Origin of the sequence: Vibrio sp. TMPB1044 (assembly GCF_030442075.1) — a bacterium.
Classification (GTDB): domain Bacteria; phylum Pseudomonadota; class Gammaproteobacteria; order Enterobacterales; family Vibrionaceae; genus Vibrio; species Vibrio satsumensis.
This window is the reverse complement of sequence record NZ_JAUJED010000023.1, coordinates 172,867-288,209: the sequence shown is the minus strand read 5'-3', so window position 1 is coordinate 288,209 and position 115,343 is coordinate 172,867. Positions and strand designations below refer to the sequence as shown.

Sequence of the window (115,343 nt, the reverse complement as noted above, 5' to 3'; positions counted from 1 at the left end):
CGTTCGACTTGAGTTAGAGGTTCATGCAGATAACCACGCCGCTATTGCTCTGTACGAACGCGCAGGCTTTCAGTTAGAAGGCACCAAAAGGCTGAGTACATTCAAAGCGGGTAAGTACATCGATATGTTACTTATGTCTAGAATTAGGCCTGATTATCAATATTAGTGAGCAGAATCTGTTTCATTCGACATTAGTCAATAAGATAGCTATTACTCAAAGCCCGTATGCATAAGGGCTTTGTATCCAATTAAAGCTAGAAGCACCTAAAGGATCAACAAGTGTAGGTCATTTTTATTGGTTTTTAAGCTAGATAAATGAATTAAGATACTAAGAACTATGATTTTCTTTAGAGGGAAATACAGTGTTGTATTGGTAATGAGCTACATTTAAGTAACGCGGAGAAATACCGTGTCAATGCTGTATGAAGACTATCGGAGGAGGAACTAGTTATTGTTAGAACCAACAATCAGTGAACAAATACAATGGCCATGTGATTTACCACAAGACTTTATAGACAGCCTACTCGAAATCGCTGTTTTAAAGACGGGCATACATAGCCTAGAAATTACGAAAAAATTTCAAAACCTACCGGGCGTTTTCTATATTCTTAAGGGCTCAGCAGGTATCTGCTTTTCAACTGAAAACATGAAAAGCTTATCTGGTGGTGTTATTGGAAGGGGAGATTGGATGGGTGCTTTGTCTATACATGCTGACTACAACCTCTTTGCAGTGGCAGAAGAAGTCGAGCCTATCACTATGGTACTTTTTCCTGAAAGTAAGGTATTAGAGCTCGCAGAGCGGAAGTGCATGGTTTACAAATGGCTACTTCACTGTGGAACCAAAGCGCAATCTATTTGGATGCAGGCTTACTTATCCTCGATTCATGAAAAAGAGCAGAAAACCATTTACGTCTTGTTGGAACTTGCGGCACGCCAAACCAATATTGCAGGTGTGACCGTGAGTATAAATATCTCACAAACTCAATTGAGTACCATTACAGGGATCTCGAGACCGAGATTGAATGAGGTGCTTAAAGGTATTGAGCAACAGGGCTTAGTGAAGATCCAAAGAGGGAAGGTTTTTATAACCGATGTTGAGGGGTTGTATGAGCATATTTCACCGATGAATTTGATGATACGAAATCCTGTCACTGAGATTAAGTCCTAACATGTGTATAACAAGAGCGAACTGAGTCGAACTTTTCTCTCATTATTGTTAAATTTACCAACACTTAATGGGTATTTCACAACAAAATTAGCTTCTGTGTTCTTTTGGGAACATACATTGTTTTTCCATATCTATAACTTCCTCGCTAGATTTATAAATTGAAATAAAGCGGAATAGAATTGTTATGAAAATGGCTGTATTGGAATATAAAGTATTGGGGCTTGGTGATTGGATTAAAACAAGAGTTTCTAGCCGCTGTGCGCACTTACTGGCAGCAGAATACAAAGCGCTAGGATGGCCAACAAAAGTAGATGGAAAAGTGTTATCGACTGAGTCGGCTTAATCAATATAAGCCTAAATCATCTAGATGAAGACAAAAAAGAAGCTGGCAGTGTGCCAGCTTTTTTCATTTTTAAATTCAGACCATTGAGCTACTTGTTCACGTAATCTTTGAATTTCTGCTTGGTTTCAGCATCGGCTTTTTCGTACCAGAAATACAGCATTTCTTCAGCAGTATTCGCCGCATTCGCATCAATCTTTGCTGGTAGAGTGACTGGTTGTACTACAGTCGCAGCTGTGCCTGTACTAGCTCCTAGTGTTAGTGCAGCGACACCACCTTTCTGGTTGTATTCCTTTGCTTCTTGAGGAAATTTACGACCAATCTGCATACCATCTTTCAATAGCTTGTCTTGCTTAACACTGATTGTATTTTGGTTCTCATCAACTAATTTCCAATCTAGGTTCTCAAAGCCTTTCTTCGCTTCAGCGGTATTACGGTATTTAGGCATATCAAACGTTAATACGGCGTTTGTCGTGCTAAAGGTTGCAATAATAGCATCGCTATCAACAAACTCGCGGTCGTTACCTTTATCAAAAGCAAGTTGATATTGGAATACGATTTGGTTTTGGCCGTCTGGAACGGTGAGGGTTTTATGAGATGAAAATAAGCTGCCATCTAGGTCAGGCTTGGCTTCATTTACTGCCAGAATATCAACACTTGATGGAACTTTGATTTCAACGTCAGCTAATACTGCTGGTGCAGCAACGATAGTTGAAAGTAGGGCAATGCTTTGGATTGTCTTCATAATCATACAGTTGTTATGGTTAGTTAGATTACAATCGCACGGTAAGAACTCCAATTCAAGTCGTGTCATAAGGATTTGAAAAAATTTGCGAAATCTTAACGCAACAGTCATATATCAAGGTTCATATTGACTAGTGTGAGTTCATATTTTTGAAAAATGAGCGGATAGCTTTGGTATGAATTGTATTAGTTGACGGTTAGCGCCTATATGTTCTTTGTATTGGATACTAAAAAGCCGAGATAACGTTTGAGCTATCACGGCTTTGTTTGGCTTTACTTGGAGGGGGAGCGTTAGCTAGTTATTACTTAGCTTGTGCTGCTGCCGCTTCTAGTTGCTTAAGTTTACCTTGAAGCATGTAAGCATTCTGGTTGAAGTTACCAGGGTTCAACACTTGGCTTTGCTGCATAGGGTAGTCAGGTAGCGTGTTCATGAACTCTTGCACTTTGCCGCCTACAGGTACGAATAGCCACATGTTGTCTGCCATCCAACGTAGGTACATGCCAGATTCGTGTGGTGCTTTTTCGAATGGGTCAGCACGTAGGTGAACTACTTGAGGCCAGTTTGGTTGGAAACGCACAGCATCAACGATGTTACCATCCATAACAGCGAATGAAATCTTGAAGTCGTTCCAACGTACAGCATTTAGTTCAGCGTTAGCAGAGAAGTAAAGCATGCTGTCACGAGGGCCTTTCTCTTCTTTACCTTGGAAGTAAGGTAGGAAGTTGTAACCATCTAGGTGTACACGCCAGTTTTTACCGTTGTAAGTTGCACCTTTGTCAGACGCTAGCTTCTCAACCACTTTATCATCACCAGCAGCTGCTAGTAGCGTTGGAATCCAGTCTTGGTGACCCATGATGTCGTTGATCTTAGTTCCCGGTTTGATAGTGCCAGGCCAGCGAACTAGCTGAGGAACACGCATACCACCTTCGTAAGTTGTACCTTTCTCACCGTGGAAGTAAGTAGCACCACCATCAGGCCAAGATACTGTCTCTGCACCGTTATCGGTAGAGTAGATTACGATTGTGTTGTCTGCGATTTTAAGCTCATCAAGCTTGTCTAGAAGGATACCTACTTGGTCATCGTGCTCTAACATGCCGTCAGCGTAAATGCTGATACCTGATGCGCCTTGGTATTTTTCTTGTAGACGAGTCCACACGTGCATACGTGTTGTGTTGTGCCAGATGAAGAATGGTTTGTCAGCTTTCACTGCTTTTTCCATAAAGGCTAGAGATTCTTCTAGGAACTCTTCATCCGCGTGCTCCATACGCTTACGCGTCATAGGACCTGTATCTTCAATCTTACCGTCAGCAGTAGACTTGATTACACCACGAGGTCCGAAGTTCTTACGGAACTCAGGGTCTTTAGGGTAGTAGTATGTCTCTGGCTCTTCTTCTGCATTCAGGTGGTATAGGTTACCGAAGAACTGGTCAAAACCGTGGTTCGTTGGAAGGTGTTTATCTTGGTCACCCATGTGGTTCTTACCGAACTGAGCAGTCATGTAGCCTTGTTCTTTAAGAAGGTCAGCGATAGTTGGAGCCCAATCTGGGATACCGTGATCAGAGCCTGGCATACCGATAGTTAGTAGACCTGTACGGAAAGGTTCTTGACCCGTTAGGAATGCAGCACGACCAGCAGTACACGATTGCTGACCGTAGTGGTCAGTAAATAGTGCGCCTTCGTTAGCAATACGGTCGATGTTAGGTGTTTCATAACCCATCATACCGTTGTTGTATGCACTGATGTTGAATACACCAATGTCATCACCCCAGATAGCAAGAATGTTTGGTTTTTCTGCTGCTGTTGCCGCTGAAGAAGCTGCTAATAAGCCAACACCTAATGCTAGTTTATTAATTTTAGTACCCATAAGGACTCCGATTCACTTTAAAGATTAATGCGTTAGAGCAACACATCGTTGGGCAAACATTAATCTCTAAAATCGGTCGTGTCTTTTTATAGTGGTTATAACTAATTGTTATGGGGTTATTGTAACCTTTTGATTTTTAGGGTTTTGGTGCTGTTTACTCATTTTGCCCTCTAACGTCATGTGTGATCCTTATCATGTTTGTATACGTAAGTTCCATCGTCTAGTTGTGCGCGTCGCTGTGAAGAAAAATGACAAATAGATTAATAGTTTAGTGAATCTCGCGATCGTTCAAAAAATGGACTATACGTTGTAGGGCAGGATGCAAATAACTAACGAAGAGGTTTCTATGACAGCGAAATATGGCGTCAAACGTCGATTAGCGATTTTGGGTACTGCGATGATGGCGGCTTCCACCACCACATTCGCGGCAGAAAAACCGAATATTCTCGTCATTTGGGGTGACGACATTGGTCAATCTAATGTCAGTGCGTACACCTTTGGCTTAATGGGGTATCAAACTCCGAACATTGATAGCATCGCCAAAGAAGGCATGATGTTTACCGATTACTACGCAGAGCAATCTTGTACCGCAGGTCGCTCTACGTTCATTACAGGTCAAAGTGTACTGAGAACAGGCTTAAGTAAAGTAGGCTTGCCAGGTGCAGATATTGGTCTTCAAGCAGAAGATGCAACCATTGCTGAACTGCTTAAACCTATGGGTTACATGACTGGTCAATTTGGTAAAAACCACCTTGGCGATAAAGATGAATTTCTTCCAACAGCACACGGGTTTGACGAATTTTTTGGCAACCTTTATCACCTAAATGCTGAAGAAGAGCCTGAAAATGAAGATTACCCAACCGACCCAGAGTTTCGTAAGAAATTCGGCCCGCGTGGTGTTATCAAATCATTTGCTGACGGCAAGATTGAAGATACGGGCCCATTAACACGTAAGCGTATGGAAACCGTTGATGAAGAAACACTCGATGCCGCACTCGATTTCATGGATCGCGCTGTGAAAGCTGATAAGCCATTCTTCGTTTGGTGGAACGCAACACGTATGCACTTCAGAACGCACGTGAAAGCGGACAGTAAAGGTGTGACTGGTGTCGGTAACTACGCTGATGGTATGGTTGAGCACGATCGACACGTTGGGCAACTATTGAAGCAAGTGGATGAGTTGGGAATCAAAGACAACACGATTGTTTTTTACTCAACGGATAATGGCCCACACATGAACTCTTGGCCTGATGCGGGGACAACCCCGTTCCGTGGTGAGAAAAACACTAACTGGGAAGGCGCATACCGTGTACCAGCAATGGTCCGTTGGCCTGGTAAGATTGAACCAGGAACAGTATCCAATGAAATCATGCACCACATGGACTGGATGCCAACCTTCGTTGCCGCTGCTGGTGATGACCAAATCAAAGAGAAACTACTTAAAGGTCATACTGCTGGTGATAAAACGTTTAAGGTTCACTTAGATGGTTATAACTTCCTTCCTTACCTAACGGGTGAAGAAGAAAAAGGCCGTCGTTCAGAGATATTTTACTTTACCGATGATGGCGATTTAGCGGCGCTTCGTTACAACCAATGGAAAGCGGTGTTCATGGAGCAACGTGCAACGGGTACCATGCAGATTTGGTCAGAACCGTTCGTGACGTTACGTCTTCCTAAGCTGTTTAACCTGCGTATGGACCCATACGAAAACGCAGATATTACTTCGAATACCTATTATGACTGGTTGTTAGACCATGCTTATATGTTTGTCCCTGCGCAAGCGTATGTAGGCGAGTTCTTAGAAACGTTTGCCGAATACCCACCACGCCAAAAAGCAGCAAGCTTTAGCTTGGATCAGGTTATGGAAAAACTCCAAGAGAACCATAACAAGTAAGCTTTGGTTTATTGAAACTGATAGTTTGATGAAATTGCTAACATGAAAGAGCTCTTCGGAGCTCTTTTTTTATGCGCATATCGATGAGTCAATCCAGGTCGTGAATATGAGTCACAACAATCAAGCTCACTGCCACTAAATAATTGTAAATTCATTGTTTTTACGTCTACCTTATTAAGCATAAGGATGTATAAAAACAAGGAATGTTATGTCTGCATGGTTGTGCTCGCTAGTGAACGGATTGAAACACCAGCGAGTTGCAGTATTATCCGCAATGTTGTCTTTACCTATGTTATCGATGCTGAGTGTCAATGTGTATGCAAATGAACAAGCTCCGACGACGACTGAAGCTTCGCTTAGTGGTTCAGAAATTTCAGATGCTGACTCTTCCAAGGCTACGTATGTCGGTTCTGAAGCATGTGTTGACTGTCACAGCGAAGAAGTGGAAGCGTGGCAAGGCTCTCATCATGATATGGCGATGAAACACGCGACTGATGAGTCCGTTTTGGGTGATTTCAACGATCAAACTGTGACTCATAAAGGAAAGCCCAACCGTTTTTTTCGAAAGGGTGATGAGTTTTGGGTCAACATCGAAGGGCCAGACGGCCAATTCAAAGATTACAAAATCAGCTATACCTTTGCCTTTGAACCTCTTCAACAATACATGGTTGAGTTTGAAGACGGGCGTGTTCAGTTGATTCCTTTTGCTTGGGATTCTCGTGGTGAGGGAGAAGGCGGCCAGCGTTGGTTTCACCTCTATCCAGATACCACCAACACTGATGAATTCTACTGGACCAACAGTGGTCAGAACTGGAACTTCATGTGTGCAGACTGCCACTCAACGAACCTAGAAAAGAACTACGACAGCGCAAGTAATACCTACAACACCACATGGTCCGAGATTAATGTCGGTTGTGAAGCGTGTCATGGCCCTGCGAGTGAGCACGTTGAGCAAGCTCAGCTAGTTGAAGCTAAAGGTGGAAAAGATGCCCATGTCTCGGCGCATTACGGTTTTGACCGTGACTTGTCGAAGTCGGTGAAAGAGTGGATCTATCAAGAGGGTAATTCAACCCTGCAACCAAAAGACATCATTCATACCAACCAAGTTCAAACCTGTGCTCAGTGCCACAGCCGACGCACTCAGTTGAATGAAACGGGTGATCACGTTAATGGATCATTCTTTGATAAATACCGCTTGAGCCTGATTACCCCTGAGCTTTACCACAACGATGGTCAAATCTACGATGAAGATTACGTTTACGGATCTTTCTTACAATCAGTGATGGCAGAGAAAGGCGTCACTTGTACTAACTGTCACGATCCCCATACTGCAGAACTGAAAATTGCCGAAGAAGCCGTGTGTAGCCAGTGTCACATTGCCTCTGAATACACACCTGAAAAACACACATTTCATGAAGCAAATACTGAAGCTTCACAATGTACCACTTGCCACATGCCAGAAACGACGTACATGGAAGTCGATCCAAGGCGTGACCATAGCTGGCATATCCCACGTCCTGATATTAGCCAACATATTCAAACACCGAACGTGTGTACTAGCTGTCATGAAGACCAAACTGATCAATGGGCCGATCAACAAATCGGTAAATGGTTCCCAGATTCTAAGTATCGTAACCAACAACACTTTGCCGTTGCCTTTTATGCGGATTCAATAGGGCACAGAGGTGCAGAGGATGCGTTGGCATATTCGGCTCAGGATTCAAGCTTAAGCAATATCATTCGCGCTTCGAGCTTAGAACGTTTGGGGGGTAATACGGGCAAGAACACGCTGATCTCATTGGCGAGAGCGGTGAAACACGATGATGAAATGATCCGCTTGGGTGTTGTGCAAGGCTCGTCTGGCTTCCCATTCACTGATCGCTGGCAGATCCTAGAGCCACTATTGAAGGACCCTGTATTGTCGATTCGTTCAGAAACCGCAGGCGCGCTAGTACGTTACTGGGGAGAAATGAATCCGCTGCAGAAAGACCAAATCAAGCCTGCATTGGAAGAGTACATTGAGATACAACAATTTAATGCAGACAGAGGGTTTGGCCGCACCAACTTAGGTAACGTTTACCGAGACTTAGGCCAGTACCAAAAAGCGATTGAGTTTTATCAAGGTGCTATCGAGATTGAGCCCTACTTTGAAAACAGCTACGCCAACTTGGCTGATTTATATCGTGCACTTGGTGACGAGCCAAAAGCATTAGCGACACTGAAAAAAGGTATTCAAGCGCAACCAAAATCGAGTGTGTTGCCATACAGCGCAGGGTTATCAATGCTGCGAGTGAAAGATTACAAACAGGCAACCAACTATCTAAAACAAGCGGCAGAAACCGCACAAACCGACCCACAATATTGGTATGTGTACGGCTTGGCTTTGGAGAAATCGGATGTGCTTGAGGCAAGTCAATCACTGCACAAGGCTTACCAATTTAGCCGCAACCCACAGCACCTGTATGCCCAGTGTGAAGTGTTGGCGCGAAACAGCCATATACCGGGCGTACCAAATGCGTTTGAGCAATGTATTTCATCATTGAGCAAAGTGGCGCCACCGGAGGCGATTAACCAATTGAAAGCGATTAGCAAGTAGAAAGCTGGGCTGAAATAAAGCACCAGAATTGACGTGGCTATGCGCTTATAATTTATGGTGCTTATAACTAATAGTTATGGGGCTTGTGAGTAGGATGTACGCAGCCAGATTGAATTAAGGGAAGACCTATGAACCATGCGCAACAAGCAATAAACCAACTGATTGAACAGACAGAGAAAAGTGTTATCGGTCAGAGCCACGTCGTTCGGGCTCTGGTGATAGGGTTATTGACTAATGGGCATGTGCTTTTAGAGGGACTTCCCGGTACAGCGAAAACTCGTTCAGTGAAATCGCTGGCGAACCTACTGAACACCAGTTTTGGTCGAATTCAGTTTACGCCTGACCTGCTGCCATCAGATGTAACCGGTACAGAAGTGTATCAAGAGCTTGATGGAAAGCCTCAGTTGCACTTTCAACCGGGTCCTATTTTCAACAGTATTGTTTTAGCCGATGAAGTGAACCGTGCTCCTGCAAAGGTACAAGCGGCTCTGCTTGAAGCTATGGCGGAAGGGACGATTACGGTGGGTGGTCAAACTCATATTCTGCCAGATCTATTCATGGTGCTCGCTACGCAAAACCCAGTAGAGCAAGAAGGTACGTATCCACTGCCTGAAGCACAAATGGACCGTTTTATTATGAAAGTCACGGTCGACTATCCAGAAGATGAAGCTGAACGCGATATCATTCGACTTGTGCGCAGTGAGGAACTCGGTAGCGAGACGAGTTCGGAATTAGTCACTCCACAGCATATTGAACCTGAATTGGTACTTGAAGCGCGCCGCCAACTTCCAGACATTGCCGTTTCCGATTTAGTTGAGAACTACATCGTGGCTTTGGTAATGGCTACACGAAAACCTGAGCGTTATCCAGAATCAGACTTATCGAAATGGATTGAAATTGGTTCAAGTCCTCGTGCTTCTATTTCATTGGATAAATGTGCTCGCGCTTATGCGTGGCTGCAAGGGCGTGACCACGTCACGTTAGATGATGTGCGTGCCATGTTGCCAACTGTATTAGGCCACCGATTCTCGTTGTCTTACGATGCATTGGCCGATGGTGTTGACCATCAAAGAGTGGTTGAAGAACTGCTTGATAATGTTGAGATCGGATAACTAGGGGGCGTCATGGCGAAGCCAACACAAGCTCCTAAACCGCAAGGCCTTGATCCTCGACTTTACTGTGACTATTCAAGGTTAGTGCGAATTCAGGCTCAAGCTGAGTCATTTTCACTGTTACCTCATTTAAAAGCGGGCAGCGTACTTTCGGGTAGACATAACTCTTTGTTCCGTGGTCGTGGTTTGAATTTTGAGGAGTTACGACACTACCAACTTGGTGATGATATTCGTAACCTTGACTGGAAAGTCACCATGCGAACGGGGAAGCCGCATGTTCGCAGTTACACCGAAGAAAAAGACCGTAATGTGATGATCTGTGTCGATCAGCGCAGCTCAATGTTCTTTGCCTCTCAAGACACCATGAAGTCAGTCGTCGCAGCCGAAGTTGCGGCATTGTGTGGTTGGCGTGTGCTCAAAGATGGCGACCGAGTAGGCTTCGTTTTAGCCTCACACCAAAAACTCTTTCATACCAAAGCGCAGCGTTCTCAATCTGATTTATTGGCTCAGCTAAAACATCTTACTAAAGCCAATCAAAGCTTAGGCGTCAAGGTAAGCGATGGAGATAATGTTGGTTTTAGCCAGTGGATTGAACTGATTAAGCGAATGAGGCTCAAGCAATCAACCTTGATATTTATTAGTGACTGGCGAGACTGCCAAGAACAACATCTCGATCGACTAAAGCAGTTACAGCAACACAATGACATCTTGGCCATTATGGTCACCGATCCATTAGAACAGTCATTACCTCAAGATCTTGCAAGCGCAAACTGGGTGGTGGGTGATGGTCGCTTTCAACTTAATCTGGATAGCCAATCTAAGGTAAACCTCGCAAGTGAAAGTCTTGCTCAGAAAGCGGCACTTCAGAAACAGTCCCTTGCTAAATTGATGGCGATGAAAAAACTCCCTTATATTGAATTAGACACGTCGGGCAATCACATATCACAGCTGCAGAAGCTAGTGGGAGGTCGCTAAATGGCTGTTGAACATACGCCCCCAAGTACTTATATCCTCCGCGAACTGCACGATGTAGCGATTCCTGACAGTGTGAGCTGGGCTCCTCAAACGATCGGCTGGAAGATCCTCGGCGTTATTCTGTTATTGGTTGCTATCTATCTGGCTTATCGTTTGGCGCAGAGATGGTGGAATAACCGTTATCGAAAAGAAGCTCTTCAAGAGCTTATGGTATTGGATGCACGAGACAAAAATTCAACCGAGCGAACTTTTAAGGTGCTCAAAGTGGTGCTTCGTTACCTAGACAGCAGTAATGCCAAGTTGTTTGGCCAAGCTTATGTGAACTGTCTGAACGCTTATCTGCCTGTTAGCGCTAACACCAGTGAAAACAGCAATGCGTTCTTTGCTGACGAAGTCTCGGAATTATGGATGCAGAGCCTAATTGACCCTAATGTGCGTTTGAGCTTTGAACAGCGTTTAGAGGTGATTCAAACCGCGATGATGTGGTTAAAACTTCACAAGTCGAATGTACAAGTTACGGTAGAGGGGCAAGATAATGTTTGATGTTTTATCTGCCAGCTTTGAATTTGCGCATCCGCTGTGGTTTATCGCGTTGCCTTTGCCGTTATTGGTCTATTTTGCCGTGCCAGCTTATCGGACTAAGCAAATGGCGATTAAAGTGCCATTTTTTCGAGAATTGGTTGAAGCAATTGGGGAAGCACCGTCAGAAGGTGCAAGCCAGTTAACACCAAGCTGGTGGCAACGAACCACGCTCATTATTACTTGGATATTGGTCGTATGCGCGTTAGCGAAACCAACCATTCTTGGTGAGCCACAGGTTCGCGAACAATTAGGTCGGGATGTGATGGTGGTGGTCGATTTGTCGGGCTCGATGGCAGAGCAAGACTTTACCTCTAAGCAAGGCGATAAAATTTCTCGCTTAGATGCGACCAAAGAAGTGTTAGCTGACTTTGCAAAAACCAGAAAAGGTGACCGACTCGGTTTGATCTTGTTTGGTGATGCTGCGTTTGTGCAGACGCCATTTACTGCAGACCAAGATGTATGGCTTGAACTACTTAATCAAACTGATGTTGCGATGGCAGGCCAAAGTACCCACTTAGGTGATGCAATTGGCTTGGCGATTAAGGTGTTTGAACAAAGCGAAAAGCAAAGTGCTGCCGTTCAAGATTCGAGTGTTGATGCCAACGAAAAAGAGAAGGTCGTGATCGTACTAACCGACGGTAATGATACTGGAAGCTTTGTTGAACCGATTGATGCAGCCAAAGTTGCGAAGGCGAAAGGCGTTCGTATTCACGTGATCGCCATGGGTGACCCACAAACCGTTGGTGAAGTGGCTTTGGATATGGAAACCATCAAACGAGTGGCTCAAGAGTCTGGTGGCGAAGCCTTTGAGGCGCTTAACCGCGACGAACTGACCAAAGCCTACGCTCAGATTGGTGAGCTAGAACCACAATTATATGAAAGTACCACTTATCGTCCTAAACAGGGGCTGCACCATTACTTAATGGCGATTGTTGTTGTGATGTATCTGACTGCCTTTAGTCTGGCGACTTTACGTAGAAGGTCGCTTTTGGCTTCTAAAACTAAAAAATTGAAAGGAGAGGATGATGCCTGATTCTCTCACTCTACAACAGTTCTTTACCCAGTTTCATTTTATCCGACCTTTGTGGTTGTTGGCCTTTATTCCGATGTTCTTCCTGTTATGGGTTCGTTGGAGAGAAGAGACCAAACCAACGTGGAAAGACATTCTACCTGCACATTTACGCGATGCATTGACCATTGGCGAAACAGGGTGGCGTAAGCAATTACCGTTGAAGCTATTGGTGGTGATTGTGACTGTCGCGATCATTATCTGTTCTGGCCCAACATGGCAGCATGAGGCTTCGCCTTTTGGTGAAGACAAAGCGTCGATGTTGGTTGTGCTCGATAATAGTGAATCCATGCTCGCTAAAGATTTACCTCCGAGTCGTTTGGAGCGATCTAAGCAGAAAATTAGAGACTTACTAGCAGCTCGCAAAGGCGGCACTACGGGCTTAGTGGTTTACGCAGGGAGCGCACACGTGGCAATGCCCGTTACGCAAGACAGCAAAGTATTCGAACCGTTTCTAGCGGCTATCACACCCGACATTATGCCAGTATCAGGTAAGTCAGCAGAAGCAGCGTTGCCACTAATTAATCAGCAATTGTCTGGTGAGTTAGGCTCTTCTGTACTGTTGGTATCAGATGGTGTAAACCCAAGCACCATTAGGGCGTATGAGAGTTTCTTTAACGACAATCCGTATCAGTTGCTCATTCTGGCCGCAGGAAACAGCAATGTGGTGAGCGATAATCCAGTCGACCTCGATTCATTGCGTAATTTGGCGAATAAGACAGGTGGTCGAGTGATTGAGGTGACCGTTGACGATTCGGATATTCAACAGTTGAATCAAGCTGTTGAAAGAAACATGCAACTTAACGGTGAATCTTCTATGCCATGGAAAGACATGGGCTATGGCCTGCTTATTCCAATGGCGATCATTATGTTGTTGTGGTTCAGAAAAGGGTGGTTGGTGCAGTGGTGTGTCGTTGGCATGATGATTTCAGGCAGCATCTATTCACCAAATACTTTTGCGAAAACAGTCAACTTAACGGCTGAGAAACCAATCGTGGTGGAGTCGCTTACAGCTTGGGATAAAACAGCTCAATGGTGGTGGGACTTATGGCTAACGCCCGATCAACAAGGTCAACGTTTGTTGAATCAAAAGGAGTACCTTCAAGCTGCCAAACATTTTACTGACCCAATGCGAAAGGGCGCGGCTTACTACTATGCTCGTGATTTTAAGCTAGCTCACAGTGCATTTTTGCAAACCAAAACTGACCTTGGTTTGTACAATGCAGCGAGCGCGTTAGCCAGGCAGCGTGAATATCTTGCTGCTAGAGACCTTTTGAAGTCATTAAGTGAAAAAGGGGACTTGTCTCCAGAACTGAGAACGGATGTGGAAAATAACCTCGCAGTGCTTAGCGGGATTGTCGAAGAGGTAAACCGAACCAGCGAAAGCCAATCTGGAACCACAGATGGTCCTGAAGAATCTTTAGAACTCGAAGATGATCAGCCGCGAACGGGTGATGGCGCTGAAGAAGAAACGGTAGCCGAATTGATGCTCAAGGAAACGCTTAACGCCAATGAAATATTGGGCAGCCAAGAGCTTGCCGACAAGTGGTTAAAACGCGTTGAAGCGGATCCTAAGTTCTTCTTAAAGTCGAAATTTCAAATTCAGTTAAGAGATCCTGCACCGTCTATCGAACAGACGCAAAAACAGGAGCAAGCACAATGAGTCGATATGATTTAACTCTTGAATTGGTTCAAGTAAAGGTAGGGTGGGCAAAGTCGTTGAACTTAACCAAGACCTTGCTTGTGTCGATGGTTTTGCTGTTTAGCACTGCTTTTTCTGCATTTGCTTCTGCTACTGACATCTTCGATCTACAAAAAAGTGGTGACGTTGAGCTTATCGCTTGGGTAGGTGAGAAACCCAAGTCAGGCGACAAGATAACGCCGACCAAAGTCAGCGTAAATGAGCAGGTCATTCTGAACATTGAGGTGGCGACACCGCGCTGGTTAACTGGCGGCACTCGAATTGGCAGTATCGAAATCCCTAACGTGATCGCTAAGCAGCGTAACCAACTCGCGACGAACTATACAGAAAGAGTCGGCGGTACTACATGGTCACGTCAACGATGGGAAGTGACGCTCTATCCGATGACTTCTGGCGAGTTTGTCATTCCAACCGTGCCGGTTCGCGTCCAAGTTTCTGCACCTGATGGTTCTAACGTTGGCGGCACGCTTTACACGCAGCCGATTAAGTTTGAAACCTCACTACCTTCAGGTTTATTAAGTGATGAATCGCCTTGGTTTTCTGCAACAGAAGTAGATACAGAGCAACAATGGCAACGCTCGAGTGAAAACTTAAAAGTAGGCGATGCCATTACTCGAACGGTAACCATCAAGGCCAAAGACAGCTTGTCTGTGTTACTGCCAGATGTGTTAAACAATGAATCGACTCAGCAATATCAAGCTTACCCACAGCCAAATCGTTTAGACGATACACAAGAACGTGGAGATTATCGTTCTAGCCGAGTTGAAGAAACGGTTTATGTGATTCAACAAGGTGGCGAATTTACCTTGCCAGACTTCTCATTCCAGTGGTGGAACAGCAAGAATCAGCGCCTTGAAACCGTGGTGATAAAAGGGAATGTGTTTGAAGCCAAGCACACGCTCCAATCCTTCATCAAGGCTTATATGTCAGTCTTTATCAGTGTGGGTTTGGCATTGGTGTTGTGTGTTGCGTTGTTTGTGTCTTTGAAGCGTTATTACAAGAACCGACCAACACCGAGTTGGTTGGTATTCCGTCGTTTGCTTAAGCAAGGTAATTGGTCTGCATTGAGAACCTTTATCTATCGTCAATTACGAAACGAAACCTCTCAACTAGAACTGGATAAAGTGCAACTTGGTAAATTGAATGGACAAAAGCGTTGGCTAGAGGATAGCGAAGCCCTTCAACAAGGGCGCGAAGACAAAAACGTATTTACTCGTTTATGGAAAGGCTTAGGTCACTTACCCGATGATAAATCAAAACCGAGCAATTCTCGCTCAATTGTCGACCGATTGAAAATCCCTAAAGCTTTGCCAGACTTAAAAGATAGAACTAAGTAGCAAACTTTAGTCATTCGCATCGAACATAATCGGCAGGTTCTCTACTATAGGGAACCTGCCTCTTTAATATGGAACTGTATGAAAAGTACCGAGCTAAATCTAATTCCTATATTTGTCGCTATTTATGAAGAGCAGAACTTATCAAGAGCTGCTAATCGCATGGATATAAGCCAACCAGCTGTGAGTAAAGCGCTTGCAAGGTTGAGAGATATCTATGATGAGCCACTGTTTCACCGAACCACTTCTGGCGTAGAGCCGACCACATTTGCTATTGATATCTATCCTGCAATGGCCGCTGCGCTAAAAAACTTTACTTCTACCTTATCCGCATCAAGAGACTTCGACCCTAAAACTTCAGGCCGAGTGTTTTCAATTGCCTGCGTCTCGGCGGCTAGCTACGAAATGGTACCAAGAGTCATGCAGTTGATCAGTCAAGTTGCACCAGGTATTGCCTTGGAAGTCCATCCCTTGTTTACAGAGGACTACGAGTCAGACCTTAGGCTTCAAAGACATGATGTGATCATCGATATGACCCCAAGGGGTCGAACTATGCTCAAGCATGAAGTGATTGCTAGCGAAGAGTTAGTCGTGGTGTGTCGCTCAGATCACCCGACGATAGGTGATACCATCGATATGGAGCAGTTTCTAGCCTTAGAGCATGTCGTTGTTTCGCGATGGCACGCTCGAAGGAGTCTACTAAGTTCAGAACATTTTAGTGACCTTGAGAAACGCAAAGTAATCTATCGAGCTGCGGGTGTCGTAGAGATGCTTCCTGTTATAGAGGGCTCAAATTCCATCGGTATGCTCCCAATGTCATCTGTACGCTGTTTTTCTGGAAAATATGATGTTAGAACGCTGCCTTTACCTTTTGAACTCGACGATCTCGATATGTGCATGATTTGGCACCCAAGCCGTACCAATGAGCCAAGCCACAAATGGTTGCGCGCTAAGATCAAGGCGGCAGCAAAAGATGTAGCTAGTTAGTACGATAGAGGGCAGTGCAATGGAAAGTATTCGTGCGATTTTAAACGGAAAGAAAGCCAACACAGTGGCACTTTGACTATAGATAAATGATGAGAACTTTGAGGTTGCTTTTTTGTAACGGCAGCTTGGTCCGTGGGGGCAGCCCGAAGGCTACACTTGTTTCGTAAAAAATCGGTGAAGGAACTTAACTCACTGAAACTTTATTAATTTAAGGAACAGGCACTAAGCTTCTCTTTGGCTCTGCTCAGAGTTAAGCAAGAAGTATGACACCCAATCATCGATGGGCAAAGGTCGAGCAAAGAAATAGCCTTGAGCATATTTGCAGCCAATTTGGCGTAGAGTCTTTACATGATTTTGTGTTTCAAGGCCCTCTGCAATCACTGAAAAATCAAGTATTTGTGCAAGCTTGAGTACCGCGCAAGTAATCTCATAATCTACTTTCGAAGAATTTATGTCTTCAATAAAGCTTCGATCTAATTTGACGCAATCAGCAGAAAGGTTTTTCAATACGGACAAAGATGAATAGCCTGTACCAAAATCGTCGATAGCGATTTTGTAACCTTTAGAATGAAGCAGCTCTATGGTTCTTGAGCAGGTTTCGAAATCTCGCATCATATCTCTTTCCGTGATTTCCAATAGTAGCTGATGAGGCTGACAATCTGTTTCATCGAGTATCTCTTGCAGTTGTTCTGCTAGGTCAGTCATGTAGAACATTCTTGCTGAGAAGTTGATGGAGAAAATCACACCCTGAAGATTCATTCCCGCGCATTGCCACTCAGTGATCAGGTTTGCCACTTTCTTAAATACCCATTTATCGATGTCGATAATGAGGTCACTTTTTTCTGCTACTTCAAGGAAATCGACAGGGGGAAGCAGTCCCAATTTAGGGTGGCGCCAGCGAATAAGCGCTTCGGCACCAATGATTTCTTGAGAATTTAAGTCAACTTTTGGCTGGAAGTACACTTCCAGTTCGTCGTTGGTAATCGCTTGACGAAGTCCAATATTGGTTTCAATTATGTCATTAACTTCGTGAGTCATTTCATCTGCGTAGACTCGATATTGATCTCTACCATTTCGTTTCGCATGATACATAGCAGTGTCTGCGTTTCGAATTAAGGTTTCAAGGTTCGAACCATGGGTAGGATATTCACATACCCCTATACTTGCCGAAACAAAAATAGAAGTGTCATTGATGTAATAAGGCTTTCTTAGTGCTTGATTTAAGCGTTCTGCAATGGGTTGTCCTTCTTCCAATCCTATATTCGAAAACACCACTAAAAACTCGTCACCGCCCATTCGCGCCACAAAACCTTTATCGCCCACTAAGTTGTTTAAGATGTGAGATACGTTAACTAACAAGTTGTCGCCCGAGGCATGCCCCAATGAATCGTTGATTGTCTTGAACTCATCTATATCGAGATAAAATAACAAGAAAGGTACGTTATGTTGACTGGATTGTTTGATCTCTTTGTCCAACTGCTTCGTTGCTAAAAGTCGATTAGCTAAGCTTGTCAGTGGGTCGTGATGAGCAAGGAAATCAAAGTTTTTCTTCTCTTCAGTGAGATCTAAATAAGCTTCTGAAAGCCTTGAAGCCATATCGTTGTATGCTTTTTCTAGGTGAGACCATTCGTCACGTCTGCCCAAATTGATTGGGTTTTTTAGGCTACCGGATTCTAAACGGTCGAAGCCATGTCTCAGCGCATTGAGTGGTTTTCTAATGTGGTGTCTAACAACGTGGCTAACCAGCAACATCGATAATACAAAGGCTGAAAAGCTGATAACAATTGCGTTAAGTCTTGATAAGCCAATCTCTTTTTCAAGTTGGTCTGTTAATTCCAAGGCTTGGCTTTGTACACGTGATTCCGTTTGTTCTACCATCTCCAACAAGTCACTTTGAGCAACTAACAGCGATGCCATCACCAACCAACGCTGTTCCAGATTTGCTCGAATGCGTTTTAAAGCCGCGTTGTATCGTTTCACCGTGCGGTGGATTCGTTTCTTCTCTGCGATAACCGCCGCCGTTCCAATATCAACGTTTTCTAAGTGGAGTAAAAATATGTCGAGCTCTTTCTCGACTTCGATAAGCAGAACTTTCTCCGTTTCTGGTGTGATACGGCTGTGAATGTCACCGACCATTTTACCCGAGGTGAGGAATGACTCTCGTAGCATGTTGATGAGGTCTAATTCATTGTTATAACGGATGAAATTAGGTTGGTCTAAGTGCTTTAGCTTGCTGTCGGCTATCGCAAATTCGAGTTGATCAAGTTGCTCGGCTAACGCAGCGTCGATTTGATTGGTCTGCTTGAGGATTCGATTTAATGCTAGCGAACTGCCTAAGAAACGATGGAAGTTATCGATAAAGGCGTCGATCTTCTGCGAGAATCCTTCGTTGGTCGAGAGATCTCTCAGCCGTTGCAGTTGGAAGTCAACATTGAACGCTTCTTCAGACAGTGTGGTTTCACTGAACAAAAAGGTCTGCTCCAGCAGCTTAACGCGAGAGGTTAAAGTGAATACGCGTCGGCTGATCTCTGAGTTAATAATCAAATCTGATACGTGTGTTGAGGTTTCCGTTTTGAGAGTCGACTCGACGTAATAGAGCGAGCGGATCACCATGATGACGGCAAGGCTCACAATCAATAGCGAAACCAGGTTCGAAATAATGAGCCGTTGGGTTATGTTTATCTGAGGTAGTTTCATTGTGGCTTCCAAATTTTCAGATATGCTTCACGGTAGCCATTTTTAGGGTCGTAGATTCCTTTGTCTGACTGGCTGATGAGTTCTTCAACATTATCGGGCGTGACGAGATGTACAGGGGCAGAGTAGCCACTTGGAGGCATCTGGTTGAATGCTCGGTTGAGCTCGTCGACAATTTGCCAACCTTGCAGATATAAGGGTTCAGGTACAGTAGCCAGTTGGAATTGACCGCTATTAATCCTTTTGTATGCGGCTTTGCTGCCGTCACCTGCCGAAATGTTTTGTGGTATTAGCCGATGCTCTTCGAGATTAGATTCAAAAGAAGGGATAGCGTAATCAATGTACAGGTCGTTGATGGTTAAGATATGAGTTATTTTCTCGTCATACTTCTTATCAAGTTTCTTCAATGTCGCAGGCATCTGCTCGGCAATTTTATCGAGTGGTAAGTAGTTCAGCTCAAGTACATCACATGTACCGCAACGTTTGATGGTGTTGACCATCGCGTTGGCTTTTATCATCGCTATTTCATAGTTCGGGTCGGTAAACACAATGGTTTTTGCTCGCCCGTTTGAGTTTACGATCGCGAGTAGCGCTGCCACTTCCGCTACATCGAGAGGATCAGTGGTAATGTTGGTGTATAAGCCTATTTCAGGATTGCCGCCGACAAGCTCGGTTGCGTGCCAACCAATGACAACAATTCCGAGATCTTCCGCTTGCTTCAAAATGGTTTTGTGTCGAACAGCATCAATACCGCCGAGAACAATGGCATCGGGTTCAAAGCTAATCGCTTTTCTGATAGCTGCACCTTGGCGTACTTCAGAGCCCAAACCATCAATGAACCTTAGATGCCAATTGATGTTTGAAATAGCCTCGGAGATGCCTTTACCCACCCCGTAAACACCACCATTACGTAAATCAGAGGCGACAAAAATAACGTTTTTTTCATGACGTACAGCAGGGCCTTGTATTGGACCATGCCAAGTGCTTTGGTTGGAAACCGCACGCATCACTTTTTCTTCAGCATATTTGAAGAAATCATCGTCATGATTACCCGCAAAACTCGGAGAGTAGCAAGTAGCAGCGAGCAACAAACTCGCAAAATTTAATCTCTTATTCATATGGCTTATAAAACGCTTTAACTTATAATCACCCTATATTTATAATATTGTTAATAAACATTCAAACATTTGGTAACAGTTATGCCGGGTCAAATTTATAAAAATGTTTTGCCAACCCTACTGACAGCGTGTTTTTGCCTCCCTTTGTACGTCAATGCTGATGGGGCAAGATCGGAAGCTGATGTAAAGAAACTTGAAAAATTTCAAGAGACTGTAAGTGGCGAGCCAATGTCATTAGCCCCGATGTCGGTAGAAAAACCGGTAAGAATTGCGCTGATTTATCCAAGTGCAGATATTTCTGACTTTTGGACAAGAAATTACACCGCATTGAAGGAAAGGCTCATTGCTTTGGAGCTGCCTTTTGAGATCAATGAGTTTACGTCCCGACAAATTGAGCACTCATTACAGACCCAATACACCGAGCAAGTCCTGAGTTCTGAGATGCCTTATGACTTCGTCATTTTTGGTCCTTCTGAACTGGGTATCCAAGCCGGTAATATTCAAAAACTGTCCGCTTCAAAAGATTTCAAAACCTTTATTTGGGCGTTCCACACACCTAATGAACAATGGAAACATCAACCAGATAGTTGGTTCGATTTCTCGAGTGCGATGGGGGCTGAGGCTCTATGTGATCATGTAGTGAAAGAACTGGGAAGGAAGGTCGAATTTTCAGCAAATCGAGGTATCCCAGGAATAACAGATACTCAACGGTCACAAGGTTTCATTGATTGCGTAGAAGAAAAAGGCGATTGGTTAACGGTGTATGAGCACTTTGGGCAATACCAGAAGTTAGGTGGGGCTGATGGCGTTCGTTTAGTGCTCGGTAACTTCCCTGAAGTGACGATGGTTCACAATGCCAATACTGCGATGACCATGGGCGCGGTTGATGCGTTGAACCAAGCCGACATGTTGTCTGAAATCTATGTCACGGGTTGGGGCGGAACGGCGAAAGAGATAGAAAAGATTCGTTCCGATGAATTGGATGCCACACCTATGCGCATGAGTGATGACCTTGGCGTAGCAACTGCTGAAGCGATAAAGTTTCACTTAGAAGAGAGAGAAGCCGAAGTCCCGTTGGTTTACCTAGGCCGTATCACTGTTGTACATAATAAGATGAATAACGACCAACTAAATCAGCTAACCAAAGAAGCCTTTCGTTATTCGGGAAAAAATTAAGCTCGACTCAATCGGACCACCATTAATCAAAAGAGCCGCTTACCTGTTTCGACTGAGTCAGTCAGAAATGGATAAACGGCTCTTTTATTGGGTGGGTGCTGGATTTGAAATTTAGATGACGAAACCTTGGAGATTTAGTCTACTCAGTGATCTCTTGTAACACCTCTCCAATCGAGCCACTTGGTTGGGTGATCCCTAGCTTATTCGAAAGTGTTGGTGCAATGTCGTATGGCGTGATTGCTCGCGAGATCTTCTGAGCTTCGACATCGTAGCCTGCAAAAATAACCGGTACATGGGTGTCGTATTTCCACGGAGAACCATGAGTCGAGGCAATTTGAAGGCCTTCCATGTCGTTAATGTAGCTACGCGGTGCAAATACCACATACACGTCGCCAGAACGAGCTGGATGGTAGTTGTTTTTGATGAGCTGCATTACGTGCGTGTCCGGTACTCGGTTGGCTGCGATATCACTACTTGATACTGCAAATGCAACGCCTTTCACTTTTGCTATTTCATCCGCAATTACTTCTTGTACCTTAGCGAGGTCAAGCTTCTTCTCGGCGATTAAATCGTGATTCAGATAGATATAAGGCTGTGCATACAAACGAATCACATCTTTAGTTAAGCCGAATTCATCCTTCAATCGTTTCTCAACACCACTCGAGAGCAGTTTATCCTTATTAAAGTATTGAGCTTGATTGAAGCCAAGCGCATTTGCCGCAGGTGAAGATTCAGGAACACCGTGGTCGGCAGACAGCACAATTAATGTGTTCTCTAGCCCCACCTGGTTATCAACGGTTTTGAAAAGCTTAGCGAGAGTCTTATCAAGTCGGATTAGGTTGTCTTCTGTTTCTAGGCTTTCTGGGCCGTATAGGTGCACCACGTAGTCGTTTGATGAGAAACTCACAGATAAATAATCGGTTACGTCACCTTGTCCTAGCTTCTCTTGCATCAACAAGGTGCTTGCGAAGTTTTCTGTGATTTCATCACCAGCAGGGCTCACAGTAAGCGTAGTACTGAAGTACTTATAGCTTGCCGGGCCGTATGGGTGAGGGAAGGTGCGTTGGAAATCACCGAGTTTCACTTTGTGTTCGGTATTGTGTTCTTGCAGGGTGTACTGGTCACGCGGTAACGACAGTTCCCATCTCTGTTTTGAGTATTGAGCGGCAATGGCTTTTTCATTCCAGCGAGATACCCAAGCAGGATATTCGTCGTAGTAATAGTTGCTGGTCACAAACTCAGACTGTGCTTTAGAGAACCAAAAAGCTTTGCCACTGTGTCCTGCAAGCGAAATCGCGCCACGGTCTTTTACCGATACACCAAACACTTTCGATTTTCCGCTATTGGAAATCATAAGTTCGTCGCCAAAGGTGGTGGCGAGAATTGGCTCTGGAGAGCGGCCGTCACCTTGCGCTGTCTTTTGTGTTGGATCGATCTCGGTGGCTTTGTCGACACCCGCACCCGAAGTCAGCATGGCGTAGTTGCCATCTTCTACGTTATACACCAAACGTTCTTCGCTACGGTCATACCAAACATTACCTACCATGCCGTGTACGCTCGGTGGAGCGCCTGTTGCAAGCGACACATGTCCTACAATGGTTTCTGTGTTGCCGTGTTGGTAGTTAGCATTGGTGTAATAAGTACCGTCATCCATTAAGTAGCGAAAGCCACCTTCACCGAAGTTATGCTTATATCGCTCGATTAGGTCTGCGCGCAGGCCATCTACTGTGATTTGAAGGACTAGATCTGGCTTTTCCGCAGCCGAAGCAGGGAGGGCACAGAGTAACGCGAGTGTTAGTCCTGAAAGCTTGGTGTATTGCATAGAGTTTCCTTATTCACTGTTGCCGCAGAGTTCTAACGTTTGGCAGATTTCTAATGTTTGGCCAGATTTCTAACGTGTGTACAGTGCGAATCGTATTTTTAGTATTGTTGGTGAAGATTATTGAGTCATAACCATCGGCACCTTTAGCTGGTTCACATCTCTAGCTAGTTCACAGCTTTAGTTAGTTCGTATCCTTAACTAAACGCAAGCCCATGTCCGACATAGTGATCGATTGGCTTGCGAAGTCACGACGGTAACTTTCAGATTCATTTTTGTCATAAGCAAAGCTGCCACCGCGAACGGACTTATGCGATAAGCCTACGTCACTGTGTTTAGCGTTGTTTGGATTGTCTGTTGGACCAAATCGGTAGAAAGTGTCATCGAAGGCATCGATAACAAACTCCCCAACGTTTCCTGTCATGTCATATAAGCCTAGTTCATTTGGCTTTTTTAACCCGACAGGATGCGCGCTATTTTTTGAATTTGCTGAGTACCACGCAACTTCATCTAAGTTGTTGGAACCACTGTAAGTATAGCCTTTGCTTTTGTTGCCACCTTTCGCAGCAAACTCCCATTCAGCTTCAGTTGGTAGGCGGTACTCTTCGCCTGTTAGTTCATTCAACTGCTCAACGAAATAGTTCGCTTGTTGCCAGCTTAGGTTGTTGACCGGAACTTGCGGGTTTTGGAAATAACTGAGAGATGAACCCATCACCGATTCAAATAATTCTTGAGTCACCTCAAATTTCGCAATGTAGAAACTATCTACAGTTACATCACGGGCTGGTCGTTCTGCTTTGGTCGCCTCTGGGCTGTTTGAGCCCATGGTGAATGTTCCGCCTTCAACCAACACCATCTCTTGGTCAATTTTTTGAGCGATAGGGTGTGTAGGCACGCTTGCACAGCCGCTTAGATAAATAGTCATGGTGACGCCGCTAACTGCTGCTAAATGTTTGTAATTGATAAATTTCATCACGTGCCTCAAATGTTCGAAATAGGGCGTAATTCTAACGTTTTTGGTCATTCCTATTGGTTATAAAGGGTATAACATGCCACTGACTTAATTCGGAATTATGATGGGAACAAGACACTAAGATAGGTAGGTAAATCATGCACATTACTCAAGGTCCACAATATAACGGTAAAGCGTCTAAGCGCCTGCATGTTATGGCTAAGCCGATTGGCGCAGCGTGCAACATTGACTGTAAATATTGTTACTACCTAAGTAAGCAAGATTTGTTGGAGTACAAGAAAGGCAGCTCTCCAAGAATGGATGATGAGACGCTAGAGACTTACATCCGACAATACATCGAAGGTCAAAATACGCCAGAAATCATCTTCTCATGGCAGGGCGGTGAGCCGACCATGTTAGGTTTGGCTTATTTTGAGCGTGTGGTTGAGCTACAGAAAAAGTATCAGCCCGAAGGTGTGTTAATTTCAAATGACCTACAAACTAATGGCACATTACTGAATGACGATTGGGGTCGGTTCTTAGCAAAGAACAACTTCCTGATCGGTTTAAGTATTGATGGTCCTGAAATGCTACACAACGCTTACCGTACCAACCGAGCGGGTCGTGGCACATTCAAACAAGTGATGGCTGCTGTAGAGTTGCTGCACAAGCACCAAGTCAAATTCGCCACGCTTACCTGTGTGAATAATCTCACTAGTCAAAATGCACTCGAAGTGTATCGTTTCCTACGTGATGTGGTGAAGTCTCCACAAATGCAATTTATTCCTATCGTAGAACAAAAAACCTTTAGAACCGTTGCACCGCAAACATCTCAAGTGAGTGAGCAACTCAAGCAAGGTGACAAGCGTCTTATCCCGGGTCACAAAGATTCGATCATGGAATCATGGTGTGTATCGGACTTAGCGTGGGGCAACTTCCTAATTGCTGTGTTTGATGAGTGGGCGAAGTACGATATCGGTAAAGTGTTTGTTCAGTATTTCGAAGCGAGCTTAGAAACGTGGATTGGTCGCCCGAACCCGCTTTGTACCCTTAATGAGATCTGCGGTAAAGGCTTAGCGATGGAGCCAAACGGCGATGTGTTCTCTTGTGACCACTACGTTTATCCTGAATATAAAATTGGCAACATCCACCACGAGAAGCTTGATGACCTAGCATACAGTGCACCACAACAGAAATTTGGTTTCGCTAAATCACGTACGCTGACGAGCCAATGTCAGCAATGTGACTACAAGTTTGCTTGTCATGGCGAGTGTCCGAAAAATCGCTTTATCAAAACTCGTGCGGGTGAGCCGGGCTTGAACTATTTATGTGCGGGCTGGCACAAGTTCTTCTCTCATGTTGATAAATCGATGGCGTATATCGCGCGTGCGATGAGACACCCTGTTGCTCATGGTAAGTACCGTGATTCTGTGATGATGGCGCGTCGAGCAGAACTGGCAAAACAAACAACATTTGAGACTAAGTTTTAAGTCAAGTTCTAGGTTTAGAGTTATCGATCCTAACGAAATTTAATCAGATATGAGTCTAGGGACAGGCTAAGTTCTCTAGCTTAAGGTAATACTATGATCAAGAAGAGTTTAGCGACAGCGGTTGCTTTATTTATCTCAACGTCCGCATTGCTATCAACGTCAGCGATGGCAGCTAATAGCGTTCAACAAACCGTTGATGCACCAGCACAAAATATCAATCAAGTGCTTGAAATGACGGACACTCAAACCCGCATTCAACAGTTGTCTTACATGGCGCAAGATCAGAATCAGTCTATTGAAAACCGTACTGGTGCGCTGCAAGAATTGGCAGCTTACCCAAGCCAAAATGCGTTGGTGGCTGTTGCTAGAGGCTTGAAAGATAAAGACCCTGAAGTTCGCGAAGCGTCTGTGATTGGCTCTGAACCTTATCAACTCGAACATCGCTGGGCATTAGTCTCTCCGTTGCTTAAAGACAGCGATACCATGGTTCGCCACACGGCAACATCAAATCTAATTCGTGACTTTAATGCCTTAGATGAACAACAAAAAGCACAAATCGAACCACCAGTAAAAGAGCTGATCAGTTTTCTAGAAACGCAAGAATCTGAAAAATACCAACTGCTGTTTGCTGATGTACTTCGCTGGCACAACGAGTGGGATAAGGCGGAAACGGTTTATCTAGAACTGATCAATACGCATCCAAAAGAAGCGCAAGTTTGGTTAAGCTACGCTGATAATTTCCGAGCGCAGAAAAAAGACCAACAAGCGGTTGAAGTATTAGATCGCGGTTTAGCGAACGTGCCGGACAATGCGGCTCTGCATTATTCTAAGTCGTTGACTCTGGTTCGCCTGGAAGACAAAGGTGCTGCTGCAAAAGAGATTGAAGTTGCAGCTGAATTAGCGAAAGACAACAGCTATTACTGGTACCTAAATGGGGTATTACAAGAAGAGTTGGATATCGACAAGTCGACTAAATCGTTCGAGAAAGCATATTTGATCTCTGGTTCTCCAGAGCAGCTATACGCGGTATGCGATATCTATGTGCGCTACGGCAATGAAAAGACAGATGATTGCTTGGGTGAGCTAGGTAAAGTGGCTCCTGATTATGTAATTGAGCAATTGAAAGAGAAGCGAGTAGCGCCAAGCTCATAATATCCAAATGAGTAAATAGCGAAGCCGATAATGAAAAGCCAGTCAAAATATTCGACTGGCTTTTCGCATCCATGAACTGCTTAGACAAGGTTCAAGCAACTAAAGACAAAATAAGGGCAAGCCTGTTACTTGCCCATTTCGTTTTATTATTCACCCATAGAGCTTGATGCACGGCGTCTGTCGGTCGCGCCATAGATCTTGCCATCTTTGACTTCAATGGCATTCAAGCCACTGACGACGGGAATGACATGCACCTGATAACCGAGCTGCATGAACTCTGGTACTAGCATTTCAGCGTAGGTTTTCTTCTCGACCAACAAACCTGTTGGATCATAAGGTTTGGTTCGATCAATCTTAGTGCCATACTGAATATTCGGCAGGTCAATCGCTTCCTGCGCAGACAGATCCCAATCGAGAATGCCCACCACAGTTTTCAACACGTACCCCGGAATTTGTGAGCTACCAGGAGAACCTACCACTAAACGCAGGTCGTCTTTTTTATCCATAACCATTAGCGGGGTGATCGCTGAGCGAGGTCGCTTACCTGCTTCAATAGAGTTTTGAGTCGGTTTACCGTTTATTGTGGGTTTGGTGGAGAAATTTGCCATTTGGGCATTAAGAACCACGCCATCGACCATTAGCCCAGACCCCATGCCTGTGCCGACGGTGCTGGTCATTGCAATGGCATTACCGTCTTTGTCGATGATGGAGATGTGCCCGGTATCTTGGCTCTCAAAACCTTGATACTGAGCGTAATCAGTATCGGTTAGCTTGCCTGCTTTTGGTTTTGTTTTCGCAATGCCAGTCTCTGGAATGAGCTTACGTCGCCCATCGATGTAGGCTTTGTCGAGTAGGGCTGCAACTGGCGCTTCGATGTAATCTGGGTCACCGGCATAAGCGATGCGATCGGCTTTGGCGATTCTCATGGCTTCGGTCATCAAGCGCCAAGGTTCAACATCGGTTTTAGACATGTCGGCTAAGTTATAGGCTTCTAACATTTCAAGGCTTTGAGTAACCATCACGCCACCAGAGGCAGGGTAACCAAAGGATACGATCTTGTTACCACGATAGTCGCTCTCAATGACGTCACGCTTTTTGATTTGGTACTGTTCAAAGTCTTCAATGGATAATTTTGCGTGGTCTGAATCGATGCCACTGTTGACCGTTTCGACAATGTTCTTACCAAACTCTCCACCATAAAGATATTTGTCACCTTGTTGCGCAATATTGGTCAACGTATTGGCAAGCTTTGGATTGGTCATCAAGGTGCCCGTCGGTTTGATTTCGTCGTTATCCCAATAGAGCGCTTTGATTTCTGGATCTTCAATTAAACGGTTTTGCTCACGAACCACAATGTCATAGGTGTAACTGTTCATTGCATAACCTTTACTGGCAAGCTCAATCGCAGGCTGCACCAACTCAGACCAAGGTAGCTTTCCGTATTCTTGATGAGAGCTATAGAGCAAACGAAGCGTACCCGGTACCGCGACAGATCTTGGCCCTAAAATCTCATTTCGACTGAGTGCCTTACCATCTTCCATAAACATATCTGGAGTCGCACTTGAGGGCGCTTCGTCACGCCCATCGATTGCGAGGAATTGGTCTTTGTCATGTTGATAAAACAAAGCAAACGTCCCGCCACCAATCCCCGTCATATCGGGCTCGACGACTGACATGGTCATTTGCATCGCCACCATGGCGTCGATCGCATTACCGCCTTGTTTCAGTATCGAATAGCCAGTGCTGCTGACATAGGGGTTTGTCGCACTAACCATGAATTTGTCACCTTCAGTATTCGGCATGATTGGGAAAGGGCTGGGCTCAGCAGCAAAACCCACCGCTGAAACCAAGCTTAAAGATAAAGTTGCTATACGCATGCGTTCTCCGTTTAAGGTATCTGTTTATTCACTCTAAGATTGACCGAGTGAGGGCGGTGAGGTTCGTGAGTTTGCAGCCTTTTTACACAATGCTGACCGCTCTGACATTGGAATAAAACCATCTCAATATTCACCATTGAAACGATAGTTATGGTTTATGTTTCGACAGGTTGGAATGAAGAATGACTGCGATAAAAAAGCCCAAGGTAGAGTGATTAGCTTGGGCTTTTTTACGGTGATTGTTTAATTCTAGGTTAGAACACGAAACTCAGCATAATGGTATAGAGTACAGCATCTTTATCATCAAAGCCTGTCAGTGGATTGAAGTCCTCGATAAAGGCTCCATTTGACTTACGAGCTTCAAAGTATTGTACTTCACCATTGATAGAAACGTTCGGCAATACGTCGTAATCGATACCAATCAAATAGCTGTTGCCTGTAAGGTGTTCGTTTGAGTCAAATTCTGCACCGTAAACGACATAAGGCGTAAACGAATTCAATCTGTAGCCCAAACTTGCATACATTGATGAAGAGAAGTCACTGATTTGTCCTTCACTTGATAGTACCGCTTGACTAAATTCATACTCAGCACCCAAAGACCAAAGCTGGATGTGTTGGTTGTCTGCAGTAGGCAGCGCACCAACGTTTTTAATCTTTACAGTCTGATCAAAGTTGGAATCGAGGAATGACAAATTCCAACGATAGTTCTCTCCACTTAACTGAAGGTTGGCACCAAACATGCGGTTGGTTTCAAACTCCAGTTCTGTACTCGAATTAAAATCGACTTCGTTTTTGTCTTTTACGCCGAAGAAAGGGGAGAGTAACAGCGTTGCCTCATCACTCACATCGTGAGTCCAGCTGACTTTAATCCCGTTAAATGCGGTGATACCCAATACGGCGTTATATACTTCTGTCGGTGGCCTCGCTGTCATGTAGGCTTGGCCGACATAATAGTACTCAGAGGTAAGAAACAGTGGCAGTCTCAATCGACCGATGCTGACATCAAAGTCATTGAATTCATAGCCAAGGTAAGCCCACTCAAGCTGAGGGTCACTCCAATCGTATTGGGGGGCTTTCACCACTTGAACAGAGGCTTTGAATGAGTTGTAAAAGTAGTCTAATTGAACGCCAAATGTGGTATCACAGTCGTAGCAGCTCTCATCAGTAAAGCCTCGGTTAATGATGAGTGGATTATCATTGTCTGATTTCGCCCAAGATGTTGAACCAAAGCCACTTAATGACAAATTATCGGTAAGTTCAATAATCGCAAAAGCCGGAGAGGAAATCGAAGCACATAGCACTGACGTAATTATCTTTTTCATATTATTTCTCCGAACTTATAATGTAGAGAACGTTGGCATTTTGAGGAACCGAAGAGAGTGGGGAGTAACCAATACGGTTTGGTTTGTCATCCAGCCAGTCCACTAAGCTATCGGTTGATGCCGTTTTGATTTCTCTTGGGTAACGCGCTTTTCCAGAAAAAGATAAGCCAGCCCAGTGAGCGTTCATTTGAGCTGCATTTTTCCCAAGCAAAAGCTGATAAAACTCTCCTCTTTCGGTGCTGTTCTCAGGCCAATCAGACAGTTCAACACGCTTGCCATTGAGGCGTTTAGTTTTACCTCTATATAGCTTTCTCGCTTTGTTTATCGATATCTCTTCAAACCCTGTGTCTAAAGTAAATATTGCGTAATCTTCAGTGGCATGAGCAGGGTTGAAAATAAGTAAACTTCCGAATAACCCTAGAACTGCTCGTAGCAGAACTCTGCACTGGAGTGATTTCACTGTTTTGATCCAATCCATTAGTTTCTCCTAACAAGTCGCACTTTCTATTTGGTGGAATAGCTTTTCTTTTCTTACGGGTTTCGCGACGTACCCATCCATTCCGGAATCAAAGCACTTTTGAATATCATCATCAATTACACTAGCGGTTAACGCGATGATAGGAGTCTTTGTTAAGCCTAAGTTTTTCTCGTGTTCTCTAATCTCCCTGGTTGCGGTGAAACCATCCATCACAGGCATCATGCAGTCCATTAAAATAATGTCGAAGCTACTGTCGTTCTGATACATATCAACGGCGATCTGTCCGTTGTCCGCAATTTCAAAGGTATATCCTGCTTTCTTAAGCATGACTGACGCCACTTTTTGGTTTACACGATTGTCTTCTACCAACAGAATCTTTTCAGACTTGCTTGGTACTGGCTCTTCTTGATGCTCCTCCGGCAGCGTAGTTTTAGCCGCTTGAATTGTAGGGGCAGCATTATGAATAGGGGTAACGATTGAGTTTGTCGCTGGCGCTGTATTGTGTGTTGCCGGCAGTGGCATTGCTTCTACAGCTGCGAGCACTTTCTCTTTCAACATCTCGAATTTGAATGGTTTTGGCACGTAGTCGTCCATACCCACATCGAAACACTTTTGAATATCGTCATCAATCACACTGGCAGTAAGAGCGATGATAGGGATGCGTCGCGTAGCATTGGTCTCTTTTTCAACTCGGCGAATGTTGCCTGTTGCTTCAAAGCCGTCCATAACGGGCATCATACAATCCATAAGAATGGCGGCGTAATGTGGGTTTGCGGTAAACATGTCCACAGCTTCTTGGCCGTTATTCGCAAACTCAAATTCAAATCCACTTTTTCCAACATGAAGCCCAGCAATCTTCTGGTTGATCTTGTTGTCTTCAACGATGAGGATTTTGTGTTGAATCTCTACTGGTGGCCGGCTTGCCTCTGATAGTTCCGCCAAACCTCGCGTATCACAAAGCTCAATAGCTTTAATTAAACGCAAGCCGAGTAGGGGCTGTGCGACTTGTGCTGTAACGCTGTTACCAAGATCCGCTGGCTCACTTAAGAAGGAACGTATCAAACAGATAGTGATGCCGCTTTGGTACAGCTTAGCTAAGTTATCGGCGTGGGAGTTAGCTAGGAATGCGTCATCTTCAGCGAAAACGACAGTGATAGGTTTAGTGTGTTTTTGAGTGGCGAGTTGTGATGTAATTACAGCAGTGTCGTTCGTTCGCTGAGTCACTTTTAAGCCATAAAGGTTAAGATCCCATTCTATTCGTTTAGTCAGTATGTTTTCGTTACCTAGCACATAAATATCAGACGTTGCTGTACTTGGTTTCGGTAGCATAATATCGACGGGTAATTCTAAGTCGAAGTAGAAACAGCTGCCTTCGCCCTTGACGGAGTCGAGCTGAATCTGGCCACCCATAAGTTCAACCAACTGTGTGCTGATGGCTAGGCCAAGACCAGTACCTCCGAATTGGCGTGTGGTTGAATCATCTTCTTGAGCAAAGGGTTCGAATATTTGTTTCTGTTGTTGTTTGTCGATCCCAATACCGGTGTCTCGTACACCAAATCTAAGGGTGACACTGTTTTCTGACTTGTTGAACGTTTGGATTGATAGGGTGACGCCGCCTTCTGCAGTAAACTTCACTGCATTCGACATAAAGTTCATCAAGATCTGTCTTAAACGGTGATCGTCTATCATCACGCGTGCCGGTGTGTCTGGGCTGATATCAACATTAATTTCTATTTTTTGTTCTTTCGCTTTTGGCGCCACAATCGAGGCTATGTCGTATATCGATTCTCTGACGGATGCGGAATGCGGGCTGATTAATAGCATGCCAGATTCAATCTTAGAGAAGTCTAAAATGTCGTTGATAAGGCTTAGAAGCAGTTGAGATGAGGTCTCAATGGTATCGACGTAATCTCGTTGGGTTGGTGTGAGCGGTGTATCTGACAGGATTTCTGAGATGCCGATAACCCCATTCAATGGGGTACGAATTTCGTGTGACATGTTAGCCAAGAAGCTACTTTTGGCCTTGCTGGCTTGTATCGCGTGGTCTTTCGCTTCTTCCGCGTCTTCTTTGGCGCGCTCTGCGTCTTCTTTAGCAAGCGTTAACCTTTCCTTAGCGTGTTCTCTTTCAATGGTCAGCCGTTCAACTTGTTGAGCAAATAGGCTGAGTTCGTCTTTACCCTGAATGAGCTTGTCTAAAGAAGGGCGTGTTTCATCGTTTTCACTCTTCAAGAACTTAAGTATCAAGCCTAGGTTGTTGGTTACTTGTCTCGCTAAGCTTAGGGTTAACCCCATGACAATGGTAGCGAGTAGGGCAACGATGGAGATAAACAGTGTTCGTTGTACTTGCGCGTCTGAGATCGCTTGCTCAACTTCTTGTTGGAACTCTTGCTTGATAACAGTGCCGAGGCTTTGTAATAAGCTGAGACGAGCACTCATCGCTTCCAAGCCAACAGAAACTTCTTGTGGTGTTAATTGGCTGATTGCGTTTAGGTCGAGTAATGCGTTTCTGATCTCTTGGCTTTGAGCAAACACATCGTTTCTGAAGACTTCAACCATCAGCGACACTTGATGTTCGTTGGCATTCAATGAAACAAAACGTTCTAGAAACAATTGCTGTCTTTCGCTCAAGGTTTTGATTTGTTCAGCAAGTTCGGGGTCGTACTCTTGGCTAGTTTGGAATATTTCAATCAGAGAAGTACCCAGCTTGAATTCCTCGTTTGACCAAAACATCAACCATTCGAGTTGTTGTAAGGCGGTGAGGTGTTGTTGAATTTCACGTTTGGTGTTTTCAAATGGGACTTTTTCTATTTCAAGGAGCAGCTGTTTGTATAAATCGCTCTGCCACTCAAGGGCATCTAATTTGTCGTAACTGTCAGTGGCTTCAATTGTCGATAGAGTAGCTTCGCTGAAGCCGGCAACAAGCTGGTCCATCTCACTTGAAGTACGCAAGAAAATAGTGGGAGATAGGTTTTTTAGTTCTGCTTTAACTTGGCTACTTTGCCTTGCGAACTCTTCTGGACTAGAGGCCAAAGTGCTCCGATAGAGAACGGAAATATCTTGAAGATAAACAGATAACTGATTTGTGCGTTCGAAATCGGTTAACTGAGTCGTCAAGATATATGCTTGTCTGCCAGCAAGGAAAAGCAGTAGTGAAATGGGAAGTAGAACTAAGCCAAAGAGTTTATGTTTGACTGAAAGGTTATTCCAGACCGTAATCGCCATATAAAGGATCCATCCAACTGTTTTATATAAAAACAGTAGAATAAAAAAAGCGATATTGAAACTTTGGAACGGTAAATTTAATGGAAGTGTGGGAGGGGTATAACTTCTTGTGATTCTGTAGCTTACCTATAAAAGGAATCCATTTCTAACAATGTATAGTGATTATCAGTAGGTTTACTTTTTATGCTTATTGATGAATAGCTTAAAAAGCTGAGTTAATGAGGATGATCTTTATCTTGTTTTGCTTCTAATAGAAGTTGCTTCAGTGCGTTTTTTGCGGAGGGCTCTAATGTCCAAACGCTGAGCATTCTATTTAACGCAGCGCGATAAACTCGATTTTTTAATAGAAAGGCGAGAGTGCTCGCATCATTGTTCAAAACGTGTGTTTGTATGATTGTAAGCTCTGGTTTATTAGCGATTTCAATTTTCTGCAGGTTGAAAGCGGGCAGGAATGAAAATTCGTACCAAATTTCAATGATCTCTCGGAGCTCGATTTCTTCTTCAGGCACGTCACAGTCCTGAAGCATATGATTTTCAGGAATTGCGGATAAGTAAACTACATCAAGCTTGCCTGCAACGAATGTGTACATTTTCTTCCTTGTTCGTGGTGGTATTAGAGCGAATCATCTCTCTTGGTTATGATTTTGTCAATTGCATCAATTTCCTGAAGTGGATAATTGTGAGTAGGCATTCTTGTTCTAACTCAAACTGTTTAAGTATTTGTCTGTTAAGCCAAAATATTTAAGATTCCCGTCAGGCTCTAGAACCAGACTCATGTTGGAAGTGGCGATCAAGCCAGGATCATTGGTTGAAAAAATGACTGTTTTGCTCAACAACTTATCGCTGAACAAACGGTTAAAATACTGCGCGTTTTCATTTTCAGCCCCATTAAAGGGTTCATCAATGATGATCAGAGATTGCTCACAGTTGCCTAAACCAAGCGCCAAACGCAGCTTTTGCTGAATACCATTGGGAAGGCCTTTGCATTTATCGACACTCAATTGAGTTGCCAAGCCTTCCGGCAGCCATTCGTCTAATTCGAAGAAGCTCACCATCTCCTGCATTTTCTCTGTGGGAATCAATCCATTGTGCAAAATGAAGTTGGTTTCCAAAGAACCTTCGAAAATGTGCAAATTGAAAGGGATGTAATTGATTGATGTGCGATAGCGATAGCTATTGAACTGTTTAATGTTGTAACCATCGACAGACACTGCGCCTTGATAGCGGTCTTCTAACCCTGCAATGATTGAAATTAGTGTGGTTTTTCCGCAACCCGTAGGGCCACAAACGACCACTTTGGCACTGGCTGGGACTTTGAAACCAAGATTGGTTAAGCCGGTCGCCGCTCCCGCATATCGGTGGCTGACGCCGCTGCCCACAATGTTGCCTTGGAACAAGCGAATAGGCGGGCTTTTCTCCAAGGTTAATTTGTCATCATTCATCGACATCAAGTTGTTGATCTGTGCTGATGAAGCCTTGATCGACTGGAACTTAGAAATTGAGTTATAGATGCCCATGATTGGGCCTAACGCTTTCCAAACCAGAATAACGGTCGCGAGCATAGCACCAGCATCGGAAGTGCCTTCCATTACGCCAATGACGGCTGTCACAATACTTGCCGTACCAATCACTTGAATTAAACTGCCGCCAGCAGCCTGAATCTTACTGTTAGTTACGGCAACGCTCTCCGCATCACTGGTGCTTTGCATATGGGAGGCACTAAAACGAGATTGAACCACGCGCAACAAAGGCAAACCTTGAATAGTCTTAATACCGCGAAGGATTTCATTCCATTGGTAAGAGACCATGGCGTTAGCGCGAGAGCTTTTAGATGTGGCTTGTGAGTAGATATAACGAGAGTAAATACAGAACACTAACATCAAGATTAAGCCGCCTATCACCACAAGTGCAGCGGTGCCAGACATCAGAGCAATCGCAATGATGAATACAATCACAAACGGCATATCAAAGTAACTAAGGGTCGATTCTGCGGTCACTAAGCGGCGGAAGGTATCGATATCTTTCAAACGAGCCAACTGAGACGAAACCCCTGCGGTTGAAGTCATTGCGTAGGGTAGCCAAAGCAGTTTCGATATTACGGCTTGAGATATGTGCACCGCGAGATCTTTACCGGAGGTGGCAATGATGTTGACTCGCATCTTTTTGAAGAAGTATTCCGAGAAGCCAACGATCACGGCAAATAGGGTCAACCAATAGAGTGTGGCTTGAGAGCTCGAAGTGAGCGCGAAGTTATACACACTCATAATGAAGAACGGTTGTAACGCTCCCAAGATACTGATCACAAAGCTGAGGATGATCAGGCTTTTGAGTTCATTGTTGTAACGATAGAAAGCGTACTTTATCCAATTGCTTCTGTCTTGAGATTCCGGTGGTGGTTCACGGAACAAACGAGAGTATTCACTAATAGAAATAAGCAAACAGGGCTTTTTACACATTGGATATTCAATGGTGTTGTTGTTCGTGTAATCAAACAGGATCAACTTTCCATCTTTGGTGCCTAAGAAGATCGCACTAAGGTTCTCTATCTCAATAAAGCATGGGTGAGGGTATTTATCGATATTCTCGAGTGTCTTTAGCTTGGTTATATCACAGCGATATCCAAGACGCTCTATAGTTGCAGTAAAACTGTCGCTGTCTTTTGGCTGAGGAATAAAAGCGTCACTGAGTATAGAAGGCGTACCCTCCCATTCCAGCGCTATCAAGGTGTAGGCTAAGCCGCGAATCAGCGGCGACTGACCGTAGCGTTCATCATAAGCACTTGATTCACAGTCCAACACACGCTGCGGAACATTGTTGAAGTCAACTAGGATACTCATTGGTCACCTCCGGTAAGTTTTACGCGTTTGAGGCGGTGGTTAAGTTTATCCATTTTATTACTGGCTATGATTAGGATTTTGTCATTGGCACGATAAGCTGTACTGGTGAGTACCATTCGCGCAAATTCTTCATCAAAGACACAATCGATGTCATCAAATATCAACACGCGTTTACTGGCGAGTAGAGCACGAACCAATAATAAGGCATATCCAACCTGGCGAGAGAATGGATTACGCATATGCCCTTTGAGTTCCGTATAAAAACCAGCAGGAAGTCCGTCAATTTGCGCTTTGATATTCATGGTTTCACACAGTGTAAACGCCGTATTATTCAAACTTGGTCGGAAGCAAGTTAGGTTATCAATAATAGTTCCTTCAACAAACGAGCTTGTTTTGTCGACCATCAACACGCTGTTACGCCAAACGTTGTAGTTCACGTCATCGAGAGGGGTATCGTTAATCATGATGTCGAGTTTGTTATCGCTGTTCTGGCGCGTAATACAGTTAGCGAGGTGGGTCTTACCTGAACCACTTTTTCCTGTCAGCAAATAGGCTTGGCCGAGTTCGAACTCGATACGTTGTTTTTCAGAATACTTAACCGAAATACGTTCAACTTCCGTTGTCTCATGTTGATGATCAACAGAAGCCGCAAGCTCAAGCAGTTCGGCGATACGTTGTATGTGGAGTTTGTTTAACTCCCAGCGACTCGCGGTGCGCATCACTTGTTGGTAAGGCGCAAAATAACGGTTGGTCAGCATGATAATGGCGGCCATGATGCCTTGACTCGATTCCATGTTGATAACGGCTGTTGCCAATACCACAACAACACAAGCAATGGAGAGCTGTTGGATCAGCGCCAATATTAGGCTGAAGTTCGATTCAATCTGCTCATATTTAATGTTCTCAACTTCGCGCTCTTCGACCATTTGTGTCATCAGACTTTCAACTCGGTACTCCATGTTTCGAGCTTTGATATCAAGTGGACTAGAGATTATCTCAATGATTTTGGAGGTGGTTAACCCTTCGATGTCTGATTTATTCTGCAAGCTACCAATTTTTTGTTTGGAAAGGCTCCAAGCAAAAATAGCCAAGATGACAGAGGCAATCAGAAGGGTAATGCCAGCCCATATGTTGATGAGTCCTATGATGAGGATTGTGATCACGCTGACGGCAAGGTTGATAAGCGCTCGAACCGACTCTCCACCAAAGAAAGTCTTAAGTTCAGGAATGGTTGAGATTCGTTCTAGGTATTCGCCCGGTTCTAAACTGCGGAATTTAGAGATGTCAGCCAAACAGATGGATTGAAATACCTTGTTGGTTAAGTTGGTCTCAAACTGCCTCATGATGACAGAGGAAATCTTCTCTTCCTGATTTTTCAGATGATAGTCGAGGAAGATGGAAATCAAGATAATTGCGAACAATAAGAAAAGAGTATCTTGTGCTTGGTTGGGTAACACTCGGTCAAAAATGATCAGAATGGAGAAAGGCAGCACCAAGCCAAACAGGGTTGATATTATCGTTGAGAAAGTCAGATAGCACTTATCTGCCATATTTATCTTTTGCGAAAATTGCTCAGTTTGCATTATGACCTCCTTTTCTCAATGACTCCGTCGAGAGAAGGTGTTTAGGCACCAAATCTTGATTGTCTCGTCCCTCAATATCGCTCATCAATTGCATGATGCTCTCTATCGATTGAATTGAGAGTATGCCTTTAATTTGCTCAAGCTTGATAGTCTCGATGATGTAGTCGTATCGTGCGCTTTCATAGTCTCTCAAAGCGCTGAACAGTTTACTTTCCGCCGCCAGCAAGTCGGTGATGGTACGCGTGCCTAATTGGTAGGCTCTTTGGATCCCTTTATAAGATGCATAGTTGGCGCGAATGATGTTTTCGTAACTGCTTATAGACTGCGAGAAATCGTTAATGTTAAGTACTGAGGTATTTACGCTGTTACGTGTGGTATAAAGCGAATCTTGGTAAAGCAGCTCAGTACGCTCGATGGCCGTTGATGACTTCTGGTAGCCGTAGTAATCAGAGCCACCGGACAAGAGTGGCACGGCGAGGTTTAAGCCAACACTGGTTGAGTTACTTTCACCTGTCGCTGTAATGTCGGTTTTATCGTAGTTATTGGCGTCATCGTGTCGATAGCTGGCTGAAAGCGACACGGTCGGTAAGAAATTCGATCCGCTCTCCTTTAAGCTTCTGCGGCTTCTTTCGACGTTTTTCTTCGCTACCAACAAGTCGTTGTTGAGCTTCAACGCTTGATCCATGATTGAGCGTTGCTCGGTTTTGTTGATCTCTTTTAAAGGCACGCTTTCGTATATGTCTTGCGACGGAGTGATAGGGTATTGAATTTGAATAGAGAGTCCGTTGAGAATGACACGTCGGTCTTTCTGTAAGGTTCTTAGTCGGTTCGAAACGCCTTCTTTCTGAGCAATCACTTCGTACAGCTCACTGGCTGCGGTGTTACCTAGCTCTACATTGCGTCGCATTTGATGTTCACGCGTTTCAGACGATTTAAGCTCTACCTTGGTCGCTTTAATTTGGGCGTTGTTTTTTAAATACTCAAAGTATTGAGAGCCGATTTCTGAGATGGTGCTTTGGATTTTGTTCTCGTGTTTAATCTCTTCAATATTGAAGTCGAGCTTAGCTGTTCCATATTTGAAAATATCGCCCAGATTGAAGACCGATTGGGAAAGAGAAAGGCTGTATCTGTTTGAGTTATAGCTAGAAGTCTCATCAGGCAGACTCGATAGCAAAGTTTCATTTTCATTCCATGTGGTATCAGCAGCACCATTTAAAGAAGGAAGAAACTTAGAGCGACTGATACCAATGTTGTATTCGTTCTCTTCCACGCCCTTATCACTGGCGCGAAGAGACAGGCTGTTTTGCAGGCCGAGCTCTACCGCCTCCAGCAGGGTAGTCGCCGATGCTGAAGGTGTCGTGCTTAATGTAAGCGCAGCTATGATGCCGCTAGTTAAGTTTCTGTACTGCAACATACTTGTTGATCACCTTGATGATTTGGTCGCTTTTATAAGGTTTGCTGATCACATAATCCATTCCCGCTTCAATACAAGCTTGATGTTCGTTACTGCTGGTCAATGCGGTTGCACCTATGATGGTGCAAGGGTTTTTCTCGTTTTCTTGTTCGAACTGGCGAATGCGTTTTGTTGCTTCGATGCCCCCCATCCCCGGCATGATGCAATCCATGAAGATGATGTCAGAACGTTTATTCATGAAGTGTTTCACTGCGTCAGCGCCATCGCCAACCATGTCTGGTTCATATTCTTGTTTGGTAAGAATCCGTTTAAGTAAAATTTGCTGAACTCGGTCATCCTCTACGATAAGGAAAGAGCTGTTCTCCATTTGCTCTTCCGAAGCTTCTGCTTCCATAATGGTGAGTAAGTTAGGAATAAACTCATAGGGGATAGCAGGTGAGTTGATGATCTTGTCGACGAAGCTATGGCACTCTTGTGCTTGTTGAGTGTTAGTCACTGACAGTAATAGCTTGGTGTTTGGGTAGTTCTTAAGCTGAGATTTGACCGTTTTGCTCAACGACGGCAGCTTGTTAGGTTCAAAGGTATCGGTCAGCATAATCGCATCGTAATCACCGAACGTTTTCGCCGCTGAGAAAAGCTCATTTGCAGTACGAATCTCGGTGATGTCTAGTCCTAAGTTACTGAGCATTTTCTTCATCACATCAATACGGATTTGAGTATTGGCACACAGCAGTAAACGCTTGCCATCGAAGCGAGTCTTCTCTGTGTGAAAGTTCTTAGCCTTAAGATCGAGTTCAATCTGAAAACGTTCCTGAGCCCCGGATTGGAACCAGTGACTCTCATAATATCCGTAATCCTTCAGAACACTTTTCGCCAAGTCATCGGTGTTCGCAGTATGGTCTTTGTGATCGCTCCAATGGAGTTTATTGAGCTTGGCAACAGAGACATCCAGCGTTGATAAGAAGTTGAGGTTGATGGTGACACGGGTGTTTTCCATATCAGAAGCAGCGCCAGATTCAATCGTCACAAATAGTTTCTTATTTGATTTGAGTTGAATGGCATTGGAAAGCTGCAGGAACAATATCCAGAACAAGCTGGTGGATTGACCTTCTACACGATTGGGTAAGTTGTCAGAGATAAAGCAGTCAAGTTCACCTTCATTTCGTTGAATTTTGGCGCTGATATGAATCATCAATTCCGACAATACGTTGAGTAGTGAAAATTCTTTCGATTTACTTTCCGTACCCTGTGAAATCAAACGGTTATAGTTTTCTGCTAACTCAGATAAGGTACTACACGCTGAGGTAATATCCTTCGCCATCAATACGCCGTTTTCATCGGTTTCTTGAACCAGATATTGGACACCGCCGTTGATGGTATTGGTGATACCGCGAATCTCATACCCGATCAGTGCATACAGCTGTTTGTAAAGATCGTTATTGCGCTTTTGGTCTTCCAATTTACTGAAGATCAACTTGAGGTGAGAGTAGATTTGGCGTTGTTTGGGGTTGATGCTCACTTCATTAAGAAGCTCTTCGAGTCTTTGTAAATCGAGTTCCTTTAGCTCTTGATACAGGGCATCAAACTCATAGTCGATTTCTCGCTCGTTAGAGCTGGATTTCTTCAGTTTCAACATGGCAACTGAGTTAGAGAAAACGGCAATCACGGCCAATATCACGACCACCATAAACAACCAGACAAAGAACTCATTTTTCTCTGACATTAAGTCACTCGCATGGTTGTTGAACATGGTGCGATAGTTGTCATCCATCTGTAGGTACTTGTTCGTCAGCGATAGGTATAAGTCGAGTATGTCATTGCGTGTTTTAGCGCTGTCGGAAAAGCGATTGAGAGCTAATTCAAGTTGGGTGTATTCGGTCGCACCAACCAAACTGAATTCGGTTTTGTTCAAAGAGGCTAAAGAGCGGAATTCATCAATCTCACCCTTCAAAGTAGACAGGTTAAAGTCACTGGTACTGCAATTGTTGGCTTTTAAGCAGTGCTGCAAGGTTTGAATGTCAAATTCTATGGTCTGATTGAGCTTTTGGGCTTGTATCAGAAGTGGGGCGCTTTGCACTTGCGCAACCGAGTCGACTTTTGACCAAGAAAAGTATAAATAGAAAGCGAGAGCTACCAGTACGACACTAAACAAAATGCTGAGTCGCAAGGCCGGTACGGAAATGTTGTAAGAAGGTTTTCCGCTCATTGATTACCTCTCATCGAATGCATCTTCGATGGCAGACATCACAGGTTTCGCTGCGTATTCGATCACGCGACGCGAGCCTGTTTTTACATCTGCGGTAAATTCCATATAGGGCGATAACTTGTATTGAGTGCCTCCTCGTTCAAGAAAGTTTCGATCAATCTCAATCTCTGCCAAATAGAATTCAGCATCTTCTTCTTCATAGGATGAACGGCTGATTGAGGCGATGGTTCCCTCAACAAATCCATATTTTGCGAAGTTATAGGTATCCATTTTTACTTTTACCGCTTGGCCAATTTCAACAAACCCCATGTCTTTACGCGGGATTTTCGCTTCACCGTGTAGGGAGTTATTGATTGGTGCAATATCAGCGATACTCTCGCCGGGTGGTATTACCGCAGAGCGGAAGTTGAAGTGTAACTTGTCGACCACACCATCGACTGGCGAGTAGACGATTAAGCGATCAACCTTGTCGGAATGTTGTGGTTGAAGGATCCGTTTCAGTTTGAGATCTTTATTGGCTTGAATGATTTGTGCTTGGTACTCGGAGTTACGGTTCTCAACCAAATCTCGATGTTGTTTCTCGAGTTTGTCGAGTTGGAAACGTTCGTTCATGACCGACTCATCAAGGTTTTCAATCTCACGAACCATATTGGATTCTTGTACTTTCATATTTAGAACGTCGACATATGACGCCATCTCTTCTTTATAAAGCGTATTTTTGATGTCGAGTTGTTTGCGAATTAGCGATAGTTGGTTATCTGAGCTTTTACGACGTTTTAGCATTGATCCAATCAAAGAGTTTTTGTGTTTAATATCGTGAGTGATCAGCTCTTCGTTGGAGCGGTTCTTCGAGAACTCTTGCTGCCACGTATTCATGTTGACTTGAACTTGTTCTGGGTAATTTTCGATGTAAGAAGCAAAGTTTGGTTCGACCATGTCACGCAAGCTTTCATAACGGATTTTATCGAGTTCCAGCTGAATGATTTCGGTATTCACTGTATCGAGTTGGGTGTTACGGTCGAGTGAACGGATTCGAGCAATAGGCTGGCCTTCATACACAACTTCTCCTTTTCTCACTAACAGCTCTTCTAATATCCCACCCTCCAGATGTTGAACCTTCTCAACATCAGACTCCAATAGTAGTTCGCCACGTACAGAAACAACTATGTCGATGCGTGCTTGTGACGCCACGGCGATAGCCACCAAAGCAAGTAGAAAAATGATGAGTAACGTCTTGTGAACGCTAGTCATCGCACTTGCAAGCACTATGGTGTCATCTGCTGTGACCTTGGAAGCCTCGTTGTTAGAAACGAGTGCTTTTCTGAGGTGATGTTCTATTTGTTTATTGCTCATGACCTACCTCGATGACTCGTCATCTACAACTTCCTTAATATCCAACAAGTGATGGATTTGTCGATTGACGTTGTGCAATTCAGTTTTTACATCCTCTAAAAGATCTTCTGGTGCAGGGAATTCGTGCTTACTCAAATGTTCCAATTTGGCCATTTTAGGCGGAAGATCTTGGTCGCATAGCAAGGTTAAGATGGTCTTCAATTTTTTTGAATAACTGCTGAGTTCATCAAAACGATTACCTTTATGAAGCTCTTCTATATTTAGGGCTGCATCAGAAAAGTCATTGTAAAAGTCGCCTAATAGCAATTGCAGCCCTTTGTGGTTGTCGTCGACTGAGCGCAACAAATTCGTCATGTCTATCATTGCTCCACTGCCTTAATTGCTTTAATCACAATAACTAAGGATGTTTAAAGGCAGTTTTCAAATTTTTTTTGATTCTTTCTCTTTAAAAAGAAAATATGAAAAATGTTGTATAAAAATTTGGTTTTTCAAAATGGTGTCCTTTAATGCTTCTAAATACGATCAGTTAGCTAGTAGCAACGGAGGCTGTAATGGCAGGCGAAAATAACCAAAACAACCAAAACGAAGATCTAAATGACGCGGTAGAACAAACGGACACGAACGACGCGGGTACACCCTCCCAACAGCAGAATCAACAAAATCAACAAAATACGATTGCGTCGACAATAGCGACGGGTGCTGAAAACACGGATGCGGCCGACGAGGTTAATCAGGCTTTAGAAGACAATCCGAGTGGCGCAGGTAATGCTGAAGATGCGTCGGCTTCTGGTGCGGCTGTTCAAGACGAGACGCCAGAAAGCGATGGAAATTCAGACGCAGCTCAATCCAATGTAGTCGGTGGTGCGGCTTCGGAAGCTGGTTCGGACAATGCTGCTGGTAGTGGTGGCGGAGCTGGAGCGGGCGCACAAGCTGTAGGTGGTGATAACGCAGAGTCTGCGACAGGTGGATCAGACGCTGAAGGTAATGAAGAACAAGGCCAAGCTGCACGAACCTCTGCAGCGCCGAGTTCTACATCTTCTGAATCGGGTGAGCAACAAGTCGGTGACGACCTCGATTCACAGACAGTCGAAGAGACATTTGCCGTTGATGTTCAAGCTTCAGATGAAGAGACAATCAGTGAAGTAGAAGATGACTTTGATTCCGAAACAGTAAGCGAAACGTTCAAAATCCAAGTAGAAAGTGAAAATGATGCGCCAGAAGCAGAACAAGATCTGGCTTACATCATGGATGAAGACGGTTCCATAACATTCACTCAAGAACAATTACTCGAATACGCAAGTGATGTAGATGGGGACGAGCTTGTTGCTTCGAACGTTCAAGTTGGTGCTGATGCAACAGTTCAAGACAATGGTGATGGTACTTTCACCGTTGTTCCTTCAGCTGACTTTAATGGTGAACTTGACCTTACTTTTGACATCAGTGACGGCCAAGAAACGATTAGCAGCGCAATTGATTTAACGGTACGTCCGATTAATGACGCGCCGGTTCCTGAAGATAAAACGTTTGAAATCGAGGAAGACGGAACGCTTGTCTTTACCGACGCTGACCTGTTAACAGGCGCTACAGACATTGAAGGTGACAACCTAACGGTTGAAGGTGTGACCTACGATGGTGGCGACGGTATTCTTACCGACAACGGTAATGGTACGTACACTTTCGCTCCAAACGAGAACTTCAATGGCGATGTAAACTTCGGCTTCGACGTGTCAGATGGCACCGATACGGTATCAGCAAACATTGATGTTAGCGTGACTCCTGAGAACGATCCACCTGTTGCAGGTTCAACGTCTTACACGGTGAATGAAGACAATTCGATTACCATTTCTGATGCTCAACTATTGGCGAACTCTTCTGATATTGAAGGTGATGTATCGATAGACAGCGTAACTTACTCTGGTAGTGACGGTGTCCTGGAAATCAATGGTAACGGCACTTACACCTTCTCGCCAAATGAGAACTTCAGCGGTGAAATTGCACTGGATGTGGTTGTTGCTGATGAAAATGGTGCGACTGACGCGACGACCGTGGGTATCAATGTTCTTGAAGTGAACGATCCGCCGGTTGTAGGCCCAACGTCTTACACCATTGATGAAGACTCTGTACTTACATTCAGTGAGTCACAAGTACTGCTTAATGCTTCTGATGTCGAAGGAGATGTTGAGCTTGTCGGCATTAGCTATGACGGCCCCGATGGCATCTTCTCAGTAAATGATGATGGCACTTGCAGCTTCGCTCCGAATGAGAACTTTAATGGCCAAGTTCAGCTTGATGTGACTATTCGAGATGAAGATGGTGCAGAAGTTGAAACCGTCATCAATGTTGACGTATTGCCAATCAACGATGTACCAGTATCGGGTGATTTGGCATACAACGTAAACGAAGATGGTTCAATTACATTGAGCCAAGATCAGTTGTTGTCTCAAGCATCGGATATGGAAGGAGATGACCTAACCGCGAGTGACTTAACTGTCGATGGTAACGCAACGGTAACGGCCAATGATGATGGCAGCTTCACTATTGTTCCTGAGGCGAATTTTAACGGTGATATTGATATTCAATTTAATATCACTGATGGCACAGATACCGTTCAAGCCACAGCGGATCTGACTGTTAATCCAGTCAACGATCTACCGTTTCCTCAAGATCAACAATTTAGTATTGAAGAAGACGGTACCCTGCAATTCACAGATGCAGACTTACTGTCAGGCGCAACTGATGTAGATGGTGATGACCTTACGGTTGAGGGAATTAGTTACACTGGCGGTGATGGTGTTCTAACTGACCACGGTGATGGTACTTATACCTTTGCGCCAAATGACAACTTCAATGGCGATGTGAACTTCAGTTTCGATGTGTCTGATGGCACAGAAACGGTCAGCGCTAACATTGATGTGAGTGTGACGCCTGAGAACGATCCGCCAGTTGCGGGCTCAACCTCATACATGGTGAACGAAGACAATGCCATCACAATTTCTGATGAGCAGTTGCTAGTAAACTCTTCTGATGTAGAAGGTGCGGTGTCGGTTGATACTGTCACTTACAGTGGCACAGATGGTGTGTTCCAAGATAACGGCGATGGCAGCTATACCTTCCTTCCTAACGAAAACTTCAGTGGCGATATAAGTCTTGATGTCATCGTTGCAGACGAAGAAGGCGCTATTGATGAGACGACAGCAGGCATTACCGTACTTGAAGTGAACGATCCACCTGTCGCTGGGCCTATGTCATACACCATTGATGAAGATTCTGTTCTAACGTTCAGTGAATCTCAGATTCTTGTGAATGCTTCAGATGTCGAAGGTGACGTGGAACTTGTTGGCATCAATTACGACGGGTCGGACGGTATCTTCACCGTGAATGGTGATGGCACATGTAGCTTCGCACCAAATGAAAACTTCAATGGTCAGGTTCAGCTTGATGTTACGATTCAAGATGAGAATGGCGCAACGGTTGAAACTCACATCAATGTTGATGTTCTGCCAATCAACGATCCACCAGTATCGGGCGACTTGGCTTACACCATCAACGAAGACAGCTCAATTACGCTGACACAAGATCAATTGTTAGCACGAGCGGGAGACATCGATAGCGATAATCTAGAAGCGATCAATCTATCGACTGATGAAAACGCGACCATCCAACAAAACGAGGATGGCAGCTATACCATTACACCAGACGCTGATTACAACGGCGACCTCGACCTAAGTTTCGACGTCATCGACAACGATGGTGGTGAGGTTCAAGTTGGTCTCGATATCACAGTTAATCCACTTAATGACTTGCCACAAGCGCAAGATCAACAGTTCACCATTGAAGAAGATGGCACATTACTGTTTACGGACGAAGACCTACTTGCTGGCGCATCGGATATTGAGGGTGATGAGCTGTCGATTGAAAATGTCCTTTACACAGGTGCAGATGGTGTTCTGAGTGACAATGGTGACGGTACTTATAGCTTTGCACCAAACGAGAACTTCAATGGTGATGTTCAATTCTCATTCGATGTTTCTGATGGCACCGGCTCGACGGCTGCTGTTATTGATGTCAGCGTGACACCTGAGAATGATCCACCTGTCGCGGGCTCGACGGCTTACACCGTTCAAGAAGATGGTCAAATCACTATCAGTGCTGAACAGCTACTGGCGAATTCTTCCGATGTTGAAGGCGATGTTTCACTATCAAGTGTGAGTTATGGCGGTGATGATGGCTCATTCGTTGATAACGGTAATGGCACATTTACCTTTACGCCAAACGAAAACTTCGACGGTGATATCTCACTTGATGTTGTTGTCGTTGACGAAGATGGCGCTACTGCTACTACGACAGCAGGCATTGATGTTATCGCTGTGAATGACGGCCCTGAAACGTCCGGTATTGAAGCTGAAGTCGACGAAGATAATTCAATCACTATTACTCAAGAGCAGCTGCTTGCGAATGCTACTGACGTTGAGGGTGATGAGTTAACGGCGTCTAACCTGCAAACCAATGATCCTGATGCGACTATCGTTGCAAATGACGATGGTTCTTTCACTATTACGCACACCGAGAACTTCAATGGCGAGTTAGATTTCACATACAGCATCAGCGATGGTGAAAATGAAGTTCTGACCACACTGGATTTAACCGTTAATCCTGTCAATGACGCGCCAGAAGCGGGTGAAGAGATCTTCATCCAAGCAAAAGAAGACCAAACAGTTGGTGTAACGCTTCGTGAAGAGCCTGCATTACGTCTAGATCAAGCACCGGAAAACGGCATCATCGAAGCTAATCTTGATAATGAGTGGGTAGTACTGGAAGTTGGTCAAGAGGTACCGGCTGACACGGAAGTACGTTTCGTGCCAAGTGAAGATGCTCTAGCAAACGGTACTCATACAACACAAATTGGTACCTTCGATGATAATGCGAGCGTGGATGACTGGGGAACGGAAGTTGATCCATATACTCGTGAGTTCTCGGATGGTGACTTAACGGTTACGGTTCAAAGTAACGATGATCCGCTGGGTGCATGGAATGGTAATACTCATATTGGTCATGGTATCGGTGACACCGACCGCCAAGGTCTGAGTGGTGATGAGAAACTGACTATTTCTGTTGAAGGCCAAGACATCAACGAAATCAGCTTCCACCTAGATGGTTTGGGTGGCTGGTTCATGGAAGAGTCTCGTCACTTTACAGAAGTAGAAATCAAAGCGTTCAATGAGGATGGCGACCTAATTGACTCGATGACTTACCACAAAGAAGACCGTGGTACTTTCGAGACCGACTATACGCTTACGGTAAATGAGCCGGTGTCTTACTTTGAACTTGGTACCGTGCAAGGTAATGGTACTTACGTCGTTCAAAACATGACAGTGTCACAAACATTTCATGATGAAGCCGTGTTTACATCGATTGGTGTAGACGGTTCAGAAATCACTGAAACGGTTGAGTTGAACATCCATGCGGGTGACAACGAAATCGAGCTAACGGCTGATCTTCCTAATATCACTATCGATACGGAAGGTTCTGCTCAGTTTGCTTCTGTTGTAATAACTGAAGAACAGTTACTCGCTCAAGCATCAGATATCGATGGTGATGACCTTGATATTCAGAATCTAGAGCTGGTGGGTGAAAACTCAGAGCATGCAACACTAACAGATAACGGTGATGGCACTTGGACAGTAACACCGGATGAAAACTTCCACGGTGAAATTGAGCTAGGGTACCAAGTTAGCGATGGTGAGTTAACTGACGACAACATCATCAACATCAACTTCGAATCGGTGAATGATGCGCCAATCGTTTCTGGCCCAATTGTTTTATCGACAGACGAAGATCAAGGTATCACGTTCAGCGCTGATGACTTGTTGGCGAACACCACGGATGTAGAAGGCGATGCGTTGTCGATTTCTGACATCACTTACGGTGGTGATGACGGTGAGCTAGTTGATAACGGCGATGGTACGTTTACCTTCATGCCGAATGAGAACTTCAACGGTGAAATCGACATCGACTACAAGGTGTTCGATGGTACCGATGAAGTGGCAACGCATCTAGACCTAACGGTTGTGCCTGTTAACGATGTTCCAGTTCCAGGTGAGCCGCTACACACCCAAATGCTAGAAAATGGCTCTATTGTCATTGAAGCGAAAGACCTTCTATCTGGCGCTACGGATGTTGATGGTGACATTCTCCATGTCGAAAACCTGTTACTGGTCGATCAAACGCAAGGTAGTTTGACCGATAACGGCGACAACACCTTTACCTTTGAACCTGCAGAGAACTTCTATGGTGAGGTGAATCTGACCTTCGATATCAGTGATGGTCAAGCTAGCGCACCAAGCACGGCAAGAGTTGACGTTGAGATTGTCAACGAAGGCCCTGAAGTGAGCGGTCCAATTCAAGCGGCAGTTGATGAAGATGGTTCAATCACTATCACTCAAGAGGATTTGTTGGCGAATGCAACCGATGTTGATGGCGACAACCTTGAAGCGGTTAACTTAGCTACCAACGATCCAAATGCGGTTATCGTAGAAAACTCAGATGGTAGTTTCACAATCACACCAAGTGCCGATTTCTTTGGTGAGATTGAGTTTACTTACGATGTGACTGATGCCATCGAGACAGTTGCAGCCGACCTGAACCTAACCGTAAACCCTATCAACGATGCGCCAGATGTGCCGGACATTTCTTTCACTACGGAAGACGGTCAAGCCATTACCATTACCGAAGCTGAACTATTAGCACAAGCGACAGACATTGAAGGCGATGAGCTGTCTGTGGTGAATGTGACTAGCGCAAGCGACACGGTAGAAGTCACGGATAACGGTGATGGAACATATACATTAACGCCAGAGCTGGGCTTCTTCGGCAATGTTGATCTAGCGTTTGATGTGAGCGACGGCACTGATGTGGTGGCTGCAAACATCGACCTGAAAGTCGAATTCGTCAATGACGCACCAGAAGCAACACCAATGGTTGCAGATGTCGACGAAGACGGTTCAATTCTGGTTACACAAGCGATGTTGCTAGAGAACGCGAGCGACCAAGATGGTGATGAGCTGTTTGCGAGCGCGCTAGAAACCAACGATCCGAATGCAAGTATCGTAGACAATGGCGATGGTACTTACACAGTGACACCTTCGGAAAACTTCAATGGTGATATCGCATTCACCTATGAAGTGAGTGATGGTGAACTCAGTACCGCCAATGACATGATATTGACTGTGAATCCGGTGAATGACATTCCAATTGTTGCTCCAGGCATGTACCACATCGAAGAGGATGGCAGCATCCTGTTCACTCAAGAAGATCTATTGAGTGGTGCGATTGATATTGATGGCGACGACCTAAGCGTTACCAGCATCAATTACTCTGGTGATGAAGGTACAGTAACCGACAACGGTGATGGCACGTTCAGCTTCGTTCCTGAAGAGCACTTTAGTGGTGATTTGCAGTTTAGCTTTACCGTGACCGACGGTACAGCTGAAGTAGAGCAAGACCTCAATGTTCACATTGAAGCGGTCGCGGATGCGCCGGATCTTGTGATTACCGATGGCGATGGCGTTAACGTTGATGACCAAGCTATTTTGGTTGAGCCAGGCGGCATTGTTGAGCTTAATATTGCGGCGGCACTGGTAGACCAAGATCTATCAGAAACACTGACGGTAACGGTTGATGGTGTGCCAGAAGGTTCGGTTATTCAATACGATAACGAAGGCGTTCTGAATGACCAAGAGAACGGCATCACCAGTTACAACGACACAGAAATTACAGTAACGTTTGAAGGTGAAACGGCAGGTTACCAAAACGCAGCGGGTTACTACAAAGTCGACGAAGACGGCAACATCACGGGTGTTGAAGTTGTTTACGAAAACGCGTCACAAGTTGGCGGTGGCGGTGACCTTGTTCCAGGACAAGACCAGTTCAGCTTCCAAGTCGAGGAAGGTGAGAGTTTTAACCTGTTCTTAATTCCAAACGGACATCAGCACAACGACTTTGATGCGATGCAAGACGGTCAGTACGAGTTCCGTGCAGCGGATGGTTCGCCTGCAAACATGGATACGGTTGATCCTCAACTTGTGTTTGTTGCTGCCGATGGAACTGAAACTGTAGTTCAAGGCCAGAATGGTGACGCGATCTTCCATGGTGGTTCAAGCTCTCAGCTAAACCAAGATGGTATAGAACATACACGCACGACGGTTAATGAAGACGGCGAGCTGGTTTACGGATTTGAAGATTTGTATGGTGGCGGAGATGCTGACTATACCGACTTCAACTTCACGATTGATGTGGGGGAAGTGAATAGCCAAATCTACAGCGGTGAAATTACGGTAGGCCCAGATGGCGCGATAAACCTTCCAATAACAGCGATCGACAACGAATTACAACTCCAGTTACCAGAAGATTTTAATCAACATCTTGAAGTTCATGTAACCGCTACCGCGACAGAATTATCAAATGATGACTCTGAGGTGGTCTCTCAAACTATCTACATTAATGCGACGGGAGTGACAGTTGATCATGCTCCTGAAGCTCTACCTGTCGCTGCTACCGTTCAAGAAGATGGCTCCATTGTGGTCTCGCAAGAAGATCTGCTGGCCAATGCTAGTGATCTAGATGGTGACCAACTAACAGCGCTGAACTTAGCGACTGATGACGACAGCGTAACTATCACAGATAACGGTGATGGTACTTACACATTAACGCCAGATGCTGACTTCAATGGCGATGTTAGCCTTACGTTTGATGTGTCTGATGGTGATGATGTTATCTCTACCAATCTAGAACTAACAGTTTCACCTGTGAACGATGGTCCAGAAGCACAAGATCAAGCATTTACAGTCAATGAAGATGGTGTATTAACCTTCACAGACCAAGACCTATTAACAGGTGCGACGGACATTGAAGGGGACGACCTAAGCGTTGAAGGTGTGACTTACACTGGTGCAGATGGTGTTCTAACCGATAATGGCGATGGCACATACAGCTTCGCGCCAAACGAAAACTTCAATGGCGATGTGAACTTCTCGTTCAATGTATCAGATGGTACCGATACGGTAACTGCTAACATTGATGTCAGCGTGACGCCAGAGAATGATCCACCTGTCGCGGGTAGCACGTCTTACACGGTTCATGAAGACAACTCCATCACGATCAGTAACGAACAATTGTTAGCGAACTCTTCAGATATTGAAGGGGAAGTGGCGATTGATAGTGTTACCTATAGTGGCAGTGACGGTGTTCTAGAAATCAACGGTAACGGCACATACACCTTCTCTCCAAACGAAAACTTTAATGGCGAAGTTAGCCTAGACGTGGTTGTTGTGGATGAAGACGATGCAGCCGTATCGACGACTGCGGGCATTACGGTTCTAGAAGTGAACGATCCGCCAGTTGCTGGCCCAACGTCTTACACTATCGATGAAGACTCGGTACTGACCTTTAATGAGTCTCAAGTTCTGCTGAACGCCTCTGATATTGAAGGTGACGTACAACTTGTTGAGATCAACTACGACGGCCCAGACGGAATCTTCTCAATCAATGGTGACGGCACATGTAGCTTTGCACCGAATGAAAACTTCAACGGCCAAGTGCAGTTGGATGTGACCATTCAAGATGAAGACGGCGCTCAAGTTGATACTCATATTACGGTTGATGTCCTACCAATCAATGATGTTCCAGTATCAGGAGACTTGGCATACAGCGTAGAGGAAGACGGTTCAATTACCTTGAGCCAAGAGCAACTTCTTTCTCAAGCTAGCGATGTAGACGGAGACGACCTGACTGCTTCTAACTTAATTGTTGATGGAGACGCGACAGTTGTTGCTAACGATGATGGTAGCTTTACCATTACGCCAGATGCGAACTTCAATGGCGACATTGACCTAACGTTCGACATTAGCGACGGTACAGACACGCTGGTTGCGACGGCTGACCTCACCGTTAATCCAGTTAATGACCTTCCACAACCACAAGATCAAACGTTCAGCATTGGCGAAGACGGCATCTTGAACTTCACAGATGAAGACTTGCTGACAGGTGCTACCGATATCGATGGGGATAACCTATCGGTTGAAGGTGTGACTTACACTGGTGCCGACGGTGTTCTTACTGACAATGGCGACGGAAGCTACAGCTTTGCGCCAAACGAGAACTTCAATGGTGATGTGAACTTCAGCTTTGATGTGTCAGATGGCACGGATACCGTTCAGGCCAACATTGATGTCAGCGTGACACCAGAGAACGATCCGCCTGTTGCGGGTAGCACGTCTTACACAGTTCATGAAGACAACTCAATTACCATCAGCGATGAGCAGCTTCTAGCTAACTCTTCGGATATTGAAGGTGATGTTGCCGTTGATAGCGTGACTTACTCTGGCACAGACGGTGTCTTTGAAGACAATGGCGATGGTACTTACACCTTCTTACCAAACGAAAACTTCAATGGTGAAGTTAGCCTAGATGTTGTCGTTACCGATGAAGAGGGTGCAACAGAAGCGACAACCGCGGGTATTAGTGTTCTTGAGGTGAACGATCCGCCAATCGCAGGTGTAACCAGCTACTCAGTGAACGAAGACGAAGTTATCACCATAAGTTCAGAGCAACTGTTGGCGAATGCTTCTGATATCGAAGGTGAAGTGGCGATTGATAGCGTTAACTACGCAGGCGCTGACGGCATCTTTACTGACAATGGTGACGGCACATTTAGCTTCGCACCAAACGCGAACTTCGACGGTGATGTCAGCCTGGATGTTGTCGTTACTGATGAAGATGGCGCAACCGTAGCAACTAACGCAAGCATTGATGTTATGCCTGTTAATGATGCTCCAGTATCGGGTGACTTGGCGTACAGCATTGATGAAGATGGTTCGATTAACCTAAGCCAAGAGCAATTACTTGCCCAAGCGAGTGATGTTGATGGCGATGACCTAACGGCAAGCAACCTAAGTGCGGGGGATAATGCGACCGTAGTTGATAATGGCGATGGTACCTTCACGGTAACACCGGATGCTGACTTCAATGGCGATATCGACCTAAGCTTTGATATTTCGGACGGTACTGAGACGATTTTGGCGAACGCCGATCTGACGGTAAACCCGGCCAATGACTTGCCAACGACATCTGATGTTTACGCGAACGTTGATGAAGACAACGTCATCACTATCACACAGGAGCAGTTACTAGCGAATGCCGCTGATATTGAAGGTGATGACCTTGTCGCTTCCGACTTAACCTTGGTCGGTGACGATGCAACGATTGTCGATAATGGTGATGGTACGTTCTCAATCACTCCAAGCGAAAACTTCAATGGCTACATCGATGTTGCCTACAGCATCAGCGATGGCGACACACCAATTGCCGCTAACTTGGGCTTGACCGTTGATCCAGTTAACGACGCGCCAATTGTTTCTGCTGATGTGGCGATAACCATTGAAGAGGATGGTTCGTACACCATTACTCAAGAAGAACTCTTACAATTCGCGACTGACATCGAAGACGATGACATGACCGCAATTATCGGAGAGCAGGGCGATGAAACGACCGTAACCGGTACTGTGCTGGATGCTGAAACGGGTAGCCCAGTCGTTGGTGCAGATGTCACAATGACCGATAACGCAGGTCACTCGTACACCACTGTGACAGACCAATCTGGTAACTACTCTGTGAGCGGTCCAGTTGTTGACCAAGGTACCGTAACTATTGAACAAGAAGGCTCTATTACCAGCAGCTTCCTGATCCCAGCAGGTGAAGATACTAATGGTGGCGTGACCGCAATATCTGAAGTGCTTGAAGAAACAGATATGCGTATCGTGGTCACATGGGGTGAAAGCCCACGTGATATGGACAACCATCTATGGCTCTACGATACAGAAAATGGCAACGAGCTAGACCATATTTACTATCGCGACATGAGCCATGATTTGGGTGAAGGTAATGTCGTTCAGCAAGATGTAGATGACACGAATGGCGGTGGTCCTGAAACCATCACTATTCCAAATTATCAAGATGCTGACATGCACTATTCAGTACACAACTACACCAGTAGAAGTTGGGATGTAGATGGTGTTGAAGATGTACAGGTTCAGGTGTTTGTAGGCGATACATTGGTTGAAACCTTCAGCCCAGACTTATCAGATAACCCATCAGGTGATCATTGGCATGTATTCGATATCGTGAACGGCGTTATTGTTCCAAGCCAAGATGTAGGCACTCAAAATGCATTCGACTTGCCAACCGCAGAAGAAGCGCTCGCGAATGAAAACGGCATTGATATCTCTGAATTGCTAACCGGCGATGAAGGTGATGATTCTGGTGATACCGATGGTAACGAACCAAGTGTTGGTGACATTTCCATCGACAACGCGCTAATCACTGATAACGGTGATGGTACCTACACCATCACCCCAGAAGAGAACTTCAATGGTGAATTCTCCATTAGCTACAACGTAGATGATGGTAATGGTGGAGTGACTCCTGCTGAGCTTGATGTCACAGTCACGGCAGTAAACGACCTATCTGTGATTTACGACCATGACTACACCATTAACGAAGATGGCTCGTTAACCTTCACCAATGAGCAGTTACTGGCTGGTGCAACCGATATTGATGGTGATGACCTATCAGTAGAATCTGTTAACTATGAAGGCACTGATGGTGTGTTCACGGATAATGGCGATGGCACTTACACCTTTGCTCCAAATGAGAACTTCAACGGTAACGTCGACCTAACTTACGATGTCAGCGATGGCATCGATGTGGTCTCGGCGAACATTGATGTTCAAGTTGTACCAATCAATGATGTACCAGTTGCTGGCACAACCTCTTACAGCGTTGAAGAAGATGGCAGCATTACCCTGAGCGATGCACAACTACTGGCGAATAGTTCAGATGTTGAAGGGGAAGTGTTTGTTAGCGATGTAAGCTACAGCGGCACGGATGGTGTGTTTACTGATAATGGTGATGGTACTTACACCTTCTCGCCAAATGAAAACTTTAACGGTGATATCAGCCTTGATGTATCTGTTATGGATGAAGATGGCGCAACGGCTGAAACAACGGCAGGCATCGACGTTATTGCCGTCAACGACCTACCAGTTGTAGGTTCAACGACCTACAGCGTCGATGAAGATAATGTGATTATTATCTCTGATGCTCAGCTTCTTGCGAACAGCTCAGATATTGAAGGTGATGTATCCATTAGTGACGTTTCTTACACGGGTGCAGACGGTATCTTTACGGATAACGGTGACGGTACTTACAGCTTCGCACCAAATGAAAACTTCAACGGTAGTGTCAGCCTAGATGTGACTGTTGCCGATGAAGACGGTGCCACCGCGCAAATTACCGCGGGTATTGACGTTATCGCAGTCAACGACGCTCCAGTCTCTGGCGACTTGGCTTACTCAGTGGATGAAGATGGTTCAATCACCCTAAGCCAAGAGCAATTGCTGGCTCACGCTTCTGATGTGGATGGCGATGACCTTACCGCTGCAAACCTAACGGCAGGTGACAACGCAACAGTAACGGCAAACGATGATGGTTCATTTACCATCACACCAGATGCTGATTTCAATGGCGACATTGACCTAAGCTTCGACCTTTCTGATGGTACTGAAACGGTTGTTGCAACGGCCGACCTTACTGTGAATCCAGTGAATGACATTGCGGTTGTAGAAGATGTCGCTTACACCATTGAAGAAGATGGTTCACTTACCTTTACAGACGAGCAACTGCTAGCGGGTGCTTCTGATATTGATGGTGACGAGCTTTCAGTTGCCGATGTGTCTTACACAGGCGCAGAGGGTGTGTTCACCGACAATGGCGATGGCACTTACAGCTTTGCTCCAAACGAGAACTTCTATGGCGATGTAAACCTTGGCTTCACAGTGTTTGATGGCACTGAGACAGTCGATGCCAATATTGATGTAACGGTAACAGACGTTAACGATGCACCAGTAGCGGGCGCAACGTCTTACCAAATGAACGAAGATGGCACCATCACATTGAGCCCTGAGCAGTTAATTGCGAATAGCTCTGACGTTGATGGTGAAGTGTCGCTTGAAAGCGTTACTTACACAGGCTCTGATGGCGCATTGGTTCAAAACGATGATGGTTCTGTGACCTTCACGCCGAGTGAGAACTTTAATGGTGATATCAGCCTAGATGTGGTCGTGACGGACGATGACGGTGCGACTGCAACAACAACGGCGGGTATTGAAGTTCTGGCTGTGAACGATGGACCTGAATCAGAGGGTGTGAACCTAACCACAGCCGAAGACAGCACTATCCTTATCACACAAGACATGTTGTTAGCTCAAGCGACGGATATCGATAACACCGCAGACGAGCTGTCAGCTTCGGGTCTACAAATCGACCCTAGCTTGGGTGAGTTGCTAGACAACGAAGATGGTACTTGGTCATTTACGCCAAACGAAAATTTCAATGGCGATGTGCCAATGACGTTTAACGTTAGCGATGGACAAGAGACAATTTCAGTAGACGGTAACATCGACGTTACGCCAGTGAACGATGCACCTGAAGCACCTACGATTGAGATGCAAGGCGAGGAAGATGTGGTCATGGTGATTGACCCAGCTTACATTGCGGATCAAGTGACGGATCTAGATGGTGACGAGATCAGCATCGAAAGCATTTCAGTTCGAGCTCCAGCCAATGCGACCTTAACTCAGCAGCCTGACGGTATGTATCACTTAGTGACTACTCAAGACTTTAATGGCTTGGTAGAGCTGGGTTATCAGGCAACCGATGGTGAAGAAGTGGTTGATGGTTCACTGAATGTGGATGTGATTCCAGTTAATGACGCTCCATTCAATGTCGGCAACGCAATGATGACCACAAACGAAGATGGCGCGTTCACCTTCGATGCTGGCGACTTGATGAACTTGTTCGGTGACATTGATACCGCTGACCTTGTTGTTTCTCGCATTATCACCGCAGACGGTGAAGATGGTGGTGAAGTAACGGACAACGGTGATGGAACTTGGACATTCACACCAACAGGCGACTTCGCAGGCGTTTCTGACCTACAAGTTGTCGTGAGTGACGGTGAGTTTGAAACGATTCTCGATGTTCCAGTGTTCGTACGTCCTGTCGCAGATGGCGCGGTTATTTCAACAGACCATGATGGTCCATTAGTGTTCGGCGAAGATGAAACGGGTCACTTGGGACTGAACGTTGGCCTAGTCGATGATTCCGAAACACTAAGTAACTTGGTGATGACAGGTTTCCCTGTTGGATTCGAGGTAACCGATGGTGTGAATACCGTGATGATCACTGAGCCGGGTCAGTACATCGACCTGTTCGACTGGGATATATCAAACATTCAAATGACGCCTCCTGAAGACTTCCATGGTGAGTTCTTCGTAACCGTAAGTGCAACAACAGTTGATTACGGAGATGAGCCAGAAGCGTTTGAAGATGGCATCGATTCTGGTGATTTCGAGACCGTAGCGGGTGATTCCATCATCCTAACCGCTGATGACCTAATAGGTTTAGCTGAGAATGTGGATGCTGACAGCGACGATGAAGTGAAACTGGTTCATCTAGCAGACCGCAGCCAAGGTGAGATTGTCGATAATGGCGATGGCACGTGGACGTTCACACCAGCACCAGGCTTCACGGGCGAAGCAGACATTGCGTACGTAGTTGATAAAGATGGCGTGCTTCATGATGAGCAAACTGGCGTAGTCGTGAAAGAAGGCGACTCGCAAGAGAATGCAGCACCAGAAATTAACAGCATCACAACCACTGAAATCGCAGCGGATGCAACCTTGTCGTTCACTGATGAAGACATGTTAGCGAACCTGAGCGATGCAGAAGGCGATAGCATGAGCATTGAGTCAGTAAGCTTGATGGAAGGTCAGGGCGTAATTGAGAGCGATAACCAAGGTAACTATCAATTCACTCCTGCTGAAGACTACACCGGCGATGTTCAAGTTGGGTTTATCGCTACCGATGGCGAAAATCGTATCGAAAGCTTCTTCAATGTGGATATCCAAGGTGGTGATGAAGCAGCCGAGAATGAAGGTTACGCCTTAGCGGATGACGGTTCATTACCTATCACAGAGTCTCAGCTGGTGGATGAGTTAGGCGTTAGCGATACAGCACAAGTTGTTGATGTTGCAGACGCGAATGATGCAGGCTTCTTTGCTGAATCTGGTGAAGGCGAGTGGACTTATTGGCCGAATGAGGACTTCGATGGCAATTTAGCGATGAATGTTGAAGTCAACGACGGCGGTGAAGTATCAAGCCACAGCGTAAGTATCCAAGTGGCCGATGAATCAGTGCAAAGTGATGAACTACAAGTTCAAGCTGCTCAAGCAACAGAAGAGCAACAAGTGGAAGTGGCTCAACAAGCTGAAGACCAAGCTCAAGATGCTGAAGCTGAAGACAGCACAGCAGATGTAACCGCGGCACCTGGCGATACTATTTCTATCTCGATTCCAGATGAGGTGAGTGGTAACGAATCGGTCGATTATGCTGATATGTCTGGCTTACCTGAGGGCGCTACTGTGAGCAATGCACTGGATAACGGTGATGGTAGCTTCACAATCAGTGGCAACCTAGAGCAGCCTGTATCTGTCGAACTTCCAGAAGGTTATGAAGGTACTAGCGAGATCCAATTCCAAGGTTACGACGAATTGGGTAGCTCAATAGACGGTGCAAGCGGTTCTGTTGAAGTTGAGGTCGATGATCAATACACCATGCAAGGTTCTACGCAAGAGCAGCAACCGGACATGGCGGGTATGGAATCTGGTGGCAGCGACTGGACAAGTTCAGGTGGTCAAGATCAAGGTGTTGACTTCACGGACGACTCTGGAAGCTTCGATTCAGACTCTCAAACTGGAACCGATCAAGGCAACGACTTCGACCAAAGCTCGATTTAATCGAAAGGGCTTAGTTTTAGTCTGAACCGATATTTAGTTTAAACCAACAAGTAGATAGGGCAGCGTAAAGTTGCCCTGAGCAAAGCCATGTAGAGTGACCTTTGCATGGCTTTCTTATTTGTCGCTGAGATTCATTCTTTGGCTTCAAAAAACCTGAGAATCTACAAGAATGTTCTTAGTTACTATAGAGAGAGTTAAAAAGGAGTGAGGGCATGTATCGTTATGTCAGTTCACCGCAAGCGTCGAAGTACATAGTGCCACCACCTCAACATCGAGAGTTGTCGAGTGTGGATGTGCCTGAATCCGAATTAGAGATGCGAGAAATATTGAATAATTGGTTTGCTGATGGTTTAGCGCCCATTATCGAAAGTGAAGATGACTACATCTCTGCGAGCGATCAAGTTCGATTTGAAAAGCTTAGCCGCACCGTTGGGATGTTGTTGAGAAACAAAGATTATTATTTTGCCGCCAAACGGATTTTATCAGTGTGGGAGCAAGATTCTCTTGAAACCACTTATATCAATTATCTCATTTTGCGCAGTGAGCGAGTCACTTATTAAGGTAAGTTAACACAGTGGCATTTGCCATTAATGACTTAGGATTCGCGAGCTTACGATCCTTTTATTTTTCTAGAGAATCAGGCAAACAAAAAGGGCAAGCTTTTAGGCTCACCCTTAAGGTTCTTTCTTTACTTAACGTTACTGTTTTTACTTACCGTTATTTTCACCTAATTCTATACAGGTTTGCGACTTACACCCAACCATCAAATTTGAGTCGTTTCTGAATTCTTTTGACTGCTTCTTTCTGCATTTGTCTAACGCGCTCATTAGAAACATTGACATCAAACATTTCGCCCACTTCAGCTAGCGTTTTCACGTTGTTATCAAACAAACCAAAACGATGGATGAGCACCTTTTGTAATTGTGGAGGAAGTGTATTGATGATTTGTTCTAGAGCTTGGGTAAAGGATTGATCTTCACAATCTTGTTGAGGGTCGAGGATGTATTCACATTCACATTGTTCTAGTGCCATCGGTGCATGACTCGTTCCAACAGTCGTCGTCACGTCAATAAATCCACTTAACGCCACCAGTTGATCGACGCGTTTGGTCTTAACACCAGAACTATCCGATAGTTCAGAAATAGAAATTTCTTTGCGCATTTTCTTACTAACATCGAGCCTCTTTGAGGCAAGGTTATTTATTTCTTTGCATACGTGCGATGGCAATCTGACGGTACGACCAGTGTTCATTAATGCGGCTTCAATGTTTTCGCGGATCCACCATACAGCATAGGTTGAAAAACGATAGCCTGGTTCTGGATCGTATTTGTCGATGGCCTTAATCAAGCCAATGTTGCCTTCCTCGATCAGGTCGAGCAGGGTGAAATTATTACCTTTACGTTTTAGGTAACTCTTTGCGATTTTAACAACAAGGCGTAGGTTTGATTCGATCATGACATCGCGCGCTTTTTTATCACCCGCGCGATTTAATTTTGCGTAATACACCTCATCTTCACGCGACAGTAGATTGATGCCTATAATATCCTTCAAATAATGAGCATAAGGGTCTGCACTGGTAGAAAATGATTCGGTAATGGGTGTTTCATCCGTAAGCCCCTGAGACGCAGCAAAACTATCGTTGTCCATTTCCTTGTCCTTATCTAGCCGACTGAACGTTTTATTGTATTATTATGCTACTAAGTGATTAACGCTTGGTTTCATTAGAGTGTAGATAGCAGTTTCTTATTTACCAATAAATAAAATGCAATTTCGCAAACTTATGTCACAAAGAAGCATACAAATATTTAACCATTTTCATCTTATCAAGTGTGTTGTTTTTCATTTAAAACATCAACATCGCTGGCTTACAAAGCATCTGTTATGTACTTCCTGCCCTAGATAACTGACATGAATTCATAGGTGTCGGTTGGCTATATAATCGAGAGGGGAAATGATAAGAAAAATGGCAAGAGTCGAGGTTCAATGTTTCGAAGTATCTCAACTCTTTTGCAGTTTCGGCTATTAAGCACCGCCAAGTAAGTCTTAATTCTATCGACTAATAAGTGCTAAGAACCTCATCGATTTGCTGATTAATGATCTTAATTTCGCTGTAGATAACGGAAAGATCATCATTTTGCGGCGCAAGCTTATTGAGTGTGTTTTGTTCTACTCTTTCTAATGCAACAGTGGCCGTTTCTTCCCCAAAGCTGGCTAAGATGCCTTTTAAGGTGTGTACAGTAAAATGAAGCTTGCCCCAATCTTGTTGCTGAACCAACTCTTCGATTTCTTGTAGCGAATTGCCATGATCTTCTTGATAGGTAGACAAAACGGCGTAAATGACTTCTCTGTCGTTGTCTAAATAGGCATTTAAAGCATCAAAGTCTAGCATGTGGACTCCTGTCGGCTGCATGTTGAGAATGGGCTAGGCGGCTTAGTGGAAAAACCATACCGTGATGAATCACTAATCCATTGATTCCATTTTGGAGGAAGTTCTAATTGTAAGATCTCTTCTAAATAGTCGTCGCTAAGTTTCTCATCTATATGAGCTCTATGGACTGCATATATATAGTCAAGTTTGGCGGCAACTGAATATGGGTAACTGTGAATGTAGTCCTTTAATTCCTGGATCGACCCAAAGTTTTCAATGTTTATACACGTTGAAGGGTCGACATTTTTGGACTCAAGTTTGTGACTTACTGTTTCTCCACGAGATTTTAGACATTCTACCGCTAAGTGATAAAGAGAGTACTCACCAAAATGGACGAGCAGTGGTAATAGTTGGGTAAGCAAGTAAGTTGGTTGGCTGTGGAAATTATTCGCTAACAGTGTCGAGGCTCTAATCACTTTTTTATGGGCAACGTGAGGACTATTTTCTACGAGCAAGATGTTGCTTTGAAAGAGGGCTAGACTAGCCAAAACTTGATGCTGTTGTTTTACAGGAAGCTTTAGGTTCACTAACTCTGTGAATTGGTTGGCATGTTCAAGCAAAATACGTTTGTACTTTAGTTTCGTCTCTCTCTGGTAGGTCGCTTTTAACGAATTAAAGTGCGAGCCAATAGAGTGAATGACATCCATGTCGGCAGGTGAAATGTGGGTTGCGTACATTTCCCCAAGCTTAATCAACATGTGCGTGTTGTCCACGTTCTCGGCCAAGTCGATCGCTCGAATTGCGCGATGGCTTATGCTCGGTGTCATTTCAAATGCTCGTATCGCCAGCTTAAGCGCTGGCAGTAACATCTTATGTTTTTCATAGATGCAGCTTAAGCAATCAATCACGTTTAATGACAGTGGCTGAACAATCAAGTAATTGTGCAGTTTCTCTATCGCTAGGTTCGGTTTACCTAAGCTGTCTAAAATCAATGCCTCTGCAACCAACTTGGTCGGGTGCATTTTTGTTTTGGAAGTCGTGAGGACATTTGAAAGCAAGTCCCACTTTTTACCCGCGATTAAGTGCTCGATCAGTGTCGCTTCGAATTGTACGTTCACCTGGTTATTAGGAATCGCTAGCGCCTGTTTAAGCACTTCAGGCGTGTTAATAGGATATAGGCTATTTAGTTGGTCAATTTGCTGCGATTCGGACACAGCACTTTGGATCTTTTTACCCAGCATCTGAGTATGAATCGGCTTAGAAATGAAATGGTGAGCTTCACCTGAAAGGGCGGTTAATACCGTCTCTTGACGCATATCCCCTGATAGAAGAATAGTGGCCACAGTATGATCGATGAGCCTGTTTCGATACAGGATCCCCAAAAGCTCAAACCCGGTGAAGGATTGCTCTAAGTGGTAATCGATGAGGAGTACATGAAAAGAGTGCGTTTCGACCGCTCTAATAGCTTGTCGATAGTCGGTCGCAATAAAGATGCAATCATGTGAAATGCCTAAGCTCGAGAGTTGCTGCTTTATAAGAATAGTTGCACTCTTAGAGTCGTCGACAATTAAAACTCGTAGGTCAGGTGGTAAGGTCAAATCCATTTTCCTCAATACCAAATGTTATTTTTAATTTAGGCGTCAAGTTGCACATTGTCAAGGTGCCAATATCACATACAAACACTCAATAAACTATTGGTAATTAAGGAGTATTCGATAACATTTATGAAAGACTTCAAACGCAGGTTACTTTTGCCTGGTTTTTGTAGGGTTATACGTGTTTTAGAAATAAAAAAGAGGCAAGTCGATAAGCTTACCTCTCAATTTAATTGTTCGAGTTTTTATTCGAAATATTGTTCTTTGCTTGAAGCTCTATTTAACGAAAATCTAGCGCTAATCACGCATATTAAGAATCAACACAGCGGCTAACGCCAAGAATGCTGTCATCATTAAGAACACATCGTTGTAAGCCATGATAGCGGCGTCACGTTGCATGGTGCCAAGTAGGCTTGCTTGCGCTTGTTGCATCGCAGTCGCGGCATCACTTCCTGATTGAATAAAGAATGCTTGCTGGTCTTTGAGGGTTTGCCAACCTAATTGACTCACAGAAGGTAGCGACTCTTTGATGTGTGCAAGATGCTCACGGGTTTTGTTATCCAGCAGCGTAGCGATAATCGCAATACTGAACGCGCCACCTAAGTTACGCATTACGTTAGTTAAGGTCGAAGCGTCAGGGGTGTCCATTTTGCTGATGTTCTTCATCGCAACCAAAGACAGCGGAACCATAATAAACGGGCTACCAATAGCACGTAGAACCATAGACAAAATCAGCTGTTGCCCGCCAAAATCAATTGTCATGTGTGTATTTACGTAACAACTGAAACCGAACATCGCGAAGCCAAAGGTAACCAAGTACTTAGGCTTAATGATCTGTGTTAGTTTGGGCACAATTGGGAATATCAGAAGTTGTGGGAAACCCATCCACATTAACACTTCACCAATTTCCATCGCGTTATATTGCTGAATTTGAGTGAGATACATCGGCAGAACATAGATAGAGCCAAGCAATGCCATCCCTAGAATCAAATAGGCGATACAGGACATCGCAAACTGCCCATCACGCAATAGCCGCAAGTTCACCAGTGGCTTTTTGTGTTGCAGTTCGTTTATTACGAAGTACACCAAGCTCACCGCAGAAATAATGCTAAGTGTAATGATAAAACTTGAGCTGAACCACTCTTCACGGTTACCTTCTTCTAGAACCACTTCTAGACAACCTAGTCCCAGCGCCATGGTCGCAATACCAAACCAATCGGCTTTTTTAAGCGTACCAAGGTCAAGCTTTTCATCTTCCAAGCCGTATCGAATCATGGTGTTCACGAGTAGGGCGGGTGGAATATTGATGTAGAAAATATAGTGCCACGAGAAGTTCTCAGTCAGCCAGCCACCAAACGTAGGACCAATCGACGGAGCAAACGTTGCGGTGACACCAAACAGTGCCATACCCACAGCGCGCTTGTTGACAGGTAGTAACTGTATCACCAGAGAAAAGGCAAGTGGAATTAAAGCGCCACCACTAAAGCCTTGCATCGCACGGAACACGATCATCGAGGTCATATTCCATGAAAATGAACATAACAAAGATGAGAGGGTGAAGATGGCCGTCGTCCACGTGATATATCGACGTTTACCAAGCGCTTTTGAAAGCCAACCACTGAGTGGGATAGCGATCATCTCTGCGACTAGATAAGACGTAGATATCCACGAACTTTCATCTAAGGTGGCAGAAAGCGCACCTTGAATGTCTTTGAGAGACGAGTTGGTGATCTGAATATCCAAGATCGCCATAAACGCGCCAATTAAGCCGCCAAATAGGGCGATCCAATGGCGTCTTGAAACCTCTCCATCATCATTGGTTTGGGTGACAACATCAGCGTTACTCATGGTTTAGCCTCGTTTATCGATGGTCGCGACCACAGACAAACCAGGAAGTAGTCGACCTTTCAACTCTTGCTGATCAGGAATAGTAATTTTCACTGGTACACGTTGAACGATTTTAGTGAAGTTACCGGTCGCGTTTTCTGGTGGCAGTAGAGCAAACTTGGCGCCAGTTGCAGGGGAGAAGCTGTCGACAACGCCTTCAAGTGGTTGCCCCGGGAACGCATCCAGTTCTACTTCAACCGTCTGACCTTTGTGAATGCCACTTAGCTGTGTCTCTTTGAAGTTGGCTTCAATCCACACTTGGTTGTTTGGTACCAAACTCATAAGTGGTGCACCAGCTTGAATCAACAAGCCTTCACGTACACTGCGTTTACCAATGACGCCATCAGTAGGTGCGTAGACTTTGGTGTAGTCAAGGTTTAGCTGTGCTTGATCTTGCTGTGCCTGAGCTTCTGTTACTGAGGCTTTGGCTTGTTCAATTTCGCTAGCAATAACGAAGAGTTGGTCATTACTTGCGACAAGGTTGGCTTTCGCTTCTTCTAAGTCTGCAAGGGTCACTTTTTGTTGAGCGACCATGCTATCGACTTCATCTTGAGAAGCGTAATTGCGTTTTAACAAGCTGCGAGAGCGCTGCACCTGTTGGATAGCACGTTCATATTCTGCTTGTGCGGAATCGACGCCACTTTCTGCTTGGTTTATTTTGCTACGTTGTAACGTCTGTTGGGCGATTAAGTTCTTTACGTCGGATTGTACGACGGATAAATGGGCATTAGCTTGAGCGAGGGCTGCTTGGTAATCACGGTCATCGATTTGAACTAATAAATCACCTTCTTTAACCGATTGGTTATCACTCACGTAAGACTTAACAATATAGCCTGATACTTTAGGGCTAATATTCGTGATGTCGCCTTGTAGATAAGCATTGTCGGTAGATTCAAAGTACTGACCATAGCCGTACCAGTATCCGGCGCCAGCTAAACCCAATGACAGCATGATCGCAGTAGCAATAAGCGGAGCTTTTTTACGTTTTTTTTTGCTTACTGTTTGCGAAGCGTTGTTGTTATCTGTCATTTTTTATTTCTCATTTTGTTTTTATTTAGATGTAACGAATTGTAAATGAATTCGATTGATTGATAAGATAGGAAAAAAGGAAAACACTGTTGCAAAAATCTAACTAATAGCACTTTGGGAGAAGTACGATGGACTTAAATGCTGTGACTGTTTTTACGCAAGTTGTTGATTGTGGTAGTTTCACGCACGCAGCTGAGGCATTGAACATGACCAAGTCGACCGTCAGCCGGAAGCTAGACGAGCTGGAACAGCACCTAGGTGTGAGGTTGATCACTCGCTCGACTCGAAGTTTAGTCTTAACGCCAGAGGGGGAGAGCTTTTATCAGTCGAGTGTCCAGATGCAAGAGATCATGAACCAAGCTGAGTTAGAGGTTTCAGCCAATCAGGATTTGGTCAGAGGGCAGTTGAATGTTGTGTTGCCCGTCGAGTTGGGGCATCAAGTATTAGCAAAGTACATCCACAGCTTCCTAAAAGAGCACCCAAACGTGACTTTGAACTTAGAATTGACGAATCGAGAAGTCGACATCATTGCGGAGGGGATCGATCTTTACGCGCAAATTGGTGAGCTAGTGGACTCGAGCTTGGTTTCTCGCTACCTCACAACATCAAAGCGTGTATTGGTAGCTAGCCCTGAGTATTTAGAACAGTTCGGTGAAATTTCTTCGCCCAATGACCTTAAACCGCCATTTAGAATGATTGAGGTGGTTAACAAGGCGGCGCGTCTACCCAAGTGGCATTTACAATTAGAAGGCGGAGAGTCAATTTTGATCGATCTGCCGTGTCAGTTGCGGGTGAATACCATCACGGCATGCTTAACGGCATGTTTGGATGGGCTCGGCTTAGCGGTGCTTCCTGAATTCATTTGTCGTGAGCACTTTAAAACAGGTAAGCTGATCCGTTTGTTACCTGAATATGAGATGCCGGAAGTTTCAGTAAGCCTAGTGTATGCAGACAGGAAGTTGATGCCGAAACGTAAGAAGGTCTTTATCGCTTATTTACTGACTGCCTTTCAAAATGGGGGCCATAAGTAGGGTGCGACTATTAGTTAGGGGCGAGTCTTAGTTAGTGTTAATCCATAACGCTAGTCATCTTCGTTAACGGCTCTTTGGTAAGACTAAAGGCCTTGGAAATGACTTCTAACCTGCACGTCAATATGTACTCTTTTAATAGCAATTGTTGAATGTTTTTTCAAAAATGGTGAAAAATTCAGTAAGTATCATTATGAACGTGCTATTTGGCTAATTGTATACTTATTGTTATTCACTTGCGGGTTGCTCAGACTATACTGAGTTCATACCTAATCAGAGGAACACCATCATGAAAGCAATCACTAAATCAGTATTGGTAATTAGCATTTTATCTGTAGGCACTGCCCAGGCGTTTGAACTAACGAGTAATGACATTCAAGAAGGTCATCCAATGGCGAAGACCTTTGAATACTCAAGCTGGGGTTGTGATGGCGAAAACCTATCACCACAGTTGATGTGGAAAGATGCACCAGCAGGTACCAAAAGCTTTGCAATCACGGCTTATGACCCAGATGCACCGACTGAAAGTGGCTTCTGGCACTGGGTTGCGTTTGATATCCCTGCAACTGTGAACGAGTTACCTCGCGGTGTCGACATCTCTAAAGTCGGCGGCAAAGAAGGTCGTATTGATTACGGCACAGTTGGATACGGTGGCGTTTGTCCTCCGGAAAAAGATGGCATGCACCGCTACCAGTTCACGGTTTGGGCACTGCCAACGGACAAACTTAACCTAGACGAAAATACGCCGTCGGCAGTGGTTGGGTTCACGTTGAACAGTATGGCTTTAGACAAAGCGAAATTGACCGCAACTTATACACGTTAATAGCTTATACAAGTTGATAATAAGTAAACAAGGGGATGAGATGAATCATCAATATCAAGTCACGATCTTTCGTGCAGAGCAGTTACAAAAGCTGCGTAATGTGAGGATTCTATCCCCTAGTATCATTCAGATCATTACAGGCAGTAAGCGCCTGTTTTGGAAAGATTCGGCGGTAGAGCTCTCACATTCTGAGCTGCTGTTGTGTGAGGTATCAGCTTCACTAAGTTTTGAGAACATGCCCCACAAAGGGCGTTTCTTGTCGCGAGTATTCAGCTTTCAATTCCAACCTTCTCAGGCGATGCTTGATTTAAGTGAGGAACGTTCGAATGATCTGGGACTGCCTACAGTGAAAGCGGATCGAAACTTACAAGACTCACTCAACGCGCTGTTCTCGTTTGATACACAGAGCATGAGCAAAGAGACTCAACAGTTTTGGTTGCAGGGCTTGTACCAGCAATTAGCTGAAAAAGCGGTGCTGCATCGATTGTTTGCCAGTGCCAACGTTTCGTTTAGCCAAAAGCTCAGCCATTATCTTTCACTCTCACCAGATGAGAAGCATCCGCTAGAGTCAGTGGTGGAGCGTTTTGCAATGAGCCGAGCAACGCTGATTCGAAAGCTCAAATTGGAAGGTATGCAATATCGTGAGGTGTTGGCTGAAGTTCGGTTGAGTCATGCGCTTTATCTGATGCAAAACGGACAACAGAATGTAGCGATGTTGGCTCAGTCTTGCGGTTACCAATCGGAAGGGCGTTTTAGTCAGCGCTTTAAAGGGAAATTTGGTTTGTCGCCAAGTGAATACATCAAAACCGTCGTCAGCAATAGAGTCGCGACACCGTAACCCTTCTTGTTTGGCCCAAGCGCTAACGTTACTTGCCACGCTACGCCGCTTTTAATCATCTTCTTCATCGGCAGAGGTTTGTCTTGTTGCTTGTTGCTTGTTGCTTGTTATTGTTATTGTTGGCCGAAGATGAGCGTTTTCTTATTTTAGGCAACCAGATCATCAAAGCTAATATTGGAAATACCAAGTTCATTAACAGCGCTAATTGCCAACCTGTCAATAACCTGAGAAAGCACCGGAGCTAAGCTCGTAAAAGGCCCGCGAAGGTTAAGTGCCAAGAATTCCCATATTCCACGTACTCCGTATTACTCACACGATCCGAACATACACACCTACATTTGATCTCTTTGCTCTAAAGCCCACTCAATAAACATTTTAACTTTTGGTGATTGGTGTTCTGACGGCGTCGCAAAATAATACTGTTGTTTGCACGTAACTGGTGGTTCAGCAAACGGTGCGATGAGCGTATTGTCTTTAAGATATTTCGATACAACGCTATATCGCCCAATGGCAATACCTGCATTGTTTATAGCTGCCAGTATCGCGAGATCTGAACGGTCAAACTCGATGTTAGAGTTTGAATGCACAGTGCTGAGTTTGTTCGCTTGTGCCCACACTTCCCATTCATTGCGGTTCGAATCGTAGTTCCATGCTTGGTTGTCATGCAGTAACGTGGCTCTATTGAGGTTCTCTGGTTGTTGATTAAGCCCGTGTAACTCAGCGTATTGAATGCTACAAACCGGAGTCATGCTCTCGTGCATGAATGCTTGGCAGAAAAGTTTATCGGGAAAAAGATCATCGAAGTAGATGGCAATATCGATACCGTGTCCTTGAAAGCTGATATTTTCATTGCCCGTTAGCAGCTTTAATGTGATTGATGGGTAACGTTGTTTGAAGTCCGCTATCCGAGGTACTAGCCAACTCTGCGCAAATGTCGGCCGTGAATAGATCGTGAGTGTGCCCGATATTTCGTCGTTCTTAACATCTAAAATCTCTTGGTTTAGATCATTCAAGGTGCGGCTCAATGCGGCATAGATGCGTTTGCCTTCGCTTGTTAGAGCGATTTTTCGGTGCGCACGTTCAAACAGCTGTATATCCATTTCTCTTTCGAGCTTGTTGATACGATGAGAAACCGCACTTGGTGTCATCGATAATTCTTGGGCTGCAAGTGAAAAAGAACCATGTCGAGCCGCCACTTCAAACGTGTGCAGTTTTGACAGCTGGTGGCTGTTTAAGCGTTGATTTTTGGAGTACAGGTTGTCTTCGCTATACATGTCGTTAAGGGCACCTTGGTTCAAACAAGAGGAATTCGATACACATCGTGGATGTCATATCATAGCTCTATCTATGAGTTATAGTTAATCATAACTTGCTTTAGCTGAGTTAATTCTCGAACTATTAGGTCATAGATGAATTTAGTTCATGTAAGTGTGATTTTTCGTCGTTTGAACAAACACCAAAATCCCGTTTAAATAGTGTTACTAATGATTGAACCTGCGCAGTACGCGCTTTACCAGAGAAGGTCACCCATGACTGAATTGAATATCGATAAACTCATCTCAGACTTCCCATTACTTCAACAATTAATTGCATTGGAAGAAGTGGTTTGGTTTAACCCAAATGTGACGACTCTGGAGCGCGGTTTACCTTATGTGGGATTGGGCGAACAAGATATTCATGATGCGAGTTTGAGGTTACAAAGGTTTGCCCCTTATCTGGCGAAGGCATTTCCTGAAACTCATGTGACGAATGGCATCATCGAATCTGAGCTTATCGATATCCCTGCAATGAAGTTGGCATTAGAAGCTCATTATCAGCAGCCAATAAAAGGGCGCTTGATGATGAAGAAAGACAGCCACTTGCCGATTTCTGGTTCAATCAAAGCGCGTGGTGGTATTTATGAAGTACTAACGCATGCCGAGAGTCTTGCGATTGAAGCCGGGTTACTGTGTGAGAGCGATGACTACAGCAAGTTGCTCGAACCTGAGTTTCGTAACTTCTTCCAACAATATAGCATTGCGGTAGGTTCAACGGGTAACCTAGGCATGTCGATCGGTATCATGAGTGCCAAGCTAGGTTTTACAGTGTCTGTTCATATGTCTGCTGATGCAAGAGCGTGGAAGAAGAACAAACTGCGTGAGCACGGCGTTAATGTCGTTGAGTACGAACAAGACTACGGTGTTGCGGTAGAACAAGGTCGTAAAGAAGCAGAGCAAGACCCGCGATGTTTCTTCATTGATGATGAGAACTCTCAAACCTTGTTCCTTGGTTATTCTGTGGCGGGAGAGAGGCTCAAACAACAATTCGAACAACAACAGATTGTCGTCGATAAAGAGCACCCATTGTTCGTTTACTTGCCATGTGGTGTTGGTGGCGGCCCTGGTGGTGTGGCATTTGGTTTAAAGATGGCGTTTGGTGATGATGTTCACTGTATTTTTGCTGAGCCGACTCATTCGCCTTGTATGTTGCTAGGTGTCCATACTGGCTTACATGATGAAATCTCGGTTCAAGATCTGGGTATTGATAACCTAACAGCAGCAGACGGACTTGCAGTAGGTCGTGCGTCTGGTTTTGTTGGCCGGACGATGGAACGTTTATTGGATGGTTACTACACATTAACCGACGAACGTATGTATCAACTGTTAAGTGAATTGAATCGAGCTGAAGGCATTCAATTAGAGCCTTCTGCATTGGCTGGTATGCCGGGCGCAGTGCATGTCGAACACAACCGAGAATATCTGGAGAGGTTAGGTATAACTGAATCTACGTTAACTAACGCGACTCATCTTGTTTGGGCGACAGGCGGCGGTATGGTCCCAGAGCAAGAAATGGCAGCGTATTTAACGAAGTCTTCGTTATAAATTGAATAAAAAGCGGGTGCTCGTGGCTGTTTTATCCGCTTCAATGAAACAATAAGTTGCGCAGATCGTTACCTAAAACACAGATTTTATAAATTAGACTTCATCCTTGTTATCACTGTCAGTTAGGTTGAGTGGCACTCAATTTGATAGGGATAGAGCGATGCCAGTACAACAACCAAATACACCAGAAAAACTCCTACAACGTTTAGATGCGATTGGAGAATCTTTAAGAGCTTCTGGTAAGGCGCACGCCTTGTTAGGGCTAGGTTCTGTTGGCATTGAAACGGAGCGATTGGATCAATATTCAGACGTGGATTTCTTCGCGATAGTGCAAACGGGGCATAAGCAGTATTTCTTAGACAGCTTGCATTGGTTATCTGACATTCTTCCAATCGACTATGCCGTAAGGAACACGGTCGATGGCTATAAAGTACTTTATGCCGATGGGATATTCTGTGAGTTTGCGGTATTCGAACCCCACGAGTTAGCGCATATTCCATTTGCTGAAGGGCGCATTGTTTGGCAGCAACCTGAATTTGATACGCAGTGTTGTGTTCCACCAGTAAAAGGGGAGGCACACGCTAACACTCAAGAGTGGCTCATTGGTGAGGCACTAACCAATCTTTATGTGGGTATGTCTCGCTATAATCGAGGTGAAAAGCTGTCGGGCAGTCGGTTCGTTCAATCTTACGCACTCGATCGCTTGATTGGTCTTGTGGAGCAAACGGAACAGTCTGAGCCTGAATTCGTTGATGAATTTATGTCGGATAGAAGGCTAGAAGTACGCTTTCCTAAGTTTGCTCAATTGCTACCAAGCTTTACACAAGGTTACGAGCGTACTGCTGAATCGGCTCTGGCACAGCTCGAGTTTTTGAATGCTCACTTTAACGTCAACCAAGCAATGCGTTCTAGAATTATTGATTTATGTAATTAATACATTTACTTACGATGTGCATATTCAATAGTTCCTGTTTTGAAACGCCTTGAAAACCGGTTTCGGTACGTTAGTTTTATTGTCTACCAATAAAAGGGTTGTCGCTAACTCTTATTATTGGTAGGTTTTAATCATGAAATTTAATTCCGCTTCAACTTCAATTTTCTTTTGGTGGTGCTCTATTTAGAGCAGCACGGAATACTCACATTCTTTAGCTGCTGGAAGGTAGTGAAGAATGTCACCAAGAATGTCGTCTCTTTTTATCTCCAGTAGCTTTTATTACTTGGAGATACCTTATGAAAACACCTCAAAACACGAACAAACCTGAAATTATTCTGACGGGCGACCGAGCGACAGGCCCTTTACATCTGGGTCACTATGTTGGCTCACTTCAGCAGCGCACTTCGTTGCAGCATATTCACGACCAAACGATATTGGTTGCCGACATGCAAGGGCTTACTGACAACGCTCATAATTCTGCCAAGGTATCGTCTAACATTCTCAATGTGGTGGCTGATTATCTAGCGGTAGGTATCGACCCAACAAAAACCACAATCTGCCTTCAATCGCAATTACCAGCACTGGCTGAACTTACCATGTTCTACAGCAACCTTGTGTCTATCGCTCGTTTGGAACGCAATCCAACCGTTAAAAGTGAGATTCAAAACAAGGAATTTGGTCGCTCAATTCCGGCTGGTTTTCTTACTTATCCGATTTCACAAGCGGCTGATATCACAGCCTTTAACGCGACTTTGATTCCTGTTGGTGACGACCAATTGCCGATGCTAGAGCAGACCAACGAGATCGTGAGAAAAGTTAACTCACTCGCGGGCAAGCCAATCTTAAATGAGTGTAAACCTCTGCTTAGCAACGCCTCTCGGCTTCCGAGTACGGACGGTAAGAGCAAGATGTCCAAATCAATGGGCAACGCTATCAACTTAGGTGCGACCGAGAAAGAGATTCGAGCAGCAGTGAAATCCATGTATACCGACCCAAATCATCTACGAATCGAAGATCCGGGCCAAGTAGAAGGGAACATCGTGTTTACCTATCTTGATGCTTTCCATACTGACGCTCACTACGTCAATGAACTAAAAGATCACTACCGCAGAGGCGGGTTAGGGGATGGCCAAACTAAAAAGGTATTGGAAGAGTGTCTACAAGAGATGATTCGCCCGATAAGAGCGCGCAGAGCCGAACTGTTGGATGACAAAGCGCAACTCATCGATATCTTACGCCAAGGTACACAAGTCTCGAGAGAAAGAACCGAAACCGTGTTGTTTGATGTTAAAGAACTATTTGGCCTGAACATCTTGTAAGTTTCATCAGCGATTATTCTTCATCTATTCACATTTCATCCTTCACTTATTCATCAGACCACTGCCCGATAGCGATCTGATCTCGCTATCGGTTACCCGACCTGTGTGAAACTATCAAAGAGGTTATCGTTCACGTGACTTCTTTGGATTGGTTTTAATGCTTATTACTGTGCGATTTATCATTTCCTATTTATAGAAATAACACTTTAATATTTAACTAACTATAAGATTTTAAATAAATTTTTGCGGTATATCTCAATTCGAAAGACATCATTAATTATGTTTTGAATTAATCTCACATATGCAACTGAGTTTATTTCTTTATGTGCAATATCTATCGTTAAGATGCGACTTCATCTAGTTGGTGAATCAATAAAAACACAATTATAAAGGTGATGTATGCGTGGTGCACATTTACTAATGCTATTTCCGATAGCGTTTACTTCTCAAGCTGCCAATATTGTCGACTACTCGCAAGTCGATTTATCTACAGTACTCAATCAAACAACACAGGGTTTTACCGCTGTAAGCCAACCACTTGCTTACCAAGACGCAAGTCGAGTGAACAATGGTACAACAACACTCCTACGTAAAACACAACTTCACTACGGGATTCCGGTTTACGGTCAATCGGTAGTGGTTGATCTTTCTCAGAAGGGCTTTGCGAAAGCGGTTGATGGCCAAGTATTAACGGGTATTGAGTCAGATATTGGCTCGACACTGCCAATGATTAGCGCAAAGCAAGCTGTCGATATTGCAAAGTCACAGCACAAAGGGGTTGCCGCGGCGACTATTCGTGACCCTAACACCGAGCTTCTTATTTGGCTTGATGAACAGCAACAAGCGCGCCTGATTTATAAGGTCGATTTCTTGCAGACTCTGGGCATGGCACCCTCAAGACCGATTACGCTTGTTGATGCTAAATCGGGTGAGTTACTGGATCGTTGGGAAGGTATTGCGTTCATTGAGGCAGAAGGACCGGGCGGAAACCAGAAAAGTGGCCGTTATTACTTTGGCTCGAACACACAGTTTGGCGGATTCCAAGTCAACTCGTATTGCCAGATGGACAGCCAAAACGTTGTGACTATGAACATGAACAACCAACAAGGCTCAGGGCAGATTCATCAATTTAGTTGTAACGGAAATTACGGTAAGAACGTCAATAATTATCGCGCTGTTAATGGTGCGTATGCGCCAATGAACGACGCACATTACTTTGGCCAACGTGTGTTCGACATGTACCAAGATTGGTTGAACACACGTCCTATTCAACAAAAGCTTACTATGCGTGTTCACTACGGTTCGAACTATGGGAACGCGTTTTGGGATGGCCGTCAAATGACGTTTGGCGATGGTAACCAATCCATGTATCCATTAGCGACGTGGGACGTGATTGCTCATGAGGTGAGCCACGGCTTTACTGAACAAAACTCAAACCTTGAGTATCGTGGTATGTCGGGCGGAATGAACGAATCTTTCTCTGATGTAGCTGCTGCGGCGCTTAGTGAATATGTACATGGCACTTTCAATTGGAAGATGGGCGAGCATGTAATGAAGCATAGTGATGCGATGCGTTACTTCACTAACCCAAGTCAAGATGGTATGTCTATCGGTCACATCAACCAGTATTACAATGGCATTGATGTTCACCATAGTTCAGGAATCTTCAACAAAGCATTCTACCACTTAGCAACCAGTAACGGTTGGGACATTAAAAAAGCATTCATGGCTTACGCAACAGCTAACCAACTGTACTGGACACCAAACTCGGATTTCCAACAAGGTGCCAACGGGGTGTGCAAAGCAGCTGAAAAGCTTGGTTATGAGACCTCTGCAGTGAAATCTGCGTTTAGCGAAGTGGGTATTAATGTACAAAACTGTGGCTCTGGTCAGCCGAACCCGAACCCTAATCCACCAACACCAACACCAACACCTGGTGGCGTGGAACTAGAGATAAACGTCCCAACACCAATTGTAAGCGGTGGCGAAGAACAGCAACCGTTCGTTCTAAAGAATGTACCTGGAAGTGATGCTTGGATTCAGACTTATAATGGTTACGGTAACGTTGACTTGTATGTCGCAATCGGCAGACCTGCGTCACTAAGCGACTACGATTGCTCTTCAACCAACTCAGATAACAATGAATATTGTGGTTTTGGTGGCGTGCAGGGTGAAGATATCTACGTGCTGGTGGACGGTGCTCAAAGCTCGATGGATGCTTACGTGGCCGTTAGCGCAGAGTTTGAATTACCTCAGCCAGAGCCTCAACCAGAACCTGAGCCACAAGGCTTGTGCGATAACCTTCAAGAGTGGAATCCAAATTACTATTATCCAGCAGGCACGGCAATTCAATATTATGGCAACAGATTCTCAGCGTCAGCGGATAACTGGGGAGCTGATCCGTTCAACAATTATTGGTACTGGGTATTTGAAGGTTCTTATTACTAGCTAGAACGACTTAAAGTGATTTAAGTTAACTAAAGGGAGCGCAGTCTGTGCTCCCTTTATTCGTTCAAAGTGAGAGCTGAAGATGTATGCTGATCTTGTGTTAGCACGTCCAACATTAGAGTATGTGGCTTAGGCTTATTCGGCATTCAACATGCGACATTCAGTAACGACGAAACAAGGATGATTAAATTGGAAATCAGTCATTTGGATCACTTGGTGTTAACCGTTAAAGACTTAACCGTAACGGTCGACTTTTATCAGCGCGTATTAGGTATGAAGCCCATCCAATTCGGGGAAGGACGCTTGGCGTTGTCGTTCGGCAATCAAAAGATAAATCTTCATCAATTAGGTAAGGAGTTCGAACCAAAGGCAAAACGCGTTCAAGCGGGCAGTGCAGACCTCTGCTTTGTTACCAATACACCAATTGTTGAGGTCGTAGAGCATATCCAAGCGCAAGGAGTCGTGATAGAAGAGGGACCAGTACCGCGAACAGGTGCAAAGGGAAAAATAGTCTCTGTTTATATTCGAGATCCTGATGGCAATCTGATTGAGGTCTCGAATTATTAGGCTTAAGCGCTAAACCCGTACGCTTTTGTTTACTCTTTTAAAACTCGACTTTTCACGTTTACTCCGCTTATTACTGGATGTCATCAGCCAAATAAAATACAATCGAACAATGTTTTATTAATTCGTGATTTATCATTATGATGAGAAACTTACTCACATTCATCGTTAGCCTGTTCTTCTTAACAGCTTGTTCTTCAACGAGTAATCATCAGCTAGACGACAAGACATTGAGCAACGAAGACGCTATGTCGAAAAGCGTAGAGAAAGAGGATAATCTCGAGACTTCAATGGGTACAAATGCTGAGACCAGCGTCGAATCTTCCCATGAACTGGCCATTAGCGATGAATCTATAAATGGGCATGACGCAAACTCAAACCTTGATTCAAATGAAGGCACGATAACTCACGCTAATGCTGAGCCAGAATCAGCGGAACCCTCTCAAGTAGCAGCAACAGAAACAACTGAGAATGATGCTAAGAGTAGCGATGAAAAAGGTATCGGAAGCTATTTTATCCGTCATAACGAACCGACCAAGACGGTGATTAAATCATTAGAGGGCGTGACAGATGCATTGAACGTCATGACGTTTGGGATATTTGCCACGGGCCACGGTTGATCCGTTAACCAGAAAGCCAAACTAATAGATAGAATGAGACGTGAAGGCGAGCCAAATGGTTCGCCTTTTTTATATCAGAAACTCTACTATTAGCTCTGGTTGTAGTGTGTTGTCCGCTTGTTTATCGGCTTGAGTCAAGGGACAGTCAGCAAAGTAGGAATTTATTCGTTATGGAATGAACTCGCCGTATTTACCGTGTGTGACTTGTTATATGCATCAAGGGTTTTAATACTCTTCCCAAAATAAGCCGTGAAATCTAATCTTACAAAGACAAGTACCATACTCACTTGTGAGCATAGTAAGATGTTTGCTGCTAAGTTCATTTTAGGTTTAGTTATCAATATTCTAGGGAAGAAATATGAAGAATAAAAGTGTGTTTTTAAGTGTCGCGATGGTGATGTTGTCAGCTAATGCAAATGCATCAGACGCGAACCATGAGTCTGTAGCTGACAGTGTTATCGCTGAACAAAGAGCAAACCTATCTGAAAACACGCAAGGAAAAGGTTTTGGCCCACAAGCGCCTCGCGATTTAGGCTCAGCCGAAGGAACAAATGCCCGATTGTTTTCGGATGCGCCAGATTCAACAGCCATGAATCTATGTAATATCCACTTCCATAAAAACGCTGAGCACAAAGGTGGTGAGTTTACTCAATACGCTGGTAACGGTGATGGTAAAGGTTTCCAGAGTGGATTTAAATACACAGGTAAGTTGAGCGCGGCCGAGCTTAAACCATTCGAGCAGAAGGTTTGTCCTAGCGACCACGGTTCACTTAATTCTGGTGACACTATCGAGGTGCATTACGTGTACTCGACTGCACAAGTTGAACCAGGTGAAACATTGGGTGCTTGTTTTAACGACGCGATTACCAACCCCCAACTGCGTGTAGAAACCCAAGTTTACGTATTAGTGAATGACGACAAAGCACTCGATTTCGAAGCACTCGCTAAACATTCAAAAGTCAACGGATTACACCAAGCCCCAAACATTCCTCAAAATACGGGTTCAGCGATTCAATACGCAGGTTCTACAACGGGTCCTGGTTACAATGAGCAAGGTTCACCTTTCCAAGTAACATGGAGCGTTCGTCCACAAGTTGCGAAAGTAAACATCGCGACAGTGGGGAGTTGGTGTGAAGGCAATGACTTTAACGAAGACCACGCCCACGGTGTGAGAAACATAGTCGTAAACCCTGAGTTGTTGTCACCAATATCGAACTAATCTTGTTACGTTGATTCGTAGTCAATATTTTGCAAAGGCGGGCCACTAGGTTCGCCTTTTTTGTGTCTTAACGAAAAACATGTTGGGTTTAGCTTTGCGGTTATGCTTAGTGGGGAAGTTACGTATGACACTTATTCAAAACATGAGTCTTGTGAATCGTTCTTAGTTAAAAACGCTGTCAGTCAAACACGCTCTTAGACAAAAACGCTCTTTACCCGAATCGGGGCTCCATGATACGTTCGAAAATTATAATGTTGAATGATATTTGAGGGACGACAGATGTCACTAGAAGGCGCAGTTACATTCTTTATTGCCATGTTTATATTTGGTATTACTCCGGGGCCTGGCGTATTTGCCATTTTAGCTCGTGGCATGGTTAACGGTTGGCAAAAGTGCATCACTCTTTCGTTAGGGATGATATGCAGTGATCTTATCTATCTTGCGCTTGCCTGTTTTGGTCTAGCGACGATTGCTGAGAACTGGTCGTTTGCCTTTGAGGTGATTCGCTATGTTGGTGCCGCTTATTTGATTTACTTGGGCTACAAGATGTTTAAGAGCCTACCTGAAGTGCAAGGTTCAGCAGAACTTGCGGCCAAACAAAGTCAGAAATCGGAACTCGCCAGTTTCGTGCAAGGCTTTTTGATTTCAGCATCAAATCCGAAAGTGATTCTGTTCTATATTTCATTCTTGCCGACGTTTATTGATCTGACGGTTTTGCGTTCACAAGATATCGTCTTGGTTTCTGTTTTAGCGGCGGTTGCTCTGATGTCCGGTTTAATGCTAATTGCAATGGGTGCGGGTAGAATGGCTAGTTTACTTAAAACGCCACGTGCACATAAAAGATTAAACCAAAGTGCTGGTGGAATAATGATTGCTGCAGGATCATATTTGGCAATAAATCGATAAATACGATTATTTGAACAGAAAGGCGAACCGATTGGTTCGCCTTTTTCGATCCTGCATTCTGATTAAAGCAGATGTTTAATTGTTTGATTGGTTTCAAGCCAATCTAACTGTAATTAAGGAAAAGAAAGCTAAGTAACTAGATAAGATAAAGACTATAGGTAGGTAATTTTTTATCTGTCACTCCTTCTTTGATTTTAGCTCTAATTTACTGATATTTAGTAGGAAGGGCACAAATAAGCGATATCCATTTTTGCTGTTGGTGATGCCATATATGAATATCTCTAAACCATAGCTGATATGAGTAATTCTGGAATAAGGTGTGTAATAAATTAAACCTTAAAAAGGAATTAGCCATGCACTATTTGCAGCAACTTCTATCTACGTTCGTATCAATAAACTATTGCAGCGGAAGCAGTGATTACCTTGACGATCACTTATACCCTACTTATCTGCAACTCACAGAACAAGACCAGCCAACGCATATTGATACTGGTGATTCATCTAAAGAGTCTCTGTCTAGCCGCCAGTCTTATACACGTGCACCCACCAAACTATTGGACGCAGAAATGAATAACTCTTATTCATCGAGTTAAATTCAGTTCGCTATAAAATGAGCAGCATAAAGGAAAGCAACTAGGGACGAACAGCGTGACAGTTACACACGCAAATAATCAACTTATCCATTTGGAGATAGCAGTGAACAAAACAAGCACATTAACAGCAAAGACATTCAAACCAACTGCGATAGCGGTAGCTATGTCGCTTTCTGTGTTATTGACGGGTTGTAAGCCTGCATCTGATGCGACAGTTGTTGACTCCGTAGTTCGTCCCGTATTTGTTGAAGCCGTTTCGGCAGTAAAAGTCGAAGACCTATCATTCAATGGCATTATCCGTTCTGCTAGCCGAGCAGACCTTTCATTCCGAGTGAGCGGACGTATCGTCAAGATGTTGGTCAAAGAAGGTGACGAAGTGCAGCAGGGGCAATTAATTGCAAAATTAGACTCTATTGATGCAAAAATTGCACTGACATCCGCTCAAAATGAACTTGCGAATGCTCGTGCTGAATATCAACGCGCGAAAACCTTGTTCGAAAGCCGTCAGTCAATTTCAAAAAGCCAGTTTGAAGAGCTAACACTTCGCTTCAAGCTTGCAGAAAACCATTATGAAGAAGCACAGATTCGCCTTGATGACACAAATCTTAGAGCGCCTTTTTCGGGTGTTATAAGCCGCACATTGGTTGATAACCATGTATTGGTACAAAGCAATGAAGTAATCGTTTCAATTCATGACCTTAATGACCTAGAAGCGAAAATTCAGGTTCCAGAAAGTGTGATGACTCGTAATAGTGATTCGACAGCAACCTTTGCTCGTTCTCCTGTTATTCCACAAGAAAGCTTTGAATTAACGTTAAAAAAATACGAAACCGAACCAGACCCTGTGACGGGAACTTATGCCGTCACACTGTCTGTAAAAACCTCTGAAAACACGCGTTTATTGCCGGGTATGAACGTACACGTGTATTCAAACTCAGAGCCCACGAAGTCGAAACAGATTCAAATTCCTTTGGCTGCGGTTAACCCCGATAACACGGGGAACCAATATGTTTGGGTCGTAGACGAAAACAATACACTGCAAAAAAGAAATGTCGTGACCGGCAGCCTGAATGGTGAACGAGTTGCTATCGAAGCAAACCTAGCTCTAGGAGAGCAAGTCGTTGTTTCCGGGACACAAAAGTTACATGAGGGATTAGTAGTACAACCTAAGATTATCGAGGCTTATTAAGATGAATATCGCTCAACAAACTATAGCTAAGCGAACCAGTGTTTGGGTTATTGTCGCGCTCATGCTTATTGGTGGTTACATCAGTTACCTGAAACTGGGACGATTCGAAGACCCTGAATTCGTGATTCGCCAATCGGTTATCGTGACGCCATACCCTGGTGCGACTGCACAAGAGGTCGCAGACGAAGTCACCGATATCATTGAAGGCGCGGCGCAATCACTTCAGGAAGTAGACGAAATTACTTCCGTGTCTAAGCAAGGAATGTCTGAGGTAACGGTTGAAATCAAGCGTGAGTTCTCTGGCGATGAAGCTGAACTCCAACAAGTGTGGGATAAGCTGAGAAGAAAGGTCAATGATGCCCAGCGTTCAATGCCTCCTGGTGCTGTGTCTTCCATCGTTAATGATGACTTTGCTGATGTATATGCCCAGTTTTATGCCGTGACAGGCGAGGGCTTTTCGGACAAGCAGTTACAAGATTACGTCGATGAGTTGAGAAGGGAATTGGTACTCGTTCCTGGAGTATCGAAAACCGCGACTTATGCCGAAAAGCAAGAAACCATATTTGTTGAGATCTCAAACGATCGTCTAGCTCAATTTGGTATGTCTGCGCAGCAAGTTTATGACGTACTCGAAAAGCAAAACGTGGTCACCGTTGCTGGTGCAATGAATGCCGATGGCATGCGTGTTTCTGTTATTCCAAAAGCCAATATTAGCTCTTACGAACAGCTGAAAGGGTTACAAATCAGCTTAGGTGATAACAATACCGTTATGCGCTTGCAAGACATTGCGAACGTCACTCGTGGTTATGAAGAACCTGTTTCTCAGTTGATGCGTTTTAATGGTGTTCGAGCAGTAGGGCTTGGCATTTCAAACGTTGCGGGCGGTAACGTGGTTGAAATGGGTGATGCCGTTAAAGCTCGTATTGTAGAGTTAGAAGGTCAACGCCCTCACGGTATCGAACTGCATGAAATATCTATCCAGTCTGACTCTGTAAGAGACTCAGTTTCAGATTTCATTAATAACCTAATCGCGGCGGTCGTGATTGTATTTGTTGTACTTTTGCTCTTCATGGGCTTAAGAACCGGCATCGTTATTGGCTTTGTTTTAGTACTAACGGTAGCGGGAACTCTGGTTGTGATGTTGATTGATAACATTGCGATGCAACGAATCTCACTGGGAGCATTGATCATCGCGCTTGGTATGTTGGTTGATAACGCTATTGTGGTAACGGATGGTGTGTTAACTCGTCTACAAAAGAACCCAGAAGCTGACCGACAAACCGTGGTTAATGACATTGTAAACGAAACTAAGTGGCCTTTATTGGGAGGTACGGTTGTTGGTATCTGTGCTTTTAGTGCTATTGGTCTCTCACCGTCTAACATGGGTGAATACGCAGGGTCGTTATTCTGGGTAATCCTGTACTCGATGTTGTTAAGCTGGGTGCTCGCTATTACCGTAACACCATTGCTATGCCACGACTTTTTGAAAGTTGATAAAACAAAGGCAACTAAAGGCCCTGGCAAAGTTAGCCTTTGGTACAAAGGAACGTTGGAATGGGTTCTTAACAACCAAAAGAAAAGCTTAGGTGTAGTAGTTCTACTATTTATCCTAGGCGTGAAGATGTTTGGTCACGTTCCTCCAGGCTTTATGCCCGAGTCTCAAAGAGAGCAGTTTGTTATTGATGTGTACCTACCACAAGGGACAGATATCCGCACCACTGAAAACGTGATGCTGGATATTGAAAGTGATGTACGAACCAATCAAGGTGTTACGAATACAACAAGCTTCATCGGTTCTGGTGGTTTACGTTTCATGCTGACTTACTCACCTGAAGCGCAAAACCCAAGCTACGCTCAAATGTTGGTTGATGTTGATAATTTCAATGTGATTGAACCTCTGATTGCAAAGTTGCAAGTTGAGTTAAACGAAAAGTACGACGAAGCATCGGTAAACGTTTGGAAGTTTGTACTTGGCCCAGGTGGCGGTAAGAAAATTGAAGCGGCTTTTAGCGGACCAGATAGCGCGGTACTAAGACAACTTGCAGAGCAAGCTAAGTTGTTGATGGCCCAGACTCCAGAGTTGATTGCGATTCAAGATAACTGGAGACAGCAAGTGCCTGTAGTGACACCGGTTTACTCTTCAGAGAAAGCGCAACAATTTGGTTTAACGACGCAAGAACTTAACCAAGCATTAGAGCAGTCATTAGTGGGGAAGAATGTAGGCGTATTCCGTGAAGGCAACGATTTGATTCCTATCGTTGTAAGGTCGCCAGAACATGAACGCACACACGACCGAACTATCGAGAATACTCAAGTGTTCAGCCCAACAGCAGGTCAGTATTTACAACTAGAGCAGTTTGTTGAACGTGTTGATTTAACTTGGCAAGACTCCATGCTTCGCCGTGTAGACCGTGTTCCAACGATAAAGGCTCAAGCTGATCCCCAAACAGGTGTGTTGACCGCAGAAGCTCTAGACGCAATAAAAACGAAAATAGAAGGTATGCCACTGCCTGTAGGTTACCAGATGGAATGGCATGGTGAATACAAAGACGCAAAAGAAGCAGACGCAGGCTTAATCGCATCGGCGCCTTATGGCTTAGCTGCGATGGTATTGGCTGTGGTATTCATGTTTAACGGTATTCGCCAAGCATTGGTTATTTGGTGCACGGTACCGCTGGCTGTATTAGGCGTATCAGTAGGGTTGGTGATGTTTCAAACTCCGTTTGAGTTCATGGCAACTCTAGGATTTCTAAGCTTAGTCGGAATGATGGTTAAGAACGCGATTGTTCTTGTTGACCAAGCAGAAAACGAAATCAGACAAGGTAAAGAAGCTTATGATGCGATTATTGATGCTGCAATGAGCAGGGCTCGACCAGTAATACTGGGTGCAGCGACCACTATTCTTGGTGTGGCGCCACTTTTGGTAGACCCGTTCTTCAAGAGTATGGCGGTGACCATTATGTTCGGACTGTTATTTGCAACCGTGCTGACACTGGTCGTGATACCTTTAAACTATGCATTGTTTTTTAGAGTGAAGCCAAAAGCATAATATCAACGCAATTAAATGCCTAGGATAGCAGCAGATTAAAGCCCAACCTTGTTGGGCTTTTTTGCGTCTGTAGAAAACGAAGAAATGGCAGAAATGAATATCTGTAAAACGTACTTTTCCATAGCAGTAATTAATACAATTTTATTGAATGGAATCAGTATCTAAAATCTATTTTAGTTTGATGAATAACGACACATGGAGAGGTGCATAATATTAGGGTGTCACATGTTTGCACTCTATTTAAATTAATAAGAGTGGAAGATGAGATACAAATATATATTACCGATGATTAGTGCCCTTCCTATGGTTACAGCCAGCGAACTTTCCGCGTCTGGCATTGAGAAGAAAGAAAGCTGGGGCGTAGGTATTGGGATACGGAGCGCAACCATGCCTTTTAAAACCAGTGGGAACACGGTTAATGATGTGATCCCATTATTGTTCTATCAAGGAGAGAATTTTTATTTAGATGGCGCATCTGGTGGCTACAACTTCTATCAAAACGACGACTTTAGCCTTGGTTTCTCGGCAAGCTTGAGATTCTTTGATATCCCTCGTTATGCTCAAAATACCATTCAAGGTTCTCAGGTCGATTTCGGCGCAAAGGCGACTTGGCATCATTCACCATCCGTAGACTTAAGTATAGAGCTACTGAGTGACAACGGTGGAAGAACATACTCGAACTTAACTAGTGACTATATGTTTAAAGGACTGGGGTGGGAGGCAACATTCTATGCCACACTGAGAGCCAAATCCGCGCGTTTCAATGATGCCTATTACGGACTGCAGATGGAAGATATTGGGTGGGCAATTGACAGCAAAGCCGGTGTGAAAGGTCAAACGCAGATCTACCGAAACCTTTATGCTGTTGGGCATATTGGCGCGACCTTATTTGATGATGATACCTACTCGAGCCAAGCGATTGATTCACACACACAGTGGGAAGGGTATTTAGGCTTAGCGATGTTTGGAAGTTCAAGCCTGCGTACTCAACGTAAGTGGCCAGAAGGTGCTTATATCAGAGTAGCAGGTGGGCTTGCGACCGAATCTGGGCCGACCGAAATTTTCATGTTAAACAATGATACCGACCCAGACCGAAATAGTATGATCTCAATATTTTATGGTCATCCTTTATCGGGTAGTGTGTTTGGGCTACCTATCGATTTCTATTTAACTCCTGGCTATGTGTATCACCAAAATTCCGATACTCAAGATCCATTTGATGAGTATGTGCTCGCGATTAAGGGATATTACACGTTTGATTGGTCGGTAAGAACAAGGCTCGGTTTTGCTGAAGGTATCTCTTACAGCAACCAAATAAGTCATATCGAGCGCAAGAATTTAGAAGAGAAAGGTTATCAAGCAAGTAAGCTGATGAATTATTTAGATTTCAGTGTTGATACTAATATGGGCGATCTCTTCAATAACCCATCATTAACCAACTTGTGGTTAGGGTATAGCTTGCATCATCGTTCAGGGATTTTTACTACGACATCAGCATTTGGCCGAATAAAAGGGGGCAGTGATTACAACTCTCTTTACCTACAGTGGGACTTTTAATTCTAACGAGACTCTCTTTCAGTGACGCTTGCTACTTGATCCTAGAAGGCTGCCGGTTTGGCGGCCTTTTTGTGCTTAACTGTTTTCATGTCGACTCTTTTTGTACCAATATCATAGTCGTTTGTATGATGAGGAAAACCGATAAACCTCTGAGTGTTCGAATCTTTATGTTATGTTGTAAAACAGAACCTAGTAGACAAGGGAACGATGCTGACTATGGGAAACAATCTCGATAATCTCGACCTAAACTTGTTACGTTTGCTAAAAGTGGTCGTAGAGACTCGCAATACCTCTGTGACTGCGAAAAGGTTAGGAATATCTCAAACAAGTGTGAGCCGAGGATTGGCCAAGCTTAGAGAGACGTTTGGAGACCAGCTGTTTATTCGCAAAGCTCACGGTGTTGAGCCTTCTGAGCTTGCCGAGAAATTAGCAGAAGCAGCAGAGAATATGCTGACTCCATTCACTCAAGTGTTAGAAGCGTATCAAGACTTTGACGCTAAAGAGTATACTGGCGATATCGTAATTGCGTGCGATTTAACGCTATTGGATGTATTTGGCAAAGGGTTATATCAGTCAATAAATCAGGCGTTACCCAAAGCACGCTTAAAATTGGTTTACTGGCAACAACACTCACTGCAAAGCATGCTTGATCGCCAAGTAGACTATATGCTGCATTACACCATGTTGCCGCTACCACAGGATATCTACACACATCATCTTTCTGATATCGTAATCAACTTGGTTGCGAGAAAAGATCATCCTGTTCTTTCTAATTCATCTCACTGGGATGACATCAAAGACCTTCCGTTGGTTAAGTATGCTTCCGATTCTAACGGTGGAAAATATGACCCTTACGATGAGTTGTTTTTGGCCAAGGGCGTTAAGCCGAATATATGTTTAGTGAGTCATAGTGTTCCAATCATGGTCGATAAGCTTGTCAATTCGGATGCGTTTAGTTTCAATAGCAGCTACATCTTAATGCACGACGATCAATTGGCTTGTTATCCTCTCCCCGTAATTCCTGAGCACTTGAGAAGCATTAGCGTGTCGGGTGGCTATTTACAATCGAAGCGTGGTTATCCACTTAACCAGCTTTTACACCAAGCGGTACAGTCTTTTTTCAATTCTATCGTACAGCCAGGTAACAAAGCTTAGAGAAAACAAAAAAGCCTCTACGTACTTAACTATTGGGTTAGTACATTAGAGGCTTTTTAGTGTTTATATTTACACCTTACATGCGGTGTCTATCGTTATTTTTATCGTAGGGTTCAAGCAAATAATAAGTTTAGAACTTGTAACTCACACCAACTGACGCTAAGTATTCTTCACTTTTGTAGAAGTTAATATTTGAATCGTTGTAATTCACACCAGCAAAAGAGACTAAATCCCAGTTCTCTAATCCAGCGATATTCGCGTATTCGTAGGCAGCAAAAAACTTGTGTCGATTATCAGAGCGTGTTTTTCCATAAATTGAGTTTTGTCCGTCAAAATCGCGGTAAGCGTAACTGCTTGTTAAAGCCACTTTGTGAGCACCATGAGTTACAAAGTAAGTCATTTCTAATTGATATTGATCGAAGGTTTCAGCCTTGCCATCCGCATCGTTATGTAGGTAACCTAAGGTTGTGCTTAAGCCCATGTTTGGTGTGAAATATGCTAAATAACCACCTTTTACCGAGTACATGTCGCTGTCACGCGTGAGTTCAGAGGCTTGAACTTGCTCGTCGTCTACTTCAGTTGTCGCAAATGCCATGTCCATTGAGAAACCAGAGCCGATGATATTGTTTACCTGAAGTCGGTAAGCATGGCCATCAACGTCGGTTTTGCTGCGACGGCCTTCCAAGTAAGGGTCTTTCCATACCTCACCAGAAAGTACTGTCGGTAGGTAAGCAACGTCAACTTGAGTACCGTTTTGCATATTGTACTGATAGCCGATTTCAAAGGCTAAGTCGCCCACGGCTAAGTCATCACGAGATGTACCTAAATAGACTTTTTGATTACGACTTTCACCGAGTTCGTAAGCGATGTTTCCCAATGGCATAACAACCACATCGTTATTATGTGAGCCTTTGTTCGTTCTATTCTTTAATACTGCATCGCTTTCTGTGCTTAAGTTTGAGTTGGTTGAAACGTAACCCGTTGCAAGGATGATTTCACCGCTAATACGTGAAGAATCAAATGCGAAAGCGCTCGTTGTTAATGAAGATAAGATGGCTACTGACAATATGCTTTTAGTGTTCATGGTTTATTTCTCTCAAGTGTTAGTTTTTCCTTTTTTTTGTTCAACATCCGTTTACGAGATGGATATTAAATTAATGAGAAATAATTAATATGGATAACAGTTATGCATATTTGAAAGGCTTGATAGAAGAATATGAATATCTCTTATTCATATATTGAACATGAGATGGTGTTTAGAGTGGGTTTATGTTTTTAGTCTTGGAAAAGCAAATGCAGTTAATCACGGTGTCAAAACAGGAAAAATACCAATCTACAATATACTTAAACGATCACCCCTATGATGTACTTGATATAGGTGAAGGAAGATGTTCTATCATCATCGTTGAAGATATTGATGCCTATCTCGAAAATTTAAGCAATCCACTAATAAACAACAGGATCATTCTTGTTGATGTGTCGAAGATGCTTGTCAGGCAAACAAACGGTAGGGAGTCGATAGAGAGTCTGCTGGCAAAGGATCTTCACTTGTTGTTTGATGTGTTTTGGTTAGAAGAGGTCGATGTAAGAGCAGAAGTACCAAGTTTAAAAATGAGTGAAATATATAGCGTAGTAAGTATAAGGAACTACTCTTGCTCTCTGTTGAAACGAAACGCCCTCAGTGCCACTGCACGTTGAAAGTATTGATTGTAGAAACGATATAGAGTCTATAAAGATAATGTAAAGGCGGTCATAGGACCGCCTTTTTCACCATCGCGTCCAAACTTCAAAGGATCGATTGATGAATGGTTTGGTCAGTTTAGGTTAAAGCGCAATGTGGTGGTCTCCGCACCGTGTTTTTCCATTGTGCCCATGTATTTAAAACACCACAGATTCTATTGCGTTCTTGCCATCTAGAGCTATTGAAGGGTTCAACTTGGTGACGATCCCAATGGAGTATTCCCGAGAAAGCTTTGATATGCTGGCTGCTTGGCACCCTAGATATAACGAAGACCTATTACAAAAATGTGTGACATCATTGCTCAAGGTTGAGAAATAATCGATAAAAATAACAGGCTATATTGAGGTCTTTACTGCGACAGAAAACGGGTATTGAAAACGACAGTAAAGTAGGGCACGTCTACTGAATCGCTCGTATTATTAAACGAAACGTTTAGCCAGTTATCATCACGACTTGTTTGTTAGTCACAATGGTGTAATTATTTAACGAGTGATATTACTCGGATGCATGTCTTATGATGACTATCGAACAGCAGCTTTCTCGGCTGGATCTAAATTTATTGGTGTCGTTAAGTGTTTTAATCAAAGAGAGGAACGTAACGCGAGCTGCCAACACCTTGTACCTGTCTCAGCCTGCGATGAGTCGTACGTTAAGTCGCTTGCGAGAGTTGTTTGATGATCCATTGTTTTATCGAGAGTCTAATGGCTTAGTGCCCACGCAAAAAGCGCTGGAACTGCAAGCGCCTTTGGAAGAGTTACTATTGGCGATGCGAAGCCTAGTGACAAAATCAGCTTTTAATCCAGAAGAATGTGTTCAAACGTTTGTTGTCTCGATACCGCCATTGATGAGTAGGATGCTTTCCGTGCCGCTTGCTGAGCGATTTATGAAAGAAGCCCCTAACGCTAGTCTTATCGAATATCCGGTAGCGAAAACGCCAACCAGTCAGCTGCTATCCAGAGATGTGGATTTTACAATTCACATCGAAGCCCCGAGTAACCCAATAGAATTCCCATACGTTAGCCTTGGCCGAGTCTACCCAGTTTTTTATGTTGCGGCTAATCACCCTTTAGCGAAAGTTGAAAATGTAACGCTTGAGCAGTGTCTAGAGTCTCGCTTTGTTGATCTCACGCTCGATATCCGTTCGAACTACGGTCTGCAACACCCTGTGGATAGCTACCTAGCAAAGAATGGAGTGCAGAGAGATATTGCATTTAAAAGTGGACAGCTTCTTACGTTGGTGGAAGTGATGCAGAGTTCGAATACAATTCTGATTGCGACTCATAAGTTAACTGAACTAGAGGGGATAGGTGACAAGATAGCGCCTATTTTTTCTCTAGATAACGTGCCAGAGTTAATGTTCGAACTGTTTTTGATTGAGCATAAAAGAACCGTTACCAGCCCAGCACATCAATGGTTCAAAAACTTAGTAGTGTCCGTGATTGAAGACGTTGTTTGTGACAGTTGACCCCAACGTCTTTGCTTACACCGCAGCCTAAGTTAAGTTCACCGCTTAGTTCAGATTCCAATTAAACTTAAACGGTGTGCTTCGGGTTTTGGGCGAATCATTGATAGCTTTTAACAGTGTTTTGGCTTCTACTAGAGAAATTGAGAGGGAAGCTGAAACTGAGCCTTCCGCATCTTTTGCGTAGCCAAGCTTCAATAGTTTCTTCCAAATGTCGTTTGATTCCGAATCTAGAGGCAGTTGAAGCGTGCCTTTCGAAAAGTTTTTTCGCCCCGTAATCTCATAGATAGTTTGCACTGCTTTGCTGTACTGCTTTTCTTCAACGTGTCGACAAAATTGAATATTAAATTTTTTGGTATTTAATTGCTGGCGTGCGACAAAATAACGCTTTAAATCAATGAAGTGATTTCCGATCTGGCGAGCAATCGCAGCAAGGAATACTCCAGCGATGACCAAGTAATACCAATATTGACCCAACCAATTCGATAAGGTTTGAGCCCCATCGATAGAGCCTAAAGTGTTACTTAACGAGTCTAACAACTTTGCGTCACCGACTTGAAGCGTCTGCTGCTCTATAGTTAACGATTCCAGCTGATTGGTCTTTGTGTTCCACCATGTCATGGTCTGTTTTGGTAAGACAACTTTCCCTTGTTCTTGCAGGATTAACGTTACCTGTTGTTTGAGTGTCGCGGTATTGCTTTTATTCAGTCGATTAAACACGTTTTCTTTGACTGCTGGTTTGCGATACAACTCAACGCCGGAAATGTCTGGGATGTTGATCTCCGGCAGCAACATCATGTGCGAGTTTGCCACGCTCAACGTATACGTGGCAGTGATAGCGTGGCCAACTTCGAATTCGCCGGTTAACGGACGGTCGGTTGATATCGAAAGCTCAGCATTTGGGCTAACAATCAACGCGTCTGTATCAATGTTACTCACGGGCATTTTGGATGCAAAGTTAATGGGTTGCGAATGAATCACGCCCTCAATAACGTTTTTGTCAGTAAGCTCTACACTAATGGGAATGCTCAATTCAGGAACAGTAAACTCGCCAGCTTGCATTGGGTACAAGTAGTAGCGTGCTTTTTGTGTAAACCACTTAGTGCCTTCGATTGTGCGTGCTGAACGTGCGACTTTCTGCTCATCTTTCTTTACGACTGTGTAGGGTATATCTAAGTAAGGTAATGCCAACTCCTCTTTAAAGGGGCGGGTACTCAATACTTCAACGTCGAGTGCGACTTGTTGTTTCACAGCGACATTTTGAGCTTTTATCTCAACGTTCAGCTTCAATTCACCACCACTGACAAGTTGGTCTATGTCACTAGCACTTGCAGGCATTGAAATTAAAAGCATCATCGCTGATAAGACAGTAAACCAACATTTCAGAAGATCGAATGCTCGGACTGTCGATTTAGTTTTGTTCATTGCTGTATTCCTGCTGAAATTTTTGTCTTAGAAACTTAGATGGATTCTGTCTGACTTGTTTTAGCCAGACTTGGTCAGAGATCACTAGCTCCTTCTGACTCCCTTCTTTTGGTTCGTCGTCGACCAATTTCCTATCATCAATGACTTTTTCTGAATCTTGTTTTGTCGGTGGTGTGTTCTTGATTTTCTCTATCGCAGCTTCCACAACAGCGAGGTTGTTTGTCGCTTGCTCTTCATACGTTTCGTTGTTCAACAGTTCGTTGTAAAGCGCAGTGGCTTTATCAAATTGAGCCGTATGAGCATAGCTGTTCGCGACGATCAACTTAGCGAAATCAGCCAGCTCTTCCGGTTTACCACCTTGTTCACTTGCTTGTGGGCTCAATTGGTCAATTGCGCCAAGGAAATCACCTGACAGATAACGACTGTAGGCTTTCCAGTTTGGATCATCGAATAGGGCGGCACTTTGTGCGTAGTTGCCTTGCTTGAACTCGATATAAGCGTGTTGATCGTTGGATAGCCAAAAATCATAAAATGAGTGCTTATTGGCGATTCCCCAAATCAGATTTCCTGCAATAAGCATAAGCAACAGGTGCATTGGCTTAAGTTTGGATAACCAAGGTACACGATTGATTTGATGTGTAGTCGAAGAGGCTGATTTCGTCAGGTTGTATAACTTTTGATTTACTGCCTGTTTATTATTTACCACTGAAGCGTCCACCCTTTTCTAAACCACATTAATTGGATAGGCAGCAACAAAAACAGCAACCAATAGCCCGCATCTAACCAAGGTAGGGCGTTATCGCTGACCGCAAACAGGTTGTTCTGAATGCTCTGATAAACCGCTTCAACATCGCTAGCGTCGTGAGTGAATGAAACCATTTTGCCATGACCTGCTTGCGCCAGTTGGGACAGTGAAGCGAGTTGAGTTTCGGTTAAACCTGCTGTGCCATTTCCGCCGCTCTGCGAGTTTTCACCCATAGCCCACACGATCACTTGGTGGTGCTGTTGTTCAAACGCTTTAGTGAATTTTTCTATCGCTTCGTCATTGGTCTTGTCTGTCAGTATCAATACTGTTGATGGCGCTTTTGCTTGTGAAATTAGCTCGAGCGTCGGCTTTAATACCGAAGCCGGTTTGTTCTCGTTCTCTGGCAGCAAGCTTCCATCCAATACATCGAGGAAGTATCGCGTTAACTCTTTGTCTTTGGTGACAGGCATCGCGACATGAGCACTTCCGCCGTATATCACTAACCCGGTTTTTGAATCGCCGCGCAGTTCAACGAGCTGATTGATCTTCTGTTTAGCACGATCTAATCGTGACGGCTGAATGTCGGTTTTATTCATTGAATCAGACACATCCAAGGCAATCACTAGCTCGGAATTGTCTTCAAAAAATGGTGAAGGTTGTTGCTGCCACGTTGGACCCGCCATAATGAGCGTGGCTAGAACCGCAAACACCAGAAACAATCGATTAGGAGAAACTATACGAACTCTATTTTGGTTGAGAGACAGATGTTCAACCATGTTTTTAGACATGACGGGCTGCCACTGGGTGACTAAATCGTCTTGTTGAACGAGTGCGCGATAAAACAACACGAACGGAACCAGTGCTAACAACCACAATGGGCGTATGAAATGAAACTGGGTGATATCGCCCCCAAACAATGTATTGAAATCAGTCATTGGTGAGCTCCTCTCTACGGCGAATAACACGCTTTATTTCTTTCTGATGACGCCTTTGGCGACGCAGATTTGCACCAAACACAATTAAGACCGCGAGTAGGTTGCTAACCAGACACACGCCAAATGCATAGTGGTGCAAGCTGTGTTTAGGACGGTGAGATAAAAGCTCGAACTCTTGCTGCTCTAGTTCGTCGATCGTTGCGTAGGCTTGTTCTAGTTGCTTTCGGTCCAAGGCATGAAACATTTGCCCGCCAGTTGCTGCTGATACTTTCTCTAAAGTAGGAAGATCCATCTTGTAGCGACCTTTGGTACTTGGGTCACCAATTGCAATGGTGTAAATCTTCACTCCATATTTAGCTGCGATTTCCGCGGCTTTGACAGGAGGCATTTTCGAACTTGTGTCATCACCATCGGTTAGCAGAATCATCACTCGTTGACGACTTTCTTCTTGTTCGAATACGGCAATTGATAAGCCAATCGCGTCGCCAAAAGCAGTTTGAAATCCGGCATAGCCAAGTTCAACGTCTTCGAGTAGCGATTGCCACACGTTAATATCTTCAGTAAATGGTGCCTGAACATAAGCAGAGTCTGCAAATAAGATTAACCCTAAGCGGTCATGCTCTCGCTGGGCTGCAAATTCACGCAATACCTGCTTTGCAATGGTTAGACGGTCGTGTTTATTGCCTTCTTTATCGGCAAAGTCCTCTTCTGACATTGAACCAGATAGATCCAGTGCGACCATAATTTCACGAGCGGATTTCTTTTGTTCGATTGGTTCGCCTATCCACATTGGTTTGGCAATCGCGACGACTAGAGCAAGATAGCTGATAATGACCAATAGCCATTGGACTTTACGACGGCTCATCTTGACCGCGGTTTCAGAGGGCTCTTGTGAAGACACTGCAATCAGGCGATCAAAAAAGGGCACTTGAATCGCGCTTTTTGACTCTTTGTAAACAGGCAATAACCAATACACGGCAAAGGGTAAGCAGAGCTGTGCAAATGCTATTGGGTATTCAAATTCGATCATGTGACACCTCGTGATGTTTTATCCAAAGTGCAACGTTCTCCATGATGGCGTTTCGTTGTTCTTCCGTTAATGTCGCTGCTGAAGAGTAGGCGAGTTGAGCAAGTACGCCTGAGAGTTCTGATGTAGAGAACTCGGATGAAAATTGACGCTTGGTGCAATGGTCATCTAACCATTTCTCCCAATCTGTGCCGGTTAAAGGGGCTACTTCTGTACGAGGGAAGGCATACAATGCGGTTCTTCGTAGCAGTTGTGGTAGCTTTTGAAATGATGAAATTTCACCGAATTGAGCCTCCAAAGAGAGTTGCTCTAACTCTACTAAGGCAGCGCGTCGATATGTGTTTGCTAGGTACTTTTTAATAACTAAATAGACACGATATAAAGCAAAGCAAAACAGCAACAAGAGTAACCAGTACCAGCCAGGTGCATTCGGTAGCCATGAGATACTTTCTGGCAAAGAAGGCTCAGACAAAGAGGCCATTAATGGATTCACGTTTTCTGGCTGTAAAGGTTCAAGCCCAGTGTTAGTCGTCATAGTCTGCATTCTCAGTTATTTAAATCGCGCCGAGTGCTTTTTTAAGCTGAACATCGGTGGGGTCGACTGTGTTGAACCGCAATACAGGGATTCGATATTTCTTCGCCACTGCCGTAAAATTATCGATGGCTCGAACCACATTTTTGGCGAACGCATCGCGTAACTGTGCTTCTTGGCCTGATACGGATAACTGCAATTGTCCGTCGCTAAGTACCATCTTATTAAGCGTGGCTAAATCATGCTCCAGTGGGTCGGTGACATGACACAACACCACATCGTTGTGTTGACACAAAGCCTTGATTTGCTCTTCGCTACGCTCGTTATAGCCGTAGCCATCGGTAATCAAGATCACTAGGCCATCATGCTTAACCAACCTTTGTGCCTGATGAAACAATTTTTCGAACGAATTGGATTGCGTGTCTTGAGCCTTTCCCGCTTTTAGCTGCTGATTCTTACTCGCAATTTCATTGAGTATTTTGAGTACGTGGTTTGCGCTGCGTTGTGGAGGAATTGGCAGTGCAGTGCTGTCGTTATAAACAATCGCACCAATACGATCGGTACTGTCTATGACTTTCCAAGCAATCAAAGCTGCGATTTCTGCAGCAACTACAGATTTCATTCGACCTGTACTGCCGAAGAACATGCTGGTGCGCTGATCGACCATGACATAAACGTTACGCTCGCGCTCTTCAGAGAATATTTTGACGTGTGGCTTGCCCGTTCTATTTGTCACTTTCCAATCCATGGTGCGAATATCATCGCCAATTTGGTAGTGACGCATCTCTTCAAAGTTCAATCCACGTCCACGTAGCTTAGATACATGACGACCCGTTAACGCGCTGTTGATTGGCTGAGCAGGTAAAAAGTCAAAGCCGTGCGCCTTGTATTTCAAAAGTCGCAATGCCTTCAGATTGGTATAAATATCAGGATCAAGTGTTGGTTTCGTCTCCATGGTGACCTCTCGCCGTTAAGCTACAGCAACCTGAGACAAAATCTCATCGATGACGCGTTCTGAGCTGACGCCTTCAGCAAGCGCATCGTAAGACAGAATAAGGCGATGACGCAGAACCCCATGAACCACTTTACGAACATCATCAGGGTCGACAAAGTCCTTACCGTTTAGCCAAGCCATTGCTCTTGAACATTTGTCTAACGCTATGGTTGCACGGGGGCTTGAGCCAACACCGACCCACTGTGAAAGTGGTGACTCTGGGTACAACTCGGGTTGTCTCGTCGCCACAACAATCGCGACAATGTATTTAAGAACCGCATCGCTACAATGTATGTCGCGCAGTTGTTCTCGAGCATCAAAAATGCACTTAGGGTCAATGGGGGCTGGTTTCTCCGCGCTTGGTTTTTCCTCACTACGAACCATCTTAATGATCTGCTCTTCGGCACTCGCATCTGGATAGTCGAGATTTATTTTCATGATAAATCGGTCCATTTGCGCCTCGGGAAGAGGGTAAGTACCTTCTTGTTCAACCGGGTTTTGTGTCGCTAAAACCATGAATAGGTCAGGCAGTTTGTAAGTCTTACCTGCTACTGTGATTTGTCGCTCTTCCATTGCTTCCAACAATGCAGCTTGTACCTTTGCCGGGGAGCGGTTGATCTCATCGGCCAGCAATAGATTATTGAAAACTGGGCCCGGTTGGAAGGTAAGCGTCGGTTTGCCATCTACGTCCTGATACACCTCTGTGCCTGTTACGTCCGAAGGCAACAAGTCCGGAGTAAATTGAACACGACCAAGGTCAACTTGTAGGGCTGAAGCCAATGATTTGATAGAACGAGTCTTTGCTGTTCCGGGTAATCCTTCAAGCAGAACATTACCATTTGTAAGTAGCGCAACCAGTAATGTGTCGACCATATGTTGCTGGCCAATTACCGAGGATTCCATTTGCTGCTTTAGGTGGTTTATAGAGTCTAAAGTTGGGTTCATTTGCTTGCCTATTGACTAATTAATCAAGTGAGATTCAGGTCACCAGATGGCGAAAAGATAGATATTGTTAGTTAAAGCAACTATTTAAATCACCTTTGCTAAGGGTAGTCGAAAATAATTTCGACACACGCGTTCAACATATCTTTGTAAACGACTCACCTTGGAAATACTGAATTTCATGGTCTATAAATAGGCTACTGTATTGTTTGTATTTTAATCAAGAATAAAGGTTGATAAGTAACATTACTTTGCTGCATATCTATTATACGGCGATGTCATTTGTGAATTTATGCTGCCTTGATAACATTGTTCACAAGTTGAGCGGTTAACGAACTAACTGTTCGAACAAAGACAAATGGACTATGTATTGATTTAGCGTTATCGATTTTATTAGAGGTCAACAATGAAAAAATTAGCATTAGTAGTTTTAGGTTTAAGCGCAGTTTCTCTTTCTTCTTACGCAGCTGAAGAAGTTTCAACTCTAACAGAGTTCTTCAATGCCGATGGTGAAGTGACTACCGTCGACAATTACGCGGTGTACGAAACTTCACGTCAGTATTTGAAAAACCAAGAGCTTGTTGGCGTCAATACATTCCGTCACAAACGCGAGCTAACGCCAACAGATGAACAGGATGTGGTTCGAATGAACCGAGACACCTACTACTCAATGGCAGTAATTAATGTATCAAAGGGGGCGACCGTCACGTTACCCGAGATCCCTGAAGGCAAGTACATGTCGATGGAAGTGATTACTGAAGATCACCGCATTCAGCCAATGCAATACGGTTCAGGTACGTTTGATCTTTCTACTCATAGCGGTGATCACGTTTACGTCATTGTTCGTACCGACGCGACATTCTCGAAAAATGAAGTTCATGAAATCCAAGATAAAATGAGCATTGATGCAAAAGCGGATGGCGAGTTTACTGCTATGCAAGTGGATGAGAAATCTTTTGAAGAGGTAGAGACGAGCCTTAAGATGGAAATGCCAACAATACTTAAGCGAGATGGCGCTCAAGCGACATTTGGTATGTTTACAAGCCCTGAAGATGCTTCAAAAGAGATGTTTACTAAAGAGAAATACGCAGTTGGCGCAGCTGTCGGTTGGGGAGGCGCACAGCTAGAAGATAACATCTATGAAATCTCTGGAAACTTCCCAACAGATACTTGTCATCAGGTAACTTTTGAAGACCCTAAAAACCAAGCGTTTTGGTCAGTAACGGTCTACAACAAGCAAGGCTTCATGTTTGATGATGTAGCGAATGTAAGCTCGAATACGGCTGATAAAAATGCAGACGGAACTTACACACTAAGTTTCGGCTGTGGTGATGGCGCTGTAAATAATATCAAAACCGAAAATGACTCTGGTGCGTTTAACTTAGCTTTCCGTCATTACATCCCAAGCCAGAAAGTACGCGATGGGTTCCGAGTACTTCCTTCTGTGAAAGCGATTAATTAAATAAATGATATAGTCAAATATCAATTCGAGAAGCGCGTTGTTGCCGAATGACAGTAACGTGCTTTTTCGCATTTATAGTCTTATAGACTATTTTGATTAGTGTTAGTAGGAGTTTTATATTCTGTTTCGATAATTATGTAAATAACCCCCAATAAATAGGTTATTACAATGAAATGCCAGATATTACGTAGAAATTAACATGGACACTCTTCGAGTGATAATTGTATTTTATTTTTTAATATTAAATATATCTGTTTGACGAGTTGTAATGCCTTGATGATATTTAAGTTGTATTGGTTTTTATATTTGTCCTAATTGTGATATCTCTTATATCAACACTTGATTGTGGTGAGTTTTAACGGGGGTTGATATTGCGGAGAGCTGTATGATAATTCGATTGATAAGATTGAAAATCTAGAAGTAGATATTGGTATTAACCATTTAAATTAAAATTAAAATTAAATTAGAAAGAAGGCAGTACATGAAAAAATTAGTGTTCTTAATTTCCTGTTTATTGAGCTTAAGCTTACAAGCTAAAGTCGATATGGCAGATCCCACCGCTGTCTACAGTAGTTTGGGGGCTGAAGTTAATACCGCAGGTGTAGATATGAGTGTGGGGCTTGCTTCTGGTCGACACTTGGCTTTATTGGAGTCAAAAGATGGCTTCGATAAACTAAAATTAACATATGCAAATATGAAAGATGGCCAAGGCTTCTACACTGAAGTAGGAGGGAATAGCGATGTTAGAAATGTGAGTGCTGGTTATATTATGACATTTAAGTTAGATGCCTTAGTGATATATCCAGTTGCAATGCTAGGGTATACAAATAATGAAGTGGTAGATGATTATGATATGACATCAACATTGGGTTGGTATACTCGTTATAAGTTTGCAGATAATTTCCACCTTGGTCTAGACCCTTTTTATTCCTCTCAATATGGTAGTGAATATCAGGACAGTTTATCGACTGACTTGTTCGTAGGATATCAACATGGTCGCCATAGATTCAGACTTGGTGTTAATATGATCAGCAACGATGAAGAACAATACTTTTTAAACTATAAGGTTGCTTTTTAACTCAAGACCAAAAAAATACTTTAGAGAGAATGATTATAGCGACCTTGAATATAAAGTTAACGAACAAGCTTGGGTTTTACATTTTGACACCGGTGAACATTGATAACATTTCCTTCTAACACTTCATAACTTTAATTTCATTAGTAATTAGAACAATATCGATTCAATAAGCGCGTTTATTGGCAGTGGCAGTACGCTGTTTTTCATTTAGTACCTAGATATATGCCTAGTTGTCTGCTGTGTTGAATTATCAGTGTGTGCGAAGACGTTTAAGAAATGGATGAGACTTAAACAGTTTAAATCTCAGCTTGCCTAACTTGCGTTACATCAAATAAATCGATTAAACATTATCTGTACCTTACTGGTATTTATGTCGTTGTATCGGATCTTCAATGATTGCTCGTACCTTATGCAACAAGGCTTCTGGTCAATTAGACAAAGTATTGAGCCAACAATCGACTTATATTTGCTTTACCTGTTGCTCATTGAGGATGTTTCATGTGTTCTCTTTGCGATGTATAGTTATTGATAAGTCATTTACTTATCGAATGTTTAAGTTTCAAATTGATGTGGGTGTCATGAAGAAAAACGGATTTACTTTAATTGAACTGATCGTGGTGATTATCATACTCGGAGTATTAGCGGTAACTGCGGCTCCAAGATTCCTCGGTATCCAAGAGTCAGCAAGAGAAGCGGTACTTGAGGGCGTCGCAGGTGCGATGGAAGGGGTAATCACGCAGGTAACCTCTAAGGCTATTATTGTCGGATTAGACCCAGCTGCTAGCAACCCAAGTGACCAAAGTAACTATGTTATCGATTTTGGTATTGGTAGTGTGGAAGTCGATTGGGGAACGCTTTGCCCTGAAAGCCGAGGGGAATCAGGGGATAAATTGAACATGCTCGATTTCCTTACCTTGTCAGATGATGACAGCTTAACGTCTGACTTTGCTAATAGGTATACAGTGGTTGGTTATGAATACCCGTTTACTACATCAGAACTTGATGGCCCAATTATAAATGTTCTTCCATCTGGATGTTATGTTCTTTACGATTCTTTCGGTGGTCGAGTAAGTGGAAATTCGTGTCCTGATGGTGGTTGTGAATGTACCGTTGAAGTGGTGAACGACGAGTGTTAACCAGAGAAGCTAAACGACTCTATTTGGAATAAAGCTTATTCGAATTAGATAAAAAAGCGCGTTATTGCCGAGTAGCAATAACGCGCTTTTTTGTATTAGCTTGTTGATTTGTCTTAGTTTGCCAATGGAGCACTTGCTGGTGGCAAGTCACGCTTCTTAATCACGTATCGTAAGCGAATTAACATCAGTGTCGCTGATACGCTCAATCCCGTCAGAATACCAATCCAAAAGCCTTCTTCACCCATCGCAGGAACAATGTGGTCTGTTAAGCCCAACACCATGCCGAGTGGTAATGCTAAGCCCCAGTATGAAGCGATAGCTAAGATCATCGGGATCTTAGTGTCTTTATAGCCACGCAACGCGCCGTTGGCTGAGGTTTGCAATGCATCGCTGAATTGGTACATCGCCGTAAACGTCAACAATACTGCTGCTGTCGCGCTAATTGCTGGGTCGGTGGTGTAAAGCCTAATGATCCATTCAGGGAACAGAAGGAACATCGCAACCGAAAGTAATGATATCAACGCGGCAACCAAAATGCCGACTTTGCTGCGTTCAATTGCGCCTAGTTCATCTTTTTCACCTAGCGCGTGTCCAACACGAATCGTGATGCCAAATGAGATACTCATCGGAATCACGTAAGTGAGGCTCGAGATGTTAAGTGCAATTTGTGCTGCTGCCACGTTCTCTGCACCAATACGGCCAATCATTAATGCGATTACCGCAAAGATGCTGCCACATACGGCGATGTTCATCCCGATAGGTAAACCTAATCTTAGAAGGTGAAGCATCTCTTTTGCTTTTGGCTTCGCGTCTGCAAAGCTGATGATGGTCTTGTAGTGGTGATGACCTTTAATGTAGGAATACAGCATCCCCGACATTAACCAATACACTAAGCTTGTCGCCCAGCCACAACCCACAGCACCCATTTCAGGGAAGCCGAATTTACCGTAGATAAGCACGTAGTTGACCGGAATATTCACCAACAGACCAACCACAGAAATGATCATCGGTACTTTGGTGTTGTTCATACCTTCACAGAAGCCATTCAAGGTGTAGAACAGGGCAATACCTGGCACACCAAAGGCTAGGGCAAAGGCATAATCACTGCCGATAGGGATGATCTCAGCGGCAACCCCAATCCATTCTAAGATCGGTTTCGCACTCACCAAGTAAGCGATAAGTAGCACACTCGCTATTAATGCCAACCAAACCATCTGGAAGAATTCAACAGAGATACTTTGAAAGTCACGTGCGCCACGGTGGTAAGCGACAACAGGCGTTAACGCCATAATCACGCCACGCAGTAGCAGCAACACAGGAATCCAAAGGCTGGTACCAAGTGCAATAGCGGCAAGATCGGCAGGGCTTACTTGGCCAGCCATTGTCGTATCGACAAATCCCATCGCTTGGGTAGCTATTTGAGTCAAAATGATTGGAACCGAAAGATGCATAAGCGCACCCGATTCACGAGTAAAAGGACGAAGTTTCGTTAGCATGGAAGTTCACAACACCAATATAAATACACGAATGATGGCAGGATGGCCGGTGTGCATTTTAGGATGTGCCCCGTTGGGCGGGCGACAATATAAACACCTTACCGTATAGGGTCAAGCTTTGAACTGAACAAACTAAATAGCGAGTAATGTGGTGTTGTTTTTTGCATTTTAATCAAACACTTATAATTTTTCTGAATCTGACTTGTGGTGGTTCTATCTGAGGTTAAAACGGTACTAACTCTTGTTTAAATGGCATTTATATAATTAAAAGTATGCTTTTATATGTGTTAAGTCACATATTGATTTTAAAAATAATTAAACCATTGATAGTTGTTTGTTGTTGAGTACTATGTCGAACGTAAAATGCGTGTTACAAAATATTAATAAAAACAAAAATAAAAGGTTAATAAATTGAAATCCAAAACTAAGTTGCTAGGAAGAATCGACTTTGAAAGTAATTCTTTAAGGAAAGACCTTGATATCATATCTAAGTTCCCTGTGTTTGAAGAAGAATACAACGAATTTAATAGTGGTACGTGGATAAACAATTCATTGTGGAATGATGACGGGGATTATCAAAATACCCAGTACAAAGATAATAAAAACAAAGCGAAGATGACCGAACTAGGTAAGCAAACGTTATATATCAATGAAATTATCAATAAGTACTTTGACGTAGAAAATCTTAAAATGGTTAGGACGCGTAACTTAATAAATGGTCAAGTTATACCGCACAAAGATTTTATTGAATTGGGTGATAATAAGGGAAAATATATACGTGTATTAATTCCTCTTGAAACTTCGTTAACTTCTTATCATAGTGATGAAGACTACGGGGTATTTAGAATGCTTAAGGGTGATATTTGGATGCTTGATGCAAGTGTAGTCCATGCAGCATACAATTTTGGTGATGGGAACCGAGTTATTCTTTGTTTAGATTTTCAATATGATGGTGTAGATAATGTAGACCCCTCACTTATATTCAAAGACAAATCTATTCATGATGAAACCATAGAAGCTATGGTATTTCAAAGGGCCCCCCTTCGAGAGCAAGATGTTTCAGATTTTATTTTTGATATCTCAAAGTCAATTTATAACCTTGAAGATCTTAAAAGTGCGATTTTGAAAGTATCTAGTGCTCATGTTCATCACGATATACCAATTAAAGAGACGTACGATATCCTTATTGAAGCTACGAAGTCTAAAGGTGGTGATATATATAATGCTTGCCATGAAATGAAGGAATATTACACTGTTAATAGAAAGTTAGGCGAAAGATTCACTACAGTGTAGTTTTTATAGCTGGGAGGCTATCTGTGAAATATTTAGGATGGATTTTTGTTTTTCTGTGGGCTTCCGGCTATATCGCGTCTTCGATAGGATTGAGTTATACTAACCCACTTACTTTTATAACACTTAGAGTGATTGTTGCATTATTTGTTTTCGTAATTATTAATTTTTTAATATTAAGAAATAATAAAGTAGATAATAGGAGTATGGTACATGCCATGATTGTAGGAGTGTTTATACAATTTCTCTATCCGGTCTTTTTCTCTTATTCATTGGTGTCAGGAATCAGTCCTGCGATGTTGACGATAGTCTTAGGATTGCAGCCAGTTTTAACGTTAATAGTATCTAGAGATCTAAATTCGAAATTTCAAATTTATGGGGTCTTAGGTTGTGTACTCGGTACATTGATTTTTTCGGTGGAAAATTTCAGCTTGGGAACGACAAATTTTGAAAATCTTATACTTGCAATCTTGTCGTTATTAGGTGTTACATTTGGTTCTATACATCAAAAAAAATATTGTTCAAACATACCTATTGAAAAAAACATGTTGTTTCAATGTTTTTCAGCAACACTAATATTATTGCCTACAACCATTATTTTTAGTGAGTTTAAATTTGATGTAAACAATATTTCCATATCAGCATTACTTTGGCAGTCACTTCTAATTTCTGTGCTTTCATCTATGCTCCTTATAAAAGCCTTAAAATCGGGCACAGTGACTAATGTATCTACGTACTTTTCTTGTGTCCCAGCTGCCACTGCCGTAATGGCATACATATTTTTTGATTCTGTAATAACAGTAAATATGATGTTGGGCATGTTTTTGATATTTGGATGCACTTGGCTTATACAAAACCAAAATTGGATTGATGTTTTTTTTGAAAATAGAGCCAAGCAGAAAACCTAAGTATAGGTTTGCTATTTTTTTTGCTTACTAAGTCTATTCTATAGTCGACAATAATATATTATAAAGACCACTTATAAACGTGGTCTTTTCCTATCATAGGAAATATAATAATTTTATTAAAGAAGATGACGTTGCGGGCAGTGTTAATTATTGGTTGAGTCTTTGTCTGATTATTAATTATAGTCCTTCGCGAATGGTCTATATGGCCTTTTGGGCCTTTTGTGTTTATATGAAAACTGGCCAAGGTTAAGCTACATTAAAAATGTTTAATCCAAGTCATTTAAATAAAACTGAATCACCTTTCAATGTTTCGTTTCTCAACAAGTTTACCACATAATTTTAGTCCGCTTAACGTGGACATTATATGCCCAGGTTGGATATCTTATTGAGGGGATAATGAAAGATCCAGATAGCGAGTGTTCTAAGTGGAAACTCGAGAGAATAAAGGGGCGCCTGAATTTGTTATTCGTACTGCATTTTCTGCTATTTTTGGGGTGATGATCGGTCGAAGTATTGCCCCGTTGTCTATTTTTTAGAAACAGCTTGAAGTTGGACGAAAACTACTAATGTACTAATGAGTGGTGTTTGGGTATCTGTTGGCAGACTTCCTCTTAATTTCATAATTTGGTTGTGGCGTGAAAGAAAGGATAAACGTCATACCGCTAGGTTTAAACAACACATTGAACACACTACTATGGCACCAACTATTTTTGTATACCATCACTTCTTAGCTTCAAATCTGGCAGCGTGTAAACTTCTTACTGCCACAAAGCCAACAGAAACACAAAAAGACCAATCCCAAGTGTGACTTTCAAAAATAAGCCAAGAGGGGCTCCACCTTTTGGCGCTTTGTTACAACATCCCATAATCGTTTCCTAGTCATATTGAACTCGTGAGTTAACCTTAAACCTTTCCCTTACGGTAAGGTCAATGAGTTTATAAAACTTCACCAAATTAACCTTTCTTATCGTGTTGGATTCGTTATGATAAATCCAAATTCTGCGATTAGAAGTGAGAGGGTAATGTGTTGATAGAAAGGTGGTTAGAGATTGATGGTGACCAGCTTTATTGCTTGTCGACTGACATCAAAGAGTCTCAGGAAACATTAGTGTTAATTCATGGGTTGGGTGAGTCACATTTATGTTTTGCCGACTCGTTAGATTGGCTCCCGAATTACAACTTAGTCATGTTCGACCTTTGTGGTTATGGCTATTCTCCTGCTTCAGACATATCCCATTCAACAGAAACCCAAGCAAAGCGAATATTGAAAGCTCTCGACCTATTGAGCATCAATGATTGCTTTCTACTTGGGCACTCTTGGGGCGGCGATACATCGACGTTGGTTTGTGAATACGACACGAAAGGTATCGTGCGTGGTTTCATTAATGCTGAAGGCGGGTTGCACGAAGAAAGCATCATTCTATCCCAGATTATTGCAGACACATATTCTGAACTAAGTACTGATGAATTTACGAACTGGGTGAAAGGAGAAGGTTTCTCAAAACGTTTTGCCATGGCTTGGGGACACGGAGCGGGTGTTAAGTATCTTTCGTCAGTTAGACGATGTGAGCCAGAGGTTCTTGGTCAAACCGCCAGTGAAATCTACGGGCAACATGCGACTCAAGATATCCGTGGCGTGGTTGGCTGGGGACAAATCTACGAAAACTTATCCATACCTAAAGTATATTTTTGGGGTACTGACAGCTTAAAGGGGTGTGAACGTGCGAAAGTGTTTATTAGTACGCTAGATAATGTTTCGTTTGAGGGCGCAAACCACTGGGTGCAAAACGATCCTGCTAAGTTCTATGCAGAAGTAGACAAATTTATTACTGGTGTTGCAAATAGCACCAAAGCTTAGGTAACCATTAGCCATACTCAAACCAATATGTGTATTGCGGACCAGATTGAAGGATCTTAGCCTATCAGCTTAAAATAATTGACTATCCAACAAAAAAAGCGAACCAAATGGTTCGCTTTTGTTTATCTAAAATCGACAAAATTTGCCGTAGATAGAGGGCTCACCAATTGGTGTGCTAGTGCCAACTCTAGGTTTGGTCATATTTTCTATCGAGGTGAATCTAACGCTTGATGACAAGTTAGGTTACATAAGAGTATCAGTAGCAGTGACTATTTACACCGCGTTGTTGTCAGTCGACGTTTCCATTGTTCATTAGAATTATTCATCCTGCTGGGTTAGGTTGTTTATATAAACACTTAGCTCAATGCTTTAATGGTGTCAAAAACGAGTTCCTTTAGCCAAGTCAGGTAAGGTGAATGCCGAGAGCGGTGAGCGTAAAAGCCACCAATGGAGAAATCTGGCCCTTCTTCAAAGTGCGCGATATCAAGCAGAACCATATCATCGGGGATAGAGTGTCTGACAATATGACTGACTGGGAAAAGGCAATGGTGATCGGTAACAGCTTGATAGCAAAGGTCTATTTTATCTGTTCTCAGCAAAACCTTTGGTTCAATGTTTCTTGCTCTCAGATAGGTTTCTGCAAATGTATCGCTTTTATGGTAATCAGGCATAAGCATCAGCGCTAGTGGCATACTTCCAACATCTTCAGGAGTGATGCTCCCTTTTAGACTCATAGGGTGATGCGCTGAGCAGCAAAGCATAAATTTGGCGGCGGTCACGTGTTGCTGAATGATTTCTTTGGTGATGTTAAGGGGCATAAAGTTGATCCCCAAGTCCACTTGGTTTGTTTTGATTTTCAGCTCAGTATCGTGAGACCAGTTTTGAATGTTTATTGTTGCATTAGGGGCCGCTTGAGTCAGAGTTCTTAATAAGAGACTCATGACGGGATAGCAGAGTACGGTGTTGATGTGGATACTGATCTCACCGGTGTACTCTTGTGGATTAAAGCTATTGCCCTGTTCAAAGATTGCTTCGAGTCTTGCAAGAACATCCGGTAACTGTAAGAGCAATTCTTCGCACTTTGGGGTTGGCTCTAAGCCATGCTTTTGCCTTAAGAACAGCTGGTCATTAAACTGTTCTCTCAGTTTTCTTAGCGACTTACTGACCGCAGGTTGACTGATAAAAAGTCGTTCACCAGTTCGTTTGGTATTCTTCTCTTCTCCAAGTATTTTCAGTAACTTTAGAGAGTTGAAATCGAGCCGTAACATCTCAGACTCTTTCATAGGCAATCCTTGCTTCATGACAATTTAGTCAGATTATCATGAAGTTAATGGTATTGCACAAGGTCTAATCACTATATGTAGGCATGGGGAGTATGTCTTCATCGTCCTCATTGTATTCGAGAACAATCTAGATGTGCGAACTAATTAAATTCGTATCGATAGTTAATTGCTAGGACATCCCTCGAGCCGTATTGAGAGCTATCGCTGAAGATTGCATAGCTATTGATGGACTGGTTTTTGTCGATTCGGTAGCTGGCTCCACCGCCTAGATACGCATTATTGGTATTATTGCTGCCGAGACTTCCTCCGCCACCTAGCATTAGGGTCACTCGATCATTTATCGGTTTTAATGCGAGCATTCCCAAATACCCGCCGTGACTTTCGATTGGCATCAATACTGAGCCGTCTTGCATGCTTTGATGAATCGGTACTGTCACATGACCTTCAGTGTAGTTATAACCAAAGGCAGGGAAAAGCTGCCAGTCCCAGGGGGTCACACCAAACACACTCAATGGGACAAATGTTCCCAAGTTGTAACTGGTACTTTCGCCATCATTTTCATATTGATTTCTTTTGAAATTGAAGTTGACGATCCCTTTGTTAAATAGCCAAGAACCCCCAATACGCCACTCACTACCATCTGAATTGATATTGCCACTGACCATTCTTGCTTCATCAAGCCCTAATGAACCATTGAGTGTCAATTCACCGTTGTATCCACCGCCTAGTCGAGTCACTATTTTGGTGGGATCTTCTTGGTTTTTTTCCTCATCGATTAACTCATAGGCCGTAACTTGGAATGCAATAAGCGATAATAGATAAAGTGTTAGTGTATTTTTAGACAACATATTTAACTTCCGAACTATTTGATAATAAATTGCTCATTGATAGGTATTGTCCTTTTTGTTTTCTTGCCCTCCTTGGCGAAGTTTTTTTATTTTAAAACTGATAGTTGTATTCTACTCTGAAGTCAGTGCCTTTTAAGGCTTCCCCAAAGTTCCAGAATGCTCTGATATTACTTTGAGTATTTATTTGATAGCTTGCTGCAATTTCATGTTGCCAACCATATAGATTGGTAAAAGTCTCCAACCCACCGAGCTGTGTGGTGTACATTGGGTTGTAGTTCAACCAAATTTGATCATTTAGCTCAATTTTTGAATAGACGCCGAGCAATCCAAAGCTTGATGGGATGGCGTATCCAATGGAGCCGATTGCCTTGTCCTCGTCATCAACCAATAGTGCTGAATCAACATCCGCTACATTCACCCCAATGCCTGCTAAAGGGTAAAGCTGTACAGGTCCAAATGCTGGAAGTGCTTGAATTAGCGAGTAAGAAGCGGAACCTAGCTTTTGATTAAAGTCCCAGTTGATATCAATTTGCGAACCAAGGCCGCTTTGCGTATCAACCGTAAAGTGTCGATAACGAAGAGAATCAAAACTGTCGTTCCCTTTTAAGCTCAAGGTATCAGCGGCGAAGCCCTTTGCTTCAAGTACATGCATTGCCATGGTTGAGTCGTCATTGGTGTCGTAGGCTTGACCAAATTTGAAATTAAGACCTTTATTGGTTGCGCCGATCCCTGCTTGTGAATAGACGGCGAGTGGATCGGACATATCTTGATATTCTTCGGCCACTGCAGGGTTAAATGCAATCGAAAGAAGGGATGCAATGGTTGCTACTTTAATAGAATGTGTTGATTTCATAATAACTCTTATTTTATCTATCCCTCCGTGGTAATGATTTGAGCCTGTTTCCAATGAGACCCTGTAATTAATGGCAAAGACGATATAAAGCTATTCGTCTTTGCGATGTTTAAATAATAATTGGAGATGAAATCATGGAGAAATGAGAAGGAAGACTTCAAGTTATTACCGCAAGTTATACCTATCCTCTATTTAATGGACAGGAAACGTAGGGAAATTGAATAAGTGATATGAGTTTTGGTTATTCCTTAATGTAGTTTTCGTAATTTCTTTTTAAGTAAACCCAATATTACTATTTAAGCGAATCGATGAGGGGGAGCACTCATCTACGTTTTGGTAGAAATACTGACTATGGATTGTCCAGTTTTCTCTTTTGAGTAAGCGTGCACATAAAGCCGTAGAGTAATGGTCGCTCTGGTGATTTTGTTGCGCTGTACTGAATCAATTCCATCAGTGAGCATTTATATGAAAAAAACGATGATTTCCTTAGCACTTTCCACCATAGCTTTTAATTCTTTTGCGGTTGATATTCCATCTGGTTATCCGATGTTGAAAAGTGAAGAGGTCTATCAACAGATGGATCTAGAAAACTTAACAAGTGCTTTTGTGGATTTGCAACCTGAAGCGGCGTTTATGTCCCTTTACCAGTCATATATTGATGCAGGGTCAACAGAGCAGAATATTGGCATTATGGAAACATCCGTAGACCCGAGACAAATCGTTCTCACCGCAAACTCGGAAACGGTGTATGCCGTTCACCCGGTTAACTTGCAAGCACAAGGTGGCGCAGTTGTATTAGAAGTCCCTTCCGGTGTAATGGGAATGGCCAATGGCCCAGGGTGGACGTCATTTGCAGATTTTGGTTTGACGGGACCTGATCGTGGAAAAGGTGGGATCTACTTACTTACTGCGCCCCAATGGCAGGGGGAAATACCAGAAGGTATGCTCCATGCACCTTCTCCAACCAATACCATTGTCTGGCTAATTAGAGCTTTCCAAGGTGAAGATGGTATGCGAGGTGCAGTCAACACGCTCAGAGAAGGTATAAAAACGTACTCCCTCAGCGATATAAATGAGCCGCCAAAAACGACCTTTTATAATACCTCAGAGCCGGTATATCAAGATGGTGGTTATCAAGATATGCTTTTTCATAAGCAGGATATTCCAGAGCTAATTAAGCAATACTATTCGCTCAATGGCTACGATGCAGAGAAGCACTACTATAATACTGCGCACCTCTACCATGCGGGATTCTTTGATGGTTCGGTAGATCCTGAATTGGCAAAACAGGCAAAAGACTTAGCATGGGAGCGCGTACTCACCTTAACTTTTGCGAATCGTGAAGACGATGCCTATAAGTGGGACCGAGAAGTGAGCCATTGGGTTTTGCCTAATACCACCGCTGATGAAAACTGGACACACCGTAGTTTTGATATGGTAGATCCTGTTGCTCAAGTCGTGTGGGCTCACCAAGCGACCTTTACCGCAGCGGCAATGACAAGGCCTCCTAAGGGCACAGGCGCGGTATACGTATCGACTTATGTGGACAGTAAAGGAAACTATTTAGATGGCTCACACTGCTATCAGTTGAACATTCCTGCTGAGGTTCCATACAGTAACTTCTGGTCTTTGGTTACATACAATGCCCCTAAGCGCTCAATGATCCAAAATGATCACTTTTCTTGGGGGATCAACAGCTACCAAGAAGGGTTACAACAGAATACTGATGGGTCTTACAGTATCTTCTGGGGACCAAATGTTGAAAACAATGAGAACTCTATTCAAACCAATACTGACGAGGGATTTTTCCCATACTTTAGAATTTATGGTCCTACCGATACTTGGTATGACAATAGTTGGGTAATGCCAAACATAGAGCGGGTAAGTTGCGCTCTATAAAGAGTTAACTGGTTTAACTACAGAGGTTACACAAATCACGTTAATTATTAATCACTTCTCGTAAAAGGGAGTAGGCTAGGCATATAATCCAAATCAACCAAGGTTGTATGTGTACTTAAAGGTTACCGCGTTATGGATGACAATGTTCTACGAAAAGTAGATTTCAATTTACTTAAGCTCTTTAAAATTTTGGGTGAAGAGCTTAATACTTCTACGACATGAGTTATCGGTTAAGAAGAAAGAATTTCTTGATAGGTACAGTCTACGTGAAGGTCATTGAGCACGTAGCCCGCTAACGCTTCGTTGGTTGTGTCTTCGTCGCCGAGATGACAAAGACACATATTAAGGCTTAATTAGAAGATACGTTATAGTACGGGTGTTTTGCAGATAAGATGGCCAATCAGAAAAGAGCCGATCACCGATGGGATCGCAATGACCACAAAGTTGATTAAGGGAATTTGGGTCATAAAGGGCCGATAAAACTCTGCGGCAAAACTCATAGGAACATTCTGCACCACGTAAGCAGCAAAAGCAGTTCGGGTAAGCATTGAGCTCCATTTCCCCTTGTTATTGAAAAGCATTTTAAAGCTATACAGCAGAAACATCGACATTCCAATTACGGTAAATCCACGAGTTACCATCTCATCATTCAGGCCATAGTCTGAAGCTATCGGAGAGATGAATGCTCCCGCTACAATCCACATCAGGAACCCAGAGAAGGCGTGCTTCAACTCCAGCTTGTCAAGCCATTGGCATTTTCCTCCAAACCTTTCAAATACGTCATGATGTGGCATAAGCGTGATGACCATAACTCAGCCAATCAATGGTTGAGAAATAAACTCTATGATGTCTTATGAGATTGACTTTAAACCAAAATTTTTTGCATGAAGTGAGATTAAAGAAGTAAATGCTTACAAAAAAAGCGAACCAAATGGTTCGCTTTTGTTTATTCAGATTCTACAAAAATTAGTCTTCGTAGTTATCGATGCTTGGGCAAGAACAGATTAGGTTACGGTCGCCGTATACGTTGTCTACACGGTTAACAGTTGGCCAGTACTTCGAGTTCTTCGTTGCTTGCGATGGGAAACAAGCAAGTTCGCGAGAGTAAGGGCGATCCCATTCTGCGCCTGAAAGGTCAACTTGTGTGTGCGGTGCGTTCACTAGAGGGTTGTTATCTAGTGGCCATTCACCCGCTTTCACTGCTGCCATTTCGTGACGGATTGCGATCATCGCTTCACAGAAACGGTCTAGCTCTTCTAAATCTTCAGATTCAGTTGGCTCTACCATTAGTGTGCCCGCTACTGGGAAAGACATAGTAGGTGCGTGGAAACCGAAGTCCATTAGACGCTTAGCAATATCTTCTTCGCTGATGCCTGTGTCTTCTTTAAGTGGACGAATATCGATAATACATTCGTGTGCTACGCGGCCGTTAGTGCCACGGTAAAGAACAGGGTAGTGAGGACGTAGTTTTTCCATCACGTAGTTCGCGTTAAGAATCGCTACTTTCGTTGCGTCTGTTAGGCCAGGTTCGCCCATCATAGCGATGTAAGCCCAAGAGATAGGTAGGATTGAAGCACTACCTAGATCTGCAGCTGATACCGCGTAGTCTGAACCTTGTACACCGTTTTCGATGTGACCTGGTAGGAAAGGTGCTAGGTGCGATTTAACGCCGATAGGACCCATACCCGGACCGCCACCACCGTGTGGGATACAGAATGTTTTGTGTAGGTTCAAGTGAGATACGTCTGAACCGATGAAGCCAGGTGAAGTTAGACCTACTTGAGCGTTCATGTTCGCGCCGTCTAGGTAAACCTGACCGCCCGCTGCGTGTACTTGTTCACACACTTCTTTCACTTGCTCTTCGTATACGCCGTGCGTAGAAGGGTAAGTGATCATGATGCTTGATAGGTTTTCTTTGTGCTTCTCGATTTTCGCTGCTAGGTCTGTCATGTCGATGTTGCCATCTTCATCACACTTAACAACCACTACCTTCATTGAAACCATTGATGCTGTTGCAGGGTTAGTACCGTGCGCAGAGCTTGGAATCAGACAAACGTTACGGTGAGCTTCACCGCGGCTTGCGTGGTAACGTTGAATCGCGATTAGACCTGCGTATTCACCAGATGCACCAGAGTTAGGCTGTAGTGAGAAATCGTCGTAACCGGTGATTTCACATAGCTTCTCTTTAAGATCTTTCGCTAGCGCTGTGTAACCCGCTGCTTGATCAAGAGGTGCGAATGGGTGAATTGAACCAAACTCAGGCCATGTTACTGGGATCATCTCAGCAGCAGCGTTCAGCTTCATCGTACAGCTGCCCAGTGGGATCATGCCGTGCGTTAGTGAGAAGTCTTTGTTCTCAAGCTGTTTTAGGTAACGCATCATTTGCGTTTCGCTGTGGTGCGTGTTGAATACTGGGTGAGTTAGGAACTCTGATTCACGACGGCAGTTTTCTGGAATTGCCGCAAATTCGTTTGATGCAATGTCAGAAGATAGTGCTTGAACGTCTTCTTTCACGTCGAAGATTGCGAACAGTGCGTTCACGTCGTCGATCGTTGTTGTTTCATCTAAGCTGATACCGATCTTACCTTTAAGAAGGCGAAGGTTGATGTCTGCTGCTTGCGCTTTCGCGTACAGTGCATCTGTCTTCTCTTCAGAGTTGATCGTGATGGTATCAAAGAAGCTGTTGTTCGTTAGCTCGTAACCCGATTTAGTCAGGCCAGCCGCTAGAATAGCTGTCATGTGGTGTGTACGACGAGCAATAGTACGTAGGCCTTCTGCACCGTGGTAAACTGCGTAGAAAGACGCCATGTTTGCTAGAAGTGCTTGAGCTGTACAGATGTTCGATGTCGCTTTCTCGCGGCGGATATGTTGCTCACGAGTTTGCATTGCCATACGTAGTGCTTGGTTACCGTGAGTATCGATAGAAACACCGATGACACGACCTGGCATTGTACGCTTATGCTTTTCACGAGTACCCATGAATGCAGCGTGTGGACCGCCGTAACCCATAGGAACGCCGAAACGTTGCGCTGAACCGATTACTACGTCTGCGCCCATTTCGCCAGCAGGCTTAAGTAGAGCAGAAGCAAGTAGGTCAGTAGCAACCGTTACAAGAGTCTTATTTGCTTGAGCTTTCGCAATGATGTCCGTTAGGTCACGAACTTCGCCTGTTGTACCAGGGTATTGAACCAACGCACCAAATACGTCTTGCTCTGGAAGTGTTTCAAGAGCACCAACCATTACTTCAAAACCGATGTACTCAGCACGAGTTTTAACAACTTCTAGTGTTTGAGGGTGAACATCGTCAGCAACGAAGAATACTTTGCTCTTGCTTTTGCCAGCACGCTTACACAGTGTCATAGCTTCGCCAGCCGCTGTCGCTTCATCAAGAAGGGATGCGTTCGCGATTTCCATACCGGTTAGGTCCATTACCATTTGTTGGTAATTGAGTAGAGCTTCAAGGCGACCTTGAGAAA

At 43.8% G+C, this 115,343-nt stretch carries 79 protein-coding genes and 2 pseudogenes (2 of these 81 only partly in view); 43 read left to right on the top strand and 38 right to left on the bottom strand.

The window, feature by feature from the left end:
- The 3 genes from QQ041_RS17170 to QQ041_RS17160 form a co-directional block, all read left to right on the top strand.
- A protein-coding gene (locus QQ041_RS17170; RefSeq protein ID WP_285954670.1) for a GNAT family N-acetyltransferase crosses the window boundary here: on the top strand, positions 1 to 166 show its end. The gene continues 326 nt to the left of window position 1, outside the view; only the last 166 of its 492 coding nucleotides appear in the window; the start codon falls outside the window, past its left edge; the stop codon is at positions 164 to 166.
- A 285-nt stretch (positions 167 to 451) separates the two neighbouring features.
- On the top strand, positions 452 to 1,168 hold the full coding sequence (locus QQ041_RS17165) for a Crp/Fnr family transcriptional regulator (protein WP_285954585.1): 717 nt from the start codon (positions 452 to 454) through the stop codon (positions 1,166 to 1,168).
- A gap of 184 nt (positions 1,169 to 1,352) precedes the next feature.
- Complete coding sequence (locus QQ041_RS17160; RefSeq protein WP_017070406.1) at positions 1,353 to 1,511, top strand: hypothetical protein; 159 nt, start codon at positions 1,353 to 1,355, stop codon at positions 1,509 to 1,511.
- An 88-nt stretch (positions 1,512 to 1,599) separates the two neighbouring features.
- On the opposite strand, the gene QQ041_RS17155 is transcribed toward QQ041_RS17160, so the two are convergent.
- Positions 1,600 to 2,253, bottom strand: a complete 654-nt coding sequence (locus tag QQ041_RS17155; protein WP_285954584.1) for a DUF2057 family protein — start codon at positions 2,251 to 2,253, stop codon at positions 1,600 to 1,602.
- A 301-nt stretch (positions 2,254 to 2,554) separates the two neighbouring features.
- Positions 2,555 to 4,117: an arylsulfatase gene (locus QQ041_RS17150; protein ID WP_146490187.1), complete on the bottom strand. Its 1,563-nt coding sequence runs from the start codon at positions 4,115 to 4,117 to the stop codon at positions 2,555 to 2,557.
- A gap of 346 nt (positions 4,118 to 4,463) precedes the next feature.
- Between QQ041_RS17150 and QQ041_RS17145 the strand changes: the two genes are divergently transcribed.
- From QQ041_RS17145 to QQ041_RS17105, 9 genes are all read left to right on the top strand, one after another.
- On the top strand, positions 4,464 to 6,011 hold the full coding sequence (locus tag QQ041_RS17145; RefSeq protein ID WP_146490206.1) for an arylsulfatase: 1,548 nt from the start codon (positions 4,464 to 4,466) through the stop codon (positions 6,009 to 6,011).
- A gap of 208 nt (positions 6,012 to 6,219) precedes the next feature.
- Positions 6,220 to 8,607 (top strand): tetratricopeptide repeat protein, encoded by a 2,388-nt coding sequence (locus tag QQ041_RS17140; protein ID WP_285954583.1) that lies wholly within the window; start codon positions 6,220 to 6,222, stop codon positions 8,605 to 8,607.
- 128 nt (positions 8,608 to 8,735) lie between these two features.
- Positions 8,736 to 9,719, top strand: a complete 984-nt coding sequence (locus QQ041_RS17135; RefSeq protein ID WP_004730485.1) for a MoxR family ATPase — start codon at positions 8,736 to 8,738, stop codon at positions 9,717 to 9,719.
- 12 nt (positions 9,720 to 9,731) lie between these two features.
- Positions 9,732 to 10,694, top strand: coding sequence for a DUF58 domain-containing protein (locus QQ041_RS17130; RefSeq protein WP_285954582.1), 963 nt, complete (start codon positions 9,732 to 9,734; stop codon positions 10,692 to 10,694).
- Positions 10,695 to 11,237, top strand: a complete 543-nt coding sequence (locus QQ041_RS17125; RefSeq protein ID WP_285954581.1) for a DUF4381 domain-containing protein — start codon at positions 10,695 to 10,697, stop codon at positions 11,235 to 11,237.
- On the top strand, positions 11,230 to 12,309 hold the full coding sequence (locus QQ041_RS17120; RefSeq protein ID WP_285954580.1) for a VWA domain-containing protein: 1,080 nt from the start codon (positions 11,230 to 11,232) through the stop codon (positions 12,307 to 12,309). The genes QQ041_RS17125 and QQ041_RS17120 overlap by 8 nt, the downstream gene beginning before the upstream one ends.
- Positions 12,302 to 14,008 carry a VWA domain-containing protein gene (locus tag QQ041_RS17115; RefSeq protein WP_285954579.1) on the top strand — a complete coding sequence of 569 codons (1,707 nt, stop codon included), beginning with the start codon at positions 12,302 to 12,304 and terminating at the stop codon, positions 14,006 to 14,008. The genes QQ041_RS17120 and QQ041_RS17115 overlap by 8 nt, the downstream gene beginning before the upstream one ends.
- Positions 14,005 to 15,384 (top strand): BatD family protein, encoded by a 1,380-nt coding sequence (locus QQ041_RS17110; RefSeq protein ID WP_285954578.1) that lies wholly within the window; start codon positions 14,005 to 14,007, stop codon positions 15,382 to 15,384. The genes QQ041_RS17115 and QQ041_RS17110 overlap by 4 nt, the downstream gene beginning before the upstream one ends.
- 78 nt (positions 15,385 to 15,462) lie before the next feature.
- Positions 15,463 to 16,368, top strand: a complete 906-nt coding sequence (locus tag QQ041_RS17105) for a LysR family transcriptional regulator (protein WP_146490194.1) — start codon at positions 15,463 to 15,465, stop codon at positions 16,366 to 16,368.
- Positions 16,369 to 16,590: 222 nt separating this feature from the next.
- On the opposite strand, the gene QQ041_RS17100 is transcribed toward QQ041_RS17105, so the two are convergent.
- Together QQ041_RS17100 and QQ041_RS17095 are read right to left on the bottom strand one after the other, a co-directional pair.
- Positions 16,591 to 19,065 carry a bifunctional diguanylate cyclase/phosphodiesterase gene (locus QQ041_RS17100; protein ID WP_285954577.1) on the bottom strand — a complete coding sequence of 825 codons (2,475 nt, stop codon included), beginning with the start codon at positions 19,063 to 19,065 and terminating at the stop codon, positions 16,591 to 16,593.
- Positions 19,062 to 20,180 carry a substrate-binding domain-containing protein gene (locus tag QQ041_RS17095; protein WP_285954576.1) on the bottom strand — a complete coding sequence of 373 codons (1,119 nt, stop codon included), beginning with the start codon at positions 20,178 to 20,180 and terminating at the stop codon, positions 19,062 to 19,064. Before QQ041_RS17095 ends, QQ041_RS17100 begins: the two co-directional genes overlap by 4 nt.
- An 81-nt stretch (positions 20,181 to 20,261) precedes the next feature.
- On the opposite strand from QQ041_RS17095, the gene QQ041_RS17090 reads away from it, so the two are divergent.
- Complete coding sequence (locus QQ041_RS17090; RefSeq protein WP_285954575.1) at positions 20,262 to 21,356, top strand: substrate-binding domain-containing protein; 1,095 nt, start codon at positions 20,262 to 20,264, stop codon at positions 21,354 to 21,356.
- A 139-nt stretch (positions 21,357 to 21,495) separates the two neighbouring features.
- On the opposite strand, the gene QQ041_RS17085 is transcribed toward QQ041_RS17090, so the two are convergent.
- Positions 21,496 to 23,178, bottom strand: coding sequence for an alkaline phosphatase family protein (locus tag QQ041_RS17085; protein WP_285954574.1), 1,683 nt, complete (start codon positions 23,176 to 23,178; stop codon positions 21,496 to 21,498).
- A gap of 181 nt (positions 23,179 to 23,359) precedes the next feature.
- Positions 23,360 to 24,148: an SUMF1/EgtB/PvdO family nonheme iron enzyme gene (locus QQ041_RS17080; protein ID WP_285954573.1), complete on the bottom strand. Its 789-nt coding sequence runs from the start codon at positions 24,146 to 24,148 to the stop codon at positions 23,360 to 23,362.
- Between the two features lie 137 nt (positions 24,149 to 24,285).
- Here QQ041_RS17080 and QQ041_RS17075 point away from each other — a divergent pair, with 137 nt between their 5' ends.
- Both QQ041_RS17075 and QQ041_RS17070 read left to right on the top strand, forming a co-directional pair.
- Positions 24,286 to 25,617 carry an anaerobic sulfatase maturase gene (locus QQ041_RS17075; protein ID WP_285954572.1) on the top strand — a complete coding sequence of 444 codons (1,332 nt, stop codon included), beginning with the start codon at positions 24,286 to 24,288 and terminating at the stop codon, positions 25,615 to 25,617.
- Between the two features lie 93 nt (positions 25,618 to 25,710).
- Positions 25,711 to 26,769, top strand: a complete 1,059-nt coding sequence (locus QQ041_RS17070; protein ID WP_285954571.1) for a hypothetical protein — start codon at positions 25,711 to 25,713, stop codon at positions 26,767 to 26,769.
- A gap of 146 nt (positions 26,770 to 26,915) precedes the next feature.
- On the opposite strand, the gene ggt is transcribed toward QQ041_RS17070, so the two are convergent.
- From ggt to QQ041_RS17015, 11 genes are all read right to left on the bottom strand, one after another.
- Positions 26,916 to 28,646, bottom strand: a complete 1,731-nt coding sequence (gene ggt / locus QQ041_RS17065) for a gamma-glutamyltransferase (RefSeq protein ID WP_285954570.1) — start codon at positions 28,644 to 28,646, stop codon at positions 26,916 to 26,918.
- 254 nt (positions 28,647 to 28,900) lie between these two features.
- On the bottom strand, positions 28,901 to 29,968 hold the full coding sequence (locus tag QQ041_RS17060) for a sulfate ABC transporter permease (RefSeq protein WP_285954569.1): 1,068 nt from the start codon (positions 29,966 to 29,968) through the stop codon (positions 28,901 to 28,903).
- Position 29,969: 1 nt separating this feature from the next.
- Positions 29,970 to 30,446, bottom strand: a complete 477-nt coding sequence (locus QQ041_RS17055; RefSeq protein ID WP_146491676.1) for a hypothetical protein — start codon at positions 30,444 to 30,446, stop codon at positions 29,970 to 29,972.
- 9 nt (positions 30,447 to 30,455) lie between these two features.
- Positions 30,456 to 33,668 (bottom strand): response regulator, encoded by a 3,213-nt coding sequence (locus QQ041_RS17050; protein WP_285954568.1) that lies wholly within the window; start codon positions 33,666 to 33,668, stop codon positions 30,456 to 30,458.
- Positions 33,669 to 33,883: 215 nt separating this feature from the next.
- The gene (locus tag QQ041_RS17045) at positions 33,884 to 34,258 is read right to left on the bottom strand and encodes a hypothetical protein (RefSeq protein ID WP_285954567.1); all 375 of its coding nucleotides are present in this window, start codon (positions 34,256 to 34,258) and stop codon (positions 33,884 to 33,886) included.
- Positions 34,259 to 34,366: 108 nt separating this feature from the next.
- Entirely contained in the window at positions 34,367 to 36,505 is a 2,139-nt protein-coding gene (locus QQ041_RS17040; protein ID WP_285954566.1) for an ATP-binding cassette domain-containing protein, read from the bottom strand.
- Positions 36,502 to 38,088 (bottom strand): ABC transporter transmembrane domain-containing protein, encoded by a 1,587-nt coding sequence (locus tag QQ041_RS17035; RefSeq protein ID WP_285954565.1) that lies wholly within the window; start codon positions 38,086 to 38,088, stop codon positions 36,502 to 36,504. The genes QQ041_RS17040 and QQ041_RS17035 overlap by 4 nt, the downstream gene beginning before the upstream one ends.
- Entirely contained in the window at positions 38,078 to 39,502 is a 1,425-nt protein-coding gene (locus QQ041_RS17030; RefSeq protein ID WP_285954564.1) for a TolC family protein, read from the bottom strand. Before QQ041_RS17030 ends, QQ041_RS17035 begins: the two co-directional genes overlap by 11 nt.
- Positions 39,477 to 41,708: a response regulator gene (locus QQ041_RS17025; protein ID WP_285954563.1), complete on the bottom strand. Its 2,232-nt coding sequence runs from the start codon at positions 41,706 to 41,708 to the stop codon at positions 39,477 to 39,479. Before QQ041_RS17025 ends, QQ041_RS17030 begins: the two co-directional genes overlap by 26 nt.
- Before the next feature lie 3 nt (positions 41,709 to 41,711).
- Positions 41,712 to 43,061, bottom strand: a complete 1,350-nt coding sequence (locus tag QQ041_RS17020; protein WP_285954562.1) for an HlyD family type I secretion periplasmic adaptor subunit — start codon at positions 43,059 to 43,061, stop codon at positions 41,712 to 41,714.
- Positions 43,062 to 43,064: 3 nt separating this feature from the next.
- Positions 43,065 to 43,424, bottom strand: a complete 360-nt coding sequence (locus tag QQ041_RS17015; RefSeq protein WP_146491668.1) for a hypothetical protein — start codon at positions 43,422 to 43,424, stop codon at positions 43,065 to 43,067.
- Positions 43,425 to 43,612: 188 nt separating this feature from the next.
- Here QQ041_RS17015 and QQ041_RS17010 point away from each other — a divergent pair, with 188 nt between their 5' ends.
- Entirely contained in the window at positions 43,613 to 59,971 is a 16,359-nt protein-coding gene (locus tag QQ041_RS17010; protein WP_285954561.1) for a tandem-95 repeat protein, read from the top strand.
- Positions 59,972 to 60,183: 212 nt separating this feature from the next.
- Positions 60,184 to 60,531 (top strand): hypothetical protein, encoded by a 348-nt coding sequence (locus QQ041_RS17005; protein WP_285954560.1) that lies wholly within the window; start codon positions 60,184 to 60,186, stop codon positions 60,529 to 60,531.
- 190 nt (positions 60,532 to 60,721) lie between these two features.
- On the opposite strand, the gene QQ041_RS17000 is transcribed toward QQ041_RS17005, so the two are convergent.
- From QQ041_RS17000 to QQ041_RS16980, 5 genes are all read right to left on the bottom strand, one after another.
- The gene (locus QQ041_RS17000) at positions 60,722 to 61,618 is read right to left on the bottom strand and encodes an RNA polymerase sigma factor RpoD/SigA (RefSeq protein WP_285954559.1); all 897 of its coding nucleotides are present in this window, start codon (positions 61,616 to 61,618) and stop codon (positions 60,722 to 60,724) included.
- Between the two features lie 409 nt (positions 61,619 to 62,027).
- Positions 62,028 to 62,360 carry an Hpt domain-containing protein gene (locus QQ041_RS16995; protein ID WP_285954558.1) on the bottom strand — a complete coding sequence of 111 codons (333 nt, stop codon included), beginning with the start codon at positions 62,358 to 62,360 and terminating at the stop codon, positions 62,028 to 62,030.
- Positions 62,354 to 63,943: a response regulator gene (locus QQ041_RS16990; RefSeq protein WP_285954557.1), complete on the bottom strand. Its 1,590-nt coding sequence runs from the start codon at positions 63,941 to 63,943 to the stop codon at positions 62,354 to 62,356. The genes QQ041_RS16995 and QQ041_RS16990 overlap by 7 nt, the downstream gene beginning before the upstream one ends.
- Positions 63,944 to 64,231: 288 nt before the next feature.
- A complete protein-coding gene (locus QQ041_RS16985; protein WP_285954556.1) occupies positions 64,232 to 65,782 on the bottom strand; it encodes a DHA2 family efflux MFS transporter permease subunit in 1,551 nt (516 codons plus the stop codon).
- Positions 65,783 to 65,785: 3 nt separating this feature from the next.
- Entirely contained in the window at positions 65,786 to 66,850 is a 1,065-nt protein-coding gene (locus QQ041_RS16980) for an HlyD family secretion protein (protein WP_285954555.1), read from the bottom strand.
- Positions 66,851 to 66,978: 128 nt separating this feature from the next.
- Between QQ041_RS16980 and QQ041_RS16975 the strand changes: the two genes are divergently transcribed.
- The 3 genes from QQ041_RS16975 to QQ041_RS16965 all read left to right on the top strand — a co-directional run bounded on the left by QQ041_RS16975 (position 66,979) and on the right by QQ041_RS16965 (position 69,539).
- Complete coding sequence (locus QQ041_RS16975) at positions 66,979 to 67,881, top strand: LysR family transcriptional regulator (protein WP_285954554.1); 903 nt, start codon at positions 66,979 to 66,981, stop codon at positions 67,879 to 67,881.
- A 286-nt stretch (positions 67,882 to 68,167) separates the two neighbouring features.
- Positions 68,168 to 68,701 (top strand): YbhB/YbcL family Raf kinase inhibitor-like protein, encoded by a 534-nt coding sequence (locus QQ041_RS16970; protein WP_285954553.1) that lies wholly within the window; start codon positions 68,168 to 68,170, stop codon positions 68,699 to 68,701.
- A gap of 40 nt (positions 68,702 to 68,741) precedes the next feature.
- Positions 68,742 to 69,539, top strand: coding sequence for a helix-turn-helix transcriptional regulator (locus QQ041_RS16965; protein ID WP_285954552.1), 798 nt, complete (start codon positions 68,742 to 68,744; stop codon positions 69,537 to 69,539).
- Positions 69,540 to 69,553: 14 nt separating this feature from the next.
- On the opposite strand, the pseudogene QQ041_RS16960 reads toward QQ041_RS16965, so the two are convergent.
- Positions 69,554 to 69,759 (bottom strand): annotated as a pseudogene (locus tag QQ041_RS16960) (MFS transporter); the annotation flags it as partial.
- Positions 69,760 to 69,871: 112 nt separating this feature from the next.
- Entirely contained in the window at positions 69,872 to 70,813 is a 942-nt protein-coding gene (gene dsdC, locus QQ041_RS16955; RefSeq protein ID WP_146491657.1) for a DNA-binding transcriptional regulator DsdC, read from the bottom strand.
- Positions 70,814 to 71,068: 255 nt separating this feature from the next.
- Between dsdC and QQ041_RS16950 the strand changes: the two genes are divergently transcribed.
- From QQ041_RS16950 to QQ041_RS16890, 13 genes are all read left to right on the top strand, one after another.
- Positions 71,069 to 72,400, top strand: coding sequence for a D-serine ammonia-lyase (locus QQ041_RS16950; protein WP_285954551.1), 1,332 nt, complete (start codon positions 71,069 to 71,071; stop codon positions 72,398 to 72,400).
- 160 nt (positions 72,401 to 72,560) lie between these two features.
- Entirely contained in the window at positions 72,561 to 73,334 is a 774-nt protein-coding gene (locus QQ041_RS16945) for a hypothetical protein (RefSeq protein ID WP_285954550.1), read from the top strand.
- Between the two features lie 296 nt (positions 73,335 to 73,630).
- Positions 73,631 to 74,653 (top strand): tryptophan--tRNA ligase, encoded by a 1,023-nt coding sequence (gene trpS / locus QQ041_RS16940; protein ID WP_102267544.1) that lies wholly within the window; start codon positions 73,631 to 73,633, stop codon positions 74,651 to 74,653.
- Positions 74,654 to 75,052: 399 nt separating this feature from the next.
- A complete protein-coding gene (locus QQ041_RS16935) occupies positions 75,053 to 77,101 on the top strand; it encodes a M4 family metallopeptidase (RefSeq protein ID WP_285954549.1) in 2,049 nt (682 codons plus the stop codon).
- A gap of 189 nt (positions 77,102 to 77,290) precedes the next feature.
- The gene (locus tag QQ041_RS16930) at positions 77,291 to 77,668 is read left to right on the top strand and encodes a VOC family protein (protein ID WP_285954669.1); all 378 of its coding nucleotides are present in this window, start codon (positions 77,291 to 77,293) and stop codon (positions 77,666 to 77,668) included.
- A gap of 137 nt (positions 77,669 to 77,805) precedes the next feature.
- Positions 77,806 to 78,285, top strand: a complete 480-nt coding sequence (locus QQ041_RS16925; protein ID WP_285954548.1) for a hypothetical protein — start codon at positions 77,806 to 77,808, stop codon at positions 78,283 to 78,285.
- Positions 78,286 to 78,643: 358 nt separating this feature from the next.
- Entirely contained in the window at positions 78,644 to 79,504 is an 861-nt protein-coding gene (locus QQ041_RS16920; RefSeq protein WP_285954547.1) for a delta-class carbonic anhydrase, read from the top strand.
- A 279-nt stretch (positions 79,505 to 79,783) separates the two neighbouring features.
- Complete coding sequence (locus tag QQ041_RS16915) at positions 79,784 to 80,410, top strand: LysE family translocator (RefSeq protein WP_146491649.1); 627 nt, start codon at positions 79,784 to 79,786, stop codon at positions 80,408 to 80,410.
- A gap of 353 nt (positions 80,411 to 80,763) precedes the next feature.
- Entirely contained in the window at positions 80,764 to 81,003 is a 240-nt protein-coding gene (locus QQ041_RS16910) for a hypothetical protein (RefSeq protein ID WP_285954546.1), read from the top strand.
- A gap of 103 nt (positions 81,004 to 81,106) precedes the next feature.
- Entirely contained in the window at positions 81,107 to 82,192 is a 1,086-nt protein-coding gene (locus QQ041_RS16905; protein WP_285954545.1) for an efflux RND transporter periplasmic adaptor subunit, read from the top strand.
- 1 nt (position 82,193) lies between these two features.
- Entirely contained in the window at positions 82,194 to 85,241 is a 3,048-nt protein-coding gene (locus tag QQ041_RS16900) for an efflux RND transporter permease subunit (RefSeq protein ID WP_285954544.1), read from the top strand.
- A gap of 261 nt (positions 85,242 to 85,502) precedes the next feature.
- Positions 85,503 to 86,798, top strand: a complete 1,296-nt coding sequence (locus tag QQ041_RS16895) for a MipA/OmpV family protein (RefSeq protein ID WP_285954543.1) — start codon at positions 85,503 to 85,505, stop codon at positions 86,796 to 86,798.
- A gap of 216 nt (positions 86,799 to 87,014) precedes the next feature.
- Positions 87,015 to 87,953 carry a LysR family transcriptional regulator gene (locus QQ041_RS16890; RefSeq protein ID WP_285954542.1) on the top strand — a complete coding sequence of 313 codons (939 nt, stop codon included), beginning with the start codon at positions 87,015 to 87,017 and terminating at the stop codon, positions 87,951 to 87,953.
- Between the two features lie 130 nt (positions 87,954 to 88,083).
- On the opposite strand, the gene QQ041_RS16885 is transcribed toward QQ041_RS16890, so the two are convergent.
- A complete protein-coding gene (locus QQ041_RS16885; RefSeq protein ID WP_285954541.1) occupies positions 88,084 to 89,037 on the bottom strand; it encodes a DUF2860 family protein in 954 nt (317 codons plus the stop codon).
- 209 nt (positions 89,038 to 89,246) lie between these two features.
- Between QQ041_RS16885 and QQ041_RS16880 the strand changes: the two genes are divergently transcribed.
- The 3 genes and pseudogenes from QQ041_RS16880 to QQ041_RS16870 all read left to right on the top strand — a co-directional run bounded on the left by QQ041_RS16880 (position 89,247) and on the right by QQ041_RS16870 (position 91,159).
- Positions 89,247 to 89,651, top strand: a complete 405-nt coding sequence (locus QQ041_RS16880; RefSeq protein ID WP_285954540.1) for a hypothetical protein — start codon at positions 89,247 to 89,249, stop codon at positions 89,649 to 89,651.
- A 69-nt stretch (positions 89,652 to 89,720) separates the two neighbouring features.
- A pseudogene (locus QQ041_RS16875) lies at positions 89,721 to 90,012 on the top strand (LysR family transcriptional regulator); the annotation flags it as partial.
- A 196-nt stretch (positions 90,013 to 90,208) separates the two neighbouring features.
- Positions 90,209 to 91,159: a LysR family transcriptional regulator gene (locus QQ041_RS16870; protein WP_285954539.1), complete on the top strand. Its 951-nt coding sequence runs from the start codon at positions 90,209 to 90,211 to the stop codon at positions 91,157 to 91,159.
- A gap of 45 nt (positions 91,160 to 91,204) precedes the next feature.
- On the opposite strand, the gene QQ041_RS16865 is transcribed toward QQ041_RS16870, so the two are convergent.
- Genes QQ041_RS16865 through QQ041_RS16835 form a run of 7 tightly spaced genes read right to left on the bottom strand, consistent with a single transcriptional unit; the run spans position 91,205 to position 97,759 of the window.
- Positions 91,205 to 92,581 (bottom strand): BatD family protein, encoded by a 1,377-nt coding sequence (locus QQ041_RS16865; RefSeq protein ID WP_285954538.1) that lies wholly within the window; start codon positions 92,579 to 92,581, stop codon positions 91,205 to 91,207.
- Complete coding sequence (locus QQ041_RS16860) at positions 92,568 to 93,287, bottom strand: hypothetical protein (RefSeq protein ID WP_285954537.1); 720 nt, start codon at positions 93,285 to 93,287, stop codon at positions 92,568 to 92,570. Before QQ041_RS16860 ends, QQ041_RS16865 begins: the two co-directional genes overlap by 14 nt.
- Complete coding sequence (locus QQ041_RS16855; RefSeq protein WP_285954536.1) at positions 93,281 to 94,261, bottom strand: VWA domain-containing protein; 981 nt, start codon at positions 94,259 to 94,261, stop codon at positions 93,281 to 93,283. The genes QQ041_RS16860 and QQ041_RS16855 overlap by 7 nt, the downstream gene beginning before the upstream one ends.
- A complete protein-coding gene (locus QQ041_RS16850; RefSeq protein WP_285954535.1) occupies positions 94,254 to 95,291 on the bottom strand; it encodes a VWA domain-containing protein in 1,038 nt (345 codons plus the stop codon). The genes QQ041_RS16855 and QQ041_RS16850 overlap by 8 nt, the downstream gene beginning before the upstream one ends.
- On the bottom strand, positions 95,278 to 95,823 hold the full coding sequence (locus QQ041_RS16845) for a DUF4381 domain-containing protein (protein WP_285954534.1): 546 nt from the start codon (positions 95,821 to 95,823) through the stop codon (positions 95,278 to 95,280). Before QQ041_RS16845 ends, QQ041_RS16850 begins: the two co-directional genes overlap by 14 nt.
- Positions 95,824 to 95,842: 19 nt before the next feature.
- Positions 95,843 to 96,775: a DUF58 domain-containing protein gene (locus QQ041_RS16840; protein ID WP_285954533.1), complete on the bottom strand. Its 933-nt coding sequence runs from the start codon at positions 96,773 to 96,775 to the stop codon at positions 95,843 to 95,845.
- A gap of 15 nt (positions 96,776 to 96,790) precedes the next feature.
- Positions 96,791 to 97,759, bottom strand: coding sequence for a MoxR family ATPase (locus QQ041_RS16835; RefSeq protein ID WP_285954532.1), 969 nt, complete (start codon positions 97,757 to 97,759; stop codon positions 96,791 to 96,793).
- Between the two features lie 403 nt (positions 97,760 to 98,162).
- Here QQ041_RS16835 and QQ041_RS16830 point away from each other — a divergent pair, with 403 nt between their 5' ends.
- From QQ041_RS16830 to QQ041_RS16820, 3 genes are all read left to right on the top strand, one after another.
- A complete protein-coding gene (locus QQ041_RS16830) occupies positions 98,163 to 99,218 on the top strand; it encodes a DUF1254 domain-containing protein (protein WP_285954531.1) in 1,056 nt (351 codons plus the stop codon).
- 481 nt (positions 99,219 to 99,699) lie between these two features.
- Positions 99,700 to 100,296 (top strand): hypothetical protein, encoded by a 597-nt coding sequence (locus tag QQ041_RS16825; protein WP_146491639.1) that lies wholly within the window; start codon positions 99,700 to 99,702, stop codon positions 100,294 to 100,296.
- A 578-nt stretch (positions 100,297 to 100,874) separates the two neighbouring features.
- A complete protein-coding gene (locus QQ041_RS16820; protein ID WP_146491638.1) occupies positions 100,875 to 101,432 on the top strand; it encodes a prepilin-type N-terminal cleavage/methylation domain-containing protein in 558 nt (185 codons plus the stop codon).
- 113 nt (positions 101,433 to 101,545) lie between these two features.
- On the opposite strand, the gene QQ041_RS16815 is transcribed toward QQ041_RS16820, so the two are convergent.
- On the bottom strand, positions 101,546 to 102,928 hold the full coding sequence (locus QQ041_RS16815) for an MATE family efflux transporter (protein WP_146491637.1): 1,383 nt from the start codon (positions 102,926 to 102,928) through the stop codon (positions 101,546 to 101,548).
- A gap of 411 nt (positions 102,929 to 103,339) precedes the next feature.
- Here QQ041_RS16815 and QQ041_RS16810 point away from each other — a divergent pair, with 411 nt between their 5' ends.
- The 3 genes from QQ041_RS16810 to QQ041_RS16800 all read left to right on the top strand — a co-directional run bounded on the left by QQ041_RS16810 (position 103,340) and on the right by QQ041_RS16800 (position 106,984).
- Entirely contained in the window at positions 103,340 to 104,221 is an 882-nt protein-coding gene (locus QQ041_RS16810) for an aspartyl/asparaginyl beta-hydroxylase domain-containing protein (protein ID WP_285954530.1), read from the top strand.
- Between the two features lie 23 nt (positions 104,222 to 104,244).
- The gene (locus QQ041_RS16805; RefSeq protein WP_239862385.1) at positions 104,245 to 105,126 is read left to right on the top strand and encodes a DMT family transporter; all 882 of its coding nucleotides are present in this window, start codon (positions 104,245 to 104,247) and stop codon (positions 105,124 to 105,126) included.
- A gap of 1,024 nt (positions 105,127 to 106,150) precedes the next feature.
- Positions 106,151 to 106,984, top strand: a complete 834-nt coding sequence (locus tag QQ041_RS16800; protein ID WP_285954529.1) for an alpha/beta hydrolase — start codon at positions 106,151 to 106,153, stop codon at positions 106,982 to 106,984.
- Positions 106,985 to 107,340: 356 nt separating this feature from the next.
- Here QQ041_RS16800 and QQ041_RS16795 read toward each other — a convergent pair whose 3' ends face one another.
- The 3 genes from QQ041_RS16795 to QQ041_RS16785 all read right to left on the bottom strand — a co-directional run bounded on the left by QQ041_RS16795 (position 107,341) and on the right by QQ041_RS16785 (position 109,968).
- Positions 107,341 to 108,267 (bottom strand): LysR family transcriptional regulator, encoded by a 927-nt coding sequence (locus QQ041_RS16795; RefSeq protein ID WP_285954528.1) that lies wholly within the window; start codon positions 108,265 to 108,267, stop codon positions 107,341 to 107,343.
- 140 nt (positions 108,268 to 108,407) lie between these two features.
- Entirely contained in the window at positions 108,408 to 109,115 is a 708-nt protein-coding gene (locus QQ041_RS16790; RefSeq protein ID WP_285954527.1) for a hypothetical protein, read from the bottom strand.
- Positions 109,116 to 109,206: 91 nt separating this feature from the next.
- Positions 109,207 to 109,968 carry a hypothetical protein gene (locus QQ041_RS16785; RefSeq protein WP_285954526.1) on the bottom strand — a complete coding sequence of 254 codons (762 nt, stop codon included), beginning with the start codon at positions 109,966 to 109,968 and terminating at the stop codon, positions 109,207 to 109,209.
- A 465-nt stretch (positions 109,969 to 110,433) separates the two neighbouring features.
- Here QQ041_RS16785 and QQ041_RS16780 point away from each other — a divergent pair, with 465 nt between their 5' ends.
- Positions 110,434 to 111,867, top strand: coding sequence for a DUF1214 domain-containing protein (locus QQ041_RS16780; protein WP_285954525.1), 1,434 nt, complete (start codon positions 110,434 to 110,436; stop codon positions 111,865 to 111,867).
- 365 nt (positions 111,868 to 112,232) lie between these two features.
- Here QQ041_RS16780 and QQ041_RS16775 read toward each other — a convergent pair whose 3' ends face one another.
- On the bottom strand, positions 112,233 to 112,676 hold the full coding sequence (locus tag QQ041_RS16775; protein ID WP_285954524.1) for an acyltransferase family protein: 444 nt from the start codon (positions 112,674 to 112,676) through the stop codon (positions 112,233 to 112,235).
- Positions 112,677 to 112,833: 157 nt separating this feature from the next.
- Positions 112,834 to 115,343, bottom strand: partial view of an aminomethyl-transferring glycine dehydrogenase gene (gcvP, locus tag QQ041_RS16770; protein WP_285954523.1) — the 3' portion only. The gene runs 370 nt beyond the window's last position; only the last 2,510 of its 2,880 coding nucleotides appear in the window; the start codon falls outside the window, past its right edge — the gene reads right to left on this strand; it ends in the stop codon at positions 112,834 to 112,836.

Excerpts from the sequence above, each read along its gene's own strand:
- QQ041_RS16910 (WP_285954546.1), top strand. The coding sequence starts at position 80,764 with ATGCACTATTTGCAGCAACTTCTATCTACGTTCGTATCAATAAACTAT.
- trpS (WP_102267544.1), top strand. The coding sequence starts at position 73,631 with ATGAAAACACCTCAAAACACGAACAAACCTGAAATTATTCTGACGGGC.
- QQ041_RS17045 (WP_285954567.1), bottom strand. The coding sequence starts at position 34,258 with ATGTACACATTCGTTGCAGGCAAGCTTGATGTAGTTTACTTATCCGCA.
- QQ041_RS16850 (WP_285954535.1), bottom strand. The coding sequence starts at position 95,291 with ATGATCGAATTTGAATACCCAATAGCATTTGCACAGCTCTGCTTACCC.
- QQ041_RS16835 (WP_285954532.1), bottom strand. The coding sequence starts at position 97,759 with ATGAACCCAACTTTAGACTCTATAAACCACCTAAAGCAGCAAATGGAA.
- QQ041_RS17055 (WP_146491676.1), bottom strand. The coding sequence starts at position 30,446 with ATGGATTGGATCAAAACAGTGAAATCACTCCAGTGCAGAGTTCTGCTA.
- QQ041_RS17090 (WP_285954575.1), top strand. The coding sequence starts at position 20,262 with ATGCCGGGTCAAATTTATAAAAATGTTTTGCCAACCCTACTGACAGCG.
- QQ041_RS17075 (WP_285954572.1), top strand. The coding sequence starts at position 24,286 with ATGCACATTACTCAAGGTCCACAATATAACGGTAAAGCGTCTAAGCGC.
- QQ041_RS17000 (WP_285954559.1), bottom strand. The coding sequence starts at position 61,618 with ATGGACAACGATAGTTTTGCTGCGTCTCAGGGGCTTACGGATGAAACA.
- QQ041_RS16945 (WP_285954550.1), top strand. The coding sequence starts at position 72,561 with ATGCCAGTACAACAACCAAATACACCAGAAAAACTCCTACAACGTTTA.
- QQ041_RS17035 (WP_285954565.1), bottom strand. The coding sequence starts at position 38,088 with ATGCAAACTGAGCAATTTTCGCAAAAGATAAATATGGCAGATAAGTGC.
- QQ041_RS16950 (WP_285954551.1), top strand. The coding sequence starts at position 71,069 with ATGACTGAATTGAATATCGATAAACTCATCTCAGACTTCCCATTACTT.
- QQ041_RS17005 (WP_285954560.1), top strand. The coding sequence starts at position 60,184 with ATGTATCGTTATGTCAGTTCACCGCAAGCGTCGAAGTACATAGTGCCA.
- QQ041_RS17160 (WP_017070406.1), top strand. The coding sequence starts at position 1,353 with ATGAAAATGGCTGTATTGGAATATAAAGTATTGGGGCTTGGTGATTGG.
- QQ041_RS16925 (WP_285954548.1), top strand. The coding sequence starts at position 77,806 with ATGATGAGAAACTTACTCACATTCATCGTTAGCCTGTTCTTCTTAACA.
- QQ041_RS17140 (WP_285954583.1), top strand. The coding sequence starts at position 6,220 with ATGTCTGCATGGTTGTGCTCGCTAGTGAACGGATTGAAACACCAGCGA.
- QQ041_RS16900 (WP_285954544.1), top strand. The coding sequence starts at position 82,194 with ATGAATATCGCTCAACAAACTATAGCTAAGCGAACCAGTGTTTGGGTT.
- QQ041_RS16965 (WP_285954552.1), top strand. The coding sequence starts at position 68,742 with ATGAATCATCAATATCAAGTCACGATCTTTCGTGCAGAGCAGTTACAA.
- QQ041_RS16775 (WP_285954524.1), bottom strand. The coding sequence starts at position 112,676 with ATGGTCATCACGCTTATGCCACATCATGACGTATTTGAAAGGTTTGGA.
- QQ041_RS16995 (WP_285954558.1), bottom strand. The coding sequence starts at position 62,360 with ATGCTAGACTTTGATGCTTTAAATGCCTATTTAGACAACGACAGAGAA.
- QQ041_RS17145 (WP_146490206.1), top strand. The coding sequence starts at position 4,464 with ATGACAGCGAAATATGGCGTCAAACGTCGATTAGCGATTTTGGGTACT.
- QQ041_RS17125 (WP_285954581.1), top strand. The coding sequence starts at position 10,695 with ATGGCTGTTGAACATACGCCCCCAAGTACTTATATCCTCCGCGAACTG.
- QQ041_RS17155 (WP_285954584.1), bottom strand. The coding sequence starts at position 2,253 with ATGAAGACAATCCAAAGCATTGCCCTACTTTCAACTATCGTTGCTGCA.
- QQ041_RS17110 (WP_285954578.1), top strand. The coding sequence starts at position 14,005 with ATGAGTCGATATGATTTAACTCTTGAATTGGTTCAAGTAAAGGTAGGG.
- QQ041_RS16895 (WP_285954543.1), top strand. The coding sequence starts at position 85,503 with ATGAGATACAAATATATATTACCGATGATTAGTGCCCTTCCTATGGTT.
- QQ041_RS17020 (WP_285954562.1), bottom strand. The coding sequence starts at position 43,061 with ATGAGCAATAAACAAATAGAACATCACCTCAGAAAAGCACTCGTTTCT.
- QQ041_RS17050 (WP_285954568.1), bottom strand. The coding sequence starts at position 33,668 with ATGGCGATTACGGTCTGGAATAACCTTTCAGTCAAACATAAACTCTTT.
- QQ041_RS16840 (WP_285954533.1), bottom strand. The coding sequence starts at position 96,775 with ATGGAGACGAAACCAACACTTGATCCTGATATTTATACCAATCTGAAG.
- QQ041_RS16935 (WP_285954549.1), top strand. The coding sequence starts at position 75,053 with ATGCGTGGTGCACATTTACTAATGCTATTTCCGATAGCGTTTACTTCT.
- QQ041_RS17040 (WP_285954566.1), bottom strand. The coding sequence starts at position 36,505 with ATGAGTATCCTAGTTGACTTCAACAATGTTCCGCAGCGTGTGTTGGAC.
- QQ041_RS17030 (WP_285954564.1), bottom strand. The coding sequence starts at position 39,502 with ATGTTGCAGTACAGAAACTTAACTAGCGGCATCATAGCTGCGCTTACA.
- QQ041_RS16820 (WP_146491638.1), top strand. The coding sequence starts at position 100,875 with ATGAAGAAAAACGGATTTACTTTAATTGAACTGATCGTGGTGATTATC.
- QQ041_RS16980 (WP_285954555.1), bottom strand. The coding sequence starts at position 66,850 with ATGACAGATAACAACAACGCTTCGCAAACAGTAAGCAAAAAAAAACGT.
- QQ041_RS17085 (WP_285954574.1), bottom strand. The coding sequence starts at position 23,178 with ATGCAATACACCAAGCTTTCAGGACTAACACTCGCGTTACTCTGTGCC.
- QQ041_RS17130 (WP_285954582.1), top strand. The coding sequence starts at position 9,732 with ATGGCGAAGCCAACACAAGCTCCTAAACCGCAAGGCCTTGATCCTCGA.
- QQ041_RS16890 (WP_285954542.1), top strand. The coding sequence starts at position 87,015 with ATGGGAAACAATCTCGATAATCTCGACCTAAACTTGTTACGTTTGCTA.
- QQ041_RS16790 (WP_285954527.1), bottom strand. The coding sequence starts at position 109,115 with ATGTTGTCTAAAAATACACTAACACTTTATCTATTATCGCTTATTGCA.
- QQ041_RS16920 (WP_285954547.1), top strand. The coding sequence starts at position 78,644 with ATGAAGAATAAAAGTGTGTTTTTAAGTGTCGCGATGGTGATGTTGTCA.
- QQ041_RS17025 (WP_285954563.1), bottom strand. The coding sequence starts at position 41,708 with ATGAGCGGAAAACCTTCTTACAACATTTCCGTACCGGCCTTGCGACTC.
- QQ041_RS16780 (WP_285954525.1), top strand. The coding sequence starts at position 110,434 with ATGAAAAAAACGATGATTTCCTTAGCACTTTCCACCATAGCTTTTAAT.
- QQ041_RS16975 (WP_285954554.1), top strand. The coding sequence starts at position 66,979 with ATGGACTTAAATGCTGTGACTGTTTTTACGCAAGTTGTTGATTGTGGT.
- QQ041_RS16825 (WP_146491639.1), top strand. The coding sequence starts at position 99,700 with ATGAAAAAATTAGTGTTCTTAATTTCCTGTTTATTGAGCTTAAGCTTA.
- ggt (WP_285954570.1), bottom strand. The coding sequence starts at position 28,646 with ATGCGTATAGCAACTTTATCTTTAAGCTTGGTTTCAGCGGTGGGTTTT.
- QQ041_RS16990 (WP_285954557.1), bottom strand. The coding sequence starts at position 63,943 with ATGGATTTGACCTTACCACCTGACCTACGAGTTTTAATTGTCGACGAC.
- QQ041_RS16865 (WP_285954538.1), bottom strand. The coding sequence starts at position 92,581 with ATGAACAAAACTAAATCGACAGTCCGAGCATTCGATCTTCTGAAATGT.
- QQ041_RS16880 (WP_285954540.1), top strand. The coding sequence starts at position 89,247 with ATGCAGTTAATCACGGTGTCAAAACAGGAAAAATACCAATCTACAATA.
- QQ041_RS17070 (WP_285954571.1), top strand. The coding sequence starts at position 25,711 with ATGATCAAGAAGAGTTTAGCGACAGCGGTTGCTTTATTTATCTCAACG.
- QQ041_RS16785 (WP_285954526.1), bottom strand. The coding sequence starts at position 109,968 with ATGAAATCAACACATTCTATTAAAGTAGCAACCATTGCATCCCTTCTT.
- QQ041_RS17010 (WP_285954561.1), top strand. The coding sequence starts at position 43,613 with ATGGCAGGCGAAAATAACCAAAACAACCAAAACGAAGATCTAAATGAC.
- dsdC (WP_146491657.1), bottom strand. The coding sequence starts at position 70,813 with ATGTATAGCGAAGACAACCTGTACTCCAAAAATCAACGCTTAAACAGC.
- QQ041_RS16795 (WP_285954528.1), bottom strand. The coding sequence starts at position 108,267 with ATGAAAGAGTCTGAGATGTTACGGCTCGATTTCAACTCTCTAAAGTTA.
- QQ041_RS17135 (WP_004730485.1), top strand. The coding sequence starts at position 8,736 with ATGAACCATGCGCAACAAGCAATAAACCAACTGATTGAACAGACAGAG.
- QQ041_RS17105 (WP_146490194.1), top strand. The coding sequence starts at position 15,463 with ATGAAAAGTACCGAGCTAAATCTAATTCCTATATTTGTCGCTATTTAT.
- QQ041_RS17060 (WP_285954569.1), bottom strand. The coding sequence starts at position 29,968 with ATGAAAAAGATAATTACGTCAGTGCTATGTGCTTCGATTTCCTCTCCG.
- QQ041_RS16915 (WP_146491649.1), top strand. The coding sequence starts at position 79,784 with ATGTCACTAGAAGGCGCAGTTACATTCTTTATTGCCATGTTTATATTT.
- QQ041_RS16885 (WP_285954541.1), bottom strand. The coding sequence starts at position 89,037 with ATGAACACTAAAAGCATATTGTCAGTAGCCATCTTATCTTCATTAACA.
- QQ041_RS17150 (WP_146490187.1), bottom strand. The coding sequence starts at position 4,117 with ATGGGTACTAAAATTAATAAACTAGCATTAGGTGTTGGCTTATTAGCA.
- QQ041_RS17095 (WP_285954576.1), bottom strand. The coding sequence starts at position 20,180 with ATGAATAAGAGATTAAATTTTGCGAGTTTGTTGCTCGCTGCTACTTGC.
- QQ041_RS16830 (WP_285954531.1), top strand. The coding sequence starts at position 98,163 with ATGAAAAAATTAGCATTAGTAGTTTTAGGTTTAAGCGCAGTTTCTCTT.
- QQ041_RS16970 (WP_285954553.1), top strand. The coding sequence starts at position 68,168 with ATGAAAGCAATCACTAAATCAGTATTGGTAATTAGCATTTTATCTGTA.
- QQ041_RS17120 (WP_285954580.1), top strand. The coding sequence starts at position 11,230 with ATGTTTGATGTTTTATCTGCCAGCTTTGAATTTGCGCATCCGCTGTGG.
- QQ041_RS16870 (WP_285954539.1), top strand. The coding sequence starts at position 90,209 with ATGATGACTATCGAACAGCAGCTTTCTCGGCTGGATCTAAATTTATTG.
- QQ041_RS16855 (WP_285954536.1), bottom strand. The coding sequence starts at position 94,261 with ATGACTGATTTCAATACATTGTTTGGGGGCGATATCACCCAGTTTCAT.
- QQ041_RS17100 (WP_285954577.1), bottom strand. The coding sequence starts at position 19,065 with ATGAAACTACCTCAGATAAACATAACCCAACGGCTCATTATTTCGAAC.
- QQ041_RS16845 (WP_285954534.1), bottom strand. The coding sequence starts at position 95,823 with ATGACGACTAACACTGGGCTTGAACCTTTACAGCCAGAAAACGTGAAT.
- QQ041_RS17115 (WP_285954579.1), top strand. The coding sequence starts at position 12,302 with ATGCCTGATTCTCTCACTCTACAACAGTTCTTTACCCAGTTTCATTTT.
- QQ041_RS16815 (WP_146491637.1), bottom strand. The coding sequence starts at position 102,928 with ATGCTAACGAAACTTCGTCCTTTTACTCGTGAATCGGGTGCGCTTATG.
- QQ041_RS17015 (WP_146491668.1), bottom strand. The coding sequence starts at position 43,424 with ATGATAGACATGACGAATTTGTTGCGCTCAGTCGACGACAACCACAAA.
- QQ041_RS16985 (WP_285954556.1), bottom strand. The coding sequence starts at position 65,782 with ATGAGTAACGCTGATGTTGTCACCCAAACCAATGATGATGGAGAGGTT.
- QQ041_RS17080 (WP_285954573.1), bottom strand. The coding sequence starts at position 24,148 with ATGAAATTTATCAATTACAAACATTTAGCAGCAGTTAGCGGCGTCACC.